The 114,533-nt window shown below is 61.2% G+C and carries 102 protein-coding genes and 4 tRNA genes (1 of these 106 running past the window's edge); 48 read left to right on the top strand and 58 right to left on the bottom strand.

The features are described from left to right. Window positions 1-755: the 5' end (the start) of a PilZ domain-containing protein gene (locus tag B8115_RS16935; RefSeq protein WP_010629022.1), read on the bottom strand. It extends 949 nt beyond the left edge of the window; only the first 755 of its 1,704 coding nucleotides appear in the window; its start codon is at window positions 753-755; its stop codon lies beyond the left edge, outside the window. 36 nt (window positions 756-791) lie between these two features. Then, window positions 792-2,033 carry an EAL domain-containing protein gene (locus B8115_RS16930; protein ID WP_158409658.1) on the bottom strand — a complete coding sequence of 414 codons (1,242 nt, stop codon included), beginning with the start codon at window positions 2,031-2,033 and terminating at the stop codon, window positions 792-794. A 365-nt stretch (window positions 2,034-2,398) separates the two neighbouring features. Here B8115_RS16930 and B8115_RS16925 point away from each other — a divergent pair, with 365 nt between their 5' ends. The 3 genes from B8115_RS16925 to B8115_RS16915 all read left to right on the top strand — a co-directional run bounded on the left by B8115_RS16925 (window position 2,399) and on the right by B8115_RS16915 (window position 4,209). Continuing rightward, window positions 2,399-2,869 (top strand): helix-turn-helix domain-containing protein, encoded by a 471-nt coding sequence (locus B8115_RS16925; protein ID WP_010629020.1) that lies wholly within the window; start codon window positions 2,399-2,401, stop codon window positions 2,867-2,869. Window positions 2,870-3,030: 161 nt separating this feature from the next. Continuing rightward, entirely contained in the window at window positions 3,031-3,585 is a 555-nt protein-coding gene (locus tag B8115_RS16920; RefSeq protein WP_010629019.1) for a cytochrome b, read from the top strand. A 39-nt stretch (window positions 3,586-3,624) separates the two neighbouring features. After that, window positions 3,625-4,209, top strand: a complete 585-nt coding sequence (locus B8115_RS16915; RefSeq protein ID WP_010629018.1) for a YceI family protein — start codon at window positions 3,625-3,627, stop codon at window positions 4,207-4,209. A gap of 82 nt (window positions 4,210-4,291) precedes the next feature. Here the strand turns inward: B8115_RS16915 and B8115_RS16910 are convergent, their stop codons facing one another. Continuing rightward, entirely contained in the window at window positions 4,292-5,086 is a 795-nt protein-coding gene (locus B8115_RS16910; protein WP_010629017.1) for a 2OG-Fe dioxygenase family protein, read from the bottom strand. Window positions 5,087-5,363: 277 nt separating this feature from the next. Here B8115_RS16910 and B8115_RS16905 point away from each other — a divergent pair, with 277 nt between their 5' ends. From B8115_RS16905 to B8115_RS16895, 3 genes are all read left to right on the top strand, one after another. After that, window positions 5,364-7,184 (top strand): bifunctional diguanylate cyclase/phosphodiesterase, encoded by a 1,821-nt coding sequence (locus B8115_RS16905; RefSeq protein ID WP_010629016.1) that lies wholly within the window; start codon window positions 5,364-5,366, stop codon window positions 7,182-7,184. Between the two features lie 54 nt (window positions 7,185-7,238). Then, window positions 7,239-8,606: an MATE family efflux transporter gene (locus tag B8115_RS16900; RefSeq protein WP_010629015.1), complete on the top strand. Its 1,368-nt coding sequence runs from the start codon at window positions 7,239-7,241 to the stop codon at window positions 8,604-8,606. Between the two features lie 83 nt (window positions 8,607-8,689). After that, on the top strand, window positions 8,690-9,163 hold the full coding sequence (locus B8115_RS16895) for a Spy/CpxP family protein refolding chaperone (protein ID WP_010629014.1): 474 nt from the start codon (window positions 8,690-8,692) through the stop codon (window positions 9,161-9,163). A gap of 126 nt (window positions 9,164-9,289) precedes the next feature. On the opposite strand, the gene B8115_RS16890 is transcribed toward B8115_RS16895, so the two are convergent. Further along, window positions 9,290-10,822 carry a uracil permease gene (locus tag B8115_RS16890; RefSeq protein WP_010629013.1) on the bottom strand — a complete coding sequence of 511 codons (1,533 nt, stop codon included), beginning with the start codon at window positions 10,820-10,822 and terminating at the stop codon, window positions 9,290-9,292. Between the two features lie 154 nt (window positions 10,823-10,976). Between B8115_RS16890 and B8115_RS16885 the strand changes: the two genes are divergently transcribed. Beyond that, on the top strand, window positions 10,977-11,723 hold the full coding sequence (locus tag B8115_RS16885; protein ID WP_026038191.1) for a Crp/Fnr family transcriptional regulator: 747 nt from the start codon (window positions 10,977-10,979) through the stop codon (window positions 11,721-11,723). Window positions 11,724-11,796: 73 nt separating this feature from the next. Here the strand turns inward: B8115_RS16885 and B8115_RS16880 are convergent, their stop codons facing one another. Then, a complete protein-coding gene (locus B8115_RS16880) occupies window positions 11,797-12,984 on the bottom strand; it encodes an amino acid aminotransferase (RefSeq protein ID WP_010629011.1) in 1,188 nt (395 codons plus the stop codon). After that, window positions 12,985-13,323, bottom strand: a complete 339-nt coding sequence (locus B8115_RS16875) for a 4a-hydroxytetrahydrobiopterin dehydratase (RefSeq protein WP_010629010.1) — start codon at window positions 13,321-13,323, stop codon at window positions 12,985-12,987. It lies immediately after the preceding gene. Window positions 13,324-13,433: 110 nt separating this feature from the next. Between B8115_RS16875 and B8115_RS16870 the strand changes: the two genes are divergently transcribed. Further along, entirely contained in the window at window positions 13,434-14,045 is a 612-nt protein-coding gene (locus tag B8115_RS16870; RefSeq protein WP_010629009.1) for a hypothetical protein, read from the top strand. Window positions 14,046-14,051: 6 nt separating this feature from the next. On the opposite strand, the gene B8115_RS16865 is transcribed toward B8115_RS16870, so the two are convergent. Both B8115_RS16865 and cfa read right to left on the bottom strand, forming a co-directional pair. Next, window positions 14,052-14,960 (bottom strand): GGDEF domain-containing protein, encoded by a 909-nt coding sequence (locus tag B8115_RS16865; protein WP_010629008.1) that lies wholly within the window; start codon window positions 14,958-14,960, stop codon window positions 14,052-14,054. A gap of 227 nt (window positions 14,961-15,187) precedes the next feature. Continuing rightward, the gene (cfa, locus tag B8115_RS16860) at window positions 15,188-16,339 is read right to left on the bottom strand and encodes a cyclopropane fatty acyl phospholipid synthase (RefSeq protein WP_026038190.1); all 1,152 of its coding nucleotides are present in this window, start codon (window positions 16,337-16,339) and stop codon (window positions 15,188-15,190) included. Window positions 16,340-16,536: 197 nt separating this feature from the next. Here cfa and pyrF point away from each other — a divergent pair, with 197 nt between their 5' ends. Further along, entirely contained in the window at window positions 16,537-17,238 is a 702-nt protein-coding gene (pyrF, locus tag B8115_RS16855) for an orotidine-5'-phosphate decarboxylase (protein ID WP_010629006.1), read from the top strand. Window positions 17,239-17,266: 28 nt separating this feature from the next. Here the strand turns inward: pyrF and lapB are convergent, their stop codons facing one another. The 3 genes from lapB to B8115_RS16840 are packed head-to-tail and all read right to left on the bottom strand — an operon-like array spanning window position 17,267 to window position 19,084. Then, on the bottom strand, window positions 17,267-18,454 hold the full coding sequence (gene lapB, locus B8115_RS16850; protein ID WP_010629005.1) for a lipopolysaccharide assembly protein LapB: 1,188 nt from the start codon (window positions 18,452-18,454) through the stop codon (window positions 17,267-17,269). Then, window positions 18,455-18,760 carry a lipopolysaccharide assembly LapA domain-containing protein gene (locus B8115_RS16845; RefSeq protein WP_010629004.1) on the bottom strand — a complete coding sequence of 102 codons (306 nt, stop codon included), beginning with the start codon at window positions 18,758-18,760 and terminating at the stop codon, window positions 18,455-18,457. It lies immediately after the preceding gene. Window positions 18,761-18,787: 27 nt separating this feature from the next. Continuing rightward, window positions 18,788-19,084: an integration host factor subunit beta gene (locus tag B8115_RS16840; protein ID WP_010629003.1), complete on the bottom strand. Its 297-nt coding sequence runs from the start codon at window positions 19,082-19,084 to the stop codon at window positions 18,788-18,790. A gap of 202 nt (window positions 19,085-19,286) precedes the next feature. Here B8115_RS16840 and B8115_RS16835 point away from each other — a divergent pair, with 202 nt between their 5' ends. After that, a complete protein-coding gene (locus B8115_RS16835; RefSeq protein ID WP_010629002.1) occupies window positions 19,287-19,580 on the top strand; it encodes a succinate dehydrogenase assembly factor 2 in 294 nt (97 codons plus the stop codon). Next, on the top strand, window positions 19,540-19,935 hold the full coding sequence (locus B8115_RS23425) for a hypothetical protein (RefSeq protein WP_158409657.1): 396 nt from the start codon (window positions 19,540-19,542) through the stop codon (window positions 19,933-19,935). Before B8115_RS16835 ends, B8115_RS23425 begins: the two co-directional genes overlap by 41 nt. Window positions 19,936-20,114: 179 nt before the next feature. On the opposite strand, the gene nadB is transcribed toward B8115_RS23425, so the two are convergent. The 7 genes from nadB to uvrY all read right to left on the bottom strand — a co-directional run bounded on the left by nadB (window position 20,115) and on the right by uvrY (window position 25,357). Then, on the bottom strand, window positions 20,115-21,713 hold the full coding sequence (gene nadB, locus B8115_RS16830; RefSeq protein WP_010629001.1) for an L-aspartate oxidase: 1,599 nt from the start codon (window positions 21,711-21,713) through the stop codon (window positions 20,115-20,117). Between the two features lie 88 nt (window positions 21,714-21,801). Continuing rightward, window positions 21,802-21,888 (bottom strand) — tRNA-Leu (locus tag B8115_RS16825). A 39-nt stretch (window positions 21,889-21,927) separates the two neighbouring features. Continuing rightward, window positions 21,928-22,001 (bottom strand) — tRNA-Cys (locus B8115_RS16820). Between the two features lie 101 nt (window positions 22,002-22,102). Continuing rightward, window positions 22,103-22,177: transfer RNA gene (locus B8115_RS16815), tRNA-Gly, on the bottom strand. Window positions 22,178-22,248: 71 nt separating this feature from the next. Beyond that, window positions 22,249-22,797, bottom strand: coding sequence for a CDP-diacylglycerol--glycerol-3-phosphate 3-phosphatidyltransferase (gene pgsA, locus B8115_RS16810; RefSeq protein WP_010629000.1), 549 nt, complete (start codon window positions 22,795-22,797; stop codon window positions 22,249-22,251). Between the two features lie 67 nt (window positions 22,798-22,864). Further along, window positions 22,865-24,679, bottom strand: coding sequence for an excinuclease ABC subunit UvrC (gene uvrC, locus B8115_RS16805; protein ID WP_010628999.1), 1,815 nt, complete (start codon window positions 24,677-24,679; stop codon window positions 22,865-22,867). Window positions 24,680-24,703: 24 nt separating this feature from the next. Beyond that, entirely contained in the window at window positions 24,704-25,357 is a 654-nt protein-coding gene (uvrY, locus tag B8115_RS16800; RefSeq protein WP_010628998.1) for a UvrY/SirA/GacA family response regulator transcription factor, read from the bottom strand. 251 nt (window positions 25,358-25,608) lie between these two features. On the opposite strand from uvrY, the gene B8115_RS16795 reads away from it, so the two are divergent. The 3 genes from B8115_RS16795 (at window position 25,609) to B8115_RS16785 (ending at window position 28,444) form a co-directional block, all read left to right on the top strand. Next, window positions 25,609-25,684, top strand: a tRNA-Ala gene (locus tag B8115_RS16795). Between the two features lie 305 nt (window positions 25,685-25,989). After that, entirely contained in the window at window positions 25,990-26,952 is a 963-nt protein-coding gene (locus B8115_RS16790) for an SDR family oxidoreductase (protein ID WP_010628997.1), read from the top strand. A gap of 85 nt (window positions 26,953-27,037) precedes the next feature. Next, window positions 27,038-28,444: an amidase gene (locus tag B8115_RS16785; RefSeq protein WP_010628996.1), complete on the top strand. Its 1,407-nt coding sequence runs from the start codon at window positions 27,038-27,040 to the stop codon at window positions 28,442-28,444. 22 nt (window positions 28,445-28,466) lie between these two features. On the opposite strand, the gene B8115_RS16780 is transcribed toward B8115_RS16785, so the two are convergent. After that, window positions 28,467-30,212: a bifunctional diguanylate cyclase/phosphodiesterase gene (locus B8115_RS16780; protein WP_010628995.1), complete on the bottom strand. Its 1,746-nt coding sequence runs from the start codon at window positions 30,210-30,212 to the stop codon at window positions 28,467-28,469. 346 nt (window positions 30,213-30,558) lie between these two features. Between B8115_RS16780 and B8115_RS16775 the strand changes: the two genes are divergently transcribed. After that, window positions 30,559-32,490 (top strand): GGDEF domain-containing protein, encoded by a 1,932-nt coding sequence (locus tag B8115_RS16775; protein WP_141638642.1) that lies wholly within the window; start codon window positions 30,559-30,561, stop codon window positions 32,488-32,490. 136 nt (window positions 32,491-32,626) lie between these two features. On the opposite strand, the gene B8115_RS16770 is transcribed toward B8115_RS16775, so the two are convergent. The 3 genes from B8115_RS16770 to flgA all read right to left on the bottom strand — a co-directional run bounded on the left by B8115_RS16770 (window position 32,627) and on the right by flgA (window position 34,180). Beyond that, a complete protein-coding gene (locus B8115_RS16770; protein WP_010628993.1) occupies window positions 32,627-33,076 on the bottom strand; it encodes a flagella synthesis protein FlgN in 450 nt (149 codons plus the stop codon). After that, a complete protein-coding gene (gene flgM / locus B8115_RS16765; protein ID WP_010628992.1) occupies window positions 33,073-33,354 on the bottom strand; it encodes a flagellar biosynthesis anti-sigma factor FlgM in 282 nt (93 codons plus the stop codon). The genes B8115_RS16770 and flgM overlap by 4 nt, the downstream gene beginning before the upstream one ends. Window positions 33,355-33,490: 136 nt before the next feature. Beyond that, window positions 33,491-34,180: a flagellar basal body P-ring formation chaperone FlgA gene (gene flgA, locus B8115_RS16760; protein ID WP_010628991.1), complete on the bottom strand. Its 690-nt coding sequence runs from the start codon at window positions 34,178-34,180 to the stop codon at window positions 33,491-33,493. A 183-nt stretch (window positions 34,181-34,363) separates the two neighbouring features. On the opposite strand from flgA, the gene flgB reads away from it, so the two are divergent. From flgB to flgL, 11 genes are all read left to right on the top strand, one after another. Then, the gene (gene flgB, locus B8115_RS16755) at window positions 34,364-34,777 is read left to right on the top strand and encodes a flagellar basal body rod protein FlgB (RefSeq protein WP_010628990.1); all 414 of its coding nucleotides are present in this window, start codon (window positions 34,364-34,366) and stop codon (window positions 34,775-34,777) included. A gap of 31 nt (window positions 34,778-34,808) precedes the next feature. Next, window positions 34,809-35,213: a flagellar basal body rod protein FlgC gene (flgC, locus tag B8115_RS16750; protein WP_010628989.1), complete on the top strand. Its 405-nt coding sequence runs from the start codon at window positions 34,809-34,811 to the stop codon at window positions 35,211-35,213. Window positions 35,214-35,218: 5 nt separating this feature from the next. Further along, window positions 35,219-35,911: a flagellar hook assembly protein FlgD gene (gene flgD / locus B8115_RS16745; RefSeq protein ID WP_010628988.1), complete on the top strand. Its 693-nt coding sequence runs from the start codon at window positions 35,219-35,221 to the stop codon at window positions 35,909-35,911. Between the two features lie 220 nt (window positions 35,912-36,131). Next, window positions 36,132-37,412 carry a flagellar hook protein FlgE gene (flgE, locus tag B8115_RS16740; protein ID WP_010628987.1) on the top strand — a complete coding sequence of 427 codons (1,281 nt, stop codon included), beginning with the start codon at window positions 36,132-36,134 and terminating at the stop codon, window positions 37,410-37,412. 35 nt (window positions 37,413-37,447) lie between these two features. Continuing rightward, window positions 37,448-38,203 carry a flagellar basal body rod protein FlgF gene (locus tag B8115_RS16735; RefSeq protein ID WP_010628986.1) on the top strand — a complete coding sequence of 252 codons (756 nt, stop codon included), beginning with the start codon at window positions 37,448-37,450 and terminating at the stop codon, window positions 38,201-38,203. A 45-nt stretch (window positions 38,204-38,248) separates the two neighbouring features. Next, window positions 38,249-39,031, top strand: a complete 783-nt coding sequence (gene flgG / locus B8115_RS16730) for a flagellar basal-body rod protein FlgG (protein ID WP_010628985.1) — start codon at window positions 38,249-38,251, stop codon at window positions 39,029-39,031. Window positions 39,032-39,094: 63 nt separating this feature from the next. Beyond that, on the top strand, window positions 39,095-39,787 hold the full coding sequence (locus tag B8115_RS16725; RefSeq protein WP_370542924.1) for a flagellar basal body L-ring protein FlgH: 693 nt from the start codon (window positions 39,095-39,097) through the stop codon (window positions 39,785-39,787). A 30-nt stretch (window positions 39,788-39,817) separates the two neighbouring features. Continuing rightward, a complete protein-coding gene (locus tag B8115_RS16720) occupies window positions 39,818-40,942 on the top strand; it encodes a flagellar basal body P-ring protein FlgI (protein WP_051004661.1) in 1,125 nt (374 codons plus the stop codon). After that, complete coding sequence (gene flgJ / locus B8115_RS16715; RefSeq protein WP_010628982.1) at window positions 40,942-42,069, top strand: flagellar assembly peptidoglycan hydrolase FlgJ; 1,128 nt, start codon at window positions 40,942-40,944, stop codon at window positions 42,067-42,069. Before B8115_RS16720 ends, flgJ begins: the two co-directional genes overlap by 1 nt. A 60-nt stretch (window positions 42,070-42,129) precedes the next feature. Continuing rightward, entirely contained in the window at window positions 42,130-44,076 is a 1,947-nt protein-coding gene (flgK, locus tag B8115_RS16710; protein WP_010628981.1) for a flagellar hook-associated protein FlgK, read from the top strand. Window positions 44,077-44,096: 20 nt separating this feature from the next. Beyond that, a complete protein-coding gene (gene flgL / locus B8115_RS16705) occupies window positions 44,097-45,392 on the top strand; it encodes a flagellar hook-associated protein FlgL (protein WP_010628980.1) in 1,296 nt (431 codons plus the stop codon). Between the two features lie 163 nt (window positions 45,393-45,555). On the opposite strand, the gene fliR is transcribed toward flgL, so the two are convergent. The 13 genes from fliR to fliF all read right to left on the bottom strand — a co-directional run bounded on the left by fliR (window position 45,556) and on the right by fliF (window position 56,677). Next, a complete protein-coding gene (gene fliR, locus B8115_RS16700; RefSeq protein WP_010628979.1) occupies window positions 45,556-46,347 on the bottom strand; it encodes a flagellar biosynthetic protein FliR in 792 nt (263 codons plus the stop codon). Window positions 46,348-46,372: 25 nt separating this feature from the next. After that, a complete protein-coding gene (fliQ, locus tag B8115_RS16695) occupies window positions 46,373-46,642 on the bottom strand; it encodes a flagellar biosynthesis protein FliQ (protein WP_010628978.1) in 270 nt (89 codons plus the stop codon). Between the two features lie 46 nt (window positions 46,643-46,688). Further along, on the bottom strand, window positions 46,689-47,432 hold the full coding sequence (gene fliP / locus B8115_RS16690; RefSeq protein ID WP_010628977.1) for a flagellar type III secretion system pore protein FliP: 744 nt from the start codon (window positions 47,430-47,432) through the stop codon (window positions 46,689-46,691). Then, window positions 47,429-47,866, bottom strand: coding sequence for a flagellar biosynthetic protein FliO (fliO, locus tag B8115_RS16685; RefSeq protein WP_010628976.1), 438 nt, complete (start codon window positions 47,864-47,866; stop codon window positions 47,429-47,431). The genes fliP and fliO overlap by 4 nt, the downstream gene beginning before the upstream one ends. Continuing rightward, on the bottom strand, window positions 47,863-48,435 hold the full coding sequence (gene fliN / locus B8115_RS16680; RefSeq protein ID WP_010628975.1) for a flagellar motor switch protein FliN: 573 nt from the start codon (window positions 48,433-48,435) through the stop codon (window positions 47,863-47,865). Before fliN ends, fliO begins: the two co-directional genes overlap by 4 nt. Continuing rightward, window positions 48,428-49,474: a flagellar motor switch protein FliM gene (gene fliM, locus B8115_RS16675; protein WP_010628974.1), complete on the bottom strand. Its 1,047-nt coding sequence runs from the start codon at window positions 49,472-49,474 to the stop codon at window positions 48,428-48,430. Before fliM ends, fliN begins: the two co-directional genes overlap by 8 nt. A 19-nt stretch (window positions 49,475-49,493) precedes the next feature. Continuing rightward, entirely contained in the window at window positions 49,494-49,958 is a 465-nt protein-coding gene (gene fliL, locus B8115_RS16670) for a flagellar basal body-associated protein FliL (protein ID WP_010628973.1), read from the bottom strand. Between the two features lie 120 nt (window positions 49,959-50,078). Further along, complete coding sequence (locus B8115_RS16665) at window positions 50,079-51,329, bottom strand: flagellar hook-length control protein FliK (protein ID WP_010628972.1); 1,251 nt, start codon at window positions 51,327-51,329, stop codon at window positions 50,079-50,081. Window positions 51,330-51,347: 18 nt separating this feature from the next. After that, entirely contained in the window at window positions 51,348-51,803 is a 456-nt protein-coding gene (gene fliJ / locus B8115_RS16660; protein ID WP_010628971.1) for a flagellar export protein FliJ, read from the bottom strand. Then, window positions 51,803-53,197 (bottom strand): flagellar protein export ATPase FliI, encoded by a 1,395-nt coding sequence (fliI, locus tag B8115_RS16655; protein WP_010628970.1) that lies wholly within the window; start codon window positions 53,195-53,197, stop codon window positions 51,803-51,805. The genes fliJ and fliI overlap by 1 nt, the downstream gene beginning before the upstream one ends. Window positions 53,198-53,207: 10 nt before the next feature. Continuing rightward, a complete protein-coding gene (locus B8115_RS16650) occupies window positions 53,208-53,954 on the bottom strand; it encodes a flagellar assembly protein FliH (RefSeq protein WP_010628969.1) in 747 nt (248 codons plus the stop codon). Beyond that, on the bottom strand, window positions 53,947-54,951 hold the full coding sequence (fliG, locus tag B8115_RS16645; protein WP_026038186.1) for a flagellar motor switch protein FliG: 1,005 nt from the start codon (window positions 54,949-54,951) through the stop codon (window positions 53,947-53,949). Before fliG ends, B8115_RS16650 begins: the two co-directional genes overlap by 8 nt. Continuing rightward, on the bottom strand, window positions 54,944-56,677 hold the full coding sequence (gene fliF, locus B8115_RS16640) for a flagellar basal-body MS-ring/collar protein FliF (protein ID WP_010628967.1): 1,734 nt from the start codon (window positions 56,675-56,677) through the stop codon (window positions 54,944-54,946). Before fliF ends, fliG begins: the two co-directional genes overlap by 8 nt. Before the next feature lie 298 nt (window positions 56,678-56,975). On the opposite strand from fliF, the gene fliE reads away from it, so the two are divergent. Further along, window positions 56,976-57,305 carry a flagellar hook-basal body complex protein FliE gene (fliE, locus tag B8115_RS16635; RefSeq protein WP_010628966.1) on the top strand — a complete coding sequence of 110 codons (330 nt, stop codon included), beginning with the start codon at window positions 56,976-56,978 and terminating at the stop codon, window positions 57,303-57,305. A 12-nt stretch (window positions 57,306-57,317) separates the two neighbouring features. Here fliE and B8115_RS16630 read toward each other — a convergent pair whose 3' ends face one another. Continuing rightward, on the bottom strand, window positions 57,318-57,683 hold the full coding sequence (locus tag B8115_RS16630; protein ID WP_010628965.1) for a flagellar protein FlaG: 366 nt from the start codon (window positions 57,681-57,683) through the stop codon (window positions 57,318-57,320). A 363-nt stretch (window positions 57,684-58,046) separates the two neighbouring features. Between B8115_RS16630 and B8115_RS16625 the strand changes: the two genes are divergently transcribed. From B8115_RS16625 to B8115_RS16570, 12 genes are all read left to right on the top strand, one after another. Beyond that, window positions 58,047-59,729 carry a PAS domain-containing methyl-accepting chemotaxis protein gene (locus B8115_RS16625; RefSeq protein WP_010628964.1) on the top strand — a complete coding sequence of 561 codons (1,683 nt, stop codon included), beginning with the start codon at window positions 58,047-58,049 and terminating at the stop codon, window positions 59,727-59,729. Window positions 59,730-59,871: 142 nt separating this feature from the next. Continuing rightward, window positions 59,872-62,394 carry an EAL domain-containing protein gene (locus B8115_RS16620; RefSeq protein ID WP_010628963.1) on the top strand — a complete coding sequence of 841 codons (2,523 nt, stop codon included), beginning with the start codon at window positions 59,872-59,874 and terminating at the stop codon, window positions 62,392-62,394. 101 nt (window positions 62,395-62,495) lie between these two features. Then, window positions 62,496-63,527, top strand: coding sequence for an OmpA family protein (locus B8115_RS16615; RefSeq protein WP_010628962.1), 1,032 nt, complete (start codon window positions 62,496-62,498; stop codon window positions 63,525-63,527). 89 nt (window positions 63,528-63,616) lie between these two features. Next, complete coding sequence (gene fliD, locus B8115_RS16610) at window positions 63,617-65,011, top strand: flagellar filament capping protein FliD (RefSeq protein WP_010628961.1); 1,395 nt, start codon at window positions 63,617-63,619, stop codon at window positions 65,009-65,011. A gap of 246 nt (window positions 65,012-65,257) precedes the next feature. Beyond that, window positions 65,258-66,085 carry a flagellin gene (locus B8115_RS16605; protein ID WP_010628960.1) on the top strand — a complete coding sequence of 276 codons (828 nt, stop codon included), beginning with the start codon at window positions 65,258-65,260 and terminating at the stop codon, window positions 66,083-66,085. A gap of 184 nt (window positions 66,086-66,269) precedes the next feature. After that, window positions 66,270-66,965: a hypothetical protein gene (locus tag B8115_RS16600; RefSeq protein WP_010628959.1), complete on the top strand. Its 696-nt coding sequence runs from the start codon at window positions 66,270-66,272 to the stop codon at window positions 66,963-66,965. Next, the gene (locus tag B8115_RS16595) at window positions 66,952-67,500 is read left to right on the top strand and encodes a hypothetical protein (protein ID WP_162137545.1); all 549 of its coding nucleotides are present in this window, start codon (window positions 66,952-66,954) and stop codon (window positions 67,498-67,500) included. The genes B8115_RS16600 and B8115_RS16595 overlap by 14 nt, the downstream gene beginning before the upstream one ends. A 227-nt stretch (window positions 67,501-67,727) precedes the next feature. Next, window positions 67,728-69,482, top strand: a complete 1,755-nt coding sequence (locus B8115_RS16590) for a flagellin (RefSeq protein WP_010628957.1) — start codon at window positions 67,728-67,730, stop codon at window positions 69,480-69,482. 146 nt (window positions 69,483-69,628) lie between these two features. Further along, entirely contained in the window at window positions 69,629-73,378 is a 3,750-nt protein-coding gene (locus tag B8115_RS16585) for a tetratricopeptide repeat protein (protein ID WP_010628956.1), read from the top strand. Window positions 73,379-73,468: 90 nt separating this feature from the next. After that, a complete protein-coding gene (locus B8115_RS16580) occupies window positions 73,469-73,669 on the top strand; it encodes a hypothetical protein (RefSeq protein WP_010628955.1) in 201 nt (66 codons plus the stop codon). A 98-nt stretch (window positions 73,670-73,767) separates the two neighbouring features. After that, complete coding sequence (locus B8115_RS16575) at window positions 73,768-74,172, top strand: hypothetical protein (protein WP_010628954.1); 405 nt, start codon at window positions 73,768-73,770, stop codon at window positions 74,170-74,172. 57 nt (window positions 74,173-74,229) lie between these two features. Then, window positions 74,230-74,676, top strand: a complete 447-nt coding sequence (locus B8115_RS16570) for a hypothetical protein (RefSeq protein WP_010628953.1) — start codon at window positions 74,230-74,232, stop codon at window positions 74,674-74,676. 151 nt (window positions 74,677-74,827) lie between these two features. On the opposite strand, the gene B8115_RS16565 is transcribed toward B8115_RS16570, so the two are convergent. The 12 genes from B8115_RS16565 to B8115_RS23970 form a co-directional block, all read right to left on the bottom strand. Next, window positions 74,828-75,274 (bottom strand): hypothetical protein, encoded by a 447-nt coding sequence (locus tag B8115_RS16565; protein WP_010628952.1) that lies wholly within the window; start codon window positions 75,272-75,274, stop codon window positions 74,828-74,830. Between the two features lie 62 nt (window positions 75,275-75,336). Further along, entirely contained in the window at window positions 75,337-76,389 is a 1,053-nt protein-coding gene (locus tag B8115_RS16560; RefSeq protein ID WP_010628951.1) for a lipoprotein, read from the bottom strand. Window positions 76,390-76,425: 36 nt separating this feature from the next. Then, window positions 76,426-76,926: a hypothetical protein gene (locus B8115_RS16555; RefSeq protein WP_010628950.1), complete on the bottom strand. Its 501-nt coding sequence runs from the start codon at window positions 76,924-76,926 to the stop codon at window positions 76,426-76,428. Between the two features lie 10 nt (window positions 76,927-76,936). Then, window positions 76,937-77,680: a hypothetical protein gene (locus B8115_RS16550; protein WP_010628949.1), complete on the bottom strand. Its 744-nt coding sequence runs from the start codon at window positions 77,678-77,680 to the stop codon at window positions 76,937-76,939. Between the two features lie 37 nt (window positions 77,681-77,717). After that, window positions 77,718-79,295 (bottom strand): SUMF1/EgtB/PvdO family nonheme iron enzyme, encoded by a 1,578-nt coding sequence (locus B8115_RS16545; protein WP_010628948.1) that lies wholly within the window; start codon window positions 79,293-79,295, stop codon window positions 77,718-77,720. Further along, window positions 79,285-80,526, bottom strand: coding sequence for an ABC transporter permease (locus B8115_RS16540; protein WP_010628947.1), 1,242 nt, complete (start codon window positions 80,524-80,526; stop codon window positions 79,285-79,287). Before B8115_RS16540 ends, B8115_RS16545 begins: the two co-directional genes overlap by 11 nt. Further along, entirely contained in the window at window positions 80,510-81,208 is a 699-nt protein-coding gene (locus tag B8115_RS16535; protein ID WP_026038183.1) for an ABC transporter ATP-binding protein, read from the bottom strand. Before B8115_RS16535 ends, B8115_RS16540 begins: the two co-directional genes overlap by 17 nt. Before the next feature lie 19 nt (window positions 81,209-81,227). Continuing rightward, the gene (locus B8115_RS16530) at window positions 81,228-83,201 is read right to left on the bottom strand and encodes a vWA domain-containing protein (RefSeq protein WP_010628945.1); all 1,974 of its coding nucleotides are present in this window, start codon (window positions 83,199-83,201) and stop codon (window positions 81,228-81,230) included. Continuing rightward, the gene (locus B8115_RS16525; protein ID WP_010628944.1) at window positions 83,201-84,364 is read right to left on the bottom strand and encodes a hypothetical protein; all 1,164 of its coding nucleotides are present in this window, start codon (window positions 84,362-84,364) and stop codon (window positions 83,201-83,203) included. The genes B8115_RS16530 and B8115_RS16525 overlap by 1 nt, the downstream gene beginning before the upstream one ends. Then, on the bottom strand, window positions 84,357-87,083 hold the full coding sequence (locus B8115_RS16520) for a putative virulence factor (protein WP_010628943.1): 2,727 nt from the start codon (window positions 87,081-87,083) through the stop codon (window positions 84,357-84,359). Before B8115_RS16520 ends, B8115_RS16525 begins: the two co-directional genes overlap by 8 nt. Beyond that, a complete protein-coding gene (locus B8115_RS16515) occupies window positions 87,080-90,181 on the bottom strand; it encodes a virulence factor SrfB (protein ID WP_010628942.1) in 3,102 nt (1,033 codons plus the stop codon). The genes B8115_RS16520 and B8115_RS16515 overlap by 4 nt, the downstream gene beginning before the upstream one ends. An 18-nt stretch (window positions 90,182-90,199) precedes the next feature. After that, a complete protein-coding gene (locus tag B8115_RS23970; RefSeq protein ID WP_035591428.1) occupies window positions 90,200-91,630 on the bottom strand; it encodes an SrfA family protein in 1,431 nt (476 codons plus the stop codon). Between the two features lie 594 nt (window positions 91,631-92,224). Between B8115_RS23970 and B8115_RS16500 the strand changes: the two genes are divergently transcribed. Together B8115_RS16500 and B8115_RS16495 are read left to right on the top strand one after the other, a co-directional pair. Next, window positions 92,225-93,571, top strand: a complete 1,347-nt coding sequence (locus B8115_RS16500) for an O-antigen ligase (protein ID WP_141638639.1) — start codon at window positions 92,225-92,227, stop codon at window positions 93,569-93,571. A gap of 77 nt (window positions 93,572-93,648) precedes the next feature. After that, window positions 93,649-95,217 carry an ATP-binding protein gene (locus tag B8115_RS16495; RefSeq protein ID WP_010628938.1) on the top strand — a complete coding sequence of 523 codons (1,569 nt, stop codon included), beginning with the start codon at window positions 93,649-93,651 and terminating at the stop codon, window positions 95,215-95,217. Between the two features lie 41 nt (window positions 95,218-95,258). Here B8115_RS16495 and B8115_RS16490 read toward each other — a convergent pair whose 3' ends face one another. The 7 genes from B8115_RS16490 to B8115_RS16460 form a co-directional block, all read right to left on the bottom strand. Next, entirely contained in the window at window positions 95,259-96,479 is a 1,221-nt protein-coding gene (locus B8115_RS16490) for a hypothetical protein (protein WP_141638638.1), read from the bottom strand. 23 nt (window positions 96,480-96,502) lie between these two features. Continuing rightward, window positions 96,503-96,862 carry a hypothetical protein gene (locus B8115_RS16485; protein ID WP_010628936.1) on the bottom strand — a complete coding sequence of 120 codons (360 nt, stop codon included), beginning with the start codon at window positions 96,860-96,862 and terminating at the stop codon, window positions 96,503-96,505. A gap of 242 nt (window positions 96,863-97,104) precedes the next feature. Beyond that, window positions 97,105-98,331 (bottom strand): amidohydrolase family protein, encoded by a 1,227-nt coding sequence (locus tag B8115_RS16480; protein ID WP_010628935.1) that lies wholly within the window; start codon window positions 98,329-98,331, stop codon window positions 97,105-97,107. 27 nt (window positions 98,332-98,358) lie between these two features. Next, window positions 98,359-99,666: a TRAP transporter large permease gene (locus tag B8115_RS16475; protein WP_010628934.1), complete on the bottom strand. Its 1,308-nt coding sequence runs from the start codon at window positions 99,664-99,666 to the stop codon at window positions 98,359-98,361. Window positions 99,667-99,674: 8 nt separating this feature from the next. Beyond that, a complete protein-coding gene (locus B8115_RS16470) occupies window positions 99,675-100,172 on the bottom strand; it encodes a TRAP transporter small permease (protein ID WP_010628933.1) in 498 nt (165 codons plus the stop codon). Then, entirely contained in the window at window positions 100,144-100,800 is a 657-nt protein-coding gene (locus tag B8115_RS16465; RefSeq protein WP_010628932.1) for a TetR/AcrR family transcriptional regulator, read from the bottom strand. Before B8115_RS16465 ends, B8115_RS16470 begins: the two co-directional genes overlap by 29 nt. Window positions 100,801-100,853: 53 nt before the next feature. Beyond that, window positions 100,854-101,990, bottom strand: coding sequence for a C4-dicarboxylate TRAP transporter substrate-binding protein (locus tag B8115_RS16460; RefSeq protein WP_010628931.1), 1,137 nt, complete (start codon window positions 101,988-101,990; stop codon window positions 100,854-100,856). Window positions 101,991-102,216: 226 nt separating this feature from the next. Between B8115_RS16460 and B8115_RS16455 the strand changes: the two genes are divergently transcribed. Continuing rightward, entirely contained in the window at window positions 102,217-102,939 is a 723-nt protein-coding gene (locus B8115_RS16455; RefSeq protein ID WP_010628930.1) for an AzlC family ABC transporter permease, read from the top strand. Then, window positions 102,939-103,256, top strand: coding sequence for an AzlD family protein (locus B8115_RS16450; protein WP_010628929.1), 318 nt, complete (start codon window positions 102,939-102,941; stop codon window positions 103,254-103,256). The genes B8115_RS16455 and B8115_RS16450 overlap by 1 nt, the downstream gene beginning before the upstream one ends. A gap of 25 nt (window positions 103,257-103,281) precedes the next feature. Here B8115_RS16450 and B8115_RS16445 read toward each other — a convergent pair whose 3' ends face one another. The 3 genes from B8115_RS16445 to B8115_RS16435 are packed head-to-tail and all read right to left on the bottom strand — an operon-like array spanning window position 103,282 to window position 106,721. Beyond that, on the bottom strand, window positions 103,282-105,390 hold the full coding sequence (locus B8115_RS16445) for a YjbH domain-containing protein (RefSeq protein ID WP_141638637.1): 2,109 nt from the start codon (window positions 105,388-105,390) through the stop codon (window positions 103,282-103,284). Next, window positions 105,387-106,175: a capsule biosynthesis GfcC family protein gene (locus B8115_RS16440; protein ID WP_010628927.1), complete on the bottom strand. Its 789-nt coding sequence runs from the start codon at window positions 106,173-106,175 to the stop codon at window positions 105,387-105,389. The genes B8115_RS16445 and B8115_RS16440 overlap by 4 nt, the downstream gene beginning before the upstream one ends. 6 nt (window positions 106,176-106,181) lie before the next feature. Beyond that, window positions 106,182-106,721 carry a YjbF family lipoprotein gene (locus B8115_RS16435; RefSeq protein WP_010628926.1) on the bottom strand — a complete coding sequence of 180 codons (540 nt, stop codon included), beginning with the start codon at window positions 106,719-106,721 and terminating at the stop codon, window positions 106,182-106,184. 910 nt (window positions 106,722-107,631) lie between these two features. Here B8115_RS16435 and B8115_RS16430 point away from each other — a divergent pair. The 5 genes from B8115_RS16430 (at window position 107,632) to B8115_RS16410 (ending at window position 114,354) form a co-directional block, all read left to right on the top strand. Beyond that, window positions 107,632-108,759: a polysaccharide export protein gene (locus tag B8115_RS16430; RefSeq protein WP_010628925.1), complete on the top strand. Its 1,128-nt coding sequence runs from the start codon at window positions 107,632-107,634 to the stop codon at window positions 108,757-108,759. After that, a complete protein-coding gene (locus B8115_RS16425) occupies window positions 108,759-109,196 on the top strand; it encodes a low molecular weight protein-tyrosine-phosphatase (protein ID WP_010628924.1) in 438 nt (145 codons plus the stop codon). The genes B8115_RS16430 and B8115_RS16425 overlap by 1 nt, the downstream gene beginning before the upstream one ends. 88 nt (window positions 109,197-109,284) lie before the next feature. Further along, window positions 109,285-111,501: a polysaccharide biosynthesis tyrosine autokinase gene (locus B8115_RS16420; protein WP_010628923.1), complete on the top strand. Its 2,217-nt coding sequence runs from the start codon at window positions 109,285-109,287 to the stop codon at window positions 111,499-111,501. A 409-nt stretch (window positions 111,502-111,910) separates the two neighbouring features. Next, complete coding sequence (locus tag B8115_RS16415; RefSeq protein WP_010628922.1) at window positions 111,911-113,017, top strand: SIS domain-containing protein; 1,107 nt, start codon at window positions 111,911-111,913, stop codon at window positions 113,015-113,017. 11 nt (window positions 113,018-113,028) lie between these two features. Further along, window positions 113,029-114,354, top strand: coding sequence for a lipopolysaccharide biosynthesis protein (locus tag B8115_RS16410; RefSeq protein ID WP_010628921.1), 1,326 nt, complete (start codon window positions 113,029-113,031; stop codon window positions 114,352-114,354). Window positions 114,355-114,533: the final 179 nt, after the last annotated feature.

Below are 114,533 nucleotides of genomic sequence, written 5' to 3'. Positions count from 1 at the left end.
AGCGATGATATTCCCGCCCGCCTGTTCTCCATTCCCAAGCGTCTAGCCAATTCTACTTCGGACTCGGTAATTAAGTAGAGCAGCCGCTGCCGTGTCTCTCGATCAAGATCAATAAAGCGTATTCCAACCGCCATGTATCGTCCACAACCGAAGGGTCGCATGTTGCGTATCGAACCCTTGGCGCGAAAACCCTCTCCATTGGGAAATTGAATATGAATATTGGGTATCTGCTGATGAATTGTCAGAGGCATGCTTTTTTCTAGCGGAACCTCAAGCCTGCAGCCGCCAAGGGAAAGGTTGCAAAGGCGGGCGCTGATAGCGAGGCTGCCTGAGAACACGTCTAGCATTACCGAGGCTGACATCCCAAGCAGAAACGGAACTCTAACGCCACCGGGCTTGACCGTAATCAGTAGCGAGTCGGCGAGAACGCAACGGATCTCGAACAAATTGCTGTAGATTCGCTCATGAGTCGCCTGGACCTTTTCGAAGCACAGCAGTAGCGGCGGGTCGTCCCGGTTCATTTTTTCCAAGTCAAAGGATATTAGCCCGTTGGGCATGTAATCGTCGATGTTGCCTGTAGGACAAAAAACGCGCAAGGTGAGGATTTTACTTGCGGGATTCAGGCTTGCCACTTGCGCGGACAGTGGTTGGGCCAAGGTGTCGGAAAATATTGTGATGTCGTGGCTTCCCTCGAAGATTCGCCCGACGGTACGGATAGCCTGATTGGAGAGTGCCGGTGTTGTTTTCCATTCCATAAAGAAAAGTTCCGCAGACAGGCCGTCTTGTGTGGGTTAGCGGTGATGCACTCCCATAGCGCGAAACGGCCACTCCGATACACTGCTCAGCCAATCGGATAGCTGTTCGCCCGCCATGGGGCGTGCGATAAAATATCCCTGAGCGAGGTCGCAACCGACAAAATCGAGAAACTGCAGCGTCGCCTCATCCTCGACCCCCTCCGCTGTTGAGCGAAGCCCCAAGGAATGCCCAAGCTCGACAATGCTCTTGACAACCGAGCGCGACGTATCGGATTGCAAGGCCGATGCTACGAAGGCTTTATCTATCTTGATCTCGGAAAACGGTAGCCGTACCAGCTGCTGCATCGAGGAGTAACCAGCCCCGAAGTCATCGATGGAGAGCTGAAAGCCTTGCGCTCTCAAACGTGTCAATAGCTCAAGGGAAAGGACAGGATCGTCCAATGCAGCAGTCTCGGTCAGTTCAAGGACCACTTGGCTGGAATCTACGGAGTGTTTCTCGCATAACTTAGCCATGACGTCGGGAAAGTCCGGCCGAGTTAGGTTGAGTGCAGAGATGTTGATGGATAAGGTCGGTGGACTCTGTACCACGACGTCGGCATAGGCTGTAGGTGGAGATAAAATGGCTTTGCGGAACCATGACAGTGCTTGCTCGGTCATTCGTGCGGTGAATTCTGGCATCAGGCCAGCTCGTTCGACAGCCGGAATGAAGCGGCTGGGAGCGATGAGTCCATCGGGATGCTGCCACCTTGCCAAAGCCTCGAATCCTGCCAGTTGTCCGTCGCGGCAGCGTACTTGAGGCTGATAAGCCAGAGTGAACTCACAGTTCTCGATGGCTTGGCGAAGAATGGAAAAAGAAAGCTCCAGCGTATGCTGGGTGACAGGCCCGAACGTGGTGGGCACTGCGCCGCCTTTCTGCCTCAGCATCTGGCTTAGTCCGCGCGAGGGGAAAGGCTTGGTCAGGTGGCCGATAACGCGTAGACCGCGTGCAGTGGCTATTCGGGCTGCAGCTTCTAGCAGTCGTGGGTCGGCGCCGCTCGTCAGGATGACATTGGCATTGCACTCGCGCTTCGCCATCAACCGGATGATGTCAAGACCATCCGTGCCGGGCATGGTGAGATCGATCAACACACAGTCCGGGTGTTCGTCGATTAAGGCGGAACGAAAGCCTTCGATGCTCTGTGCGACACGTACCTTCAGTGCGACATCTTCTGCGATACGGGCCGCAGACCGGGCTGCCTGCGAGTCGTGTTCGAAAATCAACATGCGTTCCATATGCATCATCATTCCCCAGCCCAGACCTTTGTAGCCGCCCCTACTGAATGTCTCGCGCCTCCCACGATGCTATCCTTCAAGACAAAGTGTCTGAGAAAAAGGATGCCCGGCGCCCCGGCATAGACCGGCCGCTACGAATGGATCGAATTCCATCTCAGTTGTCTCCCTGTGGAGGGCGTCGGGTTTGGAAAAACCTACTTCTTATACCCAATTTGCCGGATATCGGCGACGAGGTTTGGCTCTTTAGCTTGCTGCAGTGAATATACGACACGAATGGAGCGCATGTCAACACATGTGAGTCGTTCGTGTTCAATTCCGATATAAATGTGACATTTTTGTAACCTTTTGTTTTGTAACTATTAAGGAAGGCCATGGCGCGTCATAACCTTGAAGCTTCAAAAATTCTCTCCAAGGAGGAACGGGTTGACGCGTTTGGAAAGCGCATGAATGTGGCGATTAGGCGAGCGGGTGGCGCCACGGTCATGTCGGAAAAGGCTGGGGTTTCTACTTCCGTTCTCAGGAAATGGCGGGCAGGGCAATCTGAGCCAACCCTGAGCAGCCTGGTGAGTATGGCAAGAGCCGCGGATCTCTCTGTTGAGTGGCTCGCTACTGGTGAAGGTACCCCGGAGGCAGGCCCGGCAGTGGGGCAGCGACTGATCGATCTGGATGTCCTAGAAGATGTCATCATCAGAACGAGGCGTATCTCCGAGCACAAAGGAATGGTCCTCAAGCCCGAAGCAGAAGCCCGCATCATTCGCCTCGTATACGAATTTTCCATGCGACAGGGGCAGCCGATGGATGATACTAGCCTGAACAACATTATCGAGCTGACCTCGTTGTAAAGGTGGCCACGGACTGCTGGTCAAACATGAGGACAGCAACCATGGACGGTAGTTGGCATGCGATTTCTAGAATGATCTGTTCGGCTTTTTTCAATAAAAACTGATGGTGCGCTGCGGTATGCTGCCCTCCATCGAAAACGAAGCTCAATGGGAGCGACGAGATGTGGCGCAACACCCGCACAGGCTGGGGCCTGGTCAGCATCGCCTTGCACTGGCTCAGTGCCTTGACCATTGTCGGCCTGTTCGTGCTCGGTTGGTGGATGACCGGGCTGGGCTACTTCGACCCCTGGTACAATCGCGCGCCGTGGTGGCATCGCTCGATCGGCATGCTGCTGCTGTTCGCCACGCTGCTGCGTATTCTGTGGCGACTGTTTCAGCCGACTCCTCAGGCGCAGGGCAGTCGTTTCGAGCGTATCGCCGCTCACTTCGGTCACATCGCACTCTACGTTCTGATGCTAACGGTACTGGTCAGCGGCTATCTGATTTCCACCGCCCGCGGGCGTGGTATCAGCGTATTCGACTGGTTCGAGGTGCCGGCGTTGATCAGCCGCCTGCCCAACCAGGCGAGCATTGCCGGTGAGATACACTGGTACAGCGCTCTGGCCCTGATGTTGCTGGCGGCAGGCCATGCGATGGCAGCCCTGAAGCATCACTTCATCGACCGACACGATACCGTCTTGCGTATGCTGAACCCGGCACGTACGCGTCGCCGTTGAACGCCTGCGCCTCCGGGCGCCATCACCAAGGAGAGACCCATGTTCAAGAAAGTCGCACTCGCTACTGCCCTAGGCACCGCTGCCCTGGCCACGGCTGGCCAGGCCATGGCGGCCGAGTATGTCGTGGATACCGAAGGCCAGCACGCCTTCATTCAGTTCAAGATCAATCACCTCGGCTACTCATACATTCTCGGTAACTTCGAGGAGTTCGAAGGTCGCTTCTACTACGATGCGGATGATCTCGAAGCGTCCAGCGTCGAGATGGAAGTGCAGGTCAACAGCCTCAACAGCAACCATGCCGAGCGCGACCGCCACTTTCTGAGCGACGATTTCCTCAGTGCCGGTGACTACCCGACGGCGACCTTCGTTTCCACTGGCTTCGAACCAACTGGAGACAATGAAGGCGTGCTGACCGGCGAGCTCACCCTCAAGGGCGAAACCCGCGAAATCGAGATGCCGGTCACCTTGATGGGTGAGGGCGAGGATCCCTGGGGCAACTACCGCGCCGGCTTCGAAGGCTCGACGATGCTCACGCTGGCCGATTTCGGCATCGACATGAGCGATTTCCCCGAGGTGATGGAAGAGCTCGAGCTCTACGTTACCTTCGAGGGCGTGCGCCAGTAATTCGTCTTTGCCTTTGCATGAGAACACCCTCGGCTTTTGCCGAGGGTGTTGTGTTTTTAGGGACGAGGCAGGGCGAGAAAGCTTACTTGGTTTCGTTCAGCACCGCGTGAGGGAAGTGCCGACGTAGGATACGGTTCTGGAAATCGTCCACGAAACGACTATTGATGATAATGATGAAGCGTTCGAAAGGTGCCTCGGGATCCTCCTGGGAAATGCCATCGACGCTGTGATAGACCCGGTCGTCGTGCAGGTGGAGAATGTCGCCCTCTTCCAGGGTGGCATCGAGCAAGGGCAGCGAGCCGCCATTGTCGGCATACAGGTGGTTGGTACCACCAGTGACGTTCTCGCGCTTGAGCACCAGTATGCTCAGTGCCTTGCAGCCGTCGGCATGGATGCCCTGGCCCTGTAGGGGATCGACCAGGCCCTGGCCGCGTACACCGGTGATCTGCATCAGAATCGGTTCATTGGGGCCGAGGTTCCACAGCTGGGCCCAGGCGTGTACGAAGTCCTTGACGTCGGCACGATCGAGAAATTCCGGGGTGAGCGGCTCATAGTAGCGCAGGCGATCCGCCATGCTTTCCGCGGCATTGAAAGCGCCGCCTTGGGCCATGGGGCAATGGCCCATGTCCTGCACCTCGCCGTTCTCATCCAGCGCCAACCAGGACATGCGCTTCCAGCGCTGGTTGACGTAGGAGTCGCGTGGCAGGTCATCAGTGAATGCCTGCCAGGCAGGCAGATCGATTCGCGAACGGACCTCGGTCAAGGCCCAGTGATGGCTTGCCAAGTCAGCGCTGACACCCGGTGCCCAGTAATGGGTCAGCGGGTTGACGGGCATGCCGGTGTAGTCGTAGCCATGCTTGAGGGTGTCGAGTTTCATGTCGCTATCTCCAGGTGGTGGGCGGTATTGCCCGGTGTTGTCGGGTTGCCCCGTTCAACTCTGTGAAAAGAAAAGAAACTAAATGTTAAGTATTGTAGTTGTAAATGGAGCGTCGTCGTCAGCTAGAAGACTGGGTTATGACTGGGTAGTTAGAGGGAGACATTGGACTAAGGACGTAGGAGAATTCTGACGATGCTGTGTAGGATGTAACAAAAACGGTGCAAACGTTCCGCATAGAGAACAGCGACGCCGTCGTCCCCCCTTACGAGGAAGTCCTATGATCCCCAATGAGCGCTTCAGGCGGTGGCTGCTCCGGTTTCTGGGGCGGCCTTCGATTGACGCGACTGTCGACTCGACGCAAAACGACGAAGCCGTAGCGCTTGTACGCCAGCAATATCTCGAAAGTGAGCAGCGCTTTCGTGCGCTGCTGGAGAGCCTGCCCAAGGTCGCTGTGCAGGGGTACGATCGCGACCGTCGTGTCATCTACTGGAACGAGGCAAGTACGCGACTCTACGGTTACACCGCCGACGAGGCGCTGGGCGGGCTGCTCGAGGATCTGATCATTCCCGACTTCATGCGTGAAGGGGTCATCCATGCGCATCGGGCCTGGATCCAGGACGGTATCGAAATCCCAGCCGAAGAGCTGGAGCTGAAGCACAAGAGCGGCGAGTTGGTGCCGGTCTTCTCACATCACGTGATGCTCAAAGAGCATACCGACGATCCCCTCATGTTCTGTGTCGATGTCGACCTCTCGGACCAGAAACAGGCGCATCGAGATCTCGAATTCGCCACTCGATACGACCGGTTGACGCAGTTGCCGAACCGACAGACCTTCGAGTCCGACCTGGCGTATCTGCTCGATGGCGTGCGTCGTCGCGGGGTGGGGTTGGCGCTGATCTACCTGGACATCGACTATTTCGTCGAGATCAACGACGCCCTGGGCTATGAGCAGGGAGACCAATTGCTGGTGGAGCTGAGCCGCAGGCTGCGCAATGCGCTACGCTCGACCGACCTGCTGTCCCGGGTTTCCAGCGATGAGTTCGTGTTGGCCTTCCCGGGGCTGCATCGCGAGGAAGACGTGCTGCAGGTGGTCAACAAGATCCATGACTTGTTCAAGCAGCCTTTTGGACTGGATGGCCACGAGCGGCGCGTCTCGGCCAGTATCGGCGTTTGTCTCTTCCCTGATAACGGTGCCAGCGCACGTGAACTGATCCGCAATGCCGACGTGGCCAAGAATCGAGCCAAGTTGGAGGGGCGTGGCAGCATCCGCTTTTTTCATCAACACCTGCACGACGAGTTGGTCCGAGAACATCGCTTGGCCGAGAATCTGGAGCGCGCCTTGAGCGCTGGGGAGCTGACTCTACACTATCAGCCTCAGGTTTCGGCGATAAGCGGGCGCATCGAAAACCTCGAGGCGCTGTTGCGCTGGGAACTCCCTGGTGGCACTGCGGTTCCCCCCCACGAGTTCATCCGCGTTGCCGAGCGCTCCGGGCTGATACACCGCCTGGGGGACTGGGTCATCGAGGAGGCGTGCCGTCAGCGAGCTCAGTGGCGTGCCGCCGGCGTGCCGTTGGAGCGCATCGACATCAACGTCTCAGGGCGTCAGCTTTCGCGCCCGGATGTCTTCGAACGCTTGCGTCAATGCCTGTCGCGCCATGGTCTTGGGCCACGGGAAATTGGTATCGAGTTGACCGAGAACGTATTGATCGAAGCTGACGAACGGATTCTGGACGGGCTATGGGGGCTCTATCATCTCGGTTTTCGCATAGCCATCGATGATTTTGGCACCGGGTTTTCATCTCTGAGCTATCTCAAACGCTTCCCGGTGACGGCACTGAAGATCGATCGTTCCTTCGTACGAGATGCACCCGGCGAGCCGAAGGACAGGGCCATCATGGAAGCGGCGGTATTCATCGGCCATCGGCTTGGGCTCGAAGTGGTGGCGGAGGGCGTGGAGGATGAAAGGCAGCTCGAGCTGATCCGCGAGATGAAGTGCGATCTCGTGCAGGGTTTCTATTTTTATCGTCCCATGCCAGCGGCAATGACCGAGCGCGTCCTGCTGGGGTTGGTGGCCGCTCCTAGTGGCTTGCAGGGCTGAGTGGCGGCGCGCTTTCACGTAGAATGCAGCCCCCTTCATTGATGGAGCCGTCTGATGCCTGTCGCTGCCGCCTCTTCCCTGGGCTTGACGCTATGGCGCCAGACCTGGCCGATGACCATTGGCGTGCTGGCGCTGCTGGGTTTCCAACTGGTGGACAGTGCCTTCGTGTCTCGTCTGGGCACGGCGCCATTGGCTGCCCAGTCGTTCACTTTTCCGCTGACCTTTCTCATCATCGGCGTGCAGGTGGGGCTTGGCATTGCCATTGCGGCTCTGATCTCGCGAGCACTGGGTGCCGGAGAGGTCGCACGGGCACGGCGCCTGGGAACGCTGGTGGTGTCGGTGGGCAGCGTGACCATAGCGCTGCTGGCCATCGTGTTATGGTGGGCCCAGGTGCCGATTTTCACCCGCCTGGGGGCCGATACGGCAACGCTGCCGCTGATTCGCGCCTACTGGGCGCCCCAGCTGTTTGCGGCCTGGCTGGGGGCGGTGCTCTACTTCATCTACAGCCTGTTCCGCGCCCATGGCGATACACGCCTGCCCGGCAAGATGATGGTCGTCACCAGTCTGGCCAACCTGGCGCTCGATCCACTGCTGATCTTCGGCGTTGGCCCCTGGTCGGGGCTCGGACTTCCAGGCGCGGCCTGGGCCACGGCAATAGCCTTTGGCTGCGGATTGCTGGTCGTGGTGGGGCGTTTGCGTCACAGCGACTGGCTGGCGCGAAGCGGGCTCAGACAGGAGTTGGCGGTTTCGGCACGCCCCTTCATTGGTATCGCTGGGCCCGCGATGATCGGACAGCTGATGCCGCCATTGGCGGCGATGCTCGCCATCTCGGTAGTGGCCGGCCTGGGAGAAGCTTCTGTAGCGGCCTGGGGATTGGCAAGCCGGCTCGAGACCCTGGCTCTGGTCGTGGTCCTGGCCATGACCATGTCGTTACCCCCTTGGTTGGGTCGTTGCTACGGTGCAGGCGACTGGCAGCAGGTTCGCGAACTGATAGGCCTGGCGCTGCGGGTCGTGGTGGCATGGCAGCTTGGTCTCGGCCTGCTACTGGCAATCCTGGCCCCGTGGCTGGCGCAGCTGCTGGCCGGAAGCCCAGAGGTGCGCGGGGATCTGACCCTGCTGATTCGCTTCCTGCTGCCAAGCTACGCCGCGCTGGGCGTCTGCATGCTGGTGGTTTCCGCCGGCAACGCGTTGGGCTGGCCGCTGAGGGCCATGCTTATGTCGGCGGCAAGGCTCTTCGTCTGTTATCTCCCTTGCCTGTGGCTGGGGGCCTGGCTCGGTGGGCTTGCCGGTCTGGCCATGGGGGCCGCGTTGGGGAACGTGTTGGCAGGCTTGATGGCTTGGCAACTGATGCGCCGCTTGCTGGCCCGAAGGGGGCACGATGGCGGGCCCGAGTCGAAACTTTTGGCTCGTAAGCGAACCTGAGGCGCTATGTGCTGTCAGGGTAAGGACGTAGTGGCTCGGCCGGCACGAGCCATGAAAGCAACTCTGATGGAATGGAGTAACCAATGAAGCTCACCAAATTTGTGGCAACTCTCGCGCTCACCCTGGGCATCGCTGGCGCTGCGGCAGCGCAGCAGATGCAGGCACCGCCCCAGGGCGACCAGGTGGATCAGCTCGATCAGTTGCTCGATCTGGACGAGAATCAGCAGCAGGAAATCCGTGGCTTGCTCGACGAGGCGGAGCGACAGCTGGCACCCAAGGAGCAGGAGGCTCAGGCGTTGCAAGCGCGCCTCGGTGAGTACGTTGGCCCCGACTTCGACGAGAATGCCATTCGCCAGGATGCTGCGCGGCTGGGCGACCTGACCGGTGAAATTACTGCCGAGACGGTACTGCTGCAGTCCCGCATCGAAGCTGTCTTCACCGATGAGCAGCGTCAGCGCCTGGACGATGCGATTGCCCAGCAACAGCAGCAGATGCAGGACCTGCAGGATCAGATGCAGCAGCAGGGTGGTGAACAGCCCGCCCAGCCCATCCAGTAACTGTCTGACCTGGCAGGCTCGTCAATGACGAGTTGAGACAGCGGCTTCGCTCATGAAGGCGCTTCTTGCTGCGAAAAGCCCTGTCACTCGACAGGGCTTTTTGGTTGCATGGCCAGTGGGGCGTCATCAATCGGCGGAAGAGGGTTGCCGGTTGGATGCGGAATTGGCTGAGTATGGGGTGGCCAGCTTCTCTTGCTGCCAGGCGAAATAGAGGAAAAGCACGCCCATCACCAGGTAGCCCAACGTGAAGTCCCAGGCGGCGTTGAAGGCCAGCTTGGGCGCATGCATCAGGCCGACGAAGGAGAAGGCGGCCGCGACGCCGGCGAAAGCGGCGGCGCGGCGGAACTGGTGATCGATGACCGAAACGGTCATGGCGCCGATCAAGATGGCCATGAACATGGCGCCCTGGCCCAGCGGCACGATACCGGGCGAGATGCCTGCGACCGTCTCACCGGCGGCATTGTTGAAGCGGGTCATCACGTAGTTGGCGAAGTAGGGCAGCATGGCCAGTGCCACGGCGGGATAGTAACGCGTATCGTTGCTCTGAAAGGCAGTGGCGATCATCGACATGCCGACGAAGACCAGAATCGGGGCAACCACCGAGACCGGGATGATGGCCGCCAGGGCGGCAATCAGGCCGAACATGGTGGCCAAGGCGTAGACTGCACCATTGAGGATGCTGTAGCCGCGTCCTGCTCCCATCCACTTGGCACCTACGGTGGCGATGTAGACGGTGGTCGGGAAGACGCCGCCGAACAGCGCGCCGATCATGGTGCCGGCTCCATCTACCGCCTGGCATTCGCGAACGTCATACTTGTCGCCTGCGGCTTCCATCGCCTCGACGTTGTTCATGGTCTCGATGGCGTTGTACAGCGTGATCGGCAGTACCACCGTGAGCACCGCCAACATGCCGGTGAACAGCAGCCCAAGCCCCTCGAACCAGGCCATGTTGGGCAGCAACGGATAGAAGCCCAGATGGGTGAAGGCATCGCTGAAGCGCTCGCCGCCAGCATCGCCGATCAGGTAGGCCATGGCGGTGCCGATGACGATGGCGAACAGCGAGGTGGGCAGGCGGAACGGCATGGCGACGCGGGCCACCAGGCCGACGATGATGATCGCCAGTACCAACAGGCCGATGACCGGCATTTCCAGCGTCTTGAACAGCATCTCGCCGGCGATGAAGGTTAGTGCCACCCCCGCGACGGCACCGAGCATGGCTGCGCGGGGCAGGTGATACTGGACCCAGCGGCCGATGAGGCTCACGGCCGCCTCGATGGCGCCGCTGATGAAACAGGCCGCCACGGCAACCTTCCAGGCCAGCGTGGCATCGCCGGTGAGCTGTTTGGCGGGCAGCAGCACGCCGAACAGAAACACGAACATCACCGGAGTGGAAATACCGTAGGAGAGCGCGGTGACGTCGCTGCGATTTTCCTTGCGTGCCAGTCGGGCCGCACTCCAGGCATAGTAGAAATTACCCACCATCACGGCGACGGCGGCTCCCGGGAGCACCTGGCCGAAGACGATGGAGGCGGGGAACCCCATGCCCAGCATGGTGATCGCAATGATGACGAAATTCGCGATATTGTTCTGAAAAAGGGCGAAGAAGGCGTCGGTATCCTCCTTCTTGTACCAGGGGTAGTGCACAGGGGAAGCCGCCATGGTGAGCCTCTTATGAGTTGGGTTTGTATACAAGGCGCATCCAGTCTGGCCTGAGCCTGACTGATTGGTCAAGACTGCCTTTGTCGTATAATGCTGTAACGGTTTTGAGTGTTCACGTGCGTGGGCTTGCGTCTGCATCGAGAGGAGAGTACCGATGAGCTCAGAGGAGAGCTGTGTCGTTCGCCATTTTCGCCATTACCACCCGGTGTCAGACGAGGACGTTATGCTACTGGCCCGGCTGGAAGATAGCGCTACGCCGGTGCGGGCCGGCACTGTCCTGTGGGAGGAGCGAGACGAGGCTCATGAATTCTGCACGCTCAAGCATGGCTGGGCATTCTCCTACCGCGAATTGGAAAACGGGACTCGGCAGATCCTGGAGATCTACCTGCCGGGGGATATCATCGGTCTGCGCGAGTTCGCCTTCTCCCAGCGTCTGGCCGGCGTGCAGATGGTCGAGGATGGCGAGGTGTGTTTCTTTCCGCACCGCCACCTGGTCGATATCTTTCGGCAGTCCTTGACACTGACCTCCATCCTCTTCGCCATTGCCAGTCGTCAGCAAGTGCTGCTCACGGAGCGTCTGGTCAATCTGGCACGCCGCAATGCCCGCCAGAAGGTGGCCCACTTCATTCTGGAGATGTTTCAGCGCCTCCGCCAGACCGAGGCCAACGGCAGTGACAGTCTGCGCTTGCCTCTATCCCAAGAGATCCTGGCGGATCTGCTGGGGCTCAGCCCGGTGCATGTCAGCCGTACCTTTACCGCGCTGAACGACGATGGTCTGGTGTTCCGCGACCGATATCAGGTGAACATACCCGACCTGGACGCGTTGAAGCAGGAGGCGGGATTCGATGACCGCTATCTGATCGAGAACATGCGGCCGTTGTTCGATGGCAAGGAGGGCTGACGGGACCGTTGACCGCTCGCCCGAACGCAAAGCCCCGGCCTGAGCCGGGGCTTTGCGTTCGGGCGAGCGTTGCCTAGTTGACGGCCGCGATGGCCTTGGCCAGGTAGGGCAGGTTCTCGTGGGAGAAGCCGGCCACGTTGGCGCGACCCGAGCGCACCATGTAGATACCGAACTCGTCGCGCAGGCGGTCGACCTGCTCGGGCTTGAGCCCTGTATAGGAGAACATGCCGCGCTGCTCGGCCACGCAGGCATATTTCTGATCGAGTCCGTAGGGCTTGAGTGACTCGACGAAGTCGCGCCGCAGGGTATTGATGCGGTCGCGCATTTCGGTGAGTTCCTCGCGCCAGAGGGCGGCCAGTTCGGCAGAGTGCAGGATCTCGCTGACGATAGCGCCGCCGTGAGCCGGCGGGTTGGAGTAGTTCTCGCGTGCCACGATAGCTACCTGGGAGCGCACGTTCTCCATCTGCTCGCTGTTCTTCGCCACCATGATCAGGCAGCCGGTACGCTCGCAGTAGATGCCGAAATTCTTCGAGCAGGAGCTGGTGATGATGACCTCGTCGAGGTTTTCGGCCATCAGGCGCACGCCATAGGCATCCTCGTCGAGGCCTTCACCGAAGCCCTGATAGGCGAAGTCGATCAGCGGTAGCAGGTTGCGTTCGCGTACCACTTCGAGAATCTGCTGCCACTGTCCACGGTCCAGGTCGAAACCGGTGGGGTTGTGGCAGCAGGCGTGCAGCACGATGACGTCGCCGGCGGGAATCTGCTTGACGGCTGCCAGCATGCCCTCGAAATCGAGGCGGTTTTCGGCGTCGACGTAGGGGTATTTGTGCAGCTCGATGCCCGCAGACGTGAAGATGCCGTGATGGTTCGGCCAGGTGGGATCGCTCACCCAGATACCCTTGCCGGGAAGCTGGGCGCTGATGAAGTCGGCAGCCAGCCGAAGGGCGCCGGTGCCGCCCGGGGACTGAGTGGCACTGGCGCGCTTGGCGGCCAGCACCGGTGAGTCCTTGCCAAGCACCATGGGCAGAACCACTTCGCCATACTGGGGCGCGCCGTGGGAGCCGATGTAGGTCTTGGTGGTTTCGTTCTTGAGCAGCAGGGCCTCGGCTTCCTTGACGGCGCGCATCACCGGGGTGTTGCCCTGGGCGTCCTTGTAGACACCGACGCCGAGATCGACCTTCTGAGGATTGGTGTCCTTCTTGAAGGCCTCGATCAGGCCGAGGATGGCGTCCCCGGGGACCCGCTCAATATGTTCGAACATTTATTTCGCTACCTCGTCGGTTCTGGCGGCAAGTATGAAGTCGTTGCGATGCAGGCCCTTGATCTTATGGGTCCACCAGTTCACGGTGACCCTACCCCATTCGGTCAGGAGCGCCGGGTGGTGGCCAGCGGCCTCGGCAATCTCGCCCACGCGATTGGTGAACGCCAGCGCTTGACGAAAATTGGGGAAGGTAAAGACCCGCTCAAGTTGCATGATGCCATTGCGTTCGACAATCTGCCACTCGGGCACCTCGGGTTTGAACAGCCTGATTTCCGCTTCCGACACGGTGGGGGATTGGCGGCGGCAGGCCTCGCAGGGTTGACGCGAGAGCTGGGTCATGCCGGTTTCTCCTGAGGCATTTGGCCTTTGCATGGCTACGCTGTAGGGAAGGGAAGCCCTGAAATCAAGCCGGGCCGCCAATGCGGGGCTCGTCAGGGAGTCGAGTTTCAATGCATCAGCATAGCGCCTTGCCGCTCTGGCTCAAGTTGCTGTTCACCGGCTGGATCCTGTTCTGGGCGCCTGCCTTTGCCGTGATGCTAGGCGTGCAGAACTACTTCTGGTTGTGCAATGTCGCCAGCTTTCTGATCCTGCTTGGCCTGTGGCTGGAAAGCCGTCTGCTGCTGTCGATGCAGTGGCTCTCGGTGGCGCTGGTAGGGGCCTTCTGGACGCTGGATGTCGGCGTGGCCTGGTTGACCGGGGTACACCCGATCGGCGGCACCGAGTACATGCTCGATCCCGGACATCCCTGGCTGGCCAGGGTGCTGTCGCTCTATCACCTCATTCTGCCGGTGGTAGCCGGCTACGCCGTGCTGAGGCTGGGCTACGACTCTCGAGCCCTGAGGTGGCAGACGCTGCTGACCTGGTTGCTGCTGCCGCTCACTTATCTCTTCACCGAGCCCGAGCGCAACATCAACTGGGTGCACGGGCCTTTTGGAACCCCTCAGCAGTGGGCCGATCCGCTGCTGTACCTGCTACTGCTGGCCTTGGTCTGGCCACTCGTGCTTTACCTGCCGCTGCATGTCGTGATGCACTGGTGGCAAAAGCGACGCAATACCAGCTGACGCCGTTCAACTGACGACACGATTGCGCCCTTGGCGCTTGGCAGCATAGAGACTGCGGTCGGCCCTCTCGATCAGGGCGTCTCTCGGCTCTCCCAGGCGGTATTCGGCAAGACCGATGCTGGCGGTGAGCTGACCGGACGAGATACCGAAGTCATAATCGGCAATCTCGCTGCGCAGGCGTTCGGCGAGGGGACGGCTGGCGACCAGCGGGGTCAGCGGTAGGACCACGGCGAACTCCTCGCCGCCCAGGCGACCGATGACGTCCTCTTCGCGCAGCAGGTCATGGCACAGGGTAGCGAATTCGGCGAGTACCTGGTCGCCCTGGAGATGCCCCCAGGTGTCGTTGACTCGTTTGAAGTGATCCAGATCGATGAGCATCAACGACAGTGGGCTGCCGTGACGGTTGCTCCTGGCGATCTCTTCGTCCAGACGCGACATCAGGCGCCGACGATTGGCCAGACCGGTCAGATCGTCGGTATCCGAGAGTTTGCGCAGTCTTGCCTCTTCGGCCATCTGTTCGGTGATGTCGATCATCAGGCCATGCCAGAGCACGCCGGTCGCCGAATCTTCGGGCTGGGCGCGCAGCGCGACCCAGCGATAGCGACGACCGGAGAGGCGGATGCGGAACTTGGTGGCAATGGGAATGCGCCAGCGCGCCGAGCGCTCGATGGCGGCCATGACACGCGGGTGGTCCTCCGCATCCAGGCGGTCGAGCATGTGACGCGCATCCTGGCTCAGAGCGTGGCGGTCGATGCCAGGCAGGCTGGTGCCGCTTCCGGCCAGGTAGGGGAAGTGCATGTGGCCGGTTGGGTCACGATGAAACTGAAAGATGACGCCAGGCAGGCGTTCAGCGAAATCGTGCATGCCGATTGGCTCATTCAGCCCCCCACCCGTCATGGCATTGTCGTGTGGCATGCGGGTGTTCCTTGGTTTCCTGCTGCATCATTGCAAACAAGCTGTTGTTATATAACGGCTCGGCATAGTGCCTCAGGTAGGATGGCAGCGCGACGAGCATCTGCATCGGGGTAGAGCCGTTTAGCGAAGGCCTAATATACGATGTAACAGTGCGTAAATCACCTGTCTAGGGCTGTAAGAGATTGCCTACAGATTTTGTAAGCCATCCTTGACCGTATACCGTTCTCTCAGCGCGGCGCGTCGTATCGCACGGTGCGGCCGCGGGAAAAAACCACTTGCCAAAGCTGTATGTCGCGAGCGCGAAAGGCGCCGGCACATACCGACAGGTAGTAGCGGAACATCCGCTCGATGCGCTTGGAGTAACGGTCGGCTATCTCGTGCCACCGGGCATCGAAGTTGTTGCGCCAGGCCATTAGCGTCTTGTCATAGTCAGGGCCGAAGTTGTGCCAGTCCTCGAGCAACAGCAGGCCTTCGCTGGCGTCGGCGATGTATCGTGCCGAGGGCAGCACGCCATTGGGGAAGATATAGCGGTCGATCCAGGGGTCGACGGTGATCTCGGAGCTGTTCGAGCCGATGGTATGCAGCAGGAAGAGGCCCGTGTCAGCCAGTAGTTTCTCCACGGTCTGGAAATAGGTAGCGTAGTTGCGATGGCCGACATGCTCGAACATGCCGATGGAGACGATGCGGTCGAAGCGTCCGTCGAGCTCGCGGTAATCCATCAGGCGAATATCGACGGGCAACCCGGCGCAGCGCTGCCGGGCCAGCTCTGCCTGCTCGCGGGAGATGGTGATACCGGTGACGGTAACCTCATGGTGGCGGGCCGCATATTCGGCGAAACTGCCCCAGCCGCAGCCGATATCCAACACGTGCATGCCGGGGCGAAGCTCCAGCTTGCGGCAGGCCAGCTCGAGCTTGGCGAGCTGCGCCTCGTGAAGCGTGGTGGCCTCTCTCCAGTAGCCACAGGAGTAGCACATGGTCGGATCGAGCATCCGCTCGAAGAGATCATTGCCGAGATCGTAATGGGCTTCGCCGACCATGTAGGCGCGGGCCCTGCTCTGCAGATTGAGCAGCCCCGCCTGCAGCCGATACATGATTCGATTGGACGTTGGGCGGGCGCGTTCGCCGAGGCCGTGCTGGAGCAGGCGACAGGCCAGTTCGTCGAGGCTTTCGCACTCCCACCAGCCGTCCATGTAGGATTCTCCCAGTCCCAGGGAGCCCTGGCGCAGGATGCGTGAACAGAAGTCGGGATGATAGACCTGGGGGTCCCACGGGGCATCGCCGTTCAGGGTCACTCCCGAACCCTCCAGCAGTGCAGTGAGCAGTCGCTGGGTACGGTTGTCGGGCAGGGAGATAGGACCAATGCGTTGTTCGATTGTCATGGAGTCCTCCCAGTCCATCGGTTCGGGGCTTGGTCGTTGTCGTCACCTGAATCGCCACATGGCAAGATTTGCCGTGCAATCGCAAGGGACTGCATTAGGCAAGAGCATAGTTCAGAAGATAGCCCACTCGACGAAGAAGGGTTAACGCTCCCGGGCTGGTATAATCGCCGCTCAACTCGCCGTCGGAGTGCCGTAACGTGTCCTGTGATTCACCGCTGATCATCGCCCTCGATCACTCTTCCCTCGATGCCGCCCTGTGTCTGGCCGACCGGCTCGACCCTGCGCGCTGTCGCCTCAAGGTAGGCAAGGAGCTGTTCACACGCAGTGGTCCGGAGATCGTCGAGGCGCTCCACGGGCGTGGCTTTCAGCTTTTTCTCGATCTGAAGTTCCACGACATTCCCAACACCGTTGCCGGGGCCGTGCAGGCTGCAGCCGAGCAGGGGGTGTGGATGGTCAACGTGCATGCCAGCGGTGGGCGGCGAATGATGGAGGCGGCGCGTGAGCGGCTGGACCGGCACGGCCTCGAGACGCATCTGATTGCAGTGACGGTGCTGACCAGCATGACGGGTGAAGATCTTGCCGAGGTTGGCGTGGCCGCGCCGGCGGCGGAGCATGTCGAGCGTCTGGCCCTGCTGACCCGCGAGTGCGGCCTGGATGGCGTGGTCTGCTCGGCTCAGGAATCGACCAGGCTGCGGCAGCTGTGTGGCGCCGATTTTCTCAAGGTGACACCGGGTATCAGGCCGCGCAGTGCCGAGCATGGAGATCAGCGTCGCGTGATGACTCCGGCCGAGGCCATGGCGGCGGGAAGCACCCATCTGGTGATTGGCCGGCCGATCACTCAGGCGCAGGATCCCATGGCGGCGCTGGTGGCCATCGAGAAGGAGCTGGCGGTAAGCTGAGGTGCCGGCAAGCTAAGGTACCGGGAAATCACTCTCCCTCGATGCCGGTGATGGGACGCGTGGTGCCCCAACTGCGACAGCTGGGGCACTGCCAGTGCAGCGGTTGCCCGGCGAAGCCGCAGCGCTGGCAGCGGTGGCGTGGGCGAACCGCCAACAGGGCGTGGGTATGCTGCTTGAGCAACTGCAACCGGTTGTCGGGCGCGCCACGCTCTTGCTGTTGATGCTGATAGAGGTCCAGCAGGTAATCGAGCGCCCCCAGGCTGGGGGCGCGACTGAGTTGCTCGCTGACCAGGTCGATGGCCACTTGCAGGCCGAGCCTCTTGCGCTGGGTTTCGGCCAGCAGAATGATCAGACTGGTAACGTGGGCGCGCTCCAGCAGTTCCTCGAGGCAGGTCACCAGACCGGACTCGTCGTCGAGCATGCGATAGGCATGATGCAGCGGCTCGAGCACGATCGGCATCATGTCCAGGTCCTGATCGGGGATGCGCATGAGGATGCGAATGGCTTCGCGATAGTGGCCGGTATCCTGGGCCAGAGCTGACAGCAGCAGGTTGGCGCGTACGCAGCGTGGGTCGATGGAGAGCGCACGGCGCAGATGCTTGCGGGCCAGGCCCGGGCTTGCCGAGTGGCGCTCCTGATCGGCCATTTCGCACAGCCAGTGGGCCGCGGCGCGGCGTAAGTCGTCATGCTGGCGGACCAGATTGGGATAAGCGACGTCGAAAGCGGCCTGCCACTCGCCTTCACGATCGAACAGATCGGCCAGCAGCCGCTTGGCGGCATGGCGGATGTCGTCATGGCTGGTATCGCGGATCAACTGCTGGAGTAGACGCTCGCTGCGGTCGAACAGCCCCAGATGCAGAAAGTCGCGGGAGAGCTCGAGCTGCACCTGGTCGCTTTGCAGTGCGGTCAGGGTGGGGCGGGCCAGCAGGTTCTGGTGAATCTTGACGGCACGGTCGGCTTCGCCTCGGGTACGAAAGAGATTGCCCAGAGTGATATGAGTGTCGACGGTTTCGCTGTTGACCTCGAGTGCGCTGACGAAAGTCTCGATGGCGCGGTCGGGCTGCTCGTTTAGCAGATAGTTCAAGCCGACGAAGTAATCCCGCGACAGCGTGTTCGGCGGCGCGGGATTGCGATTACCCTGGCGCTCGCGTCGGCCTAGCCACCAGCCAATGGCAACGGCAGCCACCAGCAGGGCAAGCAGCAGGGCATCGGGCATTTAGGGCAGTTCCTTGAGCTCCTGAACGCGAAGCCGGTCGAGTTCCTTGCGCTGCTGGCGGTTCAGCCGCTGGGCGCGGGAGAGTGCAGTGCGCAGCCGCAGCCAGACTCCCGTCATCGCCAGCATTCCCAGCATGACGCCACTCACCAGGGCGGCCAGGAGCCAGACGGAGAGCGATACTGCCGGCAGCTCCAGCCAGATCAGGTTCAGCGGTACCGTCTGCTGGTTGTTGACGGCAAAGAGGATGCCGACAAGCAGGACCGCCAGCAGAATGATGGCAACGATCAGGCCTTTGAGCCAACGCATGTGTCTATCCCTTGTTAGTTCGAAAAATTAATAGCCGAGGGCGCGGCTGGCATTGACCTGCTCGCGAAGCTCCTTGCCGGGTTTGAAGTGTGGCACGAACTTGCCCTCCAGCGCGACCGGATCCCCGGTCTTGGGGTTGCGACCAACCCGCGGCTCACGATAGTGCAAGGAAAAACTGCCGAAACCCCTTATTTCGACACGCCCGCCTTCGGCCAGGGTGTCGGTGATGTCATCGAGGATCAGGCGAACCGCAGATTCGACTTCCTTGATCGAAAGCTCGGGCTGTCGCATGGCGATTTGCTCGATCAATTCGGATTTGGTCATCGGGTCATCTCTCCAGGCGATTCCCGGTCCGGTGGGACTGGGCGGCATTCTTATTCTACCCTCAGCATACTGCTCAAATCGTGATAAAACAACGCACTACGACCATGGTCAAGGAAATCGCACAATGTGAGGGTAGGCGCTGCCGTATTTTCGAGGGTTCGGTATACTGGTTGGCCATTCTTTCAGACCACCGAGGCCGACGTTGAGCGAAGCGAACACCCCCGATGCTGCAGCCTTGCGCAAGCGGCTCTATTGGCATTCACGGCGCGGAATGTGGGAGCTCGACCTGCTACTGATTCCCTTCCTCGAGCACTGCTACGATCAGTTGGGCGACGACGACCAAGCCGCCTACCGAGCACTGATCGAAGGTGAAGACCAGGATCTGTTCGCCTGGCTGATGAGGCGTGATCCGCCTGCCCCGGAGTTTCAGCGTATCGTGACGCTGATACAGCAACATGCCGAGAACGCCGACAACGATCCTCATCGCCCCGTCTAGGCTGGCGTGGTGCTGTCAGTTTCTGCTGGCCGTACTGGTCACGGGGGTCGTGCTCCACTTCGGGCCGAGCTGGCTGACAGTGCCGGCCGTGGGGTGGCTGGTGCCGCTGGCTTGGTGGCTGTGGTGCGGGCAGGCACGTGGCGTATTGCACATGCATCCGGAAGCAGCCGGCGGCTGGCGTTGGTCGTGGCAGCCTGAGCCTACTGTCGAGGCGGTGCCGGTCAGGTTGACTTGCGATTACCTTGGCCCCTGGCTGCTCGCGCTGAAACTCGACGGACGCAGGACATGGCTATGGCCCGACAGCGCGCCCGGCGATGCGTTACGCCAGCTGCGCCGCGCCTTAGGCTACGTCTGAAAACTGGCTGCGCTTGGCCATACGGCGTTAAAAATCAGCTCAAAGTACTCATTTACACCACGTAAACTCCGTCTTTTCGCTGATTTTTGCCTTGTCTGACCTTCGCTCGCCGACTTTCCAGACACAGCCTAGTGCGATGACGCGCGGCGTATCGGCTGAGCGCAGGCCGGATGGCGCCGTTACAGGCTCAGGTCGTGCAGATGCAGGCGCGACGGTAGTGGTGTCAGGCCGGTCTTCACGTGCTCCGGGCAATCGGGGTTGTAGTGCAGCCCGCGGGATTCGCGGCGCATGCGCGCCGCCTTGACGGTCAGGCGGGCCAGCCTGAGCGCATGCCACAGACTTGCCAGCGCCGTGCTGGGTGCGGCATTGGCGATGGCGCTTCGCACCTCATGTATCAGCGCGTCCAGTTCGTCGGCAGCGGCATCAAGCCCTGCGTCGCGGCGCACGATTGCCACATGCTGGCTCATGACGCTGCGCATACGAAGACGCCATTGCTGAATACGTTCGGCGTCGACCGACCCACTCCCTGAATGTGAAGGCGTCAGCGACGCCGGGGCGGTTGCTTCGGCGTGCGCCAGTCTGGCAGCGCAGCTACGGGCAAAGACCAGGCACTCCAGCAGCGAGTTACTGGCCATGCGGTTGGCTCCATGCAGGCCCGTGCAGGCCACTTCCCCGATGGCATACAGATGCGGCACGCTGGAGCGGCCGTCCAGGTCGGTGGCAATCCCGCCGCAGCTGTAGTGGGCGGCGGGCACCACGGGGATCGGCTGCCGGGTGATGTCCAGGCCGCGGCCAAGGCAGTGGGCATGGATGGTAGGGAAGTGATGACGGATGGCCGTTTCGCCCAGGTGTGTCACGTCCAGCCAGACATGGGGCGAGCCGGTGCGCTGCATCTCGGCGTCGATGGCGCGGGCGACGATGTCCCGCGGTGCCAGTTCGGCGCGGGGGTCGAGTTCCGGCATGAAGCGGCGTCCGTCGGTGCTGTAGAGGCGTCCGCCTTCGCCGCGCACTGCTTCGCTGATGAGGAAGGGTGGGCCTTCCGGATCGAAGAGACAGGTGGGGTGAAACTGCTGGAACTCGAGGTTCATCAGCTCGGCGCCCAGTTCGGCCGCCATCATCATACCTTCGCCGCTGGCAGGGTGTGGGCTGGTGGCATGGCTATAGATGCCGCTGGCGCCGCCGGTGGCCAGCACGGTGTCGTTGGCCACCAGTTCTTGCAGCTGGCCTTGCTCATCCAGGCAGCGTGCGCCGCGACAGCGGTTCTCGCTGTCCGACAGCAGGTCGATGGCCACCAGGTCGTCGCGGATCGTGATGGCGGCATGCCCCTCGGCATGGCGCTTCAGCGTATCCAGCACGGCACGTCCGGTGGCATCCTCGGCGTGGATGATGCGGCGCGTGCCGTGTCCGCCTTCGCGAGTCAGGTGGTAGGGATAGCTGGCGGTGGGGCTGTCGTCGCGGGTGAAGGGCACGCTGAGCGAGAGCAGCCATTCGATGGCCCCGGGCCCCTGTTCGACGGTAAAGCGCACGGCCCGCTCGTCACACAGCCCATCGCCGGCCACCAGTGTATCCGCTACGTGGGCATCGAAGTCGTCCTGGGGGGAGAGCACCGCGGCAATGCCGCCCTGGGCCCAGCGGCTGGCACCCTGGTCGTCGCTGGCGGGGCGCACCAGTGTGACGCGACGCGTCTCGGCGGCATGCAGGGCGAGGGTCAGGCCGGCGACACCGCCACCGATGACCAGTACGTCATGTTCGCTACGAGCCAGTATGCTTGGGGCCATGCGGGTTCTCGCTGAAGCCTGTTGCATCAGCCAGCTTGGCTCAAAGGTGCCTGAGGTTACAGGGATGAGAGTGGGATAGCGAAGAGCCTGGTGCCCGGAGCCGGGCTTGAACCGGCACGGTGTTGCCACCGAGAGATTTTAAGTCTCTTGCGTCTACCAATTTCGCCATCCGGGCGGCACGGTTTCGAGCAGGCAGCTGAAAGGGAACAAGAAATGGAGGCTGGAGTCGGAATCGAACCGGCGTACACGGAGTTGCAGTCCGCTGCATAACCACTCTGCCATCCAGCCTCTGAGAGTCGTATTGGGCGGGAAGGAGATCGATCGGACCGGCGTTCCGGCTCACGACCCTCTCGATACCGCCTCTCCTGGAGCTTGGCCCGCAAGAGATTTGGAGCGGGAAAGGAGATTCGAACTCCCGACCCTCGCCTTGGCAAGGCGATGCTCTACCACTGAGCTATTCCCGCTCGACTCGAGAGCGAATTATACGGATAAGCCGCTTAGTGTCAATCACTTGTTGGCGTTCGCTGCTGTCAGCCTACATGGCGCGGGACAGGTGGGGCCAGGCGGCGCGCAGGTACATCACCATCGACCAGAGCGTCATGATGGCGGCCGCATGCAGGGTCAAAACGCCCAGCAATGAGAGCTGAGTGCCGGGTGCGAAAGCCAGTAGCAGCAGTAGCGCAATCATCTGCATGGTGGTCTTGGCCTTACCCAGCCAGGAAACGGCCACTTTGCCGCGCTTGCCCATTTCGGCCATCCATTCGCGCAGCGCCGAAATCACGATCTCACGGCCGATGATCACCAGCGCCGGCAGGGTCAGCCAGATGCTGTCGAAGCGCTCGATCAGCAGCGCCAGGGCTACGGCAACCATCAGCTTGTCCGCTACCGGATCGAGAAAGGCGCCGAACGGGGTGGACTGATTCCAGCGACGGGCCAGGTAGCCGTCGAGCCAGTCGGTCACGGAGGCCAGGGCGAACAGGCCGGCCGCCACCGGCATGCTCCAGGTGTAGGGAAGGTAGAAGAACACCACCAGCAGCGGGATGAAGGCGATTCTTGCCAGCGTCAGGATGTTGGGGATGTTCATTGACGAGGGGTCCTTGCCTAAGATCAGGAAAGCTGAAGAGGCCCCATTCTATCTGTACCGGGCGCCATCATCCATGCAAGGAGCGATGAATCGCTTCGGCCAGCGCGGCGCTGATGCCGGGAACCCGGGACAATTCTTCGCGGCTGGCCTGCTTGACCCCCTGCAATCCGCCGAAGAAGCGCAGCAGCTCACGCCGGCGCTTGGGTCCGATGCCGGCGATATCTTCCAAGGCGGAGCTGCGGCGGGCCTTGTCACGGCGGTTGCGGTGTCCGGTGATGGCGAAGCGGTGGGCTTCGTCGCGCACGTGCTGGATCAGGTGCAGTGCGGGCGAGGACGCCGGCAGGTCGAGGGTGCGATCGATGGTTTCGATGAACAGGGTCTCGAGGCCGGCCTTGCGCGTGGTGCCCTTGGCCACGCCGAGCAGCAGGATGTTGCTGACTCCCAGCTCGGCAAGGACCTCGCGGGCCAGGTTGAGCTGCCCCTTGCCGCCATCCAGCAGCAGGATGTCCGGGGCGATGCCTTCCCCCTCGGCAAGACGCCGAAAGCGTCTGGTGAGTGCCTGGCGCATGGCGGCGTAGTCGTCGCCTGCGGTTTCACCCTCGATGTTGAAGCGACGGTAATCGGACTTGCGTGGACCATTGCGGTCGAATACTACGCAGGAGGCCACGGTGGCCTCGCCGTGGCTGTGGCTGATATCGAAGCATTCGAGTCGCTCGGGCGGGTCGGGGAGTTCCAGGGCGGTTTGCAAGCTGCTGAATCGCCGCTCGAGTTCGCCCTGGCTGGCCAGTCGGCTGCCGAGCTGCTGTTCGGCATTGGTTCTGGCCAGTTCCAGCCACTGGCTGCGGTGGCCACGCACCCTGTGGGTGACCCGGACGCGCCGCTCGGCGCGACTGCTCAGTGCGCTTTCCAGGATGTCGCTGTCGGGCAGTGGCAGGCTGCCGATCACCTCGCGCGGTATCTCGCGCCCCTGGCCCAGGTAGTACTGACTGACGAACTCGCCCAGCAGCTCGGCGGGATCGAGCCCCAGGCCATTGTCCGGCGCGTGATGGCGAGCGCCCAGTAGCCGCCCCTGACGAACCGCCAGTACGGAGATGCACAGTGCTCCTTCGCGTTCGGCCAGGGCAAAGACGTCGGCGTCGCCGCCTTCCGTGTCGACGAACTGGCGGTGCTGCAGCTGGCGCAGGTGCTGGATCTGGTCGCGCAGGCGGGCTGCATCCTCGAAGGCCAGATTGCGGCTGGCTGTCTCCATGGCCTCGGTCAGCTCCTGGGTGACCTGTTCGCTGCGGCCTTCGAGGCACATTACCGCGTGCTCAAGGTCGCGACGGTAATCGGCTTCACCGATATAGCCCACGCAGGGTGCGGTGCAGCGTCGGATCTGGTACTGCAGGCAGGGGCGCGTGCGATGGGCGAAGACGCTGTCCTCGCAGTTGCGTATGCGAAAGATCTTCTGCATCAACGACAGGCTTTCACGTACGGCGTTGCTGCTGGGGTAAGGGCCGAGGTAGCGGCCGTCCTCATGGCGCCGACGGGCTCGCTTGTACTCGAGCGCCGGGAACGGATGGCGGTCGGTGACGAAGACGAAGGGATAGGACTTGTCGTCGCGCAGCAGGATGTTATACGGCGGACGCAGCTCCTTGATCAGGGTCTGCTCGAGCAGCAGCGCCTCGATTTCGCTGCGCGTGACCGTCACTTGCACATCGGCGATGCGCGACACCATGGCCTGGGTCTTGGTATTGAGCGCGCCGCGGAAGTAGCTGGCCAAGCGCGCCTTCAGACGCTTGGCCTTGCCGACGTAGAGTGTTTCACCGTGCTCGTCCAGCATGCGGTAGATGCCCGGCGACTGGGTGAGGTTGGCGAGGAACTGGCGTGAATCGAAGCTCATGGTGCTAGGATACCAGACGCCCGCTCAGCTCGTGGGAGTGGTGTCGAACCCCTCTACCAGGCCGTGCTTCAGTCCCAGGTGCGTCAGCTCCACGTCGGTTTCGACACCGAGTTTCTCGAAGATTCGGTAGCGATAGGTGTTGACGGTCTTGGGGCTGAGGAACAGCCGGTCGGAGATCTCCGAGACCCGCTGACAGTTGACGATCATCATGGCGACCTGTAGCTCGCGCTGGGAAAGCTTGTCGAACGGATTTTCCTCGGAGTCGAAGCGCGACAGCACCAGACGCTGGGCGATGTCCGGGCTGATGTAGCGGTGGCCGGCAAAGACGCTGCGAATGGCTTCGACCATGTCCTCCACCTGGGTGTCCTTGCTGATGAACCCCCCGGCACCGGCTTCGAGCATGCGCTGGGCGAAGTTGTCCTCCATGAAGCCGGTCAGGGCCAGAATGCGTACGTCGGCGCTGTTGCGCATGATCTTGCGTGTAGCCTCGAGCCCGCCGATGCCCGGCATGCGCAAGTCCATCAGTACCACGTCCGGCTCGAGCGTGCGGCACAGCGTGACGGCTTCTTCGCCGCTGGCGGCTTCGCCCAGCACTTCTATGTCTTCTTCGTTCTCCAGCAGGCGAGCGAGGCTGGTACGAACCAGGTGATGGTCATCGACAATGAGCACCTTGATCAAGCTGACATTCCTCGTCATTACGGCGGCTGCCGTCAGGCAGGGGCCGCAGGCTCGTGATCGGATTCCGCGATGCTATCGAGTGAACCCACGTAGTCCTGGGCAAGCTTGCCATACTCGCCCGACAAGGGAAATTGAATGAGTATCCGCTTTCCATGGTATTTCTCAACGAAGGCCATCATCAATGTTCAGGTATTGACGGAGCTGCGTGTGGCGAGTAAGATTCGCCTCGTTCTCGCAAGGCGAGTGCACGTGGGGCCTTAGCTCAGCTGGGAGAGCGCAACACTGGCAGTGTTGAGGTCAGCGGTTCGATCCCGCTAGGCTCCACCAACAAGCTTCGACGAATCAGCCGCTTGGCGCATCGCGCCAGGCGGCTTTTTCTTGTGCCCATAAACCCCGAAAAATACCCGTAAAATTCCCTATACCCTCGACCAAGTCGAGAGGGTGCCTTGCTTCTTTCCGCTCTGCATGCGCCAGGTCTTCGTCCAGCGGGCTTCGTCGTGTTCGCCGCTGCGGCCCTTGGCGATTCGTCGGTTTCTTTCGGTATTGACTACGTTGAGGGCAGGGTGGGCCTGCGTCCCGGCATGTCCGGACGTTGTGGCTCACAGGCTTTTCGTCTTCAGGGAGGAAATGGAATGCAGCTGCGAGACTTGCGCAATTCAGTAGTCGTGCTGACAGGGGCTTCCAGCGGTATAGGTCGGGCGACGGCCTACGAGTTTGCCCGCTGTGGGGCGGCGCTGTTCCTGGCCGGGCGTGATCGTCACGCCCTTCACGATGTCGCCGAGACGTGTCATCGCCTGGGCGGTCAGGCGCGTATCGTCGTGGCCGACGTCAGCAACAGCGACGACATGTCCCGTCTGGCGGAGAGTGCCGTCGACCTGGCCGGTCGCATCGATATTTGGGTCAACAACGCTGGGGTCGGAGCACTGGGACCGTTCGAGGAGGTGCCGCTCGACGTCCACGAGCAGGTGGTGCAGACCGACTTGCTGGGCGGGTTGCGCGGTGCTCATGCGGTGCTACCACACTTCAAGCGCCAGGGCCGCGGCATCCTGATCAACAATATCTCGTTGGGTGGCTGGGCGCCGCAGCCCTATGCCGCTTCCTACAGTGCCGCCAAGTTCGGCCTGCGGGCCTTTGCCGACAGCCTGCGTGGCGAACTCCGGCAGTGGCCCGAGCTGCACGTCTGCAACGTCTATCCTTCCGTCATGGACACGCCGGGGTTCCGTGACGGTGGCAACTTTACCGGCCGTGCGATCAAACCGGTGCCCCCGGTCTACGATCCCCGGCGCACGGCGAAGGCCATCGTGGGGCTGGCCAGGCGTCCGCGCCACAGCGCCTACGTCGGCTTGCCCGCGATACTCTCGCTGCTTGCGCGCTTCGTACCAGGCTACAGCATTCTCAATGCCGCGCTGGTCGATGGCTCGGTGCGTCGTGCCAGACCAATTCCCCGCTCTTCGGGCAATCTGTTCCAGCCACCCGGGGGGGAGCGTCGGATCGACGGCGGCTATCGCTCATCGAGGCTGCGCCAGGGTGTTCTGGTAGCGGCTTCGGCCACTGCCGCCCTGATGGTGGGGCGCTGGTTGGCAGGGAAGCGCTGAAGGCGTTGCTGTTGCCGTGTGGTTGCGCTGGTGGCCACCTGTTTTCCACAATCAGTAGTGTCTCACTGGAAAAAAGGAGGTTCTTGTGAGCGATACCGATCTGGGTGCCATGGATGCTGGCCAGCTGAGAGAGCTGTTCGAGAGTGGCAAGGCGTCGCCGTTGGAAGCGACACGCGCGGCGCTGGAGCGCATCGAGCGCTTCAACGAAGCTGTCAATGCCTATGTACTGGTCGACCGGGAAGGCGCCGAAGCCGCTGCCGAGGCGTCGAGCAAGCGCTGGCAGGCAGGGCGGCCGCTGAGCGCGTTAGACGGTATTCCCGTGTCGTTGAAGGATTTGACCGAATCGATCGGTTTGCCGGCGCGCAAAGGGTCGTTGACGGTGTCGGACGCCCCCTGCGAGCAGGACTCTCCACCGGCTCGCATGCTCCGCGAGGCCGGCGCGGTGATCCTTGGCAAGACTAATACCCCGGAGTTCGGTTGGAAGGCCATTACCGACAACCGTGTCTTCGGCGCCACCGCCAATCCGTGGGATACGCGACTGACGCCGGGTGGCTCTTCCGGGGGGGCCGCTGTCGCTGCGGCGCTCAACATGGGTGTGCTGCACCAGGGCGGCGATTCGGGTGGCTCGATCCGCATACCCGCCTCGTTTACCGGCGTGTTCGGCTTCAAGCCCACCTTCGGCTGGGTACCGGAGTGGCCTCGGTCCAAAGAGCCGACGCTCTCCCACCTTGGACCGCTGACGCGAACCGTGGCCGATGCGGTGCGCATGCTGAACGTGATGGGGCGCTACGATTATCGTGATCCCTACGCCCTGCGCGGTCAGCCTGCCGATTGGGGGGAGGAGCTGGGTCAGGATATCGAGGGCATGCGCATCGCCTTTTCGCCTACCTTGGGCTACGCCCGGGTGGAACCGGAGGTCGCCGAGTGTGTACGTCAGGCCGCCCATCGTCTGGAAGCGCTGGGGGCTGTGGTGGAGGAGGTCGATCCCGGCTTCGAATTGCCTATCCGCATCTTCAATACTCTTTGGTTCACCGCTTCGCTTGCCGTCTATCGCGAGCACAGTGAACGCCAGCGACGGCTGCTGGACAGTGGCCTGGTGTCGGATGCGAAGCGGGCGGAGCGGCTCAGTGCACTTGACATGTTCTATGCGCTCAGGGACCGGGCGCGGCTGACGGAGGGGCTCGAGCACTTCAACCAGCGCTATCACCTGGTGATGACACCTTCGGTGGCAGTGCGCCCCTTCCCCCTTCATCACGATGTGCCGCCGGGCAGTGGCATGCGCGACTGGGCGGAGTGGGCGCCGTTTTCCTATCCCTTCAATCTCAGCCAGCAGCCGGCCGCTTCCATTCCCTGCGGCTTCACGCCGGATGGTCTGCCGGTCGGTTTCCAGTTGGCCGGTGGCAAGCATGACGACGCACGCGTGCTGCGCGTCAGCCAGGCTTACCTGGCGGCCTACCCACCCACCTTTCCCGAGCGGCCGAAGCAGGTGTGAGAGCGATCCGAGGAGTGACGTGTCACTCCTCGGGAGGCTGGTGTTCGGTGAGCCATGCTGACAACGCTTTGGCGCTCATGGCGGGGCAGTACAGGTCGCCCTGGACCAGGCGAGCGGAGGTGGCTTCCATGTCGGTCGCTACCGTTTCGTCATCGACGCCGACGATCACAGGCTCAATGCCGAGGGAGTTGAGCATGCGGCATGATGCCTCGACCAAGCGTCTTCCATCGCGATGCGCGCGTGCCAGCCGTGCGTCGACGGTCGCTTTGTGAAAGGGCAGCCGCGACAGCCAGGCAATATCCACCGGGGTGCTGCCGAGCTCCTCGACGGCAAGGCGAATGCCGAGCTGTTCGAGCCGCTTGAGCATGTGGGTGGCCATGTCCAGGTCGTTGCCCAGCCCCTGGGCGGGCACCTTGAGGGTCAGCCAATCGAATGACGTCGTGTCCAGATGCCTCAGGAAATGGTCCAGGGGACGACTATCGAAGGTGTCCTGCGCCAGGTGTGCCTCGCACAGGTGCAGAGAGATCGGTAGTTGGGCCAAGGGCGAGGCATCGTCGCTCCACTGGCGATGATCGGCGATGACCGCCTGGATCATCCAGCGGTTGAGGCGAACGCCGAGCCCCAGCCGTGCAATCACGTCGAGGTAATGGTTTGGTGATTGTTGCCAGCGTTCGGGATGCTTCCAGTGCAGCATGGCTTCCAGGCCGGTACAGCGCAGCGAGTTGCGATCGAACTCGGGCTGGTAGTGCAGCGCGAAATGCCGGTCCGGCAGGTGGATGGCTTCGTTCAACTGACTCTCGAGCCGGTACTTCTCTTTCAGGCGTGAGGTCAGGCGGTGGTCGACGAAGGCCAGTCGCCCGGGTCCCTTCTTGCGAGCCATGAACATGGCGCTACGCGCAGCCTGGATCAGTGTCTCGACATCCTCTGCATCGCCAGGGTACAGCGCTACGCCGATCGAAGAGGTCAGCAGCAGGTATCGATCCTCGCTGGTGAAAGGTGGCTCCAGGGCCTCCTGCAGTCGCTCCGCCACGACCTGGGCTGCCTCGGCGGTACCGTCCTTCTCCAGTAGCACCACGAATTGGTCGCTGCCGAGTCGGGCTAGGGTGTCCTTGCTGCGTACCTCTTGCTGCAGCCGTCGGGCGATCTCGCCCAGTATGCGGTCCCCTTCGATATGCCCCACCGCATCATTGATCGCCTTGAAGCGGTCGATATCGATGAATAGCAGGGCGAGCGTAGTGTCGACACGCTCCGCCTGGGCCAGAGCGTGGTCGAGGCGATCCCGTAGCAGCAACCAGTTGGGCAGACCGGTCATCGGGTCGATGTGTATCCAGTGGTGATCGTCCAGCAGCTCGCCACTCGGCGTAGTGAGGCGCACGAAAGAGTAGAGGCGGCCGCGCGGGTTGCTTCGTTCGTCTAGCAGAGTGTCGACCAGCATCAGAACCGGTACCGACTCGCCGTCGCTCTGACGGCACAGTACTTCCTGTTGCCAGGAGAGTGCCGTGGCCTGGGCGCTGTCTCCCGAGGTGGGGAGGCGCGAAAATGGGCGCAGGGAAACGAAAAAATGCTCGATCGGCCAGCCGGTCGTCTCTGCTCTGTCGCTGCCGGCGATACGGCAGAAGGCGTCGTTGACCATCGTGATGCGCCCGTCGGCATCGGTGATGACCATGCCGGTCTGGCTCTGCTCGAAGGCATCCTTCACCAGCCGGGCGGGGTGCTGGGCTAAGGGCTTGGCCTGTTTGCCCGGTGGGCGGTTACCGTGATGGTTCATTTATGTGTTGTCACCAATGTGTTCCTGCTTTGGAGTTATATCGTCCTCATGGGACTGAACTTGAGGGCGTGAGGCCTTCCGTTGAGAGGGAAAATGCGTCATTGGGTAACATTGTTCGATCTTCCCTCAAGGCTCAAGTTCGCTTTGGATGTGCCGATAAGAGAGAAATAGAAATCTGCTTCCCAATACGCGGGGCTGCCAGGGGAAGGCGGCACAACCTGTCTGATCGGCACGGCAGGCGCCATCCACCTTGACTGAGGACATATACTTGCACGTACCGGCGCGTATCGGGGTTCTGGCTCGCTCGATCTGCTCGCTACAGGGGCGTCTGCTGGCGGGCCTGGCCATGACCTGGCTGGTCATCGTTGGTCTGGTTCTGCTGCTGGCCTGGCAGTTCGGCAAGGGGCTCGTCGACGATGCCAATCTGGCGCATCTGCGTTACGAATCGCAGCTGATTGCCAACGATCTCTCCGAGGAGGTCGAGCGCAGGCTGCGTGCCTTGGAGCGGCTCGAGCAGGGGTTGCGTAATGTAGCGGCAAACGAGGTGCCGGCACGGCTGGAGAACGCCCAGGTATTGCTGGAATGGTTCGAGGGGCTGATGGTCGCCGATGCCGATGGGCGTGTCGTGGCCGATTGGCCCATCGTGCCGGGTCGCTCAGGGCTGGAAACCGCAACGACGGAGTATTTCCGCATGCTGCGCCATTCGCCCTGGCCCTATGTGAGTCAGCCGTTCACCGGCCGGGCCAGCGGTGACTCTCTGGTGTTGATGCTGGTACCTCGCTTCGACGAACAAGGCGCCTTCAATGGCGTGGTAGGGGGGATGATCAACCTCACCCATGGTGGTCTTTTTCGCCGCCTCGAGGAGATTCGGCTGGGCGATGCCGGCTATGTATCGGTCTTCACTGCCGCCGGTGAAGCGCTTTTTCATCCCCGTCGCGTCCGGGCATCGGCGTCTGGTCGGTCATTGGCGAGCGACACCGACACTTTGCAGAAGGCGCTGGATGGCTGGCAGGGGGAAGCCATTGGGTCGAGCGGGGAGGGCATTGCGATGCTGATGGCCTATCGCCAGATTTGGCCGGCAAACTGGATCGTCAAGGTAGCCATTCCTCAAGCCCAGGTTCAAGAGCCGCTGGGCGACTTTCTGGCACGCTTGTGGTGGGCCTGGCTGGTTCTAGCCATCTTGATGCTGATTACCATGCGCTGGTTGGTTAGGCGGCTGCTAAGGCCCCTGCATCGTCTGGAGCGGCAGATTGCGCAGGTCGGCGCGGGAGAGCGGCGCTATCTCGAGCTCTCGACCAGCATGCACGAGCTGCGCCAAGTGGCCGGCAGCTTCAACCGTCTGGAGCATGAGCGGCTTGCAGCCCTGGAGCATCTGCGCGATCGTCAGGCTTTTCTCGATGCCGTACTCGGCTCGACGCCCATCGGCATGTTCGTGGCGGACCTGGAAGGGCGTCTCAATTATCTGAACCCGGCGCTGCTCGAGCTGCTTGGCCTCGAAGAGACGCATGAAGCTCGCGACTGGTGGGAGCGAATCCACCCCGATGACCGTCGTGGCACCGAGGACATGTGGCGCTACACCTTGACCACCGGCAGCGACTTCGTACGCCAGCTGCGCTTCCTGCACCCCGACGGTGTGACGCTGTGGGTCGAGGTTCACGCCAGCCAGGTGCTGGGCAATGATCAGCCGCTGGGCTTCGTGGGCATGGCCAAGGACATTACCGAACGGCGGCAGCAGGAGGCGCTGCAACGCTGGGAGGCTGAGCACGATCCGCTGACGGGGCTGCTCAATCGGCGCGGGTTCGAACGGCGTCTGGAAGAGGCGCTGGCCGAGTACTCCAAGACTGGCACCCCCTCCGTGCTGATCCTGTTCGATCTCGACCACTTCAAGCCGATCAATGACGAAGGCGGTCACGCCCTGGGTGACGAGATGCTGCGGCGCGTCGCTCAAGTGGTGGCGTGGGAGGTGCGGCGCAGCGACCATGTGGCCCGCCAGGGTGGGGATGAGTTTGCCGTGCTGTTACCCAGCTGTACGCTCAAGCAGGCGGGAGAAATCGCCGAATCGCTGCGGCGCGCCGTTTCCGAGGTCACCGTCAGCAACGCCGGCAAGACCTACAGCATCACGTTGAGTATGGGGGTCACGTCACTTCGGGAGGGCGATGACTCTATCGAGTCCGTATTCGCGCGAGCCGATCAGGCCAGCTACCAGGCCAAGGCCGACGGTCGCAACTCCGTGGTAGTCACCGCCTCGGACGACGATCTGATCGATAGCCTGTGGTGAAGGGGCCTGTAGTATGGGGAGGCTGTGGTGATGTGCAGGCATGACGCCCGTATGCAGCATGTGGGCGGTTTCACGGACGGACGGGATCTAAGGGCAAGTAAATTGCGAAGACGAAAAGGTCGCCGCTACTGGCGTATCAGACCGAGGCGTTGATGCGCCCTGTCTGTGCCGCGACACGACCGCTGGCGCGGTACACGGTCTTCTCTGCGGCCTGATGAATGAAATCGAGCAGGCGTGTGTTCTGCTCCATGCGCAAGGTAACGAGCTCGCCGTTCAGCGTATTGAGGCGCTGAGCTTCGCGGGTCATTTCCAGCGTCTGCATCCAAGACTCTTCGCAGCCTGCATCCAGCGCTGCCTGATGGGCGCCCGCGGCACCATCGGCATAGCCCAGACGGTGCTGAACGCCTTGGCGTAGCTTTTCGCTCGCTTCCAGGCGGGCCAGCAGCGCTTGCTTGCGCTGGGCAACTTCGGCGAGGGTCTCGCTTTCGATATTGGCGCTGGCCAGCAGTGCTCGTTCGCGCATGAGCAGTTCGGTGAACTCGCTCAGACGCTGCTGCTGTTCCATCAGAAGCTTGGCCAGACTCATGCCTTGCGACTCTCGGCAGACAAGGATTCGATCAGCGAATCGGCTATGCGCTCGGCACGGATCTCCAGACGTCCCTCGCGGATGGCTTCGCGAATTTCCTCGACACGCGCCTTGTCGATATCGCGGGAGGCATCGGTAGCCTTCTGACTCAGATGCGTGGCAGCCGAAGGACCGGGGTCCTGCTGCCCCGAGGGGGTAGCGCCCTTGACCGGTTGAGCTTCCTCGCGCGGTTGTGTCTGGGTCGGGCGAGTCAGGGGGTTCTGGTTGTTGATCTTCACGTTAATGGCCTCATGACCGAATGCTTTTACCTGCTATCGGCAGGGCGAGGGATAACTTTAGCCTAATTTTTCGGCACGAGTTTCCCGGGCGAAGCTGCCCATACCCGTTCGGGAGCTCGAGGTGCGACGGCCCATGTCAGAAGTCTACGACAAGGGTGCCTTCTCCGACCACCTCGGCAGTCATGATCTCGCGGTTGTCGAAACGAACCCGAATACGATCGCCAAGCGCGCCAGGCTCCAGTGCTTGCCCCTCGCGGGCGATGCGAAACCCGCTTCCCCGGGCCTCGATCACCACCCGCTGATTTCTCTCCACCAGCGGCAGGCTGCGGAACTGATGCTCCAGCAGCGGCTGCCTTGGGCTGAGCGCCCGCGTTGCCACTTGCCCGACGATCCGATCGATCTCGAGCAGGGTACGGTTCGGTAGTTCGGCCAGATTCCCCGACTGCATGACCAGATGCTCACGCCGCACCGTCTCTCCGGCAGAGAGGGGGGTGTCGAGCACTGGGTATTCGCCGATCACGCCGACTTCAGCCTGCAGGTAGCGCACCTGGCGGCCATCGTCGCCGCAGCGTACGCCGACGGAAATGCGGCCCAGCGGCACTTCGCCGGGGCGTGTCAGGAAGGGGGCGGGCGATTCGCAGGTGGGTAGCCGTGCGGAAGGAGGGCGTAGCTCGATGATGAGTTCATCGCCCAGCGCGCTGGCCTGCTCGTGGAGAAAGCCGTGCACGGCTTGCAGCAGTTCGCCGTCGTCGGCCGAAGCGGCCGGCAGCGACAGCAGGGCGGCCAGCAGTGTCGGTAGCAGCAGGACTAAGCGGGTAAGGCGCATAAGGCGGGGCCATCCAGCATGGGTAATGGCAGGATTCTAGCTGGCCCCGATGGGCTGAAACAGCGGAAATGAGCGAGGAAAAGGGGCCTGTTTCTGCCATTGATGTGACAAGCGTGTCGTTACTCTTCAACCTCAAGAAGTTCCGTATGTCTTCAATCAGGATTTCGCACGGGGAGCGCCGGCATGATCGACCAGCTCGAGGCCGCCTTTAATTACCACCAGCAGGCGCTGGGGCTACGCCAGCAGCGCCACCAGGTGCTGGCGAGCAACATCGCCAACGCCGATACACCCAACTACAAGGCCCGCGACTTCGACTTCGCCAGCGAACTCAAGAAGGCGGTCGAGCAGGGGCGTACGTCCAGCGGTGGACTCTCGCTGGCGCGTACCTCCGAGCGCCATCTGGCGGGGCAAGGCATGCCGGCGTCCAGGCAGGAGCTGCTCTACCGCATACCCGACCAGCCCAGTCTGGACGGCAACACCGTGGACATGGATCGCGAGCGTACCCAGTTCGCCGACAACGCGGTGCGCTACCAGGCGGCACTGACCATCATGAACAGCCGGATCCAGGGGCTGAAGAACGCCATGCAGCCGGAATAACAGGCCGGATCAAAGGAAGAGAGATCTTACCATGTCGATGTTTTCCGTGTTCGATATCGCCGGCTCGGCCATGAGCGCCCAGTCCCAGCGCATGAACGTCACCGCCAGCAACCTGGCCAATGCCGACAGCGTGGCCGGCCCCGACGGTCAGGCCTATCGTGCCAAGCAGGTGCTGTTCGAGTCGCGCCTGGGGGGGCACGGCATCGGCGGTGTTGGCGTGCGTGAAGTGGTCGAGGACCCTTCGCCCATGCGGATGGAGTATCGCCCCGAACATCCGCTGGCCAACGAAGAGGGCTACGTGACGATGCCCAACGTCGAGCCGGTCCATGAAATGGTCAACATGATTTCGGCCTCGCGCTCCTACCAGGCCAATGTGGAAGTGATGAACACGAGCAAGCAGATGATGCTCAAGACACTGACTCTGGGTGAGGGCTGATCGACATGTCGAACACTATCGATGCCAACGTCGTCTCGCGCTTGAATCAGGGTGGGCCCTCCTCTCGCGACGCCAGCCAGTCGGCCGAGCTGCGCAACAACTTCATGACCCTGCTGATCGCCCAGATGCAGCACCAGGATCCGCTCAATCCCATGGACAACCATGAGATGACCACGCAGCTGGCACAGATCAATACGGTCAGCGGCATCGAGGATCTCAACAAGACCTTGAAGGGCATCACAGAGCAGATGAACGCCGGCCAGATGCTGCAGGCCACTGCGCTGATCGGCCAGGGCGTGCTGGTGCCGGGCGATCGTCTGTTGCTAGAGCATGGCGAGGAGGGTGAGCTGCACACCACCCCGTTCGGCATCGAGCTGCCCCAGTCGGCCGACAACGTGAGTGTGGTGATCACCAGTGCCAGTGGCCAAGTGATCAACCGCTACGACATCGGGCCGGTCAAGGCGGGGGTCGAGTCGTTCACCTGGGACGGCCGTACCAGTGAGGGCGAGGCAGCCGCCTCGGGTTCTTACAGAGTGCGCGTCGAAGCCACCAGCGACGGCAAGGCGATCAACGCCAGCACCCTTAACTACGCCGTGGTCGGCGGTGTGACGCCGCCGGACAAGAACGGTGGTGTGAAGCTCGACCTGGGCGCCATCTATGGCCAGGTCGGGCTCGATCAGATCAAGCAGATTCTTTGAATCGTGATTCAATAACACAGCATAAAGGAAGTGCTGAACGAATAGCCGAGCGGGATGTAGCGCAAGGCGCACGGAGCACAGGAACCGGAGCATATGGGGTATATGTGAGGATTCCGAGCACCGCGCAACGCAGCGATTCGCTCGCGCAGGCATTCGTGCAGTGCTTACTAATAGAACCGCGCATAGCGGCACATTCAGCCGGTAAGCAGAGGAACGAAACATGAGTTTTTCACAAGCACTGAGTGGTTTGAACGCCCAGTCCCAAAGGTTGGGTACTATCGGCAACAACATCGCCAACTCTCAGACCGTGGGCTTCAAGGGCTCCAACGTCCAGTTCTCCGATGTCTTTGCCAACTCCAAAGTGGGTTTGGGCACCAGGGTGTCGTCGGTGCTGCAGAACTTTGGCGAAGGCAACATCGAGTCCACCAACCGTGGCCTTGATCTGGCAATAGCTGGCGAAGGGTTCTTCCGCTATATGGATGCCAGCGGCGAGGTTGTCTACTCGCGTAACGGCCAGCTCACCATGAGGTCCAATGGTGATCTGATCAATGCCCAGGGTTACCAAATCATGGGTTATGGCCTGAATGCCCAAGGACAAGTGCAGGTAGGTGGCCAACCGGTGCCCTTGAACGTGGCAGCCGATGAAATGGCGGCAAGAGCGACCGGCAGCGTGTCATCAATTCTCAATCTCGATGCCCGAAAGGTGGCTGGAGAGGATGCGAGTCAGGTGGAAGTGATCACTGACATGAGTGATCCGGACAATCCTGCTAATCGCCAAGAGCTCAACTATCACTACTCGAACAACTTCACCATTTACGACTCGCTCGGTAATCCGCGTAACATCACTGTCTACTACGAGAAGGTGGGAGCCAACTCGTGGAATGCCAAAGTAGCGATGGATGGCTATTACGACGAAGCCAATGACTTCAGCATTAATTTCAACGCGAATGGCGCCATTAGCCAGATATTTGACAACAACGGCGATGCAATTGCCACCAATGCCCTGAGGCTGGAGTTCGCAAGCGACGACACGACCCCTCTCGGTGGCGCTCCGGTCCCCCTTGACTTCCAGTTCAACTTGGCAGGTACCACTCAGTTCGGTAATACCTCGACTAGCAGTCAGCTGGTTCAGGACGGCTATACCTCGGGCAGCTTCGTCGGTATCACCATCCAGGAGGACGGTACCGTCATGCGCAACTACTCAAACGAGCAGTCGCGCCCCGCCGGCCAGATTGCCTTGGTCAGCTTCCGTAATCCCGAGGGTCTGGTGCCGGCTGGTGACAACGTATGGCGCGCTTCCAACGAATCCGGCCAGGAGCTGGTTGGCGCTCCTGGAAGCGGCCTTCTGGGCAGCATCGTTTCCGGTGCGGTGGAGACTTCCAACGTCGACATGGCCCGTGAGCTGGTCAACATGATCGTGGCGCAGCGGGCCTATCAAGCCAACTCGCAGACCATCAAGACCCAGGACGAGCTCCTGCAAACCGCCATCAACCTGCGCTAAACGCTTTGATGCCAAGCGCCAAGGGAGCCTGAGTCATGGACCGCATCCTTTATACCGCCATGAGCGGGGCCAAGCAGACCATGGATCAGCAGGCGGTGGTCAGCCACAACCTGGCCAACGTCTCGACCAGCGGCTTTCGCGCCCAGCTGCATGCCATGCGTGCAGTGCCGGTGCAGGGCGAAGCAGCACTGCCGACCCGCGTGTCGGTAGCTGCCACCACCCCGGGCAGCGACTTCAGCCCGGGCCCCATCACCCGCACAGGGCGCGAACTGGACGTGGCCCTTGAGGCCAACTCCTGGCTCGCCGTGCAGGCGGACGACGGCAGTGAGGCCTATACCCGCCGCGGCGACCTCCAGGTGGATGGCGATGGCCTGGTCACCGTAGTGGGGCGCCCCGTGATCGGCGAGGGCGGCCCCATCATCGTGCCGCTGGGTTCGAGCGTCACCATCGGCGCCGACGGTACCCTCAGCGCCATCGGCGAAGGCGAGGGCCCCGAAGCCCTGGTCGACGTGGGCAGGCTCAAGCTGGTCACGCCGGAGCAAGCACTGCTGCGTGGTGACGACGGCCTGTTTCGTATGCCGCCCAACGCTGAGGGTGAGGTAGTGGTGCTGGAGGCCGACGACGATGCGCGTCTTGCCAGCGGTGCGCTGGAAGGCAGCAACGTCAGTGCGGTGGAGGCCATGGTTGCCATGATCGACGTGGCCCGGCGCTACGAGATGCAGATGAAGGTTATCAGCACCGCCGACGAAAACGCCCAGCGGGCCAACAATTTGCTTTCCATCCAAGGCTGACGGCTCCGAGCGAGCCGAGGTCCGTAGGGTCGAGGAAAAAGAAACATGATCAAGTCACTGTGGACGGCCAAGACCGGCCTGGAATCCCAGCAGGTCAAGCTGGATGTCATCTCCAACAACCTGGCCAACGTCAGCACCAACGGCTTCAAGCGCTCGCGGGCGGTATTCGAGGATCTGCTGTATCAGAACCTGCGTCAGCCCGGTGCTCAGAATGACGTGCAGAATCGCTTGCCCTCGGGCATGCAGGTGGGTACCGGGGTGCGCCCGGTTGCGACCGAGCGTCTGCATACCCAGGGCGGTCTCGAACAGACCGACAATTCGCGGGACCTGGCGATCAGCGGCAACGGTTTCTTCCAGGTCCTGATGCCGGATGGTTCCACCGCCTATACCCGCGATGGCAGCTTTCAGCTCAACGAGAACGGCCAGATGGTAACGGCCAACGGCTATCCGCTGGAGCCGGCCATCATCATTCCCGAAAACGCTCTGTCGATCTCCATCGGCGAGGACGGCATCGTCTCGGTGACTCAGCCGGGCGTGAACCAGGCGCTCGAAGTGGGCCAGATCACCGTTTCCACTTTCGTCAATGCGACCGGTCTCGAGAGCATCGGGGGCAATCTTTACCTGGAAACCACTTCGTCCGGTCCGCGGAACGAAACCATGCCGGGAATGAACGGTGCCGGCAGGCTGTTCCAGGGCTACGTGGAAACCTCCAACGTCAACGTGGTGGAGGAAATGGTCAGCATGATCCAGACCCAGCGTGCCTATGAAATCAACAGCCGAGCGGTGCAGACCAGCGACGAGATGTTGGCGCGCCTGAGCCAGCTCTGATCCTGTATCAATGAAAGACCCTGGCGCGGAACGCACTGCCGGAAGCGAGAGACAATGAAAGTGATGGGAAGATCGGCCGCACGTGTGGCCATCGCGGCGGTAGCCATGGCGGTGTTGGCACTGGGTGGTTGTGCTCAGGTGCCTCGCGCCTCGGTGGTCGGCGAGCAGGAGCAGATATTTATCACCGAGCCACCGCCTCGGGCGGCCAACGGCTCCATCTACCAGGCTCAGCGTGGCTCGCAGCCGCTGTTCGAGGATCGCCGTCCGCGCATGGTGGGCGATATTCTCACTATCGTACTGGACGAGCAGGTCAGCGCCAGCAAGAACTCGCAGTCCAACATGAGTCGCAACGGTTCGGCGGAGCTCGACATTTCAGCCCTGCCCGATGTGCTGGAACGGCTGGCCGCGCAGGGTATCGATCTTTCCGGCAGCATGTCTGGCACCAGCGCCTTCAACGGTGGTGGCGGCTCCCAGGCCAGCAACAGCATGACCGGCACCATCACCGTGTCGGTGCTCGAGGTGATGCACAACGGCAATCTGCGAGTGCGCGGCGAGAAGCAGATCGCCATCAATCAGGGCGTGGAGTTCATCCGTTTCTCCGGCGTGGTCAATCCGCGCACCATCACCGGCCAGAATACCGTACCTTCCACGTCCGTGGCCGATGCGCGAATCGAGTACGTGGGCAACGGCTATATCAGTGAAGCGCAACATATGGGTTGGCTGCAGCGCTTCTTCCTCAATATTTCGCCTTTCTGATCGGGCGAGGCGACCATGACCGACTTCACGATGTTTAAGCCAAACCGCGCCGCTTCGGCGGCGGCGAAGCTAATACTTCTGGCCTTGCTGTGTCTGCTGGCGCTGCCGGCCCAGGCCGAACGCATCCGCGAAATCGCCAATTTTGCCGGCGTTCGCGACAACGTGCTGGTCGGCTATGGTCTGGTGGTCGGGCTGGATGGCACCGGCGATCAGACCATGCAGGCACCGTTTACCGGGCAGAGCCTCACCAACATGCTGTCGCAGCTCGGTATCACCGTGCCGCCGGGCACCAACATGCAGCTGCGCAACGTGGCCGCAGTGATGGTAACCGCCGACCTGCCGCCTTTCTCGCGTCCAGGGCAGCGCCTCGACATCAATGTGTCTTCCATCGGTAACGCGCGCAGCCTGCGTGGCGGTACTCTGCTGATGACGCCCCTCAAGGGTGCTGACGGCGATACCTACGCCATCGCTCAAGGTAACCTGCTGGTGGGTGGTGCCGGAGCCCAGGCGGGTGGTGCTCAGGTCCAGGTCAATCAGCTGGCTGGTGGGCGAATTCCCGGTGGGGCAATGGTCGAGCGCGAAGTGCCATTGGATCTGGGCGCCAATGCCGGACTCCTAGAGCTCGAGCTCAAGCAGGCGGATTTTGGCACCGCACAGCGGGTGGTCAATGCCATCAACAACGAGTTCGGTCGCCCGGTGGCCGCAGCGCGTGATGGTCGCGTCATCGCCTTGGACGGACCCACCAACCCCAACTCCCGAGTCAACTTCATGGCTCAGGTGGAGAATATTCGGGTTACGCCGATGGAGGCGCCGGCCAAGGTGATCTTCAATGCCCGTACCGGCTCGGTAGTGATGAATAGCGCCGTGACCTTGCGCCGTGCCGCCGTGGCCCACGGCAATCTGTCGATCGTCATCGATACCCGCTTCCTGGTCAGCCAGCCGGCGCCGTTCGGTCAAGGTGAGACCGTGGTCGTGCCCGATACCGAGATCGAGTTGCAGGAGCAGGACGCCTATCTGCGTGTGGTGGAAGGGGCCGATCTGGTCGATGTGGTCAATGCTCTCAACGCCCTCGGCGCCACGCCCAGCGACCTCATGGCGATTCTCGAAGCGCTCAAGGCGGCAGGCTCGCTGCGCGCCGACCTGGAGATCATCTGATGAGTATCCAGGACATGGGTGGCCAGTTCGCCCTCGACGTGCAGGGGCTCGAGCGGCTCAAGCACACCGCGAGGAATGACGAAGCGGCGGGATTGCGCGGTGCCGCGCAGCAGTTCGAGGCGCTGTTCCTGCAGATGATGCTCAAGAGCATGCGCGACACCATCCCGTCGGGTGGGCTGCTCGACAGTCAGCAGACCGAGTTCTACCAATCGATGATGGATCAGCAGTGGGCTCAGACCATGGCCGGCCGCGGCATAGGCCTGGCCGATCACCTCGTGGCACAGCTGGAAAGCCAACTGGGAATTTCCTCCCCCCGCTCCGGCGTGGCGGATCGTGAACTGAGTGAACTCATCGCCGGTATTCCGCGTGGCACGCCCCGCGTCCTCCAGGATGCTCTGCAGCCCGCGGCAGAGGGTGAAGAGCGTCTGCCCGAACGGGCAGCCAACAATTCGGTGCGTGAAGCGGATCAGGTCACGATGCCGGCCAGCTTCCTCGAGGAACTGGAGACCGTGCGCGGGGGCTTCATGGCGGCGCTGGATGCCAGGCTGCCGGCTTCCGCTCAGGCGCCCGTGCCGCCGACAGGTAGCCAGTCTGCGGCGAGAGCAAGTACCCGCTCTGGTTCGGCAAGCCAGGGGCAGGAGCATGTGCAACGTTTCATGGAGCGACTCTCGGCTCCTGCGCAAGCCGCCAGCCGCAAGACCGGTGTGCCGGCTGAGCTGATTCTGGCCCAGGCGGCACTGGAAACCGGCTGGGGGCGCCACGAGATTGCCACGGCCGATGGTCGTAACAGCTACAACCTTTTCGGTATCAAGGCTGGCAGCAGTTGGAAAGGGCGTACTACCGACATCGTGACCCATGAATACATCAACGGTCAGCGTACCCGGGTCGTCGATAGCTTCCGCGTCTACAACTCGTTCGAGGAAGCCTTCACCGATTACGCACGTCTGATCGGCAACAACCCGCGCTATGCAGCGGTAACCACGGCGGGCAGTGCCGAACAGGCCGCCCGTGCACTGCAGGCGGGCGGCTATGCCACCGACCCGGCCTACGCCGACAAGCTGATCGCGGTAATGAACAGCATGGGGCCGATGCGGCAGCGGGATTCGCTGGTCTTTTTCAGCTACTGATCCCTAAAGTCACGACGATTCAGGCCGATATAAAGGGCATTGGCGAAAGGAAACGACACCATGAGCACCATTTTTTCCATCGGCCTGAGCGGTCTGAATGCCGCCCAGAACGCGCTGAACACCACCAGCAACAACATCAGCAACGTCTACACGCCCGGCTACAATCGTGAACTGACGATTCTCGGCCAGAGCCGTGCCGATGCCGGCGTGCAGGTCAATGCCATCCAGCGCCAGTTCAATCAGTACGTGGCCAACCAGCTCAACGCAGCGACCAGTGCATCGAGTGCATTGAAGACCTACGAAAATCAAATCAGCCAGATCGACAATCTTCTGGCCGATCGCGAGGCGGGCCTGGCGCCGTTGATGCAGAGTTTCTTTTCCTCCCTCGAGGATCTCGCCGGTGCCCCCTCCGACCCGGCGGCCCGCCAGGGCCTGCTGGGTACTGCCAATACCCTGACTGCCCAGTTCCGCGCCTTCGACGGCTATCTGCAGGACATGCAGGAAGGTATCAACGGTCAGATCAAGGACGAAGTCACCCAGATCAACAACATGACCGAGCAGCTGGCAACGCTCAATCGCGAGATCGCCCTGGCTCGGGCACGCAGCGGCGAGGCCCCCAACAGCCTGCTCAATCAGCGCGACCAGCTGGTTGCCGAACTCAGCGAGCGCATGGATATCCGTCTGGAGATCCAGGACGGTAAGAGCTACAACATCAGCCTGCCCAACGGGCAGCCGCTGGTGTCCGGCACCAACCACTATCGCCTGGAAGCGATGGATGCCCCCAACGATCCGCAGCGTACCGTGCTTGGCTATCGCGATTCCGGCGGCAACCTGGTGGCGCTGGGAGAGAACACCATCAAGGGGGGGACACTGGGCGGACTGATGACCTTCCGTGCCGAGACCCTGGACAAGACCCAGAATCAGATCGGTCAGCTTGCCGTATCGCTGGCGGTAGGTTTCAACGAGCAGCATCGCCTGGGTCAGGATCTCGATGGTAACCAGGGCGGTGATTTCTTCAGCATCGGCCAGCCCCGCGCATACTCCTTTCCGCGCAATACCGGTGGCGTGGAAGTGACGGCGGCCAGCTTCGATGCGGCGAACATCGACAAGCTGCGCGCCACGGATTACACCATTCGCTTTCAGGACGGAGAGCCGCAGATTACCCGTAAGGATAACGGCCAAGCGGTACCGGCAGATGAAATCAACTGGGATGCCGATACTTCGACGCTCAGCTTTGGCGGCATCACCCTGGAGTTCAGCGGAACCCCGAACGACGGTAACCGTTACGAAGTGCAACCGGTGCGTCGCGCTGCGGCGAATCTCGACTCCCAGATCGCCGACCTGGACAAGATCGCCGCCGGCAGTTTCGTTTCCGCCACCAGCGACATGATTTCCGGCCAAGTCCGTGCCGATGCAGGAGCGCTCGGCGGCCTGGCTGATGGGGGAAGCTATGCCATCACACTGGATAGCGCTGGAGTGTTGACCTTCGGCTCGGCGGTAGGTCAGGAAATGCCTGCTACCGTTCTGGTCGACGGCGAAGAGCGAACCGTTAACCCAGACGGCACGATTGATGGCGACCCCTTGACCGCCGGTGCGACACTCACGGTGGATGGGGTGAGCTTCAAGGTGACGTTGCCCAGTGCTGAGCAGGGGGAGTTTACGCTCGATCTGGGCATCGCCGCTTCCGGCACCGGCGACAACCGTAACGCCCTGGCGATGCAGAACCTGCAGAGCCAGGCCCTGGTAGGTGGCCGTGCGTCCCTAAGCCAGGCATACGGCGGCATGGTTAGCGATGTGGGTAACCGGACTAACATCGTCAAGGTAAATCTCGATGCACGCCAGGGCTTGACCGACCAGCTCAAGGCAGTGCAACAGTCCGAGTCGGGGGTCAACCTGGACGAAGAAGCGGCCAACCTGATTCGCTACCAGCAGTTCTACATGGCCAATGCCCGGGTCATCGATACCGCTTCCACGCTGTTCGATACCATTCTCGGCTTGCGTAACTGATCTTCGGGGAGTCCACAAAGATGCGTATCAGCACTGTGACCATGTTCGATCAGAGCGTGGCATCCATGAATCGTCAGCAGAGCGACTTTCTCAAGGTCGGCCAGCAGATCGCCAGTGGCCGGCGGGTCGTCAACCCCTCCGACGACCCCCAAGCGGCGTCTCGGGCAGTCGGGGTGTCCCAGGCCAAGGCCGTGACCCAGCAGTTTGCCGATGCTCGTGTGTCGGCGCGTAACTCGCTGGCTCAGGCCGAGAGCGTGCTCAACAGCACGGCCGATGCCATTACCAGCGCCAAGACATTGCTGGTCCAGGCAGCAAGCGACACCCTGAGCGACGTCGACCGCCAGTCGGTGGCCTCCGAACTGCGCGGCATCTACGAGACCCTGATCGGCCAGGCCAATGCCACCGACGGCAACGGTCGCTATCTGTTTGGTGGCTACCAGGACAACTCACCGCCCTTCGCCCGCACCAGTGGGGATGGCATCTCTGGTGTCAACTATGTCGGAGACGAGAACACCCGCGAGCAGCGGATCGATGCCTCGCGCCTGATGCCGGTGGCCGACAACGGAAAGACCATCTTCCAGAGCGTGCCTTCGGGAGCCGGCTATGTGGCGAGAGCGGAGCGAGAGTCGCCTGGCGAAACGAGTATTGGTACTCAGCAAGGCTTCGTACGCAATGAAGGTTCGGTTGCATTCACCAGCGGGCCGAACCGCGTCGACCCGAATGCTGAGCACTTCGGCAAGCCGTTCGAATTGGAATTTTCTACCGACACGGATGGCAACCCGTTATTTTCCGTCAGTGTCGTTGAGGCCGACGGTACCCGAACCCCCATTGTCGCTGACGAGTCTTATGAATCGGGCAAGGCCGTCGTTTTTGGTGGCGTCAGCATCACTTTGGAGGGCGCGCCCGCTGACGGCGACCAGATCCAGCTGCGCCCGGCCAACGACGCCAATGCCAACCAGGACCTGTTCAAGTCACTCAAGGATGCCATCGACCTGTTGGAGCTCGATCAGGAGGGCACGCCAGAAAACCGTGCCCACTTCCGCAACACCATCAACACGGTGATGCGTGAACTCGACAACAGCCTCGACAACGTACTGACCGTGCGTGCCTCCATGGGTGCGCGCCTCAACGAACTGGACGTGGTCGATGCCGTCGCCGGCAACCGAATGATGAACTACGATAAAACGCTTTCCGATCTGGTCGATCTCGACTACGCCAAGGCAATTGCCGATTACAGTCTGCGCCAGGTCGGCTTGCAGGCGGCTCAGAAGGCCTTCGTCGACGTCAAGAGCATGTCACTGTTCAACTTCCTGTGAGGATTCTGTCTGGGACGGCAATCCATCGAGCCGCCAGGTAAGCCGGCTCAACTTCCCTGCAGATCTCGTGCAATTGACGAGATCTCGTTTCGCCGCTCCGGCTTGCCGGGCGGCTTTTTTGCGTTTGCAGATGGGCTTAACTAATGATGAGGCAAGGGTGATGTCAGGCCAGCGGCGCCAGCGCCTCGATCAGCGCGTAGATGAACTGGATGCCGTTGCTGAACAGCCGCTGCAGGAAACGTGACATATCGGTCATCAGTACCATCAGCAGCACCAGGCCGACGGTCAGCGAGGTGGGGAAGCCGATGTTGAACACCGTCAGCTGAGGAGCTGAACGGTTCAAGATGCCCATGGCCAGGTTGATGATCAGCAGCGAACCCACCAGTGGCAACGCCAGCGACATGCCGGCGACGAAGATGGTGCCGCCGTAGCGCACCACCATCTCAAAAGCCGCGGGATTGAATGCGCCGATGCCGATAGGCAGACCGTAAAAGCTCGATACCAGTGCTTCCAGCACCATCAAGTGGCCGCCCAGGGCGAGGAACATCAGCAGGGTGATCATGAAGAAGATCCGCGAAAGGATCATGGTGTTGGTGCCGCTGCCGGCATCGAAAAAGGATGCGAAGGCCAGGCCCATTTGTAGGCCGATGAACTCACCAGCTGCCTGAACCACGGCGAAGACAACGTGCATGACCAGGCCGATGGCAATGCCGATCAGCATCTGTTCCACCATGATGCCGAAGCCCGCCCAGGAGACGAGAGGCACGTCGGGCATGGGCGGCAATACCGGGGCGATCACCAGCGTGATGAGAAATGCCAGCCCGATCTTGGCCTGGTTCGGCACGCTGGAGTGTCCCCACAGCGGAGCTGCCTGAAAGAATGCCAGGATGCGCACGAAGGGCCACAGCAGAAGCACCAGCCAGCCGTGGAGTTGATCGAAGGTCACCTCGACCATGCGTAGCTCACCTCAAGAGTGCGACTCACATCAACATGCTGGGGATGCTGGTGAAGAGGTTGCGGGTGAAGTCCACGATCAGCTTCAGCAGCCAGGGGCCGGCCAGCACCAGCACGGTGAACACGCCGAGAATCTTGGGGATGAACGAGAGCGTCATCTCGTTGATCTGGGTGGCAGCCTGGAACAGACTCACGGTAAGACCCGTGAGCAGAGCGGTGATCAGCAGGGGGCCGGCCAGGAACAGCGTGACGCGCATGCCCTGATAGGCGATGCCCATGACCATTTCCGGTGTCATTGTGACTCCTTGCCGGCGCGGCGCGACCGGCTTGTCTTGGCGGCGTTCATATGAAGAAACTCTCCGCCAGCGATCCGACAATCAGCTGCCAGCCGTCCACCAGTACGAACAGCATCAGCTTGAACGGCAGCGAGATAGTGGCCGGCGGCACCATCATCATGCCCAGTGACATCAGGGTGCTGGCAACCACCAGGTCGATGATCAGGAACGGGATGAAGATGGTGAAGCCGATCTGAAACGCCGTCTTGAGCTCGCTGGTGACGAAGGCCGGTACCAGAATGCGCAGTGGTACATCCTCGGGCCCCTGCATGGGACCGACCTCTGCCAGGCGCGCAAAGAGCGCTAGGTCGGGCTCGCGGGTCTGGGCCAGCATGAATTCGCGGAACGGCTCCTGGGCCAGCAGTAGGAACTGCTCGAAATCGATTTCGTCAGCGCTAAGTGGCACCCAGGCGGTCTCGTACACTAGTCCGATCACGGGTGACATGACGAAGAAGGTCAGGAACAGGGCCAGACCCAGCAGTACCTGATTGGGTGGCGTAGCCTGGGTACCCATGGCGGTGCGCAGCAGACTGAGCACGATGATGATACGGGTGAAGCTGGTCATCATCAGCAGCGCCGCCGGCAGGAAGGCCAGCGAGGTGAGCAGCAGCAGCGTTTGCAGTTGAATCGACCACTGCTGGCCGCCGTTGTCCAGGGGCTGGCTGATGATGCCGGGAATCTGCTGGGCATGGGTGCCCAGTGGTAGAAGAGCAAGCAAAAGGACGGCAAGCAGGACCAGCGAGCGAATCATGATTCTCCCCGCCTGGAGCCACCCAGGCCGGCGTTCTGTTTCAAGGCGCGGGCAAAGCGGACGGCGAAGCGCTCGTCTGCGGTCTGCGTGCCAGTCGTCACCTCGGCGGGGCGTGCAGGTGCCTGCCGCTCGTGTAGCTTGTTGACCTGCCCGCCGCCGACACCGAGCACCAGCCAGGTGTCTTCGATCTCGACGATGACCACACGCTCGCGAGCACCGACGGCAGCACTGCCCACCACCCGTAGATGTCCGCCTGCCGCTCGCTGTTGGGGGTTCCAGCGCTTCAGCAAGGCGGTGCAGATCAGGATGATAGCGATGACCAGCGCCAGGGCAGCAGCCGTCTTGCCGAGGGTGGCCATGCCTACCAGAGCATCTCCACCCACGGCCAGCGCGTCGATGCCGGCCGGGGTTTCGGTCGAGGGAGTGTTGCTCATCGGTTGAGTTTTTGCACCCGCTCGGAAGGGGTGATGATCTCGGTGATGCGGATGCCGTATTTGTCGTCGACCACTACCACTTCGCCTTGGGCGATGAGGTAGCCGTTGATCAGAATGTCCATCGGCTCGCCGGCCAGACCGTCGAGCTCGACGACGGAGCCTTGGGTCAGCTCGAGCAACTGCTTGATGGTCAGCTTGGTACGGCCCAGTTCCACGGTCAGTTTGACCGGGATGTCCATAATCATCTCGAGGTCGCGTGGAGCGCCGACTTCCTTGCCCCTATCGAGCGGGCGGAAAACCCGCTCTCCAGCGGACTGAGGGGCAGCCGGCGGAGCGGCAGCAGCAGGTGCCTCGTCGGCGGACGACTCGAATGCCTCCTGTTCGGCCAGAGCTTCCGCCCACGGGTCGTCGTCAGTGCTACCTGCGCTTTGCTCGGCCGCGGCTTGCTCTGCCATGGCTTCGGCCCAGGGATCGTCGTCGGTCGCCGGCTCCTTATCCTCTTGTTCGGACATGGCGGCGGCCCAGTCGTCGTCGGAAACGTTCTGATCGGGTTTCTTGGGATCAGTCATGCTTGGATTCCTTGGCTTGAGGCGCTGCGCCCTTGATGAAGGCGTCCTTCGACACCGGGTTCTGTGCACCATGGTCGATGATGCGGATGACACGCAGCGCGCGCTGTTCGTGCTGGCTGCCGTAGTCGCACTCCATCACAGGCACCCCGTCGACACTGGCGGTCACGGTCTCGGGGAGTTCCAGCGGAAGCACGTCGCCCACCTTCAGCGCCATGACATGGGCGATACGGGTAGGAATGTCGGCAAAGTTGGCAATCAACTCCACCTCCGAGCGGCGAATCTCGCCGGCCATGCGCTTGGTCCAGGAGCTGTCCTGGTTGTGATGGCCATCGCTGAGCGGGTTGGCCAGCAGGTCGCGTAATGGCTCGACCATCGAGTAGGGGATGCAGATCTGAAAGCTGCTGGCGAGATTGCCTACCTCGATGTTGAAGTTCGTGTTCACCACGATCTCGTTGGGGGAGTTGGTGATGTTGGCGAACTTCGATTGCATTTCCGAGCGCAGGTAGCTGATCTGCAGCGGATAGACCGACTTCCACGACTCCTCATAGGCGTCGATGGCCAGATTCAGCAGGCGCTGGATGATGCGCTGCTCGGTATTGGTGAACTCGCGACCTTCCGACTTGGTCAAGAAGCGCCCGTCGCCGCCGAACAGGTTGTCGACCACCATGAACACCAGGTTGGGCGGGAACACGATCAATGCCGAACCGCGCAGCGGCTTCATGCCGATGATGTTGATGTTGGTCGGCACCGGTACGTTGCGCGAAAACTCGCTGTAGCTCAGGTAGCGCACTGAATCGACGGTAATATCGGCGCTGCGCCGCAGCAGGTTGAAAAGCCCCATGCGGAAGTGCCGCGCGAAGCGCTCATTGATGATATCCAGCGCTTGCAGGCGCTCGCGAATCACGCGGTGCTGGGTCGCCGGGTCGTATGGGCGTACGCGCGTCTCGCCGTCGTTTCGTGCAACGGGCTCGTCGTCGCCGCTGACGCCTTTGAGCAGGGCGTCTATCTCATCCTGTGACAGCAGATCGTCTTGGGACATGGTGGCAGGGGCACCCGGTTTATTGCACGATGAACTCGGTGAACAGCACGTCTCGAATATCCAGGGACGGCTGAGGCTGGGACAGCGGGTCGGATAGCACGGCAATCACTTCATCGCCGAGGCGGCGCTTGCCTTCCGGGGTGGTCAGCTCGCTGGCTTGCTTGCCGGAGAACAACATCAGCAGACGGCTGCGAACCTGCGGCATGTGCTCAGTGAGAATCTCGCGAGTCTCGTTGTTGCCGACCTTGAGCGAGATACCGGTGTAGAGCAGTCGCGAGCCGAAATTGTCGTCGGCGAGATTGACCGTAAAGGGGTCGATCTTGACGAAGATCGGTGTCTGTCGCTGCAGTTGCTGCGTCTGAGCGTTGCCACCTTCGCTGGCGTCACGCTCGCTCATGACCATGTAGATGGCCGCTCCCGCTGCTGCCATGGAGAGCAGTACCAGCAGCACCATCAGCCACAGGAGCTTTGTGGAGCCACCCATCGATTTTGCCATTGCCTTGCCTTTCGTATGTTGTCCAGCTGTTGGGATGATTATGCCAAGCTGCGCGACCTGCGATGACAGGAACAGGCCGCGCGAAAGGGCTTATCTTGGCTTTTTGTCTCAGGCGTAGAGGTTCACCCGGCCATCCAGCGACAGGGTGGCGGTCGAAGTCGATGCGGCTTCGTCGGCAGCGGCCAGAGCGGCCTCTTCCTCGCCGGAAGCCGAGCCACCCTGACTCTGGCGGCCATCCTGATTGGCGAAAGCCTGGGCATCCTGGCGGCGCTGCTCGCCCACCGAGGTCTCACCCAGGGTAATGCCTTGTTCGGCCAGCGCTTCACGCAGTTGCGGAATAGCCTGCTCCAGCACCTGACGAACCTGTGCATGTGAGGCCAGGAACTGCGCCTGGGCACCCTGCTCGGTCATCTTGAGTGTCACTGAGAGAGGGCCGAGTTCGGCCGGGTTCAGCCGCATCTCGACCTGCTGCTCGCCGCCGATGCGGGCAAATTGCAATAGCTGCTGACCCAACTGGGCGGGCCAGTTGGGGCTCTGCAGCGGGGCGGTGAGAGTGGCCTGGGTGGGTAGTGCGGGTTGCGCAGCAGCCTGAGCCTGCCCTGTCGGGGCGCTGCCGGGCTGTGTCATGGTGGTGGCTTCCGGCACGAAGCCGGCGCGTGGGGAGTCAGGCGTCATCGGATGAAGCTCGCCACCGGCCTGGGCCGTTCTAGCGAAGGTCGTGGTGAATTCGGTTGTCGTATTGACTACGCGTAGTGGGGCTTCGTCCGCTTGGGCAGCGAGGACACGATCGACGGTCATGGCGGCCTGGGGCAATGCAGCGGTCTGGCCTTGGCCAGTTGCCAGCCCGGCAGTGGTCAGCGCAGCGCTGTCACCGTTAGCCATGCGCATTTCGCCGGTGCTGCTCGGGGATGCCAAGGCCGCAGCAGCAAAGGCGGAGGCTTGACGTTCGGCATGATCGGCAGCTGTGGCGTCACCGGCGACTACCAAGTCGGGATCGGTCTGTAGCATCGGAGCCGGCGCGCTGCCGGTACCCTGCTCCTGAACAAAGCTGCCGTCGATCAGGGCAAGACGTGCCATGATCTCGTCGAGCTGGGCGTTGGCATCGGTGTGTCCGCTTTCACCGTCGGGCTGCTGATCGATGTTGCCATACATCGCCTGGAGCAGCGCCTGATGCGCGGCCATGGTTTGCGGCAAGGCATGGCCGGAATCGGCTAGCGGAAGAGACACAGTGCGGTCTTTGAAGGGAGCGCTGCCGCTAGCCTGGTTCAAGGCCAGAGCGAACGGTCCCGGGGCGACACCGGCTTCCTGCTTGCCGGGGAGTTGATTCGGCAGAGCGGACAGGATCATCTGGATATTCATGGTCTTCTCCTTACCGACTCAGGAAGAGAGGTCGGTACGCTGGCGTAGTAGCCGTCCGGCTGCCATTTCGTCACTGGTACGTTGGTCGCGGCGCGCCTCCTGGCGCAGTCGCTCGGCATCGCGTCGCGATACCAAGGTATCGAAGGCGGAAAGCCGCTTCTGTTCCTGTTGCCAATTTTGCTGGCTCTGCTGAACGCGCTGCTGCTGGGCCTCCAGCGCCTGTCTGGCGCGCTGCAGGGCGGCATCCAGTGACGCCAGGAACTGCTGATAGTTGTGCATACTCGCCGGATCGATGCCTTCACGCATGGCCTGTTGCAAGCGCTCGGCATACTCGAGCCGATAACGATTGAGCGACTCCAACTGAGCGCTGACCTGACGTTCACTCTGACGCTCGCCCGCCAGCAGCTGTCCTGCCTGGTCGCGGGCGTCGCGGGCCAGGTCGCTCAGCATGGCGAGTTGTGACGATGCACTCATTATCTGACTCCTAGTGTTTCGGCCAGAACCTGTTTGGAAGCCTCGATCGAGGCGTTCTCATTCATGCCCTGCTGGAGAAAGTGCTCCAACTGGGGGTAACGCTGTACGGCCTCGTCCAGTTGAGGGTCGTGCCCCGGGCTGTAGGCGCCGACGCTGATCAGATCGCGATTGCGCTGGTAACGCGAGAACAGGCGCTTGAACGCCTGGGTCATGCGCAACTGCTTGTCGTCGATGATGTGGGTCATCACGCGGCTGATCGAGGCCTCGATGTCGATGGCCGGGTAGTGGCCGGCTTCTGCCAGGGTGCGGGACAGCACGATATGGCCGTCGAGGATGGCGCGCGCCGAGTCGGCAATCGGGTCCTGCTGATCGTCGCCTTCGGTGAGAACGGTGTAGAAGGCGGTGATCGAGCCGCGGCCGCGTTCGGCGTTGCCGGCACGCTCTACCAGGCTGGGTAGCTTGGCGAACACCGAAGGCGGATAGCCCTTGGTGGCCGGCGGCTCGCCGATGGCCAGAGCAATTTCGCGCTGGGCCATGGCGTAGCGGGTCAGTGAATCCATGATCAGCAATACGTTCTTGCCCGCATCGCGAAAACCCTCTGCCAGCCGCGTGGCATAGGCGGCGCCCTGCAGGCGCTGCAGCGGCGAGGTATCGGCCGGTGCCGCTACCACCACGGCACGTCGACGCCCCTCGGGGCCGAGAATGTTGTCGATGAAGTCCTGAACCTCGCGCCCACGCTCGCCGATCAGGCCCACCACGATGATTTCGGCGTCGGTGTAGCGGGCCATCATGCCGAGCAACACCGACTTGCCCACGCCGCTGCCGGCGAACAGCCCCATGCGCTGGCCGCGCCCAACGCTGAGCAGGGCATTGATGGCACGGATACCCACATCGATCTGCTCGTCGATGGGAGCGCGCTTCAGCGGGTTGAGTGGGGGGGTGGACAGCGGGGCACGGGGGGCCTCGTCCAGAGGGCCGAAGCCGTCCAGCGGCTCGCCGTTGCCATCCACCACGCGACCGAGCAGGGATTCACCCAGTGGGAAGCGGCGTGCCGCATGATCCGGACCGTCGCCCAGCGGGAAGACCCGGGCGCCGGGCATCAGGCCGGCGATTTCCGTGAGCGGCATCAACAGCAGACGCTCGCCGTTGAAGCCGACTACCTCGGCTTCGGCGAAACGGGGCGGCTCGTTGCCACCGGGGGAGAGCAGCTCGATGCGACAGGCGTTGCCCAGCGCCACGCGCAGTCCGACGGCTTCGATCACCATGCCGGTGGCGCGCAGCACCCGACCGCTGGTGCGATAGCCGGGCACCGTTTCCACACGCGCGCGCACATGCCGCAGCGTCTGCTGCCAGCGTGCTTGATGCGCATTGGTGGTCGCTGCCGCTTCGCTCATTGCGTTGTCTCTACTCTTCGTTGTCGCTGCTGTCGTCGGCGGGTGCTGCACGCCGACGTCTGACCTGGGATTTCACCGCCTGCCAGCGGGTCTCCCAGGTGGCATCCAACTCGCCGTTGGCACTGGTGACGCGACAGCCGCCGCGGGTGAGCTGTGTGTCGGGTTGCAATTTCCAACCGGCCGCGGCCAGCTCAGCGCCCAGGTGCTCCTCGACCAGTTTGTGGTCGAGCGGATGTAGCCAGAGGCGCTGCTGGCCCACCAGCGGCGGCTCGGTATGTAACAGTGCTCTGATCAGTTCCAGTACCTGGCGCGGACGAGCCTTGAGCGCTTCGCCAGCGAGCTGATGGCCGGTTGCAAGGGCCAACTCCACCAGGTCGTTGGCAATCTCTTCATCGAGCCCCTCGAGGGCGATGGAGAACTGCTCTGCAAGCGGTCGAAGCGGTACCACGGTGTCACGAACCTGCCGCTGGAGTTCTTTCTGCGCCTTCGAGCGCCCCTCATCCAAGCCCTGGGCATAGCCTGCCTGTCGGCCTTCCTCGAAGCCGGCGCGATAGCCCTCCTCGCGGGCTTCCTGCATCACTTTCTCGCGCAGCGTCTTCAGCTCTGCTTGGCGCTGAAATGCCTCGCGGCGCCGGGCTTCCACGGCTGGGTCGAGAGCCTGCCGGTTGCCATCGTCGGGGCGCTCGGCATGCAGTTCGTCCATCTGCCAGCGCCGCCAGGGGGCGTGGCGTTCCGCGCCGGTTGCCCGATCAGACATAGGTGTCGTCTCCGCCACTCAGCACGATCTCGCCGGAATCGGCCAGACGGCGTACCACCTGGAGAATGGCCTTCTGCTCGGCTTCCACCTGCGAAACGCGAATCGGCCCGCGGGCTTCCATGTCCTCGCGCATGAGATCGGCGGCACGGCGTGACATGTTGCGCAGAAACTTCTCCATGAGCCCTTCGGGAGCGCCTTTGAGAGCCACCACCAGCGAGTTGGTGTCGATCTCCTTGAGCACCAGCTGGATGCTGCGGTCGTCGAGATCCATGAGGTTCTCGAACAGGAACATCTCGTCGATGATCTTCTGTGCCAGATCCTCGCTGTGGGCGCGCACCGTCTCGATGGCGGTTTCCTCGAGAGAGGAGTTCATCAGGTTGAGGATCTCGGCTGCCGTTCTCACGCCGCCCATCTTGCTGCGCTTGAGGTTCTGCCCGTCGAGCATGCCCGAGAGCACCTCGGTGAGTTCTTGCAGGGCGGCCGGCTGCACGCCGCTGAAGGTAGCGATACGCAGTACCACGTCGTTGCGCAGCTTGTCGTCGAACAGCTCGAGGATATCGGCCGCCTGATGACGCTCCAGGTGGACCAGGATGGTGGCGATGATCTGAGGATGCTCGTCGCGGATCAGCTCGGCCACCATCGAGGCTTCCATCAGATTCAGCGAATCGATACCGCTGCTGGAGCCGGAAGACTCCAGGATGTCCTCGATGATGCTGGTGGCACGCTCGCTGCCCAGCGCCTTGGTCAGCACCGAGCGAATGTGCTCGCTGGAGTTGAGGTTCAGGGCGATGAACTCTTCGGTCTCTCGGTGGAACTCCAGCATCACCTGCTGCATGTCTTCATGGGATACCTGGCCCATGTCGGCCATCTCCATGCTCAACTGCTGGATTTCCTTGGGCGAGAGGTACTTGAACACCTCGGCCGCGCTGTCCTCGTCGAGGGCCAGCATCAGGATGGCGCTGCGGCGAACGCCGTTCATCGCTTTGGCACTACTCATGCTTACTCATCCAGCTGCGAACGATCATGGCGATCATGCGGGGATCTTCCTGGGCGAGCTCGCGCAGCTCGGCCAGATGGTCTTCATAGGCCGACGAGCGACGTTTGCGCTTGGGCTTCTGGTACGGCCGCAGCTCATCGTCTTCTCCGGCCGCCTGCAGTTCGCCCTCGGTCGGCTCACCATCGTCACCCACGCGTACCTGCAGGCCGGTGCCCGGAGCGCTGGCGAGCAGGGGCTGCTCGGTATGGCGCTTGATCAGCGGACGCAGGACCAGCAGGTAACCGAGGAGTACACCCAGCGCCACCAGCAGATAGCGTCCGATGGTCAGAGCCAGCGAATGAACCTCGGGCGATTGCCACCACTCGAACTCTTCGGCTTCCGTCACGTCGCGGCTGAACGGGCTGTTGACCACTTCGATTTCGTCGCCACGTGCCGGGGAGAAGCCGATGGCCTGGCGCACCAGACGCTCGATCTGGGCGATCTGAGCCTCGCTCAACGGCACGCGCTGCCATTCGCCGTCTTCGTTGCGCTCTTCGCGATAGTCCACCACTACGGCGGTGGTAAGACGGGTCACCTCACCCTGACGATGCTGAATGTGCTGGATGTTGCGGTCGACCTCGAAGTTGACCACGTCGTCCTGGCGTAGGTTGTTGAGTGCCTGCAGGCTCTGCTGTGCCTCTTCGGTGAGCTCACCGTCTTCGTCGGTGGGCAGCTCGATGGGCGAAGGGGCCACCCCTGGCGGCGTGTTGCTCAGCGCGCCGGGGATGCCCAGCGCTAAGCCGTCGCCGCCGTTGTAGGAAAGACTCGACTGGCGGCTGCGTATCGCGGCTTCGTTGGGCGGCTGGTTGGGGCCGAAGCGTTCTGAGGTCTCTTCGCGACGGGAGAAATCGATCTGGGCGGCGACCTGGGCACTGATGTTCTCGCGACCGAGGATCGGTGCCAGAATGTTTTCGATACGTTGCTGGAAAGAGCGCTCCACCTCGGCAATGTAGTCTAGCTGGGTGGCATCGAGACCGCGGCCCTGGCTACTGGTCTGGGAAAGCAGGCGGCCGCTGTGGTCGACCACGGTGACGTTTTCCGCGGCCAGGTCGGGAACGCTGCTGGATACCATGTGAACGATGGCGCTGACCTGACCGTCGCCCATCACCCGGCCCGGCTCCAGAGTGACGATGATAGATGCCTTGGCGGGTTCACGATCGCGCACGAACACCGAAGAGCGCGCCATGGCCAGGTGCACGCGGGCGCGCGCTACCGGCCCCAGGGATTCGATGGAGCGCGATAGCTCGCCCTCCAGGCCGCGCTGAAAATTGACCTGCTCGGCAAACTGGCTGACGCCGAAGGCCTGGTTGTCCATCAGCTCGAAGCCGACGTTGCCACCACGTGGCAGGCCCTGCTCGGCCAGCTGCAGGCGCAGGCTGTGTACGGAATCTCCCGGCACCAATAGTGCAGTGCCGCCTTCACTGAAGCGATATGGGACGCCGCGGCTTTCCAGCTCGCTGATGATGCGCCCGCCATCGGCCTCGGTAAGGTTGCTGTAGAGGACACGATACTCAGGCGCACGCGCCCACATCAGCAGTGCGACCACGATGGCGATCATTGCAGCGCCACCGATCAGGATGGCGATCAAGGGGTTGCCGCGCAGCTGTTGCTGTAGGCGCTCGACCACCGCGGCGGAGCCGCTGGCTGAGGAGTCCTGACGCTCCTGCGTCGTGGCGCCGTTACTCATGCTTGCCCCCGCATGAGTATCCATTCAGCGACTGCATGAGGCGCGCACTGGGCTGCGTGAAGTGTGTTGCTGGAAGAAGGCATCGACTGCATCCGTTCACCGCGTTCTGGCTGCCCGCAAGGGGCGCAACTGTGATGAACGCTATTATGCGAGCCGCCATCCACTCCAAAGGCAGGAAAAGCCCCTTTTTTACCTTCCATTTGGTCGTTTGGTAGGCGCCGCAACCTGATAGGCTTGCTCTACATTCCAGTGGGCCCGCGTGAGCCCGCCAATCAATACGAGACGAGGGGTGCGGAACATGAGTTCACCTGCCATCCAGTCGGCATTGGCACAGATGCAGACTCTGGCGGCCCAGGCCAGTGGGCCGGCGGCCAAGGGCCAGCTGGTATCGACGCAGGTGGGGCAGGGCGGTTTCGCCGGCGAACTGCAGGCTTCGATTCAGCGTATCAATCGCCTGCAGCAGGCCTCCGCCGCAAAGTCCATGGCCTTTCAGGCCGGCGATCCCAATGTCGAGCTCAACGACGTCATGGTCGACATGCAGAAGGCCAGCGTGGCCTTCCAGATGGGCCTGCAGGTTCGTAATCGTCTGGTTACCGCCTACCGTGACGTCATGAACATGCAAGTCTAAGCTGTACAATGCCTAGGCTTGCAGGTTGATCAGGCTACCCTTGAATTCATCGAGGCGCTCTGCGATGGCCAGGACTTCTTCGGCCGGGATCTGGCGTAGCACGTCTCCCGACTCGCGGTCCACGATGCGTGTAATGACGCGCGTTGTGTCATTGAGTTCGAATTCCACGCCATACTGACGCAGCACCTCGTTGATGCGTTGGATCGGCTCCACCAGGTCGGCCTGGCTGGGCGACATTGCATGGCTCTCGGCCTGGGCCAGCATGGAGCCGGCACTGGGCAACGAAGCCAGAATGTTCTCCTTGCGCTGACGTGGCGTCAGGTCGTGCAGCGCTGAGCTGCTCAAAGCATTGGTGGCGTCGGTCAATGGCGAAGACATGGTGTTTTTCCTTTTATTTGATGCCCTGCTGATGCTGGGCTTCAGCATCTCCCCAAGGCTGCTTGAAGACAGCCCATCCCAAGTGGCATATCGGCCGAAAATGGACCGACTTTAGTCTTTTGCATGATTTTTTGTTCTTTTTTCGTGGTGTCTTGTCAGCTGTTGGGCAAGCTGTTGAAACGATTGATGTGAAACGCTGTTCATTTCCTGCTTGTCAATATCCCTTTGGTGTAACCCTGATCCAGGTCATGGCAACATTAGTCTTGTCTGTTTAGCCTCGAGAAGCCATGGAGGGCTAGGGGGCAGGGGTGTGTAAACAGCACCGCTGTTAAGACAGCACGACAATGCCATGGCAGAGAGACTATGCGCATCAACCAGCCAGTGACCGATCGAGAGTACGAGATACGCGACGACCAGAATCTCATTTCACGAACCGACAGCAAGGGTCGCATTACCTATGCATCGTCAACGTTCTGTGAGGTCAGTGGCTACTCCCGCGAGGAGCTGATCGGATCTCCCCACAACCTGATACGACACCCGGACATGCCGGAGGCTGCATTCGAGAATCTGTGGAAGACAATCGAGGCTGGCGAGGTCTGGTCGGGGCTGGTGAAGAACCGGCGTAAGAATGGAGATTTCTATTGGGTGCACGCCCATGTGGTGCCAATCGTCGAAAACGGCCAGTTGCAGGGCTATACCTCGGTGCGCGTCAAACCGGCCCACGGAGCCAGTGCAAAAGCTGAGGCGATTTATGCCCGGCTGCGCGAAGGGCGTATGAGGGGAGTCCGCCTCGATCGCGGGCGGCTCGTATCCACTCGCTCTCTGGAACGCATGGCGGACCTATTGCCGTCAGGACACGGTGGAGTATTGTTAGTCATGTCTCTGGTAGCCAGCGGTGTGATAGCTGCCAGCGATCTCATCGGTTGGCCCGGAAGGCTGGCCGGGGCCGTGGCGATTCTGACAGTGGCTTTTATGGGTAAGCGGCGCTTCGATGCTGCCGTTGGACGTGTCCGACATTTTGCCATGCAGGTAGCCGCAGGCAACTTGGCAGCGGCCTCACCACCCTTGCGCCGCGACGGCATGGGCGAGGTGATTGCGGCTCTGGGCATCATGCAACGCAGCCTGGTGAACATCGCCGGTAACATTCACAGTACGCTGGACGTGGTCGAGCGAGAAACGCTGGAGTTGGAGCGTGACAACCGCAGCTTGGCCGAACGTGCTCAGCAACAGTCCTCTTCGCTGCAGCAGACCGCCGCCAGTATGGAGGAGCTCACGACAACGGTTCGGCAGAATGCCGCGAACACTGACCAGGCGGAAGCCGAAGTGGGGCGAATGCACGAAGTCGTGGGACGTAGCGAAGATGAGGTTCAGCAGTTAGTCGAGAGCATGCGCCACATCACCGTCAGTGCCGACAAGATGACCGAGGCTATTGAGGCCATCGAGTCACTGGCTTTCCAGACCAATCTATTGGCGCTAAATGCCTCTGTTGAAGCCGCCCGGGCCGGGTCACACGGCCGAGGGTTTGCCGTGGTCGCACAGGAAGTCCGTCGGTTGGCGGAGAGCTCCACAGTATCGGCGGATCGCGTGCGTGAGTTGATTGACCGTACCCAGGATGACGTCAAGGTGGGAGAGGAACGCATTGCTCAGCTGGTCGCAAATAACCGGGATGTGATCAAAACGGTGGGTGGCATAGATCGGCTGATTCGAGAAATCGCCATCTCATCCCGGGAGCAGGCCATCGGTCTCGAGCAGATAAATCAAGCGGTAGTGGAAATGGACAACGCCACGCGTGAGAGTGCCGAACGGGTATCCAATTCCGCCGACCTGGGCGAGCTGCTGACCGAACAGGTAGGTTGGCTCACGGTGGCCATTTCGGGTCTACGCCGGGCTGGTGAAGGCAAGGAATGGGTCAGCCGCGAGCAGCACTTGCAGATTCGCGATGCTCGTAGGACCGCCCGCCTCGACGGGTGCTCGCACGAGGAAAACGAGCCGCCCGACCCGTATGAACGTTCAAGAGCCGAGTCTGTTCGTATCGTTTCTGTCTGAGGGGGCGCAATACCCAGGATTCGCTCCCCTTGGAGCGGCCTGTTGAAGCGTGAATCGGGATCGGCAATTGGCTAGTGCAAATTTCTGACAAATCGATAAAATATCGTGACAGATTGGCTACATATATAGCCAGTGAGGCGACATGAGCCAAGAGCTACCAATCGAGCGCATCATGCAGACCGGGATTCTCACCTGTGATCCCGAGATGCCGCTGTGGATGGCGGCCGAGCGCATGGCGGCGCGTCAATGCAGCTCCATCATCGTGCTCAAGGCGGGCCAGCCACTGGGCATTTGGACCGAGCACGATGCGCTGGCTGTCGATTTTGCCGACCCCGATGCCGTGCGCCAGCCGGTCTCGCAAGTCATGAGCCGGCCGGTAGCGAGCCTGCACCTCTCTACGCCAATGAGCGAAGCGGCGCTGCGCTTCAACGCCGAGCGGCGACGTCATTTCCTGGTGACTGATGACGCCGGCACGCCGGTCGGCATCCTGTCGCAAACGGATGTCGCCCTGAACCAGGGGCTCGAGCCTTACCTGCGACTGCGCGAGGTGCAGGCAGCGATGCGTCAACGCGCCCTGGTGCTCGAAGGGACGCAACTGCTGGCCCAGGCAGCGCGCTCGATGAGGTTATCCGAGTGTGATGCCGTTGTCGTGAAGTGCGTGAATGGTGAGCTGGGCATTCTCACCGAGCGCGATCTGGTGCGGTTCGTGGCGCGCCACCCAGGCAACACGCCCATCGACGGGTTAGCCAGCCGACCGCTGCTTACGGTTTATCAGGACGACACCTTGATTGCCGCCCGCGACCTGCTGATGGACCACCGAGTGCGCCATCTCGCGGTGCTCGACGAGAGTGAAGAAGTGGTGGGGCTGTTGGGCTTTCGCGACATGCTGGCCGGCGCTGAGCACCTCTACATGCAGGAGCTGCGTGCTGCCCTTGAGCAGCGTGACCGTGCGCTTGCTCAATCGCGCGAAAATCTGCAGCTTGCCGAGCGGGTCATCGAATCTTCGCTTGAAGGGATCATCATCACCGATCCCAACAATCGCATAGAGTTCGTCAATCGCGCTTTTACTTATATGACGGGCTATACCGCTGAAGAAGCGGTTGGTAAGACACCCGAAATTCTCTCTTCGGGGCGCCACGATGCAGCCTTCTACCGGCAAATGTGGGATTCGCTAAAGCGAAGCGGCTACTGGCGGGGTGAGATATGGAACCGTCGTAAGAGCGGCGAACTCTATCTCGAAATGCTGACCATCACGGCGATTACCGACGAAAGCGGGGCGGTGACCCATTACGCAGCACTATTCAGCGATATCACTCATATGCGCGAGAACGAAGAGCGCATACGCAGGCTGGCTTACTACGATGCGCTGACGGGCCTGCCCAACCGTCGCCTGCTGGAAGATCGCCTGGAACTGGCGATTCGGCACGCACACCGCAACCAGACCCGGCTGGCAGTGATCTTCGTCGATCTGGACCATTTCAAGGCGGTCAACGATGCACTAGGTCATGCCTTTGGCGATGAATTGCTGGTGATGATGTCCGAGCGGCTACAGATGCGCCTGCGTGAAGACGATACTCTAGCCCGCCTGGGAGGAGATGAATTCCTGGTGCTGTTACCCGATCTCGAAGAGGTCGATGAGGTGACCCGTATCGCACGTCGCCTGGTGGAGGCCGTGGGCGAGCCTTGCGTGATCGAGGGCCAGGAGTTTCGTATCGGCTGCAGCCTGGGTATCAGCCTCTACCCAGACGATGCGACCACCGCGGAAGCCCTGGTGCACAACGCCGACGTGGCGATGTACCGGGCCAAGGAGGAGGGCCGCAACGGTTATCGCCTCTATCGCAACGAGATGAACCTGCAGGACGACCGTCAGCGGGCACTGGAGAAAGCCCTGCAAGAGGCCTTCGTTACCGGCGAGGGGTTGCAGCTGCACTACCAGCCCATCTTCGAGCGAGAGAGTGGCAGGCTCTACGGAGCCGAGGCGTTGTTGCGCTGGCACCATGCACTGCTAGGCAGTGTGCCGCCTAACGACGTCATGACGCTGGTCGAGCGTGCAGGATTGTTGCCACAGCTGGACGAGTACATGCTGGAGCAGGTCTGTGCGCAGCTAGCCGCCTGGAATGCCGTTGGTGCCGGCCCGGTGCCCATCAGCATCAATCTCTCTTCACGCCAGTTCTGGCAGCCCGATCTGCCCGTGCGCATCGCCACCAAACTCAAGCGGCACAACCTGCAGCCAGGCCTGCTGGGCTTCGAGATCGCCGAACGTACCCTGCTCGACAAACCTCAGCAGGGCGCCGTCGTGCTCAAGCGCCTACGTCGTCTGGCGGGAGAAATCGCCATCAACGACTTCGGCACTGGCTACGCCGCGCTCGGTTATTTACACGATCTGCCCATCACCATGCTCAAGATAGACCGGCGCTTCGTGCAGCGATTGGATAGCGGCCAGAAAGGCAGTGCGGCTATCGTCGCTGCCGTGGCAGGGCTGGCCCGTGAAATGGAGCTGCGCCTGGCCGCCGTGGGGGTCGAAACCGAGGCGCAGCGCGACATTCTCGGGCGTCACGGGGTCGAGCTGATCCAGGGCTATCTCTTCGGGCGAGCGGTGCCGGCCGACCTCTTTGCCAGCCGCTACCTGGTATCACGCAGCGGATTGCCCGAAAGCACCAGTTGAAGCCCGAGGAAGCGCTTGCGAGTCGCGCTTTTCGCCGTTTCACCCGGTGCCTGCAGCCGTTACGCTAGCCTGTCAGTTTCCTTGGATGAACAACCGTTTCGATGAGCTCCCTGCAAGCCGGCAGTGGCGATCATCGTGGCCCCATGCGCCACGAATCGCTCATGCCCAGTCACCACGATCACGACCAGGACAGTGCCTGGATGATCGGCTATCTGGACATCATGACCCTGCTGGTAGCGCTGATGGTGCTGATTTTCACCCTATCCAGCATCAGTCGCTCCAACGCCGAGAGCGAATCGCTAGCGGCACGGGTGCCTTTCGCGATTCCCCTTCCCAGCGAATTGGTTCAAGCCTTGCCGCCTTCGGTCGAAATGGACGAGCTCCAGCCCGTTGGCGGAGGTCTTAGCCAGTCGGCCATTGCCGTGGCGCTGGGCGTAGCTGGCTTGCCACGTCGCCTTGAGCAGCCGACTCCTGCCGCTTTGCCTGCATTCATGGAGCCGCCAACGCCGCTGGCTCTGCTGGAGCAACAGGCACCGGCAATGGGCGCCCCGTTGCGGCTACCGTTACAACCGCTGCTGGCCAGCAACGACGTGCTGCCCAACTCCCGCGGCGATTTCATCCTGGTGCTGACCGACCGCCCTCCGAGCGGTATGCAGCAGATCGAGGAGCCCGCCATTGCGGCATCGCAGCTGCTGCAAGAGTCGTTTGATGAAGGCCTGCATGATGCACCCTACCTGCCCGATCTGGAGGGCGTCGAGGCGACCCGGGTTGCCGAAGGCATCAAGCTGCGCGTGGAGGACCGGCTGCTGTTTCCCACCGCTGCCGCCGAGCTAACCGAAGAGGGCGAGGCGCTGATTCAGCGCCTGGTCGAGGTGATTCAGCGCCACGACGGCGAAGTCGCCGTGGAGGGGCACACCGACAGCCGGCCAATCCAGACCAACGAGTTTCCCTCCAACTGGGTGCTCTCCAGTGCCCGTGCCATCGCTATCGTTCACGCCCTTGAGCGTTCCGGTGTCGAATCGCAGCGACTGCGGGCGGTAGGGCTGGCCGACACCCGTCCCTTGGGCAGCAATGAGACGGTGGAAGGTCGTGCCCAGAACCGTCGGGTGGAAGTGATCATTCACGCGCGCTGAGTTTTTTTTCACCTAAGGCTAAAGTTTTTTCGCTCACCGCCGAGGTAGAAGTAACAGGACGTCAATTCACCGACACAAGGCAGTTTTCCATGGCCAGCATTTCTTCCCTCGGTATCGGTTCCGGGCTCGATCTCAACGGTCTGCTCGACCAACTCAACGAAGCCGAGCGCGGCAAGCTCAAGCCCATCGAACGCCAGATCGAGACCCAGAAGGTCAAGATCTCCGCCTACGGCGAATTGAAGGGGGCGCTCTCCGGGTTCCAGGCCGCCGCCGACGCCCTCAACGACGCGTCTCTCTTCCAAAGTCTATCCACCTCCGTAGCGGGAACCTCCCTGGAAGCAGCGGCAGGACGTGATGCCGCCATTGGCCAGTACGCCATTGAGGTCGAACGGCTGGCCACTGCCGGAAGCCTGGCCTCTGGCCGGCTCGAAGTGGAGCTCGACCAGGCGCTGACCGACACCGATCAGACGCTTACCCTGCACTTCGGCAACGCTACCGGCGAGTCTCCTCAGTCGATCGATATCGATATCGCCGCGGGAAGCAGCCTCGAGGATATCCGCGACGCCATCAACGGCCATGACGGATCCGGAGTCACTGCCTCCATCGTCAACGATGGCGAAGGCTATCGGCTGGCGCTGATGAGCAGCGAGACCGGCGAATCGGCTTCGATTACCGACATGACCTTCAGTGACGGCTTCTTCGCCGATGGCATTGGCTTCAGCGGGGCCGAGGGCGCGGGTGCCATTACCCAAGTCGGTCAAGATGCCATGCTCAGCGTCAATGGCATTCCCATCGTCAGCGCTTCCAACCAGGTGGAGGGGGCGATCCAGGGCGTTACGCTGAGTTTGACGGAAGAAGGTAGCAGCACCCTCAAGGTCGAGCAGGACACCCGGGCGGTACGCGAGGCCGTCACCGGCTTCGTCGAGGCCTACAATGCGCTCAAGAGCACCATTGGTGAGCTCACGGCCTTCACTGGCGACACTGAAACCGCTGGCGACCTGCTGGGCGACAGCGCCGTGCGCAGTATAGAGGGTCGCCTGCGCAGTGTGCTGGCAGGTGGAATAGAGGCAGGAGAAGGCGGCTTCTCCATGCTCAGCGACATTGGTATCACCTTGAAGCTCGACGGCACGCTGGAGATCGACGAGCAGCGCCTGGACGAGGTGATCGTCAATGACCAGGATGCCCTCAGCGCCTTCTTCGCTGGCGACAGCAGCACGGGCGGCCTGGCCGGCCAACTGAGCGAGACCGTAACCCAGCTCGTTGGCAGCAATGGCGCCCTGGGTGGTGCCATCAGCGGAGCCGAGAGCCGTATCGAGAGCCTCAACGATCGTTACCTGAGCATGGAACAGAGCATCGAGGCCACTATTGCCCGCTACCGCACTCAGTTCGGTCAGCTCGACGGCCTGATCGCCCAGATGAACCAGACCAGCGACTATCTCTTCCAGCAGTTCGAAATGATGAATGCTCAGCTCGGACGTAACTGACAGCCAGCCCGGAAGTAACTGCCAGCCCGGGTCGAACGCTCAACCGCCCCACAGTGGGCGGTAGTTCTTTTCGGAAGCTGACTCGCAGCTCCTTTGCAAAGGCCCGGGATGAGGTGGAAATGCAGCTTAATATGAGCACTGACTGAGCTGTCGCCAACGAGATAGTGCTGCCGTGCTAAAGATTCCTTCCCAGCGGCCGATATACTCCGCAAAGGTGCATAGGAAGTGCCCGGTGGAGGACATTGCGTGGCCGTGATCAACACCAACATTCTGTCGATGATCGTGCAGAACAATCTGCGTGGCAGCCAGCAAGCCATGCAGACAGCCATGCAGCGGCTGTCGTCGGGCCTGCGCATCAACAGCGCCAAGGACGACCCGGCGGGGCAGGCCATTGCCAACCGCATGACCGCGCAGATTCGCGGGCTCAACCAGGCCGCACGCAATGCCAACGACGGTATCTCGCTGGTGCAAACCGCCGAAGGTGCGCTCGGGCAGGTGAATACCAACCTGCAGCGTATTCGGGAGCTGACCGTGCAGGCCGGTAACGGCACCCTGAGTCCCACCGATCTCGCCGCGATTCAGGCAGAGATCGACCAGCGCCTGGATGAGATAGACCGTATCGGGCTGCAAACCGGCTTCAACGGCGTTTCCGTCGTGGGCGAAAACCGCCGCGTGCACATTCAGGTGGGCGCCAACGACGGCGAGACCATCGCCATCGAGCTTCAGGCCATCAACCGGCATTCGCTGGGGCTGAATGGCTTTCGCGTGGTGGATGACGACACCGGCACGGCCACCGAATCACCGCTGGATGCCCTCGACGAAGCGCTCAAGCGCACCGACCGCCAGCGCAGCCAGCTCGGCGCGCTGTACAACCGCTTCGAAGCGGTGATCGACAACATTCAAACCACCGTGGTCAATCTCAGCGCCGCCCGCTCGCGCATCATGGATGCCGACTACGCCCAGGAAGTCTCCAACCTGGTGCGTGCGCAAATCCTGCAGCAGGCCGGCTTCGCCATCCTGGCCCAGGCCAATCGCCAGCCGGAGCTGGTGTTGGAGCTGCTGCGCCAGCGCTGAAGCCGCCTCGCTCCGAGCTTCGTCAACACGAAACGAAAATTTTTTTCCTTTCTCCCTAAAGTCCTGCCGGCAAGTGCCGTTAGATAGGATAACGGCTAGTCATGTCTATGCCGAATGAAGTTGGTTTTTGGCAGTGTTCCTAATGCCGCCAATAAAAATGACTATTAATTGATAAGGGTAGTCGATGAGCAAGTATCGTTCCAGCCGTGCCATTCTCGTATTGGAAGCGCCATGGGAACTGGATGAGGATGATGCCAACCGCAGCAGTGTGCTTCCCTTTATCGAAGGTGTAGCGAAACTGACTGGTGATACGGAAGTTCACTATGCCAATTTTTATGATAAAAAGAGTTTTAATAAGGCGCTGGATTGCTTGTGCAAGGGCGATTTTGAAAACCGTACGGTCTATATAGCGGCGCACGGGTTCAAGAACAAGGTTGCAGGAGTCCCGCTTATAGACTTGTTGGTGCAGGTGGGTGAGAAGTCAAAAAAACACCGTATAACAGGGGTGGTCTTGGGCTCGTGTTTCGTTGGCGAGCATACCGTAGCGATGGAGGTGTGTCTCGAAGAGTCGGGGCTGCGCTGGTGTGCCGGCTATACCCCGGCTGCCAACTGGCTCGATGCGACTCTGATCGACTGTGCACTGATTGCTCGGATGTCCGCAGTTGAGGAAAGCGTTTTCTATGACCGTGAACTCATAGCGAGCGAGCTGGCCGAATCGATTCGCCTCTTTGCCGACGACTACATTATCGGTATCGATTACGAAGATAATGACGTTCGCCTTTGTGACGCTCTGCGCTTTGTTGCACAGCCGTGTGGCCGAGGGCATCGTGCGCGCGACATTACCGAAATGGTATGGCGCTTTAAGAATGAAGAGATCTGATTGTGTGCATACTCGACTAGCAGCCTACCACGATGCCGTATACACCCAGGCAGAGCGGGAAGCGCAGTTTGGCATGTTCGAGCTGGTCACCCCGAGAGATCGGCGCGAGGACAACGATGCCCTTATCAATGCCGCTCAGACGACCCTGCATGCCCTGGGCTATCCCGCGACGATGCGGATCGCCGTTTCCCTGCTGCTGCTGGCGGAAGAAGTAATGCCGCTCGACGCCGAGCGGCTGCGTAAAGCATTTGGTGAAGAGATCGCTTGCTTGGTAGAAGCCAGCCGTGCCGTAGGCGAACCCGGCAATGCGAAAGATTGGCACGCCTCGCTGGAAAAGTTCGCCCAAGCCCCAGCCGATTGCCAGACCCTGCGTATGGCGCTTATCCATGCTGCCATCGAACGCGGCCCCGAACCCACGCCGCAGATGGACTTCTGGTATGCCGAAGCTTTGGCCCTGCCGGCCGCGCACCCTGGGCTTCGTGCGCAGGTCATAGCCAGGCTCGAAGCCGACATGGCGGCGTTGTACGCGCAATGAGTGGTGCTACGCCGCCAGGCCCAGGAGGCACGGTTTCGCTAACTGCCCGCAAGCCTCTCGAGGTTAAGAAAAATTTTTTCGCTCTCACCCTAAAGTCCTGCCGACAGGTGCCGTTAAACAGGGTAACGGCCAACGGCGCCGTTGAGGTAGGCCCGAGATGCTGGGCCAGGAAAACAAGGTTCAGTGGGCCCGCCAATGGAGCCCTCAACGAAAAGAAGGAATGACCCATGTCAGTCATCAATACCAACATCACATCTCTGATTGGCCAGTCCAATCTGCAGAAGAGCCAGAACGCTCTGCAGACTTCCATGGAGCGTCTCTCCTCCGGCCTGCGTATCAACAGCGCCAAGGACGACGCCGCCGGTCAGGCCATCGCCAACCGCATGACCGCTCAGATCACCGGTCTGAACCAGGCACAGCGTAACGCCAACGACGGTATCTCCGTCGCTCAGACTGCCGAAGGCGCACTGAACCAGATCAACGACAACCTGCAGCGCATTCGTGAGCTGACCGTTCAAGCCCAGAACGGCACCAACTCCGACAATGACCTGCAGTCCATCCAGGACGAAATCACCCAGCGTCTGGCTGAGATCGACCGTATCTCCTCCGAGACCAACTTCAACGGCGTCGATGTGCTGGCTCAGGACCGTGAGCTGCAAATTCAGGTCGGTGCCAACGACGGTGAAACCATCAGCGTCAACCTCAAGGAAATCACTTCCGCTACGCTGAACCTGGCTGATTTCGACGTGCGCCGGGTTGTCGAGGTCAACACGGGCGATCAGGTTCAGTCCATCGTTTCCGGTGATCTGCCTGCGGTAACACCGACCACTACGTTCGGCACTGCTGATGATGTCGATGTAGTAATCTCAGCTGGCGGCGTGGTTGCTCCGGATGGTGAAGATCTGGGTGCTATCGTTGGCGCTGCCACAGCTTCCGTTCAAGGCTTCCAAGTTTCTGATAGTGGTCAGCTTTATGCTCAGATCGAATATTCTGGTTTTGAAGCCGATGGCACAACTCCTGCTACCGAGACCCGCTTTGTAGCTATCAGTGCTTCCAACGTCAGTGCAGGCGGTACCGTTGATCTGTCTGGTGCGGCACTGACCACCACCACCATCGACAACGGTCAGCCAGCCACTGCAGGTCAGCTCACCTTCACCTTAGAAGGTCAGCCGGTCACTCTGTCCGAGAACTTCGACAATGCTCCGGCCGGCACCACTTCATTCGTTCAGGACGGCGATAACCTCTACATCCAGGTGGTCGATGGCGATGACACCCAGCTGTACGCCGTCTCGGCTAGCCAGATCTCCGCTGGCGGCACCGTGACCTTCGACTTTGATGGGGTTACAGCCGATTTCTCTGCGACCACAGTGAGTGTCGATGCTTCAGCGCTCGAAGGCACCCTGCGCGAAGTGCTTGACGAAGACGGTGTAGGCACCGGTACCTACGTTGACGATCGTGGCGAGGCAGGTCTGTTCCTCGCCGCCATCAGCGCCGGCGGTACTGCCACCGTGCAGGAAGCAACCTACACCGACGCTCAGGGCGCTCAGCAGAGCGTTGAGATTCGCTTCGGCGGTATCGATGGTCAGACCAAGTTTGCCACCATCCAGAACGAAGCCGGTGAAGACGTCAACTATGCCGTGACTGGCGCCGGCACCGATGCCGACCCCTACGTGGTCGACATGGATCAGCAGGTTGCCCTTGGCCAGACCGGCAACCCGCTGGCGGCTCTGGACGCAGCGCTGAACAAGGTGGACAGCCTGCGCTCCGAACTGGGTGCCGTGCAGAACCGCTTCGAGGACGCCATCAACAACCTGCAGACCAACAGCACCAACCTGCAGGCTGCTCGTTCGCGCATCGAAGATGCCGACTACGCAGTGGAAGTGGCCAACATGACCCGCGCGCAGATCCTGCAGCAGGCCGGCACTTCCGTACTGGCTCAGGCCAACCAGATCCCGCAGAACGTGCTGTCCCTGCTGGGTTAATTGCCAATCTGAGCGTCACACGCCAAGGGCTGCAACGGCCCTGGTAACGAACAGGCTCCCATTTGGGGGCCTGTTTTTCGTTTTGGCATTTGCGCTGCCGAGTAATCTAGTCTTGACCTTTTTTTATTAATCCCAAGGAGGCTTGCGTGGCCGTGCGCACATACTCGCAGCATCAGGCTGCCAAACCTTCAGGCAAGACGATCAAAACCATCATGGGTCTGCTCAACGCCGGTGATGCTGCTGAAGCAGGGGAACGCCTGGAGGCGTTGATCAAGCGCTATCCGCAGGATCCTCAAATCATCGGCTTGTATGCTCGAGCGCTGCAAAAGCAGGCGCATTTCGCTGAAGCAGCAGCGCTTTATCAGCGTGCTCGCCAGGCGCAGCCCAGTAATCCGGAAATTCTCATCAATCTGGCGCAGTGTCTGAGTAAGCAGGGCGACACCGCACAGGCGTTGGCTTTACTCGAGCAGGTGCTGGAAAAGGCGCCGGAGCATGTCGAGGCGCTGGCAATCAAGGGCGACGTATATCGAGACAGCCAGCAACTGGTCGCGGCGGTCGACTGCTATCATCGAGCACGGGCGCTGGATCCCAAAAACTGGAAATTGCACGTGGCATTGGCGCATCTCACCACCTTCGTGCCTGATGATGCCATCTTCGAGGTGCTGCCGGCCCGCCTTGACGCTGATGACCTGACGCCCAAGGAGCGAGCCGATCTGCACTTCGTGCTGGGCAAGGCCTACCTGGACGTGGCGGATGACGAGCAGGCATTCGCGCACTTCCAACAAGCCAACCGGTTGATGGATGAGACCCTGCCGCCGATTCGGGCCGAATTGGAGCGCCGCTTGAGCTTCACTCGGCGCTACTTCGGCAAGGCGCTGTTCGATGGGTTGGCGCCATGCAGTCTCCAAGATCGACCGCAGATCATCGTGGCCGGCCTGTCACGTTCCGGTAAGAGCCTGGTGGAATCGTTGTTTCGCGGGGTGGAAGGCGTCACCTTGGCTGGCGAGGAGCTGGTACTGGGGCAGTATGCCGAAGAGCTGCTGGAGCCCTACGAGAGACATCTCGGTGAGTATCTTTCCCAGCTGACGCCCGAGCGGCTTCGCCAGGATGCGGAGGGGTATCGCCAACGCCTGGGAGTCGAGGATACCGTCAAGATAACCACGGTGCCGGGCGACCTGTGGTTCCTCGGCCTGATAGGGCTGTGGATGCCCAATGTGCCGATCATCTTCTGTGTGCGTAATCTTCTCGATCTCGGCATTACGGGTTATTTTCATCAGTACCTCGTGCCGGAGGGCTACCGCTATACCTACGACTTGCACCAGATGGGCCGCCAAATTGCCTGTTCCGAGAAAGTCATGGATCACTGGACCCAGGTGTTGCCCAACCCGGTGTATCTCGTTGACTACGAGGCGCTGACCCGGGATCCACACACGGTTATGAACAATTTGCTGGGCGATCTCGGCCTGCGGCGTAGCGAATCTTATGAAGAACTCGTGGCTGCCAATGCTGACATGCTCAATGATATCAGCCCCATCGTTTCGCTGGACGCCCCGATGCCTGTCACGGATCGTTTCAACGGTATCGGTGAGCGATTCCGCGACAAGATCGAGCCGATGATTGAGGGGTACAAGACCATCGCCGATGCGTTTCCACGCCTGGAGCATCCTGCAGTGTTCGATCAGCCCCTACCGGAGAAACTGCGAGAAGAAGTGCAGCGGGAAGACAAGCCGAGCGAGTCGGTCAGCTTCGATTGGCAGCTTCCGGAGCGAGTCGTGGCCATCGACAACGGTGGGCAGTTACTGTCAGCCGCCAACGTCGACGCCCTCTTGGAGCTGAACGCATTCGAGGTGATCGCATTTGATCCACCAAGTCGGCTCGCATTGAGTGACGAGGTAAAGCAGAACCCTCATGTACAACACTTTGCCCATGCCACGTTGGGTGACGGGCAGCCGGCGACACTTCATGCCTGTCTCGAGCCGTCATTCTCTGCCAGTTTGCCACCGCTTGCTTCCTCGCAGTTACCCGAGGGGCAGCGACAGGGAGCGAGCGTACTCGCAAGACTGCCGCTGACCACTGTGGCGCTGGATGCCATCGAGGGGCTGAACACTGTCGATTGGCTGTTGCTGGATGATCGTCATGACGGTATGGCAGTGCTCGAGAACGGTACCCGGACATTGACCAACACGCTGTTACTGCAGGTGAGGGTCACCTTTCAGCCGACCCACGAGCGTCAGCCGAATCTCGCTGAAGTGAGCCACTGGGCGGCGCGGCACGGTTTTCGCTTCTATCGGCTGCTGGGTTTCGATTATGCACAGTGCATGCCGCCCCGGGCGGAGCTGCCTATTCAACCCGAGGCCACGGAGCTGCAGCGGGCTCACGCCCTCTTCATTCCTGACCATGAGCGCCTGGCAGCGCTGAGTGATACTCAGCGGCTCAAGTTGGCCTTCGTGCTCGATACTGTGTACCAGATTCATGACCTCAGCTATGACCTGCTGCATGCGATCGGTGGCGGAGTGGGTGAGAACTATCTCAAGGCCAAGGGCTTTTTCGACCGTGACAGGTTCGGGCTGCCCGCAAACGAGTTATTCGAATTCCGCAAATCTCTCCGGGGTGGCGACCTGGATGGCCTTGCGGGACAGCTGAACGACTGGGCCAAGCGGTTTCCTCAGAGCGCGCAGGTACGCAGTCTTCGCGGAGTGATGGCTTCGCTTGCGGGACTGGACGACATGGCTGTCGCCCATATCGATAAGGCCATCGAGCTGTCTCCTGACGATGTGACGATTCGTTTGGATGCCATTGAAGTGCTGCTCAATGCCGGCTTGTGGTGGGAGGCGGAGCAGAACGTCCGCCGGCTTGAAGCGAGATGTCCCAAGCATGAGGGGGTGATGCGTGCCGTGCTGCAGGTGATGGCTGCCAGCCCGTTGCAAAGTACTCCGCTTCTGACGGATGGCTTGGCCAGGTGCGAGGAGCTCTTGCAAGCCTGCAGCGAGCCCGATACGGAGCTATTGCGTGTGAGGGCCTCTCTCTTGGCCGGACTCGGCCGTGTTGAGGAATCGCTCGAGGACATCGACCGCGCTTTGACGTTGAGCGAAGAGCAAGCTGTCTTTGTACGGGCTTCACTCTATTTACAGCAGGGTATCGTTCGGATGGAGGCGGGCGACTCGGCCGGTGCCTGTGAAAGCTTCTGGAATGCTTCACGGCTCCGTCCGGCATCTCGGGCAACACAGCTGGCGAGTAAGCGCCTGGACGTAGAGTTGAGTCATGCCGCTGGCGCATTACGCAAGCTGGGCGACCTGCATCAGCACGTTCGCGAATTGAAAAGGGAGTACAAAAGCAGCTTCAAGCCCTCTCGATTCGGGTTGCTGAGCCAAGGGCTGGAATCAGTATGGTTGCCCGGTCAGCGCCAAACCGAGGCACGGCTTGGGGCTTACCGACTCGAGCGCTACCTGCCAGAGTCGGCACGTGCCCTGGATATCAGCTGTGGCGCGGGATTCTTGCTAATTGGTATGGCAGATAAAATAGGCCACGGGGAAGGAGTCGGCCAGAATACGTTCGACATCAAAGTTGGTGAGGCGGTGGCGGAGCACTTGGGTATTGAACACATCAAGTTATCCGAGATGGATTTTGTAGATTACCACCCAGCCAAACCCTTTGATTTGGTGATCGCAAGTGATGTCCAGCCAGATCTCTATGTGGAAAAACTCCAGACTCTATGTGCAAAGAGCGCTATCGTACTGCTCGAGAGTCAACCAGGGCGTGAATTGGTCAGCATTGAAGGTGGGTTTGGCGAGACGGTGGCGCTTATAGAGAATTTGGGCTTCTCCGTGCTGGAAAGGGGTGTGCTGTGCGATGACGGCATAAACCAGCGTTTGTTTAGCATCCTGGGAAAGTCATGAGATGATGCAGATAAAGCGACTGTTTTCTCGGGGTCCGGCGGCTCTATGCCCGCGCCCATGCGCTGCAAACCGCCTCGGGCGCTACTGCACATGAGTGAAGCAGACTACCAGCGCATTATCGATGCGCTGCAAGACCTCATCGACGAGACCCAGAGCACCCTCGAGCGCTTCGAGACCTCCGGCATGGACGAGAAGATGTTGGAGGACTACGAGAAGCTGCTGGAAATTCTCGATCAGGCCGTGAAGCAGCAGCGGGAGCATACTTTGGCGATGCTGCGCCTTGTCGGCTGATAGGCACATTCTTCCTAGGCTTCACGCTAATACGCTTTTTTCTAAAGTTAAATCTCCTTTGGTCGATAGGGTACATATGAGCCAAGGAGATTTGATGAATGAGAAGGAAGCATGCCGCGTGGGTATTTCCCCTGGCCCTCTTGCTGACCGGGTGTTCCGCTTCCGGGCCATCCGACGAGGCCATTCGTTCCTGCATCCTGGATGTGACGGACTACGAAGCGGTTGGTGTCGAGAAGAGCAACGTCGTCATGGGTATGGGCATCGGCAGCTCACTCATCGAGGCGATTGCCATCCACAACGTGATCAAGAATTCCGATGGCCGATGGCTGGTCCATTCCGTGCTGACGATTGGTGCTCGCGATAGCGACAGCACCGACTCTGACAATGTCGCCGTTGCGCAACTGCTTGGCTTAGAGATTAGAAATGGGTTCTTGCTGCAAGACGTGCCGGTAGATTACGTGTTTGCCGAAGGGCGCCATGGCTGGTCCTGCTTCGAAGTTTGATAGCGGTTACCGTGGCGCAATAATTTCACCATTATTCAACGAAGAGAGGAGGAGCATATGCTCGTAAAGAAGTACTGGGTAGTGGCTGTCACACTGGGGCTTACCATCGCTGCAGCTCCCGCCGCGGCTTTCGAATGGAAGTCTGGATGGGGCCAGGGCGTGTCGGAGTATAGCGTCAGCGATGGTAATCAGAACGAGCTGTATATCGCCTGTCCCAACTACGACGGGTATGTGACGGCCTATGCCGTCATCCAGGGTGTGGAGTTCAGTTCCGAAGGGCAGGGGTTCGACGTCATAGTCGATGGTGAACGTTACAGCAATCCCTTCAATACTGAATGCCGTGTCTGTGCGGATATCTTTCATGGTTTCTGGGAAGAGCTGCGTCGGGCAAATCGGCTCAGGATTGCCGCCGATGGGCTTGAAGCCAACCTGCCCGTACGCGGTGCTTCAGAAGCGTTGCCGGCCTTGGACGATCCGGCGTTCAGCTGCCATACGGAATGGTAGCGGGAATGGATAGTACGTGTGAGCGCGGTGGGCACGTAGATCGACCGGGACACTGCCTTTGGGCAGTGTGCCGGTACTCTTTCAGCCGGCCAGGGCCGCTAGGGGCCGGACTGGGAAAGCTCTGCTTGACGGCAATAGGCTAACGCAGTGCTCAGGTACGCTTGTTCTGGGCGAGTCGCTCCACGTTGAGCGCAATCGACAGGATAATGATCAGGCTCTCCTTGGCCAACGACATGAAGATGACCGAGAAGTATGTCGTGATAAGCGTACTGATCATCGCTGAAAGACCGGAAACGAAACCACCAAAGTAGCTGAACGCGACAGCGAAGAAGGCCATCAGGCTCAATATGGCGCCGATAAACCAGGACAAGAAGATCAGGCCGTCCCAGGCGGCGCGCAGCCAGTCGAAGACGGGGAACTCGGAGCGACTGCTGACCAGTTTCTGGGCTTCGTCCTGCTTGCGCATGTCGGCCAGGCGCAGCGCGGCACCTTTCCAGATACTCCAGGGAATGACAAAGAAGCGCACCACGCAGATGAGCAGGGCACTGATAGCGGCAGGAATGATGGCGGTGGCAATATCGTTCTTGAGTTGAGACATGTCTTTTCCTCGAATGCTAATGTTTACGTCGGTTGGATTGTCGTGACACCAGAGTGAGCTTCCTAGGGAAAGACAAACTCGATGGATTGTCTCGGGGTTAGGTCGCTGACCGTTCCCGTTCGGGTTTCCGTGTTTCCGTCAATGGTGATGGAGAGTTCATAGGGGATGGGGCTGGAGTTGCCGTTACAGCGTCGAAACAGAGAAACGGTGGCCATGTACGCTCCCTCGGGGGCAGTGCCGGCATCCCAAAAGATGTTTTCCACCGGGTTTTGCAGGCTGGATATACAGCCGGCGTTGGAGTCCACATCGAGCTGACCGCCGGAATAAGTGGAGACGTTGTTAAAAAAGACAGTGTCTCCGCTGGGGTCGGTGACCGCTAGATCCAGATCATCGCGGCTGTTCCAGCGCAGGGTGACCTGGACGTCGCCGGTTCCTAACAGCGGCTCAGCCCCAGTACCTTCAACGGCAATGAACTCCCGTGGTGGCGTGGCGGTCTCTGCGGTGGTGAGGGGGCCGATTTGACTCTGCGTTTGCGGCCAAGTCAGCGGGAATCGTTTCCCATGGTACAACGCAAGCCACAGACCGAGCAGCGCCAGGCCGCCCAGCAGCAGCGGCAGCATTACAGGCACCACCCAGCGCCGCCGCGGCTTTCGGGTGGCGGTGCCGGGCTGCGGTATTGTCGCCGCTGCGCTGATTGCCGAGGCAGCCGGTGCCGTCGTTCCCAGTGCTTTGACGGGCACCCACCGGATCAGCACCGGATCGCCACCCACCGAGTAGCAAGCTCCCTCGGCGGGTTGGGAAGGCAGGGCGCGTAGCTCCCCGGCGGCCGGGTCGCCGCGCAGCTCGAGCGCCTCGACCAGGCTGGCCAGCGCCGCCAGGCGCTGGTTCAGCCGCTCATCCAGCCGGGTTTGCTCTGCAGCTGAAAGCGCCTCCCTTCGCTGTGGCTGGCCAGGCAGCTCGCTCCACCATTCCAGGCAGCCGTCTCTCCCCACCCGCGGCGTGGCGAAGAGATTGCCAATGCTCGGTGGACAGTGGCGGTGGATCAGTGCCTGGCGGCGTGCCGGAAGCCCCGGGTCGACGAGGGCGTAGCCCTCGTCACGTAGCAGGCGCTGCATGATTGCCCTCTCTGGCAGTGCGGCGAGCGCTTGGCATCACGGCGTGTAACCCAGGCTCTGCTGCAGGCGGTCGACCTGCTGTTGCAGCGCTTCCAGGTGGGCATGGCGCTCGCTGAGCGCTTCCGCTTCACTGGCCGAGGGGCCGGGGTCGGCGGCCATCTGTCGTTCCAGATCGTTAAGCTGATGCTGAAGCCCCAGATGATCCTGGGAGCGGCGCTGCAGGCGGGTCACGAGCGCCTGAACGTTGCGCTCGAGTTCGTGGTGCTGCTGGTTGGTGATGCGCAACTCACTGCGTGTGGCACGCTGCTGTTCGGAGATCTGGCGGTGGATCTCACGAAACAGGGCGTTCTCCTCCTGATCGAGTTCGACCTGCTGTTCACCGGCATCGATGCGGGCGCGATAGCCGCCGCCGGCATCGCAGGAGAGCTTGGCGACTAGGCTGGCGTCGCGATTGTAAGGGTCGCAGGCCTCGGGCGTGGTGGCGCAGCCGGCGAGCAGTGCCAAGCCACCGGCGGCGGCGAGAAGGCGGATCTTCATGTGGCTCTCCTTAGCCCAGGGTAATGGCGGAACGCATGCTGTAGAGGTCGTCGACTTCCTGCTGCAGGGCCAGCACCTGCTGGTTCATCGTGTCGATTTCCTGCTCGACCTTGCTCAGTTCTGCGGGGCTGGCATCCTTGCGTTCCAGTTGTGCCACTTCTTCGTATTCCGATACGGTACGCTGCATGTTGCGCAGATCGCGACGCAGGATATCGATATTGCCGTCGATGGCGGCCAGTTCGCGCTGGGCCTCTTCCTGGTTGACACGCTGCTCGGTAATCTCGGTCTCGAGGCGCTCGATACGGGCACGGTCGTCGGCCATGACCTGGCGGGCGGTCTCTGTCCGCGCGATGACTCGTTGAGTGTCTGCCTGAATATCTTGGCTCATGACCTCGAGGCGCTGGGTGGTGGAGGCGTATTCGCTGCGGCGCTGATCCAGATAGAAGTTGGCGCCCATGGCCACACCACAGGCAGCCAGACCCGCGATGACGGCGCACTGTCCACGATTGCTGGTGCCACTGAGCATGCAGGTGGCAACGCCTACCGCAGCACCGGCGGCACAGGCCTGGAAGCCGGACTTGCTGAAGAACTGGGCGTCGTTGCCCTGGGTCAGGCGCGGGTCCGCGTTGGTATTGCCGTTGCTATTGCCCAGCATGGTGCTGCCGGTGCTGGCGCAGCCGGTGAGGAAAAGGGTGCCGGCCACGGCAGAGCCGATCAGCAGCTTCTTGAAGGAGGCCGAAAGAGTGAGTGTCATTGGTGTCGTTCCCTTGCGTACGGGTTAGTGTTAGTGGTTATTGCTCTGCCATGGCCTTACAGCTTTCCAGCCAGGCCTCGGCAGTGATGCGCTGGTTCTCCAGGTAATGGAGTTGATGCTGCCAGTAGGTCTGTAGATAGGGGCCGAGCCCGTTCAACTGCGGGTTGCGTGCGAGAATCTCGCTGAATACCTCGACCTGTTGAGCGATAGGCTCGCTGCCGTAGAGAGTGGCCGATTCCACTAGGCTGCTGGCGTAGTAGCGACTCAACCCTTGCAGGCGCTGCTCCTGCTCGGTCAGCCGCGCCTCGCGCATGGCGCAACTGGCATCCGGGTTGTCGCCTTCACAGTTGAGGCGGTAGTTGTCGGCCAGGAAGTCGAAGAAGACACCGTCATCCTCGAGTTTGGTGCACAGGAAGGCACCTAGATTGAGGCTGGCGCGGATGGCTTGGTTGCGGGCTTCCTCCTGGCGCTGGTTGCTGGCGCGCAGTTGGCGCTCAAGCGTCTGCAGTTGTTCCTGTAGGGCGTCGTCCTCTATGCCGGAAGCCAGCTCGGCCAGCTGTACCACCGTGCCCGGCGAACCGTCGAGCTCGTTCTCGCCCAAGCCCAGCGCCGCCCAGTTCTCCTCGATGGCGGCGATGCGCTCGCGGGAAGTGAGGGTAGGGGCGACCAGCGCCAGGCGCAGGCCGGTAGCGCGGCCGCGGTTATGTCCTGCGCTGCTGCTTGTGTTATTCGAGGCATAGTAGGGTTCTTCGCCACGCAGGGCGCTGCGCAGGTCCTCACGAGGTGTGAGGTAGCTGCCGCCGCGTACCACGAAGCCACCGGCTTGACCGTGCTGGCGGTCCAACTTGTTGAGTCGGAAGGGCTCGAACATCATCTCCGCGGCATTGCCCAACATGTCGTGCAGCCCCAAGGGGTTGGGTGCGAGCAGACCCGCCAACTGAAGCTGCCCATTGGAGGACTGTGCTCCGGCGAACCATTCATGGCCATTGATCCCTTCTGGCATGGGGTAGCGGGTATCGCGGTACTCGGCGGAGCTGACCTCGAGGCCGCCGCGAGCGGCAAACTCCCATTCGACCTCGGTGGGAAGGCGCATGAAGCCCTGCGCACCATCCTCCATGGGCAGTGTCTCCGGGGCCTGTTCTCGCAGCCACAGGTTGTAGGCATCGCTGAGCTGCATGGCGTCGAACCAGCTGAGCCCTACCTGGGGCAGGCGCTTGCGATTGGAAGGTGCGGGGCATTCGTCGGCCATGAGTGCCTCGTACTGCAGTTCAGTCAGCTCATATTTGGCCAGCAGGTAGTGGCGCGATGAGCCGCCGTCTTCGCTGCTGAAGCTGCCGGAAATGAAGGCGGGACGGCTCTGCTCTACATAGCCCCAGCCAGTGCCGTCTTGGCCGACATGCACCGGAAAGTCATCCAGCGGGGCGCTGGCGGGTACGTGCACCTGCCGAAACGCCATGGCGCCGTTGCAGGGCAGTGGCAGGATCACGTCGTCATCCAGCGGCGCGGGATTGTAAAGGCGCTCGGGCCACGGCTCTTCGGCATTGGCAGTCGCTGCCAGGCCCAGGCAGGCGGCCAGTGCGACAGACGGCACGATGAAATAGCATTCAGGCTTCACGTAGACTCTCCGCGGGCTGGATGCCGAAGGCCCGAGCGACGCCGATGGCGGCCACCGCGAGGGCGACGACCAGGGTCAGGGCCAGGGCGATCAAGGCATGGGTGACGGTGATATGGCTGACGACGCCAGCCGCCAAATGGCTGGTGGCCAGGGCACGGTTGAAGAGCGCGGAACCCAGCGCAAACAGCGCAAGCCCAGCGGCGAAGGCGATCAGGGTGAGCAGGCCAACCTGGGCGGTGACAAAGGCAGCGACTGCATGCTTGTGGAATCCCAGCAGTCGCAACACGGCATACTCGCGTCGCTTGCGGTCGATATTGGCCATGAAGGCGCCGGCCATGGAGGCGAGACAGCCGATCAGTGCGGCGGCGGCGATCACCCCGAAGATGAGCCCGAGTACACGGTTGATGGCACGCACGCTTTCGATTTCTGCCAGCCGGCTGGCGGTGTCGATGCGCTGAGCCTCCAGTGCCTGCACGACACCGGCCACTGCGTCGCCGTCGCTGGCGAAGATGCGCGCGCGGGCAAAGCGTACCGGATAGTCGTCTCGCTGGGTGCCGCTCACGACACCCAACAGCGGGCTGGGGTGGCCATCGCGAAAGCGCTCCAACTCGATCAGCAGCGGTAGCTCGACAAAAGCCGCAGGGCGGGGGAAACGCGCCGCCGGCAGTACGTCCAGTACGCTGACCTCAAGACGACCGCGCTCGGCCTGGCCGTCGAGGCGACGGCTGGCCGCCAGGGTCAGTCGCTCACCCGCGACTGCTTCCAACCTGCGTGCGGCGGGTTCACTGAGCACCACGCCGCTGCCGACCGGAACCAAGGCGGATTCGCCCAACAGGGGGTCGCCCGCGGCCGAGGGGATCAGCTCGATCCCTTCGAGGAAGTGCTGACGGTCGCGCAGCAGGTCTGCCTGGGTATTCAACGAGCGGGTCTGGCCAATGGCGAAGCCGACTCCGGGCAAGGCGCGTATCTCCTCCAGCCAGGCCTCGTCGTAGCTGCCGCTGGTCAGCATGCGTACTTCCAGGTTGCGCGGGTCGTCAAGCAGCTCGCGCTGCAGTTGGCTGACCACGCCGTGCTTGAGACCGAACAGCAGCAGCAAGGGGGCGATCACCGCTACCAAGGCGGCGGCGATACATAGTGAGACGTAGCGATCGTGCCAGAGGTCCTGCAGCGCCAGGCGCAAGACCAGGCGAGTACGGTTTGCCAGCGAGGCTCGGTTAGGTGTCCGGCGCAAAGCGACATCCTCCCGGCGTCAGGGTGGCAGCCAGCCGTGGCAACTGGAAATGGGTAACCAGGGCCAAATCGTGGGAGACCACCAGGGCGGCCATCTGCAGCTCCTGAACCAGCGAGACGATCAGTCCGAAGAGCCGTTCACCGGCTTGTGGGTCCAGGGCGGCGGTGGGCTCATCGGCCAGCAGCAGGCGGGGCTCATGGGCCATGGCACGTACGAAGGCGGTGCGCTGGCGCTCGCCGATCGACAGCGCTCCGGGGCGCTTGTCGAGCAGGGGCTCCAGGCCCAGAACATCGCAGGCGTGGGCTACCCGCTCGCTGTGTACCGGCATCCCCAGCAGGCGGCGTGGCAGGGCGATGTTGTCGCGCACGCTCAGGAAAGGCAGCAGGCCGCCGCTCTGCAACAGGAAGCCCAGGTCGCGTGAGCGGATCTCGGCCAAGGCGCGTTCGTTACGGGCTTGCAGCAGTGCGGTCAGGTCGGTGCGCTCAGACCCCAGAGTGAAGCGTTCGAGCGCTGTCGGGGTCAGTAACAGTCCGATGGCCTCCAGTAGAGTGCTCTTACCGCAGCCGCTGGGGCCGACCACGGCCATGACCTCGCCGGTGGCGAGCTCCAAACTGGGCAGGTGCACTGCATGGCCGGCTGCTCCCTGGCCGCGTGTGATGCTGAGTTCTCTAAGCGAGAGCATAGGGTCGGCTCGCATAGGCTCAGGGCATCATTTCCAGTGGGACGGGGTAGACGTCCTCACGCGGGTCGGCGCCTTCGGCAAGGGTCACCCAGCGGTCCACGTCTTCGTTGTAGCGCTGATAGTGACGCAGTTTGGTGGCCAGGCGACGGATAAAGCGCTCCTGTTGCAGGCCATCCCAGCTCAGCCAAGTCTCTTCGTCCAGATTGAGCACTTCGCTCTGGTAAGGCAGCTCCTCCAGATATTCCCCCATCAAGCCCAGCTCGCCGAGACGCTGCCCCTCGCTCTGCTGCAGTTGATTGGGGTCGGCGCCCATGGCGGCGGCTACGGAGCGCAGGCGATCGAACATGTCGGTGGGGGAGATCAGGCCGGCGTTGGCGGCGTCGAGGATCTCGCCGACAGTGTCGCTCAGGTCGCTGAGTTGGCCCTTGGTGAGCAGGACGCGCACTTCAGTGGTGGGCAGGTGCTGGGCGATCAGGTCGCGGTCGCTGATCCATGCCTCGAATACCGGAGGTGCCTGGCTGCCGGTGGTCTGGCCGAGATAAGCCAGGCGCATGGCGTGGCCGATCAGCGCCAGTTCGTCGCGCAAACGCTGCTCGCCGGGGTCTTCTTCGGCCTCGTCTTCAGCGTGTAGAGCACTGCCGATGGCTTCTTCGCCCAGGTAGGCAGCATGGACCTGATCGGTGATAGCCGCCGCCAAGGCATCGACGCGCTGACCGAACAGAGCGACATCGCCGGTATCCACCGGATAGTAGAGCGAGGTGCCGGTGCCGGCAAAGGTGGAAAGGTTGCTGTACTGCCCTTCGGCTACCGCGTGGTCGCCTCGCCGCTCTCCAGCAGGGGTCTTCAGGTGCAGCGTGTAAACGGCGATACCATGGCGGGCGGCCTCAAGGCGTACCTGATCCGCGTCCAGTCCAGTGGAGGAACGCTCACTGTCGCCCTCGATGGCGCTGGCGTCGGTGATTAGCACGATGTAGCGCGCACCGAAGTTGCTCCACTCCACTTCGTCGATGGCTTGCATCACGCCGGCATAAGCGTCCTCTTCCCAGCCAACGGTGGAAGCCTGAGCCTCCCGCAGGTCGGCCACCTGGGCCATGAAGTCGCTGCCGTCCTCGACCTCGTTGGGGTCGGCGTACATCCGCGTCACGTATTCGATGTCGGGGGCGTGATCGACGCTGTCACGGAAGGAGATCAGGCCGAAGCGAACGCGCTCGGTAAGCTCCTCTTGTTCGATGCGCTGATAGATGCGCTCCACGGCCTCACGGGTGCGCTCGATGTAGGGGCCCATGGAGATGGTGGAGTCAATGACGAAGACCACACCGGCATTGAATTCGCGCAGCTGAGCGGAGACGTCGTCTGGGGCGTTTTCAACCTCGTTTTCGTCCGCCTCGCTGACCGAGGCAATCCGTAGCAGGCGGGTCATGAAGCCCGCCTCTGTCATGATCTCTTCCCCTTCGAGAATCGGCAGGAGGTAGAACTGCTCGTGCAGGTCGACGAAGTATTCGGGCTCCTGTGCAACGATGCCCGGTGCCTCACCGTCACGACGCAGTTGGGCGCGCAGCGGGGCAACCTGGCTTGAGGGCTCGAAGTCATCGAAGATCGTCATCAAGCCGTCGCGCTCTTCGAAGAAGATCAGTCGCCCACGGTTGGCAGGGTTGGTGAAGGCCAGCGTGAGTTGCATCTTCCAGTCCACGGTGCAGGCTGCCGGCAGCCAGCCACTGATGCTGCCGTAGCTGTCCGGGCCGACTTCCAGCCAAACTTCGCCGTTGTCTTCGCTACGCTGATACACATAGAAGCGGCTGAAGGTGGGTTGCAGCTCGCCGTCATGCTCGCCGGCCCGCTCCACCAGCTGGCAGCCGGGAGTGGTCAGAACACGCTGATGAAGGGTCTGCTTGCCCTCCTGAAGCAGCGGGCGCACGTCGGCGAAAGCCAGAGTGGCGCTCGCCGCCAGCGGCAAACCGAGGGCGAGGCTCAGCAGGTTCTTACGCAGGATCATCACTGCAGCTCCTCCAGGCGCTGGCTGGCCTCGGCATTGTCGGGATCGTGGCTGAGAGCTAAGTCGTACCAGAAAATCGCCGTTTCCGTGTCTGCTACCGGGAAGCAGGCGCTGGGTGCGTGCTGGGCCGGGTCGAACTCCCGGGCATAAGCCAAAGCAGCGGCAACATCGCCGCTGATTGCCTGGTGGGCGTAGAGGCGGCGTGCGATACCGCAGTGGGCGTTGTCCCGGGCCTCGCCGATCACTGCCATCATGTTGCCGGCCTCACTTCCGGCGCTGGTGCAGACATGGATGAACTCCAATTCACCCATCTCCTCCATACGCTGAAGTGAGCAGGGGCCGGCCGTTGCAGCAGCCTGGGTCGGTGCAGGTTCCTCGGGCGCTGCTGTTTCGGAGAGGTTCTCTTCGCCGGTTTCCTCGAGCAGGGGCTCTTCCTGAGGTGTGGCTTCACCTTCAACCAGGCTCTCGTCAACCGTAGTCTCGTCAACCGTAGTCTCGTCAGCGGCGGCGAGGGGCTCCTGGCCGCGCATGGCCAATCCGAACCAGGCGGCAGCTCCGATGATGGCGGCCAGAATGGCCACGGCGAGCAGGATCCACAGCCAGCGCTTGCTCTTACCGGCCGGCGCCGGTGCTGATTCGGGCCGTGCCGGAGCGGGCTCGGGCACGGCCTCGTGAGAGGTGGCAGGCGCTTCGATGGCCGACGCAGCGTCAGGAACCGTTACAGGTTCCGGTTGTGGTTCGGGGTTCGCAGGCGGGGCCTGGGGTGTATCGAGCGTAGCGCTGGCCTTGTAATCGGGAGCGGTTCCGCTGGCACCCGAGGACATCAAACCCTGGCCGATACGCAGGCGTGCTCTGCCGACCTGTGCACCGTCCGGTCCGTAGAGTCTGACCATGTAGGTAGCGTGAGGGTTTTCCAGGAGTGGGTCGACGATCGTGTCGTCCACGACGGCCGTCAGGCTTTCGTCCGCCCCCGGTTGCAACGTCGGCAGGTGGAACTTGAAGGTATTGCTGCGCCACAGCCCATCTTCCTGTAGGAAGTGTTCATCCTGATTACGCTGAATATCGAGCGAGAGTCCCTCGTTCTCTCCCTTCCAGCCGAGGAGGACTAGCTGGCCATGGCCAGGCTGGTTGGACTCTAGCGGTTTGAGTTCTACCTTACGCATGGGCCTTCTTCCTTATGGCAAACATCGCCAACACGTTGCCAAGACGCTCGTTCTGTTCGATGGTGATTTCTTGCGCGTCGTTGTGGCCGGCGTTTTCCTGGGTCATCAGGCAAAGCCCAGACAGCCAGTCGCCCAGATAGACCACTGCCTGGTTGACCGGCTGGTCTGGCAACTGTGGCAGGTTGTCATTGTCTATTTGCTGGCGCTCGTAGCCGAACAGGTGAGTCTTGGCACCGACTAAGCTATTGGGGCGCTGCTCGATCGGGCTGTAGTGGAAGCCGAGCCAGGCGATGAAGTCGCGCAGCACCAGCTGGGCAGCCAGCACCTGGCGCGACACCAGGCGATCGCGACGGGCGCCGCTCTGTATCCGCTGCAGCAAGGCCTCATGAAGCTTTTCCTGAACCTTCTTTCTGCTGGCTCCGGTGATCAGCTCATCGCCAAGCAGTTTCACCAGCTCGCGGTCGAGGCCAAGCATTCTCAGTAGGCCATGGCGCTGGGGCAGTTCACGGATATGCCCGACCCAGGCGTTGTAGACGGCGCGAGAAAAACGATGATCGGCGCTCTGCAGTACTGGTGCTTCTGGTTGAGCAGCGGCGGAAGCCGAGGCCTCGGCGGAGTCGTCGCCAAAGGGCAGGTCGCCAAAACCACCTTCCAGGCCAAACCCGCTGCTGCCATATAGTCCGGCATCGTCGGTGGCGACCGCCTCTTCATCGTTGTTGGTCTCAGGCAAGAGACTGTCTTCGCTGTCGCTGAGGTAGAGGTCGCGCACCAGTTCATCGGTGAGCTCGAGGTGATACTGCAATTCCCCCAAGGACGGCAGGCGCGTTTGAAGCTCTTTCCAGAAGCGTGTTGCGATCTCGCGCTTCTCTTTAACTTCTCTGGTGGTGTCGCCGAAGTGCCACTTAGCCAGACGCTCTGTTACCACTCGGCGTTGTGTCTCTTCCAACTGGCTTTCAATGCGGTCCAGCTTGTATTCGAGCCCGGCAATGCGCCCTAGATAGTCGCCGATACGTGCCATGCCACCATCGTCCAGGGCCAGCATGGCCTGCCAGGCTTCTGCGGGCTGCCCGACGTGCTTCAGTACCGACGGGCTCTCGACGAAGGTGGCCTGCATGCGCGCCAGGGCGTCAGCGGCATCGTCGTGGATGGCGACCTCGCGGCCCTGTTCGCTGACCAGGAAGGGCACCGGCAGCCGCGGCTTGCGTACCAGGAAGGTATTGTTGAAGGCTTGGGCCGGCGACCACTCCTGCATCCAGTCGTAGGCGCTGAAGCGCTCCAGCATGGTCATCTTGATCAAACCTTCCCAGCCCTCGCGCAATTGGCCGTCGGGTTGTTGCAGGCTTCCATTGATGCGTAAGTCGAACATGGTCAGCGCCCAGATCAACCCCGGGTCACGGCTGCCTCGTTCCTCGGCTGTTTTACCCTGGGTCTTCTCGATCCAGCGGGTCAGCACCGGCCCCACGCTGGTAACGTCGCTCTGCTTGCTGGCGCTGGTGCAGACCACCAGGCCGTTCATCTCCTGGCTGTCGGTATAGCGCTCGAAGAGATAGGCGACCTTGCCACGCAGCAACAGCTGGGAGAGCCCATCCTGACTACCGGGCTCACCGATCTGGCTGAGGTTTAGGCGGCCACGGTAGCCGGGGAAATCGAGCAGGTCGACGCGTTCGACGCGCGGATCCCGGGTGGGCTCCACCAGCGGAAAGGTCAGCTCGGCGGTAAGGGCGGCGAGCTGAGCCACCGGCAAGCTGACAGGTGCGCCAAGCTCGTCTCCGCTGGCGGGACAGACATCCAGCGGCTGGTCCTGGGCGGTACCCAGTCGCTCGAGGATGTCCACGTTCATGATGCTGTCGCGCTGGCTGAAGCCGTCACTATCGCGCACTACCAAGCAGCGCAGCGGGGCATAGACTCGTGGCGCATGCCCCAGGGCGGCCAATGATTGGGCCAGTTGCTGATAGAGCTTGGTCAGCCCGTCCTGCTCGCCCCACAGGATGGAGAACAGCGTTGCACGCTGATGGCTGTTGAGGCGCGGTGCCAGCTGGACAACCCTTGGCCAGTAGCGGGCGTTGAGCTTGCTGACCGACTTGGGGAAGCTCTCCTGCAGGTAGTCCCACAGCTCGACGACACCCTCCGGCGTGACGCCCGGCTGCAGGGCATCGCCGAGTTCACCCTCGTGAGGCGCCAGCATCGCGGCCACCTTCTTCTCGTCGATTTCGTAGGCGTCCTCGCGCTCGTGGTCGAAGTCGTTGAACCAGGCGTTGGCCAGGACCTTGGCAACCTCGATCTCGCTGAACAGCTTGAGCTCGACCGGGAACTCCGCGGGGCCAGAGCTGGCGGTACGGCTGAAGCGGGTGACCAGACCGGTGGCCTCCTTGCCGCCGCCGACCGGGTTGACGTGCTCGATGAAGTCCAAACGTGCCGGGCCGTACTGGGTCTCCAGCTTGCCGTTCTCCCCGGCAGCCAGTGCCGAGATGAGGTAGGACTTGCCCGCCTGGGAGAGGCCGAAGAAGCCTACCGTCATCGGTGTGGTGGCGGCCCGGGACAGGCTTCGTGCCAGGTTACGGGCACGGTAGAACTCGAGGCTCAGCTGGTCGGCTTCGCTGTCTAGGTTGGGGGCATTACCGCGCACCGCCTCGATCCACTCGATCGCCTCGCCGGCGCCATCATGAAAGGCCTGCCAGCCTTCGCTGAGTCGCTGCTGTTCGGGTGTCAACTGGTTCATGTCCGCTTCACGCTCCCGCTGTCCAGCCAATAGTTGGTATCGCCAAGCCCAGCATCGCTGAGAGTGTTGAGTTGAAGAATGAGGTCCTTGAGTCGAAACTCCCGACCATTACTCAGTTCGGCATTCATGACTTCCAGCCGGTCACTGGGCACAATCTGGCCTTTGGCTGCTTTTCCTGATGCCCTTTTTGTCGATTCATCGACCGCCTTAAGCTGCACTCTCAGTACGGGTAAGGGGTCGCCAAACTTCTCTGCCTGGGCCTCTGCGGCTGATAGTGTTTCCGTCCCGCGCGGCGTTAGGCCCAGCGTATAGAGCGGTGAGGCAGGCCAACGCTGCGCGGCCAACTGGCGAAAACCGATACGTAGTGGCCCACGCATCTCGATGGCAGGTGTGTGGCCATGCTCGTTTTCCAACTGGATGGCGGTCCCGTCCTCGTTGGTCGCGATGTCGCGATAGGTCACATCGGCATCGGGAATGGTGTTGTTGTTATCGATCAGGCCGATGTGCCGGACGGTCGAGTAGGGGCGCAGGGCCGCGGCGCGGAAGAAGAAGTTGGAGAGATTCCTCTGCGCACAGAGCAGGCAGAGCATAGCGCCCACCGAGGCGGTGCTCTTGGGATCGTCGATGCGGCCGTTGCGATGGAAGGGGTACCAGCTACCGGTGCGGTAACCCTGGAGCGGCAGGATGCGTCCCGGTGGCAGTGGCAGCATCTTACGCAGGTAAGCCTGGATGCCCGGCAGGCGGGAAGGTCTGCCGGTGATCAGCAGGGTATCGCACTGGTAGAGGAACACCACCTCGCAGAGTGAGGCTAGAGTCTTGCAGATGTTGAAGCGATCCTTGAGGAAGGCGCGATGTACCTCCAGCAGATTGACCGTGAGAGGAATGCTGAGTAGATCGAAGTCGATATCACCGCCAAGTTCGCGTCGCAGGGCGCTCTCCACATAGCGACGCACGGAGTCACTGATCGCTTGATCGCCAAGGCGCTCGCCGTAGCTGAGGGTTTCCGGCCCGCAGGGCAATTCGGGATTGAACGCCTCGTAGGCTTCCAGCAGGGCCAGCCCCAATGGGGTAAAGACCTGCAGGTTGAGCTGCTGGCGCAGTACCTGTTCCTGAGCGTTTGCCCCCTCCTGGCCGCAGAGTCGCGACATCATGGCGTCAGGGGAAGCCACGCCTGCCTGCTTGAGCGCCTCCTCGAAGCTGGGAAGGATGAAGAGCTGGATGATATCGAGCAGAATGTCGTCACCGGCAACCCGGAAGCCATCTCGGAATCGCTGCTCCGGTACCACGAAGACATTGCTGCCGCTGCTACCGCTGCCGTTGCGTTCCAGGTGGTAATCGGTGATCACCAAGTCGGTGGTGCCACCGCCGATATCGATGGTGCCGAGAGTGATGCGTTCCCGGTCCGATTTGCCGGAGCGGGCCAGGGTGGCGAAAAACTCTTCAGGGTGGCCGGCGAAGTTCTCCTTCACCTCTGTGTAGAGATAGACCAGCTGGCCGCAGGAAGCTTCGTCCCACTCCACACGTAGCTTCGGCATGGGTACACGAAGCGTAACGTCGGTGGCTTGGAATGGGTTGCTCTCCTCGACGTCGTTGTGCCAACCGAGGCTCTTCCATACCAAGGCCACAGCCTGCTCCAGGCGAGAAACCAGCAGGCTGCGCTCCGCCTGGGGCATGGCCGGCGGCACCGTGAGGGTGATAGAGCGTAACTGGCGCGGACGGTTGGTATGCCCCTGACGCACGCGCTGGGAGGGGCTGTTGGTCTGCATCAAGGCCTGGGCCAGCACCTCGGCCAGCATGAAGGTCATCAGCGAGCTGCGCGAGTAGTGCGGCTTGAAGACCGGCATCTGGTCATCTTCATCATTGAAAATGTACAGTGCATCACCCAGCTCGTTGATCAGATGCGAAAAGGGGGCGGCGGTGGCATGGGGTTCGGTATCGGTTCGTACATAGGCGCTGTTGAATCGCCAGCCGTGGCGATACAGCTCCTCGTCCCACAGGTAGCGTTTGGGACTGGAAAGACCGGTGGAGCCCTCGGTGCCGCGGCGGCGCCCGGCCAGACGACCCGCTTCGTCACCGACCCGGGCGATGGTCGGCCACAGGAAGGCGTCGGGGCGACCGCTCTTGACCGAAAGGTGGTCCTTGCCGAAGAAGGTCTGGGAGAATTCGATTCGGCTCTCGAAGGGTTCGCGATAGACCCGCTCGGGGTCGACCAGATCTCGCAGTTCGAGCACATAGTTGTGCTTGAGCCCCATCCCAGACTGGCCGTGATCCTCGATCAGGATTCCGCAAGTGCGTGAATTGCCCACGTCCAGCACCAGATCGACAGGGATGGCCCCTTCGCTTTGGGCGATAACCTTGAGATCTGGAATATCGACCCGCGGGGCGGGGTCGCGGTGCTCCGCTTTAATGGGGCGGTGCAGCAGGCTCAGCATATTGAGGTAGTGGGCGAGATGCAGGCGTTCGCCCAGGGCTTCATCCATCTCCTGGCTGTCCAGCCCAGGGTTGGCCTCGCGAAATAGTTCCTCAAGCCATTCCTTCACCCAAGGCTGGTCCATAAACCATTTCATATCGATGGTCATGGTGGCCAGACGGAAGTTGGCTCCGGCACTGATGTCGTCATCGGTGGGACAGAGATAGGTCGTGTTGTCACGGCGCGGCAGGGTGCGGGTGTCGAAGGCCAGGGTCAGGCGGTGAGTGTGGCCGTCGAGATCCGGCTCTTTGAGCGCCACCAGGCGCATGCGTGCCCAGTTGGCCGGGCCTTCGTCGAACTTGCCCGGCGGACGGAAGCGCAGGAATGGAACGGGTAGCCAGGCGCCGTTCAGCTGCTCGAGGCTTGTCGCCATGGGCACGTCGAAGTCCGACTCTCGGACCGTCTCGATCTTGTCCTTGGCGCCATCCCTTTCGATGACATGAAACAGCTCACCGTTCTCCTGGTTGACCAGCAGACGGGTCAGCATCTTGTCGGTATTGGCCAGGTACTTGAATTCGCCCGCGGATTCACGGCGCGGGTCGAGCGTCAGGCCGAAGTCCATGAATTGGACGCCGGAGTGACTGACCAGAGTGGCCACCTCTTCGAACTTGATGATTTCTGGCAACATGATCGGTTAACCGTCCTGTTAGCTGGCTTTCCGTAACTGCATGGGGAAAGGTTCGTCGTCATAGCTGGCCGCGCAGGTGGCCGTTTCACCATCGGCCTGGTGGCATTGCACTCGAGGCATTTCGTAGTGACTGCCGTCCTCGCAGCGGGCCCTTTCTTGACCTTCCACCTGCAAATTACCGTCCTGCATGGTGGCGGATACCGGTCCTGCACAGGTCATCCCTGAGCTGCCACCGCGCTGTATGTACATGGCACCGTTGCCCTGCTCGAAGGTGTAGGTCACCTGCAGGGGACGACCGGTCTGGCTATCCATCACACCTGCGCCTCGCCAGTTACCGTTGAGGAAATCGGCCGTACCATCGGGGGCGTTGGCCGGCAGGGTCAGCGGCTCCAGGGTGGGGGGGATGAAGCCATCCGGCAGTGCTGGCGGAGTCGGCATATCGCCGACGAGGGGGAGCCCTTCGGCGAAGGGAGCCACTCTTTGATCGGCTGAGGCCTGGAGGTCGACACCGAGGGTGGAGTCGTCAGGCATGCTCGACTCTGGAGAGGGCAGGCCGGGTGTGCCAAGGGCGGGAGTGCGGCCACCGATGGCGGGTAGCGTTGGGTCGCCGTCCAGACCAGAAGAGGTCGGATTGGGGGCCGTCAGGCGTTGACCCGGCAATGAGCCACCACTCAAGCTATTGAATGGCCAGAAGTCCCAACCATGCTGCATCCGAGGGAGCGTGGCGTCTGGGGTGCGGGCGTCCAGAGAGGGAGTAGCAAGCGTCGGTGCGCCTGGCGAGGAGCAAGCCCTGAGTCCGAATAACAATAGCAACAGCAACAGCCCCAAAAGCAGCGGTAGCAGCCACCACCATCGACGCCACCAAGGGCGGACCGACGCCACGGGGGCGGGGCGAGGTTCTGGCTCCAAGGCTGTGTCAAGTGGGGCGATTGGTGCTGATAGGGGGGGCGGCGCAGTCTCCTCGGGGAGAGCCGAGGGGTAGAGGCAGAGCAGGGGATTGGCGTGCCGGTCGGCATCCGGGTGGATAAACCCCCAGAAAGTGAGCACTGGGGTGCCGTTGACGAGATAGACGAAACCTTCGTCTGGGAAGTGGCACACCCATTTCACTAGCCGGTTGAATACTTCATGGTCGCCGCTTTGTCCCTCATGAGGAGAGTGGCGAAGCGCAATGATATCCTGCCGGAAGGCCTCCAATTGAATGCGTGCGTCTTCTCGCTCCCCTTCGGTGGCACTGCTCCAAGGAATGACATCGCCTTCGATGTCGCTGTACCAGTCGGCACCCTCGCCCTGCTGGTCACGTTGAGGGATAGCCAAGTGTCGCTCTTTGCCTGGTAACCGACGTGAGATCACCTTGCGGAGCTGAAGCGCGGAATGATAGACCGGTTGACCCGTTTCGCCTAAGGCTCGGAATTGCTCGGTTTTTCCGCTATGCAGAAGAATTGCGGGCACGCCTCTCTCTCTCCTTGACTTGGCCTTCTGCGATGAGATCGCAGTCGAGTGAACTGCCAGGAGTCATAGGAAGAGCGCCAGACTGACAGCGCAAAGGTGTCAGGCTCTGGTGAAGGATTTCCTTGCACTTGCTATGTCGTCCCTTGCGTACTGTTCGGCCAGCTAGAGCTGGCTCTGCTTTGAATTCGTTAATATTTATATTTTAAATTAGCATGTTAGTTTATCTTAGGGAAGCGATACTTTCATCCAATTGCCTTCCGTCGTTGCTCACCCCCTGAAGAGCCCGTTTCTCCGCATTCATTCCCACTATCCGGCTGCTGGAGACGAGATTATTGCCCCAAAGATGACTATGGTACATCGTTTCGGGCGTGGTCTTATTTGACGTCTGCCGGTTGCTATTTCTTCGAAATGCTGCTGTGGTTTTCAGAGCCCCGCTAGGTGCTCAATGGTCCGAGCGTGGCATTCGTCTTTCGTGGAGGCTGGTGCTCTTGCCCCGGCACGATTTCGATGCCGCTTACACTGTGGCTATGCCGGCCCGGCCGATTCGACATGTTATACTGACGCTCCACCAGCCTAGTGGTTACGTGAGAGTCGATGACGAAAAGCAGGGAGCAGCGGTGGTACGTGCAGTCGCCCCGCAACGAGCTGGCCGCGGGGCGTGGCGGCCTGCGCACAAGGATGCAAACGCTGGCAAGCCTGTGGGCCTTCGCCTTCATCGCGCTGCTGGTGGTGGTGCCTTGGGCCTATGCGATCATTCCTCTGTTGGCTGCCGCCACGCTACTTCCCGCCTTGCTGATCTATGCGCCCCGTGTGCAAGGCGAGGGTGCGCTCGACCGCGACGATGCCTTCATGCTGCTAGCGCTGTTCAGCTATGGTGCGCTGTGGTGCCTGGACGTGTGGCGTAGCGGCGAATGGCCCGTGGGCGAGGGCAATCAAGGCATTTTTCTTCCGCTTTGGCCGATGCTGGCCGCGGCTTTACTGATGGCGCTGCGTATTTTCACGCCGGGGCCAAGGCTGCTGTGGCTGGCGGTGTCGTGCGGTGCCCTGGGTGCGGGAAGCATAGCGCTCTACGAGCGGCTGGTGCTGGACAAGGCACGCGCCAGCAACGATATGAACGCCATCCCTTTTGGCAATCTCTCCTTGCTGCTCGGTGGGCTATCGTTGCTCGGCGCGCTATGGTGCGTTCGCTCCGGCAGTGTGCGACGTCCGGCGTTGCTTGCGCTTACTCTGCTGGCGGCCATGGCCGGCATGCTGGGCTCGCTGCTCTCCGGTACCCGCGGCGGCTGGATAGCGGCGCCGCTGCTGCTGCTTTTGGCCTACCGTGCCGCGCGTGATGTGTTGCCGTCACGCCCGTTGCACCTGGCGGTGGCCGCCTTGATGATCCTGCTGGTTGCCGCAGCGTGGGCACCTCAAACCGGCGTGAGAGACCGTGTCGCTCTGGCTCACAGCAACCTGATGCAGTACGCCGTCGGAGAAGAGCGGGGGTCCTCGGTGGGGTTGCGCCTGGAAATGTGGCGCGCGGGTGGCCTGATGTTTCTCGAAAAGCCTGTACTGGGCTGGGGAGAAGGTCAGGTACAGCACCAGCGTGATGCGCTGGTGGCGGAGGCCGGCTTGCACCCGGGTATCAGCCGTTACGACCAATTGCACAGCGACATCATCGACACGGCGGCTCGCCGCGGCCTGGTGGGGCTTGGGGTGTTATTGGCTTTTTATATGGTGCCGCTGAGTCTGTTCTGGCGCCGTTTGGTCGACGGCGGGAGCCCAGGCGTGCGCGTGCTGGCGGCGGCGGGCATGATGGTGCCGGTCGCCTTCATCGATTTTGGCCTCACGCAATCGATGCTGCGCGATGTGCGGGGGCTGAGTGGCTACCTGGGCTTCTGCGTGGTGTGTTGGGCGGTGATGCGCAGGCATGAGAGGTTAAGACGCAGCGTCCACCCTTGAGAGGCTGCTGGTTCGAGGCTTCTGCGCGGTCGCCATGTTATGCTGGCATGAATCAGCACTTGTCCCAGGAGAGTGTCGTGTCCTCCACGCCCCGCAAGAAACTGTCCATCGGGATCCAGACCTTTGCCGATATCCGTGAAGGAGGCTACTACTACGTCGACAAGACCCCCGCGATCCACCGCTTGGTGGAGGCGGGCAAGTATTATTTCCTCTCGCGGCCGCGGCGTTTCGGCAAGAGCCTGCTGCTGGATACCCTGCGCTGCCTGTTCGAGGGCCGCGAGGCGCTATTCGAAGGGCTCTATATTCACGACAAGTGGGACTGGCAGGTTCGCTATCCGGTAATTCGCCTGAGTTTTGCCGATGGCGTGATGCAGAGCCGCGACGATATCGACAAGCGAATCCGCTATCTATTGCGCCACAATCGAGAGCGGCTGCGCATTGACGCGACCCAGGCGGAAGACATACCGGGTGAATTTGCCGACCTGATTCGCGGTGTCCACGAAAAGTACGGCCAGCGCGTGGTAGTACTGGTCGACGAATATGACAAGCCCATTCTCGACAACCTGCTCGATCCCGAGCGGGCCCGCGAGCTGCGCGAGGGGCTGAAGAACCTCTACAGTGTGCTCAAAGATGCCGACCCGCATCTGGCCTTCGTGCTGCTTACCGGTGTGTCGAAGTTCAGCAAGGTAAGCCTGTTCTCCGGCCTCAACAATCTCAATGACATCACGCTGGACGCTCCCTACGCGACTATCTGCGGCTACACCGACGACGACATCGACACGGTATTCGCCCCCGAGCTGCCGGGGCTGGAGCGAAGCCAGATCAAGCACTGGTACAACGGCTATCGCTGGGGCGGGCAGGAGGTTACGGCAGTTTACAACCCCTTCGACGTGCTGCTGCTGTTTCAAAAGCGTCAGTTCGGCGCCTACTGGTTCGAGAGCGCCACGCCCACCTTTCTGGTGGAAGTGCTCAAGCAGCGCGGGGTGTTTACTCCGGCGCTTACTGCCTGGCACAGCCGACCGGCGCTGCTGAGTCGCTTCGATGTGGATGATATCGCCACCGAAGCGCTGCTGTTTCAGACCGGCTATCTCACCCTGAAAGGGGTGCGCGAAGAGGTGCCGAATCGCCCCATCTATCGCCTGGGTTTTCCCAATCAGGAAGTGGAAGCCAGCCTCAATGAGGCGCTGCTGCCTGTGCTGGGGCTAAGCGACGATGCACTGGATGAGCTGATTCTCAAGTTGCCCGGCTTGCTCAAGGTAGCGGATATGGCCGGCCTGGAAACCTATTTCAAAGCCCTCTACGCCGGGCTGCCCCACGACTGGTACCGCAACAACCCCATCGCCCGCTATGAAGGCCACTATGCCAGCGTTTTCTACAGCCACTTTGCCGCGCTGGGGGTGAACGTGACGGTGGAGGACGCCAGCCACCACGGCAAGGTCGATATGACGGTGGATTTCGCCGGGCACCTGTACCTGTTCGAGTTCAAGGTAATGGAACAGCTGCCCGAGGGCAGCGCGCTCGAGCAGATCAAAGCCAAGGGCTACGCCGACAAGTACCGCGGCCAGGGCAAGCCGATCCATCTGGTAGGCGTGGAGTTCTCCCGCGAGCGGCGCCAGATCGTGGCGTTCGAGGTGGAAACTGAATAACCTAAGCGCGTTACTTTCATGATGTTCAAAGCATAGCGGAGCTAAATATTTTTTACCTTGGCCAGGGTAAAGCCGTTCTCTTTCAAGTCTTTTTTCATACGACTGATTCTGAAAGGGGCATTAAACACGCCGAAAGCGGCTGCCATTGTTGCTATGGCGAACAACGGCGTAAATGGCATCAAAATTATGGTGGAAAACGTTCCAAAGGTCATGAAGCCACAAAATAATGCGGCAAAAATATACTTTAGAATTTCGCCCTCTACGCTGGAAGGTAGATACCATGCCTCATTATCATCGGTCTTGATTCCTACGAGTACTCGCTGGAAAAATTGTGTGGTAAAAATGAAGGTACCACACACGTTGGGTACGACCAAGGGGTCGATCTGGTCTGGTACTAGTACGCGTTTTGCCTGCACTTTCTTTCCATCAGCACCTAAGAAAGAAAGGTAGTTATACCGGAACCACCTTCCCCCGTATGTTTGGCTGTATGACCCCGTCGTTTCAATGCACCCCTCTACTACTCGGGTGGATGAAGAAATACAGCCATGCGGTGAATAATGTTTGCTGAAGGCTGCCGCCGTCATGATGAAGAGAGCCGAAAAGTTTAGGTAAGCACCAAACGCAAGAGAAGCAGGTCTGGGTTCTCCCCAAACGAAAATGCTGTATTCCTGGAAACCATTATAGTAGCCTAAAGCAATGCCGCCAATGCTTGTGAGTGCCAAGGCTCGAATGAGTATTCTAGAACCGCCGTTGTAAAAAATTACGGCGACAATAAAAAGGAGCGGTACCATCCAAAGATGTAGCTTCTCAGCCCGTAAGAAGGGGGGAAGGTAGCCATAGTGATCTGAGTAAAACAGCGGGCTGAAGAGGGTCAGGGCGCCGACGATCGTGGCCAGCATGCCGATCCGATTCATTTTGCTGCCGCTGCTGGACGAAGAATTTTCTGGCTTAGTGGTTGTCTTGCCTTCCGTTTGCATGACGTTACCGGCGAATGGGCTATCCGTTATGGACGTTGTAATATCAGGCCATTTCAGCGTGACTCTTTTCTCAGAGTCGGCGTTATTACCTACCAGTTTTTCCGGCGGTAGCTCATAAATTTGTGTGGCGTTTACGCCAGCGATGACGAAATCTGCTCGCATTCCTGAGCTTGGTGTTGATTCGGATTTCCAATCGCTCTGCTGAAATTCGTAACGACTCCCATTGGTGTCGCGTATGATCCCTGTTTTGCTTGAGGCGTCGAAATGAAGTACTGTCCCTTCCATCGTCACACCTTTTCTTGTTGTGATTAATATACCCACTCTCCCGTTTCTTCAACCAACACGGTTTCGTTCTGCGTTACTTTGATGGCGCCAGCTTGATCTACGAAATAGGTAACGTTTCCGTTCTCGAATATGTAACCTAAGAAACGGCATGGGGTCACGCCGTCGGCACACATCACATGATGTGTTTGACCACTTAGTTCAATGTGGTTGCCGGATGTTTTGGATGTCCCGATATATGTTATGTCATCACAGACGACAACGCCTTCAGTACAGTTGTTTTTTATCTCGATGATATAGTTTTCTGTCACGAGAGTTTGAGCCATCGCCGTCTTTAACGAGAGTGAGGCCGTGACGAAAAGTATTGCCAATAGTGTTTTTTTCATTTTGTTCTCGCTATCACGTGGATACGTCACTTTGGTGCGATCCTGTTGCTTACAATTCTTTGCGTGATTTTAGCCACTTTCGCGAGAAGATGTGACTTGATATCGTGCTATTTTTACCATCTTGGTAGGGTTGATTGTTAATGCGACTTTGGCGATAGAGTATTAGAAATCTGCTTCTGCGTGCACCTGTGAGCTTCCAATAGTAACCAAGCAGCCCGGCCTTGGCCGGGCTGCTTGGAGGTTTACATCACGTTCTTGTAGAGTTTGCCAGCTTTCATGATCAGCAACAGCTGCTCTTCCGGCCGTGTCAGCACAGTGATGTCGTCGAGGGGGTTGCCCTCGAGCACCAGCAGGTCGCCGCGTGCGCCGGGAATGACCTCGCCGAAATCGCCGCTATGGCCATAGGCATCGGCCGCGTTGCAGGTAGCACTGCGGAGCAATTCGGCAGTGGGTATCACGTCCTTGCGCAGGTGGAACTCGTCCAACTGGTAGCGCTGCATGCGGCCCAGCAGGTCGGAGCCGTATAGCATCTTGACGCCGTGTTCTTGAGCCATCGCCAAAGCCTTGTGACCGGCTTCCAGAACGTCGTACACCTTGCGCTGCAGATGCTCGGCCATGCCAGCCTCGACCCCCTCTCTTGCCAGCGCATCGTAGGTGATCAGCGTGGGGGTCAGGTAGGCGCCATGCTCCAGGAACAGGCGGCAGCTCTCTTCGTCCATCAAATTGCCGTGTTCTATGGTCCGAACGCCTCGCGGAATTAGCCGGTTGATGGCGCGCGCAGTATAAGCATGGGCCATGGTGTGGATGTTGGCGGCCGTGGCTTCCTCGACGATGGCGTCGATCTCCTCCAAGGAGAACTGCGTGCTGTCGACCCGATCGGTGGGAGAGGCGACACCGCCGGATGCCATGATCTTGAGCTGGGTGGCGCCCTTGCGTATCTCGTCGCGGGCGGCTCGGCGCACCTCACTCACCCCATCGCACACCCGCCCGAGCCCGGCGCAGCAAAAGCAGCCTTCAAAGGTCTGCTGTCCCGCTCCGCGCATGTCGGCGTGTCCACCGGTTTGCGATAGCGCCCTGCCGGCATACATCAACCGAGGGCCGATCAGGCTGTCCTCCTCCAAGGCACTGGCAAGCCCGTGGTCGGCACCGCCGGCATCGCGCACGGTGGTGAAGCCTCGCATCAGCATGTCCTTCAACAGTTCGCTCGATTTGGCGCCTACATAGAAGGGGGAGAGCGTTTCCAGCAGGGCAAAGTTGGGCGTAATGGCCGTTACGTGGACATGAGAATCGACCATACCGGGCATAAGGTAGCGTCCGCGGACATCGATCACTTGGTCGTCCGCTCCTTCCAGGGCGGTGTCGCTGACAGCCACGATGCGGCCGTCCTGCACGCGCACCTGCCGGTCGGGCAATACTTGGCCATTGCGGGTATCGATGACGTTGGCATTGATGAAGCGAGTCGTTGTCATAGGAGTTTCCTTGTAGGAGCCGGGATGTCAAAACATCAACTGTGGCAAGAAGAGTGAGAGTGCCGGGATCAGCACGATCAACAGCAGGGCGACGATGTCCATCACGATGAACCAACTCACGCCCTTGAAGACTTCAGGCAGGGTGACGCTTTTACCGAGAGCGCCCTTGATCACGTAGACGTTGAGCCCTATAGGGGGCGTAACCAGGCCGACTTCGAGCAGCTTGACGACGATGATGCCGAACCACACCAGGTTGAGATCGGCCCCTTGCACCAGCGGCAGGATGAGCGGCAGCGTCAGCAGCAGCAGGCCAATGGAATCGATGAACATGCCGAGCACCAGATAGATCAGAGCAACGGCAAGCAGGATCCACCAGGTTTCGGTGCTCACACCGAGAATCAGCTCCGAGAAAGCGGCCGGCACGCCGCTCAGGGCCAAAAAGCGGGTAAAGAACAGCGAGCCAATCAAGATGATGAAGATGCTGGCGGTGCTGACGGCCGTGCTGATCAGCGCTTCCCTCAGCGCGCGCAGGGTCAGGGTGCGCCTGGTAAATGCGATGAGGGCGGCGATGGTAGTGCCTACCGCACCAGCCTCGGTGGGGGAGAAAATACCCAGGAAGATACCGCCCAGCACCGAGCCGATCAGCAGCGGCAACGGCCAGATGTCGCGAAAAGCGTCCCATTTTTCCCTGGCGCTGGAGCGCACGGCAGCATCGCCGGCCAGGCTGGGGTTGAGCTTGGTGCGCACCATGATCATGGCGATGTAGAGCAGCGCCGAGAGCACTCCCGGAATGAAGCCCGCCATGAACAGCTGGCCCACCGAGACCTGAGCATAAACCCCGTAAAGCACCAGTAGCACGCTAGGGGGGATCAGCGAGCCCAGCGTGCCGGAAGCGGCTACGGTGCCGGTGGCCAGGCCTTTGTCGTAGCGGTACTTCAGCATCTCGGGAACGGCAATGCGCGACATGGCCGCCGAGGTCGCCACGCTGGAGCCGGAGGCAGCGGCAAAAAAAGCGGAAGCCATCACGCTGGAAACCGCCAGGCCGCCCGGTAGCCGCGCCATGAAGAGGCGCATGGCATGAAACAGCCCCTGGGTCATGTTGGTCGAGGTGCACAGGTAGCCCATGAACAGAAACATCGGGGCGGCGGTTAGCTCCCAGGTGCCGGCGAAGTCGAAGGGCGTGGCGGAAATCATGCCCCAGGCCACGCGCATGCTGGTCATTTCACTGATGCCGATGATCGAAACCAGCCCCAACGCTATGCCGATTGGCACACGCAGGGCGATCAGGGCCAAGGCGATGGCAATGCCTGCCACGCCTATCTCGAGGTTGCTCATGGAAACTCCTAAAGGGCTTGACGTAAACGCAATGCCTTCAGCATGTTGGCGAAAATCGCCAGCATCATGGCGCCGAAACCGACGGGTAGCGCCCAGCGGCTGGGCCAGAGGTAAAAGCGGAAGTTGGCCATGGCCGTTTCCATGCGGGTGGTCGCACGCATGGCATCGAGATAGCTCTGGTAACAGAGCATGCCGAAATACAGCAGGCCGAGGCTGCAAGCAAAGAGATAAAGGATCAACTGCAGCGAAGCGGGAAGACGGCCGACCAGCACATCCACACTGATGTGCTCACGCTTGAGCTCGACGTACGCCAAGGGCAGGAATACCACGGCCACCATGTAATAGAAGGAGACCACTTCCAGCGTGCCGGGAAACGACTTGCCGAACAGATAGCGAAGTGCCACGTCCAGTGTGACATGCAGCGCCATGAGCAGCAGAAACAGCGCCGCCAGCGTCAGGGCGAGTTTGGCTACCCAGTCATTCAGTATCTCGATCGTTCTTGTCATTGTGTGGAACTCTCTTGGTGTTCTCCGAAGTGGAAAAACCCAATTCCAACAGGGTTCGTTTCCAGAACAACAGCATGTCCCGGTACAGCGCCGGGTCTTCACGCCAAATGCTCTGTGCCCCCATGCCGCGCATCATGCAGAGCGTGGCATTCAGCGCCACACGCTTCTCGTGCGAGCTGTGCTCGGCATTCATGACCAGCTGCTCCCAGATCTGCTCCAGGGAGGCGTTGAACGTCGTGGCCAAGGGCACCAGTACCTCCTTGATGGCCGGGTCGGTGCGTGCCGTGGTGAGAAACTCCAGCGTCACCATGTACATGTCGCCCTTGAAGTGCTCATGCAACGCCTGCAGCATGGTTTCGAAATCGAGCTCGCCTGCCTTGATGCGTGTCGCCATGTCCTGAACGCTCTCGACTTCCCTGTTGAGGATGTCCTCCAGTGCAGCCTGCATCAGCAACTCCTTGGAAGGGTATTGATGCAGCAGAGCGCCGCGTGAAACGCCGGCTTTCCGCGCGATGTCCACCGTCGAAGTGGCGCGAATACCTTTCTCCAGAATGCATTCGATGGTCGCTTGCTTGACCCGGCTCTGGGTTTGGCGTGAACGTTCTTCCTGGGTCTGGCGCTTGGTCATGGCAAATTCCGTTGGCAGCGGCCGCCTCGGTGAGGCGGCCTGAGCGAGACGGGTCAGTAGATCCCGTAGTCTGCCGGCAGCTTATCGAAGATTTCGCGCATTGCCAGAGCGGCGAGCGCCTCTTCATCGTTGCGGTCTACCTCACCCACCAAGCCTTGCCACTTCTCGTAGGTCGCAAGGAAGTCATCGATCAAGGCTTCGGCATCGTCGACCCCGTAGTTGTTGCGGGCCGTATCGTAGATGCCGGCCAAGGCCCTTTCACGGTACGCCTCGACCGAATCCATCAGGTCTTCGCCGGGTTCGTAGACGTTATTGCCGTGGCCTATCGCTTCTTCCAGAGCCGCATCGGCAGTCGCCAGGTACTGCACGATCATGCGCGTCATGGCCTTGGCGGTCGCCTGCTTGAAGACGTCCCGCTCGCCATCGCTCAAACCGGCCCAGAACTCGGAATTGAAGCCCCACTGAGGGCCCGACCAATACATGCCGGTGGGCAGCAGGGTAGTGTGCTGCGCCACTTCCCACAGCGAGCGGTCGATCAAATCGTTGGCCGCGTTGGAGGCGCAGTCCAGAGAGCCGCGATCCAGGCCGCTGTACATTTCGCTTGATGGAACGTTGACCGGTACGCCGCCGGCTTCCTCAACCCAGGCTGAAACGGTGGAACCCGCGGTACGAATGCGCTTTCCACGCAGCTCTGCCAGGGTGCGCACCGGCTCGCGGCAGAACAACACGTAAGGGGGCGTGTTGTAGGCGCCCAGGTAGACGATATCCAGCTCCTCCCACTCCGCCAGCTGGATCGGGTTGCGGGTGCTGAAATCGGTCACGGCCAGAATGCCGACAAGCGGATCGTCGAAGTTGAAGCCAAGTTCTTGCACCGCATTGGCGACCGGCATCTCGGAAGGGGTGTATACCGCAGCGTGGTGGGCTACCTGAACGATATTGTCCTGAATGCCCTGAAGGTTGGCGCGTGGGGCCAACAGCACCGTGCCGGTGTATACCTCGGGCTTCAGTTCGCCATTGGAGAGTTGCTCGACCGTTTCCGCCCACTCGATGTAGCCATAGCGGGAATGCGGATGTTGCTGGTCGTAGAAGGAATTGGCGATGAAGGAAGTGGAAGCCTGCGCCGTGGTGAAGAGGGCAGGTAGGGCCAGTGTGGTGACAGCCAGTGTCAGCGCCTTGCGTTTGCAGGTCATATTGTTCTCCCGTTCCGTATTGACGGCGGCTTTGTTGCTCTTGTGATCTCGCGTTGGCAGAGTTGGATAGCCAACGTACGAATGCCAAACTAGACTCTGCCAAAGAAAAAAACAAGCAGGACTGTTTGTTTTTTTCTTTGCAGCGCCAAGCTCGGTAGGTCGGCGAACATTAGCCACTTGGCTCGAGGAACGGTATGACGGGGAGTCTTCATGCAAGGGGATGGCGATGAACAGGCAAACGAATAGCGAGGCGTGGCTGGATGTACCGGGCACCTGGCGCGGCCTGGTCATGATGATGCCAGTCGCCACCTTCACGGTGGCTTTCGGTCTGGCCTTCGGGGTGGCTGCCGTGCACCATGGCCTGGCCAATTGGGAAGCGCTGCTGCTCAGCACCCTGGTGTTTTCGGCACCGTCGCAGTTTGCGGCGCTGGATATGTGGCACTCGCCCATGCCGCTGCTCGCGCTGGCCACCGTTACCGTGGCGATCCACACGCGTCATATGCTGATGAGTGCGGCGCTATACCCTTGGCTGCAGCCGCTTGGCCGTGGCCGGCAGTTTGCCTTGGTGGTGCTGATGAGCGACTCCAACTGGGCGATGGCGCTGGGTCAGTACCACCGCGGTGAGCGCAACCTGGGCATCTTGCTGGGCAGCGGCATTGCCCTGTGGGCGGCATGGATACTGGGTACTCTGGTAGGCGTGGCCTTCGGCGGCGGGATCGCCCAGCCGGAGCGCTTCGGCCTGGATGTGATCATGCTCTGCTTCTTCCTGATGATGCTGTTTGGCGGTCGGCCACGCCTGGTCATGGCTATGCCGTGGCTGGCGGCGGCCATAGCGGCGCTGGCGGCCTACCGCTGGTTGCCGCCTTACCTGCATGTCATGGTGGGGGGACTGGCCGGCGGCCTGGTGGCCGTGGTGATGCCCAGGCATGGAGAGGGGAAGCCCGGTTGATGAGCTCCATACCGCTGTGGCAATCACTGTTGGCCATCGGCCTGTTGGCGACTATCGCCTATGGTTCCCGCGTGCTTGGCTTGCTGGTCATGTCGAGAGTGCCCCTGGGCCCCAAGGTGCAGCGCTTCGTCGATGCCATGTCCACGTCGGTGCTGATCGCCATCGTGGCACCTTTGATCATGTTCGGCGACGGCGGAGCCCGCCTGGCTGCGCTGACAACGACACTGGTAGCCATCCTATGGCGTAGCCCGCTGCTCGCCATCGGCCTGGGCATGGCGGCGGCCGCTGCCTGGCGCTGGTGGCTCCAGGCAGCGTAAGACCGGGCACGGCCACCAGCGACGCTTACTCCCACATGGCGTCGAATTCTTGCCAGTAGTTCCTCAACTGGCGCTCTTTGGTCAGCTCGTAAAGCGAGTAGCGACGGTTGAGACGCGCACCGCCATCCCGGGTGAGCGGTTGCCAGGCGATGTCGGCGCGATCGCGGCTCGAGCGCACGAAGAAGGCATCGAGCGGGATCGAGAGATACAGCGCCTTGTCGAAGCTGCCCTCACCGAAGTCGTTGCCGACATCGGTGAAGGTGGCCCAGCCACCCACACGCACGCCGTTGGCGAATTCGCGAGAGAGATCGAACGTAACACCGTGGTCGCCCGCCAGATAGCGACCGACGCTGATCTGTGCCAGCAGATCCTCGAAGCCGGTATCGACATAGGCGCTGAGGTGGCCGGTCCAGGCCTGATAGTCGCGCAATTCGAAGCGTTGATCGAATTCGCGCTGGCGTACGCGGTTAATATCTAGGCCGAGTGCCCAGCGGCTGTTGAAGGGCCGATAGAGCACTTCGCCGCCCACCCCGGCGTACATCATCTCCAGCAGCCCGCCGTAGCCCAGCAGATACCAGTCGGGGGCGAGTTGCGCGGTGCGGGTGTACTGCAGTTGGGTGATGCCCGCATTGGAGCTGGCCAGGTAATCGCCGATATAGGTTCTCACCCGAGGCAGTTCCGAAGCGGCGATGTACTCGTAGCGGTCCAGGTTGTCGGCCAGGGTGACGTCTCCCCGTACCGACAGCCAGCCTTGGGCGTCCGTGTACCAATCCGCGTCGGCGTAAGCCGAGAGCCGGTACAGGTAGCCATCCGGGCCGCCGAAATTCTGTTCCAGCGCCGGGCCGATATGGTAATCGAAGCGGCGTGGTGTACTGCGGTAGAGCGTCTCGCCAGCGCTGGGTTCCAGCTGCGCGTGTACGTAAACGCCCTGCAGATGGTCGCTCGCAGCATCCGTCGAGGCCACCCCAGCCGCGAAGGAATCTCGCGGGTGCACGCTTTCACGCAGGGCCAGCCCCTGCGATTGCCAGCGATAGCGGAACTCGCTTACCTCCGGCTCGAGCTCAGCATGCAGGATGCGCCCCGCACGGCCCTCGCTGGTGGCCAGATTGCGATAGCGCAGCGGTTCGGCCGTCACTCGAACACTGTTGCCCTGGCGCGCCACTTCGGCAACCCGCATGCCGGCGTTGGCTTCCAAGGCTCGAGCAACCTGCTGCCAGTCGCCTTGCGGTGCAGCATCCAAGGGCATCGGGCGCGGGTCCTGCTTGGCCTGGGAGAGCCCCGCCAGGTTGGTGGAAATCGAGACCCCGGCCATGAAGACGTCGCCACGCTGCCAGCCGGCATGCAGTGAAAGACTCTCGCCAAGCTGCAGTCGCGAGCCGAGGTTGAGCCGCGACTCGCGGCGGAGGGGGGCGCTGGCCGGCTCGTTACTGTAGTCATTGCCTTCGTACTCGAGCTGTAGCACCAGCGGCTGCCACGGGGTTTGATACTCCACGCCGCCGAACAGAGCGGCCGGCCCACGGAACAGCTGCGAGATCTCGAACTGGCCGCCGCCTTCGCCATACTCCTCGGGCCGCTCGTCGAAGCGGCTGTCGAGCCAGCCAAGCGGTGAGCCGGCGTCGCCGCTGGCACCCAGGTAGCCCCAGCCCACGCCCAGAGAAAAATCGAATTCACCTAGGCGCTTGCTGGCCACCAGATACTCGGCGCCGAACAGGGTGGTACCGCCGGCATCGCGTAAGCCCAAGGCGACCTGAGGCCGATAAGGGCCTTCCTGCAGCAGCCGGAATTTGGCGTCCAGCCCTTTGTCGAGATAGTTGCGGTCGCCGGCGATACGCTCACCGTAGAGCCTGTCCTCTATCTCGACATAGCGAAAACCCGCTTCCAGCCATGGCGTGGGTTGAACGAATACCCCATAGCGACGGTAAGGCGCGGTACGGCTGAAGGTGGCGGCAAAGTGGCCCAGCGGCGCCATGCGCGCGGTGGGGGTTTGCATCAGGCCGACCCCGCCGAAATCGCTTTGGCCGGTACCCAGGGCCCATGCCGTCGGGCTGCACAGCAGCAGCGGGGCAAGGCCTGCATGGCAAAGCCAGGAGCCAACGCGCCTGGCAGCGCGCTGTCGGGCAGAACAAAAAATCATCGGGTAGGCCATAGGGTACAAACGTCACCGGGTAGGCGAGTGGCAAGAAAACGTACCAGCAGCCGGTTGACCAGGCTGCCCTCCAGGGTGCCGCCCATATCATGTTCCGGCAGCAGCAACACCAATCGGGCGCCGGGTGCCAGCGGCAGCGATTCCCGGTTCCAACTGGCAACGCCCAGCGTGGTGGTTTCGCCCAAGGGTGAAATCAGGGTCGCCCGGTCCAGGGTGCGATAGCCGTTGGCGGGCAACTGAGCGATGGCCCCGGCGGTGGTCATACCCGGCTGCCATGGCAGCCGGGATACGCCGTTGGAACCCCACACTTCCACCCAAGGTGGCGGCTCACAAGTGCCCAGATGAATCAAATTGCCGACTGGGACATTGCGCCGCAGCGAAGCGGCAAGCCAGGGAAGGTCGAGCCGCTCCGGAGAGCGGGCGGCTTCGGCAGGCAGACCTTGAACGGCGTGATGCCAAGCCTGCAGGTGGCGTGCCCCGGGCTCGTGTCCCATCAGTCTCAGGGTATCGCCCAGGCTGGCGAGCTCTCCCAGCAATTCCGCTCGAAGCGGATCTAGAACGCTGGCATCTCTAGTGCGCAGGGCGAAGCTATAGGCCCAATCGAGAGGTTCTTGCTCCTGGGCCTGCCACGCCAGCCATGCCTCGAGCAGCGTGGCGGGCATGGCACTGTCGGTCGGTGCTTCCCGCTGCGCGCTGGCGGCCGCGGGCCATAGCGAGAGCGCCATCAACAGGGCCACCCAACGTTGGCGTCGCGTCTTTGCACGGTCATACATGAGTGTCTATTCCCACCAGTGACGAGCCACCTGCCAGTGAATGCGTGGCGCCCCCGGCCAGGGGCGCTCATCCACTGCCCACAGCGTGAAGTCGTGAGGATCGCGCCACAGCTTCGAGCGCTGGCTTGGGCCGTGCTGCCACTGCAAGTGCTGAACACAACGCTGCAACAAGCGCTCACCCAAAGGCAGTCTGGTCGGTTCGGCTTCGGCACACTCGAGCGTGCCTTGGGCTACGCCGCGCTCGAGTTCACCTTCGGCATTGCGCCAATGGCGTACCAATTGGAAACGGGCTGGTGTTTCGAGCTGCCAAGGCAGTATCGAATCCGGGTAATGGGTCGCCATCAGGTCCTGCTCCAGCCCGCTGGTGGCGTAAAGACCACCGCCGTGCAGGGCCAGCATCATGCCGTCGGCCAACGGCCAGTAGCTGTGCCCACCCACTTGGGCGCCCATCACGGCCAAACCCTGCATGCCACCCATGCGCAACGACAGCGAAGCGTAAGGGATCTCGGCTGCCTGAGCGGGCAGCCCGTTTCGCTGGGGCAGCATCGTTTGCAATGAGGTCCCAAGCGGGCTCAGGCCGTCGCTGGCGCAACCGGCCAAACCGAGTGTGGCCCCACACAACAGCAAGACCGCCCGGAGGCGGCCTTGCAAAGGCAGGCGATATTGCGCAAACCGCATCACTGGGTGCCGGTGGTTCCTGTGGTACCCGTACCACCGCTGCTGGAACCGGATGAGGCCACAGCGGCACCTACGGCAACGGCACCCGCTACGGCAATACCCGCCAATGCCGCAGTGGAAAGGCCGGTAGCTGCGCTCAGGCCTGCCAGGCCGCCGCCAGCGGCTGCACCGCCTGCGCCGCTAGCGGCTGCACCGCCTGCGCCTGCGCCTGCACCGCCTGTTGTAGCCGTGCCACCAGCAGCGGTACCCGTACCGGTCGTTCCGGTACCCGCCGTTCCAGCAGCTTCCTGAGCCATAGCCAACGGAGAGAGCAGCATGCTCGTGAGAGCTGCCACCGCAATAACCTTGATCTTCATTCCGAGACTCCCTGTGCACGTGGCGTCGCCAAGTGGCGACTGTTACTAAAAGTTACAAATCTGAGGCTTGGGTCATATGATGTTAACGCCATGAGAATGCTCATGCCTAGCACTCTTTGCGTATGGGTCTTTCGGTGTAAGCCAAAGACTACAAGAGTTGTAGGAGATCTACGCAAAGCATAGAAAAAATGACCAGAGGCATGGTCTCCATGTAATGCGATGTGTAGTATCGCCACGTTTCTCTACGCCTAGGTGTTCGCCTTGTCGCATATTGGCGACACCAGCAGGCCGTGACTCAAGTTAACAGGCTCCTCTGTCAGCGCCTTCGTGCTGACAGGGAGGGCTTTTTCCGGCCTCGGGGATGCGCCAACCAACACCCCGGGGCGGTAGCGTGTCTGAACGAAATGCAAGGGGCTGGCTGAATGCAACACACTCTTTTTTCACGGTTCGCCCTGCTGGCTTGCGTGGGTCTGCTGGCCGGCTGCGCCTACGCGCCTGGCGGGCATATCCACTCCCGAGCCGAAAGCGCCCCGCTCGACGATCTGGTGGAGATCCGTCCGATCACCCCAGGGCTGCTGCGTGCCCAGCAGCCAGCCCCCAGCAATGCCGACATGCGCCGCCTCAGCGATACGTTGCTGGCCGATGTGGAAGGCTACGACTACCGAATCGGCCGGGGCGACGTGCTCAGCGTCATCGTTTACGATCATCCGGAGCTGACGATACCCGCCGGCGGCGAGCGCAGTGCCGCCGAGTCCGGCAACGTAGTGCACAGCGACGGGACACTCTACTATCCTTACATCGGCCGGTTGCCGGTGGCAGGCCGCACGGTTTCGGAGGTGCGCGATACGATTGCCGCTCGCCTGGCCACCTTCATCGCCGACCCTCAGGTGGAAGTGCGGGTGGCCTCCTTCCAGTCGCAGAAGGTGCTGGTCACGGGGGAAGTCCAACAGCCAGGGCGCCAGGCCATCACCAACGTGCCGCTCACCGTGCTCGATGCCATCAGCCATGCCGGCGGGCTCAATGAAGCGGCCAGCTGGCACGAGGTGACGCTGAATCGCGACGGCGAAGAGTACCGCATCTCCCTGTACGACATGCTCTATCGCGGCGAGCTGAATCAGAACCGTGTACTACGCGACGGCGACGTGCTGCACGTAGCCGACAACATGGCCCAGCATGTCTTCGTCATGGGCGAGGTGGGCGAGACCCTAAGCCTGCCCATGGGCCGTTCGCGGCTCTCGCTGACCGACGCGCTGGCCCGGGCCGGCGGTTTCAACGAGGGCAGTGCCAATGCCAGCGGCATCTTCGTAATTCGTGAGGCCGCACCCGAAAGCGGCCAACTGGCCACCGTTTACCAGCTCGACGCACGCAACGCCACGGCCATGATGCTGGGTACGCGCTTCCAGCTCGAACCCAACGACGTGATCTACGTGACCACCACGCCGCTGGGCCGCTGGAACCGGGTGATCAGCCAGCTGCTGCCGAGTATCACCGCGGTGTATCAGGTCACCCGCGCCACGCGAGATATTCGAGACCTGCGAGACGATTTCTAATGTTCCAGCGTATTCTCGTCGTCTGTATCGGCAATATCTGCCGCAGCCCGGTGGCCGAAGCCATGCTGCGGGAACGGTTGCCGCATCGCGAGTTCAGCTCCGCCGGCCTGGGAGCGCTGGTGGGGCGGGGCGTAGAACCCACCGCTCGCGAGCTGGCCGAAGCCGAAGGGCTGGACGTGTCGGCCCACCAGGCACGGCAGCTCACCCCGGCGCTGCTGCAAGCCGCCGATTTGATTCTGGTGATGAGCGACGGCCAGCGCCACGCCGTGGCCGAAATGGAGCCAGCCGCCTTAGGTAAGACCATGCTGCTGGGCCGCTGGCTCGATGGTGGCAAAGGCCGCGAAATCCCCGACCCCTACCGCAAGAGCCGCGAAGCCTTCGAGCACGCTCACGAGCTGATCAAGCAAGCCACCGAAACCTGGGTCGGCAAGCTGTGAGCCACCACTTCACTTCTCTCTTTTAACGTGTTGTTTTTCTTCAAGCTTCAGCTTGTCACTGCACTAGCTTGAAGCTCACGGAGTACCCATGTCAGAAGTAGCTCAGCCCACCGCTCCGGCCCCCCAGGCGCCGGCCGACGATGAAATCGACCTGGGCCGCCTGTTCGGCCTGCTGCTCGACCACAAATGGTGGATCGTGGCGATTACGGCGCTGTTTACCGTGCTCGGTGTGGCCTATGCCTTGTTGGCCACGCCCATCTACCGTGCCGATGCCCTGGTGCAGGTGGAGAGCAAGGCCGGCCTGAGCAATCCGCTGCAGGACATGCGCTCCATGCTCGGCGAAGAGACCAAGGCCGAGGCCGAGTTGGGTATCCTGCGTTCACGCTTGGTGCTGGGCCGTGCCATCGAGCAGGAGCGGCTGGACGTGACGGTAACGCCGCGTCGCCTGCCGCTGGTGGGCGACTTCCTCGCCCGGCGTGGCCTCGAGCGACCGGCCTTCGTCGATCGGTACGCTTTTACCCGGCGCAGCGTATGGGCCGGCGAGACCCTCAACCTGGGCGAGCTGCGTGTCGGCCCTGCCTTCCAGGGTCAGCCTTTCGTGTTGCGGGTGCTCGATGGAGAGCGTTACCGCCTCAGCCTGGAGGGCGAGGTGCTGGGAGAGGGCCGGGCAGGGCAGAACGAAAGCTTCCTCGGCGGCCAGGTGGATCTTCGCATCGCCGAAATAATGGCTGCCCCGGGGGCCGAGTTCACCCTGGTGCAAGAGCCGCTGCTCGACGTAATCAACGACCTGCGCTCGCGCTTCAGCGTCAGCCAGCAGGGGCGCGACAGCGGCCTGTTCGATCTCTCCGTGAGAGACGCCGAACCAGCCCGCGCAGAGCGCACCCTCAACGCCATCAGTCAGGTGTACCTGACCCAGAACATTCAGCGCCAAAGCGCCGAGGCCGAGCAGAGCCTCGAGTTCCTCGAGCGACAAGCGCCGGAAGTGCGCGGCCAGCTGCGCCAAGCGGAAGACACCCTGAACGCCTACCGCATGCAGCAAGACAGTGTCGATCTCTCGCTCGAAACCAAGGCCATTCTCGACCGGATCGTCAATCTGGAAGCCCAACTGAACGAGCTGGAGTTCTCCGAGGCTGAGATCTCGCGCCGCTTCACCCCCAGCCACCCCACTTACGCCGCCCTGCTCGAAAAGAAGCAGCAGCTCCAGCGCGAGCGCGCTCAGCTCAACGGCCAGATCAACAACCTGCCGGAAACCCAGCAGCAGATGCTGCGCCTCACCCGCGACGTGGAAGTGACCCAGGAGATCTACGTTCAGCTGCTCAACAAGATGCAGGAGATGAACATCGCCCGGGCCAGCACCGTGGGTAACGTGCGCATTCTCGATGGTGCCATGGTGCAGCGCCAGCCTGTAGAGCCGAGAAAATCGCTCATCGTGATCATCGCCACCTTGCTGGGGGGCATGGTGGCGGTGGGTGTCGTGCTGGTGCGCGGCCTGCTCAACCGCGGAGTGGAATCGCCCGCCCAGATCGAGCAGGCCGGGCTGCCGGTGTACGCCACCGTGCCGCTCTCCAATGAGCAGAGCAAACTCACCGAGCGGGTGCGGCGGCGTCAGGAGCGCAAGGGCAGGGCGGTGCCCATGGCACTGCTGGCCGAGCGTGCCCCGGCGGATACCTCCATCGAGGCGCTGCGCGGCCTGCGTACCAGCCTGCACTTCGCCATGATGGAGGGCAGCGACAATCGCCTGGTGATCACCGGCCCCAGCCCTGGCATCGGCAAGAGCTTCGTTTCCATCAACCTGGCAGCGGTGTGCGCCCAGGCCGGCCAGCGGGTGCTGGTCATCGATGCCGACATGCGCAAGGGGCATATTCATTTTGCCTTCAAAGGCAGAAGCGAAGGCGGGCTCTCCGAGCTACTGGCCGGCAAGGCCAACTTGGACGAAGTGCTACGCACCACTACCCAGGAAGGGCTGAGCTACCTTTCACGCGGCAGCGTGCCGCCCAACCCCTCGGAGTTGCTGCTTACCCAGCGCTTCAGCCAACTGCTGGAAGAGGTCAGCCAGCGCTTCGACCTGGTCATCATCGATACCCCGCCGGTATTGGCCGTGACCGATGCTGCCGTGGTGGGCAAGCAGTGCGGTACCACCATGATGGTGGTGCGCTTCCAGCACAACCCCATCAAGGAACTCGAAGTGGCCCGGCGCCGCCTGGAAACGGCCGGGGTTGAAGTGAAGGGCTGTGTTCTCAACGCCATCGAGCGCAAGGCCGCCACGGCCTACGGCTACGGCTACTACAACTACGCTTACAAGTAACACTGAGCCTACAAGTAACTCCGATACCGATAATAAGCCCAAAAAGCCCTAGCAACCCCTAACTAGCCAAAACATACCGCCGCTACGGCGGCGGTGTGTTGCGACTCAGTTCGTAACAGCAAATATACGCATACTCATCAGGGCGATAATAACCACCAACGTAACGCCCGCAAGGATCAGCGAACACAGCGCACATGACACCGTGCGCTTGGCAGGGAACATGGAACTCTCACACCCACGCATGGGCCACCATGCGCTGCTACCCGTGCCTGCGAGAAGCCAAGGCATGGCGCACCTTCCTCTCTGTCGTGTGGAGATTGCCGCCTCGCGCGCGTGCTCCTGCCACACCCTGCCTGTCGCTCCCGTTCTTCCCCTTTCATCTAATTCCACAAGCCGGGAAGAGGTAATCATGTATGACATGCTGAGCGAAAGCAGGGGCAAGTATCGTCACGACTTGCGCAAGGAAATTCACGAACATCCCGAGGCCGTGATCAGAGCCCTGGCGGACAAGCTCTCCCCGCGAGGCGAGCTGTGGTTCGACAGCCTGGGGCCCGGCGCCATGAAGCTGTTGAGCGAGGTGCGCCAGGTACAGATCGTCGCGAGCGGTAGCAGCTACCATGCCGGCATGGTGGCTTGCTACTGGCTCGAGGCCGTGGCCAAGGTGCCCTGCCGGGTGGAGGAGGCCAGTGAGTTCCGCTACCGGCGAGGAGTCGTCATGCCCGGTACGCTGTGCCTCTTGATTTCGCAATCGGGAGAAAGCGCCGCCACACTGGCAGCGCTGTACGCCGCCAAGGGCGAGCCTTACCTCGCTACGCTTGCCGTTTGCCACACCCCCGGCAGCCGACTGGCCAGTGAGAGCGAGCGCTGCATGTTCACCCACGCTTCCTTGGAACATGGCAAACCTACCAACAAAGGCTTTACCGCTCAGCTTGCCGTGCTGGCCTGGCTGGCACTGGCCATCGGCCGCCAACGTAGAGTGCTGGATGCCAACTCCCTGGCGGAGGGCATCGAGGCGCTACACGCTCTGCCGGAACAGCTCTACCAAGTGCTGGAGCTGGAGCCCACCATTGCCGAACTGGCACCGCTGCTCGCCACCAAGCACAAAGTCCTCTTTATTGGCGAAGGCAGCCATTACCCCATAGCACGAGAAGCCGCCTATAAGCTTAAAGAGTTGGCTGGCATTGACGCCGAAGCATACGACCCTAGCGAATTGGAAAATGCGCGGCAGGCATTGATGAAAGGCGATATTGGAGTGGTAACGGTGGCTCCCAGTGGCATGAGCAGCCAGTTGGAGGTGCGTGCCCGTGGCAGTCAACTGATTAATTTTTCTTGCGAACATGCCAAAATATTAGATAGTGAGAGAATCAATAATTTGTCTTTACCTAAGTTTTCTAAGATGACGTCACCGATTATCTATTTCGTTGCAATGAAGTTGCTCAGATATTACATGGCTCTAGTGAAAGGCACCGACGTGGAAAAACCTCGTGATATATCTGGGTTGGCTGCGGCCAAATGAGATTGGTAATCATGTCTATAGGTTTAATTTCACAAGCAAAACGAGTTGTTGGTAGTAAGTTTTTTCGTAACGTAGCTGTCGTGGCGAGTGGCACCGCTGGGGCACAGGTCATTACGATGGCATTCACGCCAATCATAACACGTCTATATGGGCCAGAAGCCTTTGGTGTTTTGGGTACGTTTACTGCGATCCTGGCTGTACTCGCCCCTTTGGCAGCACTGAGCTATCCGATAGCCATCGTTCTGCCGAAGCGCGATGCTGATGCTATTGGGCTTGCCAAGCTATCGCTCGGCATCGCATCGGTCATGTCACTTCTGGCAGCACTGATTCTGACGCTATTTAAGTCGCCAATCGTCGACATCTTTAATCTCCATACTGTCGAACCGTTCATGCTGTTGCTGCCTTTCGCTATGCTCTTTTCAGCGACCATGGCGATAATGAGCCAGTGGGTAATACGTAAAAAACTCTTCAAAATCAAGGCCAAGGTGGCTGTCCTGCAGTCGCTTTGGCTTAACACGGCCAAGGCGGGCATTGGCCTGTTTTCTCCTCTGGCAGCGGTGCTTGTGGTGCTGGCTACTGTGGGCAGTGCGCTTCATGCACTGCTGCTCTGGGCTGGCGTGCGCAAGAGTGCTGATGGGCAGCTCGGTGAGTGTAGTGGTCCTGTTACAGATGGGTGTAAGGCACTAGCATGGCGGCATAGAGACTTTGCATACTACCGCACTCCGCAAATTGTTCTTAATGCTGCATCTCAGAGTTTGCCTGTATTGATGTTGGCGAGCTTTTTTGGTCCTGCGGCAGCAGGATTCTATGCGTTAGGAAGAATGGTATTAGGAGTACCTTCAGCGTTGATCGGAGAGTCATTGGCAGCTGTGTTCTATCCAAGGGTTAACGAGGCCATTTATAATGGTGAAAATGCGTTCAGGTTGCTTGTTAAAGCAACAATTGCGCTAGCCATTATTGGTGTTTTGCCATTTGGATTGGTGGTTGTGTTAGGTCCGAATTTGTTTACTCTAGCCTTTGGTTCTGAATGGTCTATGGCAGGAGAATACGCTCAATGGTTGGCATTGTGGAGTTATTTTGGATTCATAAATCGCCCCAGTGTTAGCGCCATTCCAGTGCTTGCATTGCAAGGCCTTTTTTTGCTTTATGAAGTGGCAAGCGTCGCTTTTCGTATAATGGCTCTTTTTGTTGGTTTCATTGTTTATGACAGTGCACTGGTAGGAGTTGCATTATTTAGTGTTATTGGTATTGTGCTTAATTTTTCGCTAATCGCCGCAACATGTGCTGCGGCGCATAAGCGTAATGTGAGCGTGCATGACTACTCACTGCGTCCATAGTGATGGTGCTATAAGCTAACTAAAATGTTGGCTAGCTGAGGTACCACATGTCACGTCGTCATTGTACCAGTGAGCTCAAAATTTTGTCGTGAATGCTAGATTGCCGAAATGCGATTTTTATAACTTGCTTCGCAATAGGCTATTCCGTGAAATTTTTTTAAAGAGAGCTTAACCGTTTT

This window comes from Halomonas sp. KM-1, from assembly GCF_000246875.1.
GTDB lineage: Bacteria > Pseudomonadota > Gammaproteobacteria > Pseudomonadales > Halomonadaceae > Halomonas > Halomonas aerodenitrificans.
Note: the sequence above shows the minus strand (reverse complement) of the source record. Positions and strands in the feature narration are given on the sequence as shown.

What these genes read in the sequence shown, in the direction of transcription:
- B8115_RS16930 (WP_158409658.1), bottom strand. Translation starts at nt 2,033, where the DNA reads ATGCATATGGAACGCATGTTGATTTTCGAACACGACTCGCAGGCAGCC.
- B8115_RS16925 (WP_010629020.1), top strand. Translation starts at nt 2,399, where the DNA reads ATGGCGCGTCATAACCTTGAAGCTTCAAAAATTCTCTCCAAGGAGGAA.
- B8115_RS16920 (WP_010629019.1), top strand. Translation starts at nt 3,031, where the DNA reads ATGTGGCGCAACACCCGCACAGGCTGGGGCCTGGTCAGCATCGCCTTG.
- B8115_RS16915 (WP_010629018.1), top strand. Translation starts at nt 3,625, where the DNA reads ATGTTCAAGAAAGTCGCACTCGCTACTGCCCTAGGCACCGCTGCCCTG.
- B8115_RS16910 (WP_010629017.1), bottom strand. Translation starts at nt 5,086, where the DNA reads ATGAAACTCGACACCCTCAAGCATGGCTACGACTACACCGGCATGCCC.
- B8115_RS16905 (WP_010629016.1), top strand. Translation starts at nt 5,364, where the DNA reads ATGATCCCCAATGAGCGCTTCAGGCGGTGGCTGCTCCGGTTTCTGGGG.
- B8115_RS16900 (WP_010629015.1), top strand. Translation starts at nt 7,239, where the DNA reads ATGCCTGTCGCTGCCGCCTCTTCCCTGGGCTTGACGCTATGGCGCCAG.
- B8115_RS16895 (WP_010629014.1), top strand. Translation starts at nt 8,690, where the DNA reads ATGAAGCTCACCAAATTTGTGGCAACTCTCGCGCTCACCCTGGGCATC.
- B8115_RS16890 (WP_010629013.1), bottom strand. Translation starts at nt 10,822, where the DNA reads ATGGCGGCTTCCCCTGTGCACTACCCCTGGTACAAGAAGGAGGATACC.
- B8115_RS16885 (WP_026038191.1), top strand. Translation starts at nt 10,977, where the DNA reads ATGAGCTCAGAGGAGAGCTGTGTCGTTCGCCATTTTCGCCATTACCAC.
- B8115_RS16880 (WP_010629011.1), bottom strand. Translation starts at nt 12,984, where the DNA reads ATGTTCGAACATATTGAGCGGGTCCCCGGGGACGCCATCCTCGGCCTG.
- B8115_RS16875 (WP_010629010.1), bottom strand. Translation starts at nt 13,323, where the DNA reads ATGACCCAGCTCTCGCGTCAACCCTGCGAGGCCTGCCGCCGCCAATCC.
- B8115_RS16870 (WP_010629009.1), top strand. Translation starts at nt 13,434, where the DNA reads ATGCATCAGCATAGCGCCTTGCCGCTCTGGCTCAAGTTGCTGTTCACC.
- B8115_RS16865 (WP_010629008.1), bottom strand. Translation starts at nt 14,960, where the DNA reads ATGCCACACGACAATGCCATGACGGGTGGGGGGCTGAATGAGCCAATC.
- cfa (WP_026038190.1), bottom strand. Translation starts at nt 16,339, where the DNA reads ATGACAATCGAACAACGCATTGGTCCTATCTCCCTGCCCGACAACCGT.
- lapB (WP_010629005.1), bottom strand. Translation starts at nt 18,454, where the DNA reads ATGCCCGATGCCCTGCTGCTTGCCCTGCTGGTGGCTGCCGTTGCCATT.
- B8115_RS16845 (WP_010629004.1), bottom strand. Translation starts at nt 18,760, where the DNA reads ATGCGTTGGCTCAAAGGCCTGATCGTTGCCATCATTCTGCTGGCGGTC.
- B8115_RS16840 (WP_010629003.1), bottom strand. Translation starts at nt 19,084, where the DNA reads ATGACCAAATCCGAATTGATCGAGCAAATCGCCATGCGACAGCCCGAG.
- B8115_RS23425 (WP_158409657.1), top strand. Translation starts at nt 19,540, where the DNA reads ATGCCGAGAACGCCGACAACGATCCTCATCGCCCCGTCTAGGCTGGCG.
- nadB (WP_010629001.1), bottom strand. Translation starts at nt 21,713, where the DNA reads ATGGCCCCAAGCATACTGGCTCGTAGCGAACATGACGTACTGGTCATC.
- pgsA (WP_010629000.1), bottom strand. Translation starts at nt 22,797, where the DNA reads ATGAACATCCCCAACATCCTGACGCTGGCAAGAATCGCCTTCATCCCG.
- uvrC (WP_010628999.1), bottom strand. Translation starts at nt 24,679, where the DNA reads ATGAGCTTCGATTCACGCCAGTTCCTCGCCAACCTCACCCAGTCGCCG.
- B8115_RS16790 (WP_010628997.1), top strand. Translation starts at nt 25,990, where the DNA reads ATGCAGCTGCGAGACTTGCGCAATTCAGTAGTCGTGCTGACAGGGGCT.
- B8115_RS16780 (WP_010628995.1), bottom strand. Translation starts at nt 30,212, where the DNA reads ATGAACCATCACGGTAACCGCCCACCGGGCAAACAGGCCAAGCCCTTA.
- B8115_RS16775 (WP_141638642.1), top strand. Translation starts at nt 30,559, where the DNA reads ATGACCTGGCTGGTCATCGTTGGTCTGGTTCTGCTGCTGGCCTGGCAG.
- B8115_RS16770 (WP_010628993.1), bottom strand. Translation starts at nt 33,076, where the DNA reads ATGAGTCTGGCCAAGCTTCTGATGGAACAGCAGCAGCGTCTGAGCGAG.
- flgA (WP_010628991.1), bottom strand. Translation starts at nt 34,180, where the DNA reads ATGCGCCTTACCCGCTTAGTCCTGCTGCTACCGACACTGCTGGCCGCC.
- flgB (WP_010628990.1), top strand. Translation starts at nt 34,364, where the DNA reads ATGATCGACCAGCTCGAGGCCGCCTTTAATTACCACCAGCAGGCGCTG.
- flgC (WP_010628989.1), top strand. Translation starts at nt 34,809, where the DNA reads ATGTCGATGTTTTCCGTGTTCGATATCGCCGGCTCGGCCATGAGCGCC.
- flgD (WP_010628988.1), top strand. Translation starts at nt 35,219, where the DNA reads ATGTCGAACACTATCGATGCCAACGTCGTCTCGCGCTTGAATCAGGGT.
- flgE (WP_010628987.1), top strand. Translation starts at nt 36,132, where the DNA reads ATGAGTTTTTCACAAGCACTGAGTGGTTTGAACGCCCAGTCCCAAAGG.
- B8115_RS16735 (WP_010628986.1), top strand. Translation starts at nt 37,448, where the DNA reads ATGGACCGCATCCTTTATACCGCCATGAGCGGGGCCAAGCAGACCATG.
- flgG (WP_010628985.1), top strand. Translation starts at nt 38,249, where the DNA reads ATGATCAAGTCACTGTGGACGGCCAAGACCGGCCTGGAATCCCAGCAG.
- B8115_RS16725 (WP_370542924.1), top strand. Translation starts at nt 39,095, where the DNA reads ATGGGAAGATCGGCCGCACGTGTGGCCATCGCGGCGGTAGCCATGGCG.
- B8115_RS16720 (WP_051004661.1), top strand. Translation starts at nt 39,818, where the DNA reads ATGTTTAAGCCAAACCGCGCCGCTTCGGCGGCGGCGAAGCTAATACTT.
- flgJ (WP_010628982.1), top strand. Translation starts at nt 40,942, where the DNA reads ATGAGTATCCAGGACATGGGTGGCCAGTTCGCCCTCGACGTGCAGGGG.
- flgK (WP_010628981.1), top strand. Translation starts at nt 42,130, where the DNA reads ATGAGCACCATTTTTTCCATCGGCCTGAGCGGTCTGAATGCCGCCCAG.
- flgL (WP_010628980.1), top strand. Translation starts at nt 44,097, where the DNA reads ATGCGTATCAGCACTGTGACCATGTTCGATCAGAGCGTGGCATCCATG.
- fliR (WP_010628979.1), bottom strand. Translation starts at nt 46,347, where the DNA reads ATGGTCGAGGTGACCTTCGATCAACTCCACGGCTGGCTGGTGCTTCTG.
- fliQ (WP_010628978.1), bottom strand. Translation starts at nt 46,642, where the DNA reads ATGACACCGGAAATGGTCATGGGCATCGCCTATCAGGGCATGCGCGTC.
- fliP (WP_010628977.1), bottom strand. Translation starts at nt 47,432, where the DNA reads ATGATTCGCTCGCTGGTCCTGCTTGCCGTCCTTTTGCTTGCTCTTCTA.
- fliO (WP_010628976.1), bottom strand. Translation starts at nt 47,866, where the DNA reads ATGAGCAACACTCCCTCGACCGAAACCCCGGCCGGCATCGACGCGCTG.
- fliN (WP_010628975.1), bottom strand. Translation starts at nt 48,435, where the DNA reads ATGACTGATCCCAAGAAACCCGATCAGAACGTTTCCGACGACGACTGG.
- fliM (WP_010628974.1), bottom strand. Translation starts at nt 49,474, where the DNA reads ATGTCCCAAGACGATCTGCTGTCACAGGATGAGATAGACGCCCTGCTC.
- fliL (WP_010628973.1), bottom strand. Translation starts at nt 49,958, where the DNA reads ATGGGTGGCTCCACAAAGCTCCTGTGGCTGATGGTGCTGCTGGTACTG.
- B8115_RS16665 (WP_010628972.1), bottom strand. Translation starts at nt 51,329, where the DNA reads ATGAATATCCAGATGATCCTGTCCGCTCTGCCGAATCAACTCCCCGGC.
- fliJ (WP_010628971.1), bottom strand. Translation starts at nt 51,803, where the DNA reads ATGAGTGCATCGTCACAACTCGCCATGCTGAGCGACCTGGCCCGCGAC.
- fliI (WP_010628970.1), bottom strand. Translation starts at nt 53,197, where the DNA reads ATGAGCGAAGCGGCAGCGACCACCAATGCGCATCAAGCACGCTGGCAG.
- B8115_RS16650 (WP_010628969.1), bottom strand. Translation starts at nt 53,954, where the DNA reads ATGTCTGATCGGGCAACCGGCGCGGAACGCCACGCCCCCTGGCGGCGC.
- fliG (WP_026038186.1), bottom strand. Translation starts at nt 54,951, where the DNA reads ATGAGTAGTGCCAAAGCGATGAACGGCGTTCGCCGCAGCGCCATCCTG.
- fliF (WP_010628967.1), bottom strand. Translation starts at nt 56,677, where the DNA reads ATGAGTAACGGCGCCACGACGCAGGAGCGTCAGGACTCCTCAGCCAGC.
- fliE (WP_010628966.1), top strand. Translation starts at nt 56,976, where the DNA reads ATGAGTTCACCTGCCATCCAGTCGGCATTGGCACAGATGCAGACTCTG.
- B8115_RS16630 (WP_010628965.1), bottom strand. Translation starts at nt 57,683, where the DNA reads ATGTCTTCGCCATTGACCGACGCCACCAATGCTTTGAGCAGCTCAGCG.
- B8115_RS16625 (WP_010628964.1), top strand. Translation starts at nt 58,047, where the DNA reads ATGCGCATCAACCAGCCAGTGACCGATCGAGAGTACGAGATACGCGAC.
- B8115_RS16620 (WP_010628963.1), top strand. Translation starts at nt 59,872, where the DNA reads ATGAGCCAAGAGCTACCAATCGAGCGCATCATGCAGACCGGGATTCTC.
- B8115_RS16615 (WP_010628962.1), top strand. Translation starts at nt 62,496, where the DNA reads ATGAGCTCCCTGCAAGCCGGCAGTGGCGATCATCGTGGCCCCATGCGC.
- fliD (WP_010628961.1), top strand. Translation starts at nt 63,617, where the DNA reads ATGGCCAGCATTTCTTCCCTCGGTATCGGTTCCGGGCTCGATCTCAAC.
- B8115_RS16600 (WP_010628959.1), top strand. Translation starts at nt 66,270, where the DNA reads ATGAGCAAGTATCGTTCCAGCCGTGCCATTCTCGTATTGGAAGCGCCA.
- B8115_RS16595 (WP_162137545.1), top strand. Translation starts at nt 66,952, where the DNA reads ATGAAGAGATCTGATTGTGTGCATACTCGACTAGCAGCCTACCACGAT.
- B8115_RS16590 (WP_010628957.1), top strand. Translation starts at nt 67,728, where the DNA reads ATGTCAGTCATCAATACCAACATCACATCTCTGATTGGCCAGTCCAAT.
- B8115_RS16580 (WP_010628955.1), top strand. Translation starts at nt 73,469, where the DNA reads ATGAGTGAAGCAGACTACCAGCGCATTATCGATGCGCTGCAAGACCTC.
- B8115_RS16575 (WP_010628954.1), top strand. Translation starts at nt 73,768, where the DNA reads ATGAGAAGGAAGCATGCCGCGTGGGTATTTCCCCTGGCCCTCTTGCTG.
- B8115_RS16570 (WP_010628953.1), top strand. Translation starts at nt 74,230, where the DNA reads ATGCTCGTAAAGAAGTACTGGGTAGTGGCTGTCACACTGGGGCTTACC.
- B8115_RS16565 (WP_010628952.1), bottom strand. Translation starts at nt 75,274, where the DNA reads ATGTCTCAACTCAAGAACGATATTGCCACCGCCATCATTCCTGCCGCT.
- B8115_RS16560 (WP_010628951.1), bottom strand. Translation starts at nt 76,389, where the DNA reads ATGCAGCGCCTGCTACGTGACGAGGGCTACGCCCTCGTCGACCCGGGG.
- B8115_RS16555 (WP_010628950.1), bottom strand. Translation starts at nt 76,926, where the DNA reads ATGAAGATCCGCCTTCTCGCCGCCGCCGGTGGCTTGGCACTGCTCGCC.
- B8115_RS16550 (WP_010628949.1), bottom strand. Translation starts at nt 77,680, where the DNA reads ATGACACTCACTCTTTCGGCCTCCTTCAAGAAGCTGCTGATCGGCTCT.
- B8115_RS16535 (WP_026038183.1), bottom strand. Translation starts at nt 81,208, where the DNA reads ATGCTCTCGCTTAGAGAACTCAGCATCACACGCGGCCAGGGAGCAGCC.
- B8115_RS16530 (WP_010628945.1), bottom strand. Translation starts at nt 83,201, where the DNA reads ATGATCCTGCGTAAGAACCTGCTGAGCCTCGCCCTCGGTTTGCCGCTG.
- B8115_RS16525 (WP_010628944.1), bottom strand. Translation starts at nt 84,364, where the DNA reads ATGCGTAAGGTAGAACTCAAACCGCTAGAGTCCAACCAGCCTGGCCAT.
- B8115_RS16520 (WP_010628943.1), bottom strand. Translation starts at nt 87,083, where the DNA reads ATGAACCAGTTGACACCCGAACAGCAGCGACTCAGCGAAGGCTGGCAG.
- B8115_RS16515 (WP_010628942.1), bottom strand. Translation starts at nt 90,181, where the DNA reads ATGTTGCCAGAAATCATCAAGTTCGAAGAGGTGGCCACTCTGGTCAGT.
- B8115_RS16500 (WP_141638639.1), top strand. Translation starts at nt 92,225, where the DNA reads ATGACGAAAAGCAGGGAGCAGCGGTGGTACGTGCAGTCGCCCCGCAAC.
- B8115_RS16490 (WP_141638638.1), bottom strand. Translation starts at nt 96,479, where the DNA reads ATGGAAGGGACAGTACTTCATTTCGACGCCTCAAGCAAAACAGGGATC.
- B8115_RS16485 (WP_010628936.1), bottom strand. Translation starts at nt 96,862, where the DNA reads ATGAAAAAAACACTATTGGCAATACTTTTCGTCACGGCCTCACTCTCG.
- B8115_RS16480 (WP_010628935.1), bottom strand. Translation starts at nt 98,331, where the DNA reads ATGACAACGACTCGCTTCATCAATGCCAACGTCATCGATACCCGCAAT.
- B8115_RS16475 (WP_010628934.1), bottom strand. Translation starts at nt 99,666, where the DNA reads ATGAGCAACCTCGAGATAGGCGTGGCAGGCATTGCCATCGCCTTGGCC.
- B8115_RS16470 (WP_010628933.1), bottom strand. Translation starts at nt 100,172, where the DNA reads ATGACAAGAACGATCGAGATACTGAATGACTGGGTAGCCAAACTCGCC.
- B8115_RS16465 (WP_010628932.1), bottom strand. Translation starts at nt 100,800, where the DNA reads ATGACCAAGCGCCAGACCCAGGAAGAACGTTCACGCCAAACCCAGAGC.
- B8115_RS16460 (WP_010628931.1), bottom strand. Translation starts at nt 101,990, where the DNA reads ATGACCTGCAAACGCAAGGCGCTGACACTGGCTGTCACCACACTGGCC.
- B8115_RS16455 (WP_010628930.1), top strand. Translation starts at nt 102,217, where the DNA reads ATGAACAGGCAAACGAATAGCGAGGCGTGGCTGGATGTACCGGGCACC.
- B8115_RS16450 (WP_010628929.1), top strand. Translation starts at nt 102,939, where the DNA reads ATGAGCTCCATACCGCTGTGGCAATCACTGTTGGCCATCGGCCTGTTG.
- B8115_RS16445 (WP_141638637.1), bottom strand. Translation starts at nt 105,390, where the DNA reads ATGATTTTTTGTTCTGCCCGACAGCGCGCTGCCAGGCGCGTTGGCTCC.
- B8115_RS16440 (WP_010628927.1), bottom strand. Translation starts at nt 106,175, where the DNA reads ATGTATGACCGTGCAAAGACGCGACGCCAACGTTGGGTGGCCCTGTTG.
- B8115_RS16435 (WP_010628926.1), bottom strand. Translation starts at nt 106,721, where the DNA reads ATGCTGCCCCAGCGAAACGGGCTGCCCGCTCAGGCAGCCGAGATCCCT.
- B8115_RS16430 (WP_010628925.1), top strand. Translation starts at nt 107,632, where the DNA reads ATGCAACACACTCTTTTTTCACGGTTCGCCCTGCTGGCTTGCGTGGGT.
- B8115_RS16425 (WP_010628924.1), top strand. Translation starts at nt 108,759, where the DNA reads ATGTTCCAGCGTATTCTCGTCGTCTGTATCGGCAATATCTGCCGCAGC.
- B8115_RS16420 (WP_010628923.1), top strand. Translation starts at nt 109,285, where the DNA reads ATGTCAGAAGTAGCTCAGCCCACCGCTCCGGCCCCCCAGGCGCCGGCC.
- B8115_RS16415 (WP_010628922.1), top strand. Translation starts at nt 111,911, where the DNA reads ATGTATGACATGCTGAGCGAAAGCAGGGGCAAGTATCGTCACGACTTG.
- B8115_RS16410 (WP_010628921.1), top strand. Translation starts at nt 113,029, where the DNA reads ATGTCTATAGGTTTAATTTCACAAGCAAAACGAGTTGTTGGTAGTAAG.